The following is a 112,897-nucleotide window of genomic DNA, read 5'->3' as shown; positions in this document are numbered from 1 at the left end:
CGATCATGTTGTCCTGCGCGCACATCTGCAGGTAACGCTCGATGCGGGCGGACGAGTGGTCCGGGCCCTGGCCCTCGTAGCCGTGGGGCAGGAGCAGCACGACGCTCGATTGCTGCGCCCACTTCTGGTCGGCCGACGAGATGAACTCGTCGACGACCGACTGTGCGCCGTTGGCGAAGTCGCCGAACTGGGCCTCCCAGAGCACGAGGGCGTCGGCGCGTTCGACCGAGTAGCCGTACTCGAAGGCCATCGCGGCGTACTCGCTCAGCAGCGAGTCGTAGACCCAGAAGCGGCCCTGGTTCTCGCTGAGGTTGGCCAGCGGCAGCCATTCCTGACCGTTGTTGCGGTCATGGAGCACGGCGTGGCGCTGCACGAAGGTGCCGCGGCGCGAGTCCTGGCCGGCCAGGCGCACGGGCGTCCCCTCCATGAGCACCGAGCCGAACGCGAGGAGCTCACCGAAAGCCCAGTCGATGTTGCCGTTGCGGCTCATGTCGAAGCGCTTCTCGAGCAGCTGCTGCAGCTTGTTGTGCACCGTGAAGCCGTCGGGCTTGTTCACGAACGCGTCGCCGATGTGGTTGACGACCTCGCGGGAGACGCCGGTGGTCTCGGGAGCTCCGACCACGGCGTCATCGGCCGCATCGGTCGAGACGATCGGGGTCGAGCCCGTCTCTGCGGCGTGCGTGTCGGCGAAGGCGACCTCGAGACGGTTCTGGAAGTCCTGCTTCGCCTGCTCGTACTCGTCCTCGGTGATGTCGCCGCGACCGACCAGCGACTCCGTGTACAGACGCCGCACCGAGCGCTTGGCCTCGATGAGGTTCGTCATCAGCGGCTGGGTCATCGACGGGTCGTCGCCTTCGTTGTGCCCGCGTCGGCGGTAGCACACGAGGTCGATCACGATGTCGCGGTGGAACTCCTCGCGGTAGAGGAACGCCAGATCGGCGGCGCGGACGACGGCCTCGGGATCGTCACCGTTGACGTGCAGGATCGGGGCCTGGATCGTCTTGGCCACATCGGTGGCGTACACCGAGGTGCGGGCGTCGGTGGGGGTGGTCGTGAATCCGACCTGGTTGTTGACCACCACGTGGATCGTTCCGCCGGTGCGGTAGCCGCGCAGCTGCGACATCTGCAGCGTCTCGACGACCACACCCTGGCCGGCGAACGCGGCGTCGCCGTGCACGAGGATCGGCAGCCACGAGAAGGTGCCGATGGGCTTGCGGTCCTGCTTGGCGCGGACGATGCCCTCCAGCACGCCGTCGACGGTCTCGAGGTGCGACGGGTTCGCGGCCAGGTACACCGGCAGTTCGTCGCCGGAGTCGCCGACGAAGGTGCCCTCGGTGCCCAGGTGGTACTTCACGTCGCCGGACCCGCGCTTGCTGCCTACGGCGACGGCGCCCTCGAACTCGCGGAACACCTGACCGTACGTCTTGCCGGCGATGTTGGTCAGCACGTTGAGCCGGCCGCGGTGGGCCATGCCGATGGCAGCGCCGTCCAGGCCCGCGGACGCCGCGCCCTGGAGGATCTGGTCCAGCAGCGGGATGAGCGACTCGCCGCCCTCGAGGCTGAAGCGCTTCTGCCCGACGTACTTCGTCTGCAGGAAGGTCTCGAACGCCTCGGCCTGGTTGAGCTTCGACAGGATGCGCAGCTGCTCGTCGTGGCCGGGCTTGGTGTACTTGACCTCGATGTTGCGCTGGAACCACTGGCGCTGCGCGGGGTCCTGGATGTGCATGTACTCCACACCCATGGTGCGGCAGTAGGAGTCGCGCAGCACGCCGAGGATGTCGCGGAGCTTGGCCACGCGCTTGGCCCCGAGGCCGCCGGTGACGAACTCGCGGTCCAGATCCCAGAAGGTCAGTCCGTGCGACTCGATCTCGAGGTCGGGGTGCGTGCGCTGCACGTACTCGAGCGGGTCGATGTCGGCCATCAGGTGGCCACGCACGCGGTAGGAGTTGATGAGCTCCTGGACCCGGGCGCTCTTGTCGATCCGCTCGGAGACGTCGACGCTGATGTCGGCGGCCCAGTGGATGGGGGCGTACGGGATGCGCAGCGCCGCGAAGATGTCGTCGTAGAAGCCGCGCTGCCCGATCAGCAGCTCGTGCACCTTCTTGAGGAACTCGCCCGACCCGGCGCCCTGGATGACGCGGTGGTCATAGGTGCTGGTGAGCGTGATGGTCTTGCCGATGGCCAGTTCGTTGAGCGTCTTCTCGCTGGCGCCCTGGAACTCGGCGGGGTACTCCAACGCGCCGGCACCGATGATCGCGCCCTGGCCGCGCATGAGGCGGGGGACGGAGTGCACCGTGCCGATGCCCCCGGGGTTGGTCAGTGAGATCGTGGTGCCCTGGAAGTCGGCGGGCGTGAGCTTGTTGGAGCGCGCGCGGCGGACGAGGTCTTCGTAGGAGGCGAGGAACTCGCCGAACGACAGCGTGTCGGCGCGCTTGATGCTGGGGACGAGCAGTGCGCGGGTGCCGTCGGGCTTGGGCATGTCGATGGCGATGCCGAGGTTGACGTGCGCGGGGGCGACGACCGAGGGCTTGCCGTCGATCTCGGCGTAGTAGACGTTCTGGCTCGGGAACTCCTTGAGCGCCTGGATCAGCGCCCAGCCGATGAGGTGCGTGAAGCTCACCTTGCCGCCGCGGGTGCGGGACATGTGGTTGTTGATGACGATGCGGTTGTCGATCATCAGCTTGGCCGGGATCGTCCGCACGCTCGTCGCGGTGGGCACCGTGAGCGAGTCGTCCATGTTGCTCGCGAGCGCCTTCGGCATGCCCTTGAGGACGGTGACCCGATCCTCCTCGGTGCTCTCCGAGCCGGCCGAGGGCACGGCGTTGGGAGCCTGCGCGGGGATGGGCTGCGGGGCGGCGGGCTTCGCGGTCGTGCGGGCGACCGGTGCCTGCCCGACCACCGGGATCGGCGCGGTCACGGGCTTCGGCTCGGACGGCGGGGCCGCGGCGGCGGCGGATCCGTCGACGACCGGATGGTACGCCTCCAGAATCGGCCACCAGGCCTTGTCCACGGAGTGCTTGTCGACTTTGAACTGTTCGTAGAGCTCGTCCACGAGCCACTCGTTCGCGCCGAACTCGCCCTCGCTCGAAGTACCGACGCCCGTCACCTGGCTCGACACAGTCGATCGCCTGCTTTCCTCGATGAAGATTCGTGTGGATGCACGCAGTGGTCTTCGTTGCGCACTCTCTCCAGCCTAGCCGAGTATTCCCGCACCCTCCCGGGTCTCGGTATCGATGGATGTGATGAGGTGGATGCCATGGAGTTCTCCGGTGCACAGCCCGACGTCGACCTGACCTACTCGGACGTCTTCCTCGTCCCGCGCCATTCCGAGGTGGGCAGCCGCCTGGGTGTCGACCTCGCCCCCGGGGACGGGAGCGGGGCGACCCTGCCCCTGGTCTCGGCGAACATGAATTCGGTCACCGGACCGCGCCTCGCCGCGACCCTCGCGCGTCGGGGTGGACTGGGCGTCCTGCCGCAGGACATGTCTCTGCCGCGCCTCGTCGAGGCCGTCCAGTGGGTCAAGGCGCAGCCGGTCTCCTGGGACGCCCCGATGGTGTTCCCGCCGTCCGCGACGGTGGCCGATGCGCGGCTGGTGCTCCCGGCCGTGGCCGGGCGCGGCATCGTCGTGGCCGAGCAGCGCGAGGACGGCACCGTCGCCCTCGACGACTACCGCGGGATCGTCCCGGCTCCGCGTCTGGCCACGGCGCTTCCGGATGCCACACTGGGCGACATCGCCCGTACCGACGCCCCGCTGGTGGAGGTGGCGCGGGTCGGCGACCCGCACGAGGTGTTCGAGCTCGTCGGGTCCGCCGACATCGTCGCGGTCGTCGACGGCGACCGCATCGTCGGCACCCTGTCCGCACGCAGTGCGCTGCGCGACTCCGTCTACCGTCCCGGCGTCGACGCCGACGGTCGCCTGATCGTCGCCGCGGCCGTGGGGATCAACGGCGATGTCACGGGCAAGGCGCGCGCGCTCGCCGCGGCGGGCGTCGACGTCCTCGTCGTCGACACGGCGCACGGCCATCAGGAGCAGATGCTGCGCGCGCTGCGCGAGGTCGCGGCGCTGGAGCTCGGCATCCCGATCGCGGCGGGCAACATCGTCACCGCCGACGGCGTGCGCGACCTGACGGCCGCCGGGGCCTCGATCCTCAAGGTGGGTGTGGGGCCGGGCGCGATGTGCACGACGCGCATGATGACCGCGGTGGGCCGCCCGCAGTTCTCCGCCGTGCTGGAGACCGCCGAGGCCGCGCGGGCCGCGGGCGCGCACGTGTGGGCCGACGGTGGCGTGAGGTACCCGCGCGATGTCGCGCTGGCGCTCGCCGCGGGCGCGGCATCCGTCATGATCGGCTCGTGGTTCGCCGGCACGATCGAGTCGCCGGGTCAGCTGCGCACCGACGAGGACGGGCGCATCTTCAAGGAGTCGTGGGGCATGGCCTCCACCAAGGCCGTCCAGGGACGCTTCCAGGGCCTCGATGCGTTCGAGCGCGCGCGCAAGGAACTGTTCGCCGAGGGGATCTCGTCGTCGCGCATCTACCTCGACCCGCAGCGCCCGGGCGTGGAGGACCTGCTGGACATGATCACCTCCGGTGTCCGCTCGTCGTTCACCTACGCCGGGGCTGCCACCGTCCCGCAGTTCCACGAGCGGGCCCGCGTGGGGCTGCAGTCGGCCGCCGGGTACGAGGAGGGGAAGGCGCTTCCCGTCAGCTGGTGAGCGCGGAGGCGGCCGTCACGTCGGCTTCGAGCGTGATCCACGCGCCGAGCTGCACGGACAGGTCGAGGTCCTCGCCCTCCTCCCGCACCGATCGGCGGGGGTCGGCCGGGAATCGTCCGCCGCGGGACCCCGCCCACAGCGCCTCGGCGTTGCGGTGCACCAGCCGCCCCGCGCGGGCGGCATCCGGGCCGGTGAGGATCCGCGCGGCCGCGGCGAGGTAGCGGGCCAGGATGCCGGCGAACAGGCCCCCGTCCCCACCGCCGGCCGCGGGGAACAGGCCGTCGTCGGCCGCGCACCAGCGCTCGACGGCGCGGACGACCGTGGCGGCGCGGTCGGTGTCGCCCAGGGCGAGTGCGGCTCCGACCGCCACCCCCTGGTTGTAGGTCCACAGCTCCGAACGCACCACGCCGTGCTCGATCCCGTCGCGCACGAGCCCGGTGGCCGGGTCGTCGAGGGTCGCGGCGATCCAGGCGCTCAGCTGCGCGGCGCGACCGCGGTGACGGCTGGGTGCCAGCACCATCGCGGCCGGACCGTTGGCCGGTGCGTTGAACAGCACGCTGCCCGTGCGCCACGGAAGGGCCCCGACGTCCGGATCGACCGCCCGCTCGAGAATGCGTGCGATGCGGGCGCGAGCGCGGCCGGAGGGCCGCGCCTCCGCCAGCGCGAGCCCCATCCACGCGATGTCGTCGTAGAACGGGGTCGTCCACGACCCGGCGGTGCGGAGGGTGACGCCCCGCAGCAGGTCGTCGACGAGGCGGCGCCGCGCCGGGGAGGGGCGGTGGTGCTGGGCCTCGCACAGGACGTGGACGAGGTGGGCGTGCCACCAGTAGTGCCACGTGTGCGCGCCATCGCCGGCGGTCGCGGCGTGGGCCCACGCGACGGGGCCGTAGCGGTGCACGTAGGCCGCGATCACCGCGCGCTCCGCGACGGCGGCGCGCTCCTGCGCCGAGGCGATGGCATCCATCGCTTCATCCTGGCCTGTCGAACCGGATGCCTCTGCCCGGTGCCCTCGAGCGCGTGAGGCCCTAGAATCGTGGGCACGATGGACGACCCTCCCAGTTGTAGACCCGAGCCCCGACGACCCTCTCCCGCCCCGAGCGGGGGTGACGCGTGATGGATTACGTCATGCTGGGCGTGGGGCTGCTTCTCACGGTGGGCACGGGACTCTTCGTCGCGAGCGAGTTCGCGCTGGTCAACCTCGATCGCGCCGATCTGGAATCGCGGCGCGCGGCCGGCGAATCGCGCTTGTCGCTGACCATCGACGCTCTGCGCATCACCTCGACCCACCTCTCCAGCGCGCAGCTGGGGATCACGCTGACCACGCTGCTCACCGGTTACACGATGGAGCCGGCGATCTCGAACCTCCTCCGACCGGTGTTCGAGACCTGGGGCGTTCCGGAGGCGGTCGTCGTCCCGGTCTCGGCCGTGCTCGGCATCGGCATCGCGACGGTCCTGTCGATGATCCTCGGCGAGCTCGTGCCGAAGAACTTCGCGCTCGCGATCCCGCGGCAGACGGCCAAGCTCGTCATGCCGTTCCAGGTCGCTTTCACCATGGTGTTCCGTCCCGCGGTGGCCGTGCTCAACGGCAGCGCCAACGGTGTGCTCCGCGCCGTGGGCGTGGAACCCAAGGAGGAGCTGTCCGGTGCGCGGACGGCCGAGGAGCTCTCGAGCCTGGTCAAGCGATCCGCGAGCGCGGGCATGCTGGAGCAGGACACCGCCTCGCTCCTGGACCGCAGTCTCACCTTCGCCCGGTTGAGCGCCGCCGACGTCATGACCCCCCGCCCGAGCGTGCACGCGCTCGCGGCGGGAGAGCCGACGGACGCCGTCATCCACCTCGCCCGCCGCACCGGTCACAGCCGATTCCCCGTCTACGGCGAGTCGATGGACGACATCATCGGCGTCGTGCACCTCAAGGCGGCAGTCGGCGTGCCCCGCGACCGGCGCGGCGATGTCCCCGTCGCGGCGCTGGCCACCGAGCCGCTCCGCGTTCCCGAGACCGTGCACCTCGACATCCTCGTGTCGGAGCTGCGTTCGCGCGGCTACCAGATGGCCGTCGTCGTCGACGAATACGGCGGTACCGCCGGTGTCGTGACGCTGGAAGACCTCGTCGAGGAGATCGTCGGCGAGGTGCTGGACGAGCACGACCGATCGCGCGCGGGCGTCGTCCGCACCGCGGCATCCGTCACCTTCCCCGGCGACCTGCGTCCGGACGAGCTCCTCGATCGTGCCGGGGTGCGCGTGCCGGAGGGCGAGGTCTACGACACGGTGGGCGGTTTCCTCATGGCTGAACTGGAGCGCATCCCCACCGTGGGTGACACGGTCGCGATCGAGGACGGCATCCTCACGGTGCACCGCATGGACGGGCGCCGTGTGGACCGCGTGCAGTTCACGCCGAGCCCGACCCAGGAAGGCGTCGACGACCTCGTCCGCGCCGCCAAGGGGGGTGACCAGCGATGAGCGACTGGGCGGGAATCGCGTGGCTGGTGGTCCTGCTGATCGCCAACGCCTTCTTCGTGGGGTCGGAGTTCGCCGTCATCTCGGCCCGCCGCTCCCAGGTCGAGCCGCTGGCCGAGCGCGGTTCGCGCTCTGCCAAGACCGCGCTGTACGCCATGGAGCACGCCACGCTCATGCTCGCGACGTGCCAGCTGGGCATCACGATCTGCTCGCTGCTGATCCTCAACGTCTCCGAACCGGCGATCCACCACCTCATCGCCGAGCCGCTGGGCCTGACCGGTCTGCCCGAGGCGGCGGTCGACGTGGCCGGATTCGTCGTCGCCCTGCTGCTGGTGTCGTACCTGCATGTGGTGTTCGGCGAGATGGTGCCGAAGAACCTCGCGTTCTCGCTGCCCGACCGGGCCGTTCTGATGCTCGCTCCGCCGCTCGTGGCGGTGTCGAAGGCGTTCTACCCGATCATCGTCGCGCTGAACTGGACCGCCAACCACGTCGTGCGTCTGTTCCGGGTCGAGCCGAAGGACGAGGCGACGTCGACCTACACGCTCGACGAGGTGGCGACGATCGTGAACCAGTCCCGTCGCGAGGGCGTCCTCGACGACAGCGCCGGAACCGTCACCGCGGTCGTGGAGTTCACCGAGAAGAAGGCCGCCGACATCGCGGTGCCGGTGGCCGACCTCGTCACGCTCCCCGAGACGACGACCCCCGCCGAGATCGAGCGCGCGGTGGCCGTGCACGGGTACTCCCGCTACGTGATCGTCGACGAGCACGGTCACCCGACCGGATACGTCCACCTCAAGGATGTGCTCCGTGTCGCCGAGGGCCCGAACGACGAGGCCGACATGGCCCGGCCCATCCCGGCCAAGCGCATCCACCACATGGTGTCGGTGCTTGAGTCGACCGACCTCGAGGACGCCCTCGCGCTCATGCGCCGTTCCGGCCGGCACCTCGCGCAGGTGCGCGACGACGCCGGCGAGGTCCGCGCGGTGCTGTTCCTCGAGGACGTCATCGAGGAGCTCGTCGGCGAAGTGCAGGATGCCACGGCCCGTCGTCGCTTCGCCTGACGACGGGGCGTGGCATCCGGGGTGCGCTGCGCAGACTCTGCGATCCGCGCATCCTCAGCGCCCCGTGGCGCGCCGCGGCTGAGAGGGTGCGGATCGCTGAGCGAGCGCGCTCAGTAGGCGCGCAGGTACTGCGGTGGGGCGGGCACCTCGGCCCCGAGCTCGACCGCGGCGCGCAGCGCGTAGTGCGGGTCGCGCAGCCACTCCCGGGCGGAGAACACCGCGTCGGCGCGGCTCTCGGCGACGACCGACTCGGCGAGGTGCGCGTCGTCGATCATGCCGACGGCGGCGACGAGGATGCCGGTCTCGCGGCGCACCTTCTCGGCGAGCGGCACCTGGTATCCCGGGCCGGTGCGGATGCTCTGGTGCGGCACCAGCCCCCCGCTGGAGACGTCGATCAGATCCGCGCCCGCGGCGGCGACGCGCCGGGCGGCGCGGACGGTGTCGTCGATGTCCCACCCGCCCTCGGCGGCATCCGTCCCCGAGAAGCGAATGAAGACCGCCGCCTCGGGAGCTGCCTCCCGGACGGCGGCGGTCACCCGCTCGAGCAGCCGGACGCGGCCGTCGAAGGACCCGCCATAGGCGTTGTCGCGATGGTTGCTCAGCGGTGACAGGAACTGGTGCAGCAGATAACCGTGGGCGGCGTGCACCTCGAGCACGTCGAAGCCGGCCGCGACGGCGCGGCGGGCGGCATCCGCGAAATCGGCCACCACGTCCTCGATGCCGGCGGCATCGAGCGCGCGCGGCTCGGCGAAGCCGGGGTAGGCGAGGGCCGACGGGGCCACGGTGGTCCAGCCGCCGGCATCGGGTGCGACCGAACCACGGCCGCCGGTGAGGGGGGACGTCGTCGAGGCCTTGCGTCCGGCGTGGCCGAGTTGCACGCCCGGAACCGCCCCGCGCGCCCGGATCGCCGCGACGATCGGCGCCCACGCCTCCACCTGGGTGTCGTTCCACAGGCCCACATCGTCGGGGGAGATGCGTCCCTCGGGCGAGACGGCCGTCGCCTCGGCGACCACGAGGCCCGCACCACCGGCGGCGAACTGCGCGAGGTGCACGTGGTGCCAGTCGTTCGGGATGCCGTCGACGGCGCTGTATTGGCACATCGGAGAGACCCACAGGCGGTTGCGGATCTCGATATCGCGGATGGTCAGCGGTGTGAAGAGGGTGCTCACGTCGGACCTCTCTCGTTCTAGGGTGACGCCATGACGGCGAAGGACTGGACCGGGCGCGACGCGGCCCGCGCACTTCGGAGGCCAACCGGCGACGACGACAAGTATTCCCGCGGGGTCGTGGGCATGCGGACCGGTTCCGCGCGCTACCCGGGCGCGGCCGTGCTGGGGGTGGAAGCGGCCTGGCGGAGCGGGACCGGGATGGTGCGGTACGTGGGTCCGGCGCGCGCGCAGGACCTGGTGCTGGCGCGGCGACCCGAGACCGTGACCGCCGATGGCCGCGTGCAGGCGTGGGTCATCGGATCGGGCACGGATGCCGCCGAGCGCGAGGCCGCGGAGACGGCGGCGCTGCGCGGCATCCTGTCCGGCGACGTTCCCGTCGTCGCCGACGCGGGTGCGCTGGATCTCGTGCCGGCCGCGTCGGCGCCGGTCATCGTCACCCCGCACGCGCGCGAACTGGCCCGGCTGCGCGAAGCGCTCGGTCTGACGGGCACGGCGGCATCGGACGAGGGCGAACGGCTGCGAGCGGCGGCGGCGACCGCGGACGCGCTGGGTGGGGTGGTGCTCTCGAAGGGGGCCGTCACGATCGTCGCGGCACCGGGCGGGTGGGTGCGCCGCGTCGACACGGGCACCCCGTGGCTTGCGACGGCCGGTACCGGTGACGTGCTCGGCGGCGTCCTGGGCGCTGTCGTGGCAGGCGCGGGCGCGGTGGGACGGACCGCCCTCGAGGACCTCGCGGCGTGCGCGGCGACGGCCGCATGGCTGCACGGCACCGCCGGGACGGCCGCCGCGGCCCGTCTCGGCGTGTCGGGGGGACCGATCACCGCTCTCGACGTCGCCGAGGCGCTCCCGCGGGTGATCGCGGGGCTCCTCGGCTCGCAGTGAGGGACTCGATCGCATAACGGTTGAGCCGTGCGCGCACGGCGAGCCGGGGGCGGCGGCATCCGGGGGCGGGGGCGGGGGAGGCCCCCCGCTTAGGATGATGCGGTGGTGAGGCGTGTCGTCGTTCTGTTGCTGGCGTTCGTCGCCGTCCACGTCACGGTGGGGATCCTGGGCTATCAGCAGCCCAACGAGCCCATGGGCGACGTGTACCTGGTGTACGAACCGTGGTCGCGCTGCGCCCTCTTCGGCGGCATCGACGTCACCTCCTGCACGCGGTCGGTCGGGTGGGAGTGGCCCGGCATCACCGAGAAGTGGATCTATCCGCAGCTGGCCTTCCTGCCGATGACGTTCGCGTGGCTCTTCGCCTGGGCGATCACCTACACGCCGGCGTGGGCTCTCACGGTGTCGCTCGCCAACCTCGTCGCCTTCGTCGTCCTCGTGGGATCGGGCCGGTCGCGCGGCCGCGTCATCGCCGCGTGGTTCTGGCTCGCCGCGATCCTGCTCATCGGGCCCGTCGGGATCTACCGCATCGACGGGATCACCGTGCCGTTCGCGATCCTCGGCAGCATCTGGCTCGTCCGCCGGCCGTTCGTGGCATCCGTCCTGCTGTCGGTCGCGGTGTGGATGAAGGTGTGGCCCGCGGCGATCCTCGCGGCCGGTTTCGTCGCCGTCCGCCGACGCCTGGCGCTCGTGTGGGGGGCGGTGGCGGTGTCTCTCGCGACGATCATCCCCGTCGTGGCGTTGGGCGGTGCCCCGTACGTCTTCGGCTTCGTGGGCGACCAGACCTCGCGCGGCATCCAGATGGAGGCCCCCGTGGGCGGGCTCTACATGTTCCTGGCCGCGTTCTACGTCCCCGGTTCCGAGGTGTACTACGACGGCGGGGTGCTCACCTTCCAGGTGACGGGCCCCGGTGCCGATGTCGTCATCGCCGCGATGACGCCGATCATGCTGCTGGTGATGCTCGCCGTGCTCCTCGTCGGTGCCCGCAAGATGTGGCTCGGGTCGACCTTCCTGAGCCTGTTCCCGCCGCTCGCGCTCGCGCTGGTCACGGCCTTCATCGCGCTGAACAAGGTCGGATCGCCGCAGTACTACGTGTGGCTGTTCCCGCCGGTGGTGCTCGGCCTGCTGCTGGACCGGCGCCGGTGGTACGGCTTCGCCGCGCTGACGCTGGCGATCGCCGGGGTGACGCAGTGGGTGTACCCGCTGGTCTACGACGGGCTCATGGCCACGCACCCGGCGCCGTTCCCGGTGTTCCTGCTGGAACTGCGCAACCTCCTCGGCGTCGTGCTCATGGTGTGGGCGATCGCCCGCGTCGTCCGTGTCCCCACGCATCGCGTCGCCCGCCCGAAGGACCTGCGCGACTGGGTGCTCGGTCGGCACTCCGTTCCCTCGCGCGTCGTCGCGAAGTAGCCTCGGACCATGCTCATCGCGTTCTCTGTCGCCCCGTCCGGAGTCGGAACCGCCTCGTCGGAGAACGCCGACGGTTCCGTGCACGACGCCGTCGCGGCGGCGGTGTCCGTCGTGCGTGCGTCGGGGCTGCCCCACCGCACGACCTCGATGTTCACCGAGATCGAGGGGGAGTGGGACGAGGTGTTCGACGTCGTGAAGCGGGCGACGGATGCCGTGATGCCCTACGGCTCGCGCGTCTCGCTGGTGCTCAAGGCCGACATCCGCCCGGGGCGCACGGGCGAGATCGACGGCAAGATCGACCGCCTGGAGCGGGCGATCGACGACGCGTCCTGAGGGAGCCGGCCGCGTCGGGCATCCGCGCCCGGCGGGTCGGCGTCCACGCCCGAGCGCGCCCCGGCATCCGCGCCCCGGCATCCGTGCCCGAGCGCGCCCCGGCATCCGCGCCCGGCGGGTCGGCATCCCGCATAAACGCGATCCACGCGCATAAACGCGCTCTCCCGCCGTTTCTGCGCGCGGATCGCGTTTATGCAGCCGTGGGGAGCCTCGACACGTGGGTCGCCGAAACGATTCGACAGGCGTGCTCGCGCGCGACTAGCATCAGCGGGTGACCTCTTCGACGACCTCGAAGGGGGCGGCGACGCGGGCGCTCCTTTCTCTCGCCATCGGTAGCTTTGGCATCGGGATGACGGAGTTCGTGGTGATGGGCCTCCTGCCCAACATCGCGCGCGACCTCGTCCCCGCCGCCTGGGCCGCCGCGCCCGACGACGCCATCGCCCAGGCGGGGTGGCTGGTGTCGCTCTACGCCCTCGGCGTGGTCGTCGGCGCGCCCACGATCGCGGGATCCGTGGCGCGCTTCCCTCGGCACCGCGTCATGATCGTCCTCGCCGCCGCACTCACCTTCTTCACGCTGCTGACCGTCGTCGCTCCGACGTTCGAGCTGGTCGCCGCCTCCCGCTTCCTCGCCGGACTTCCGCACGGTGCCTACTTCGGCATCGGCGCGCTCGTGGCCGCCGACGCGCTCGGGCCGGGCAACCGTGCGAAGGGCGTGGCGTTCGTCCTCACGGGCCTGACGATCGCGAACGTCGTGGGTGTCCCGCTCGGAACGCTGCTCGGGCAGCAGGTCGGGTGGCGCGCCGCGTTCGCGGTGGTCGCCGGCATCTTCCTGCTCGCGACGCTGTGCATCGCCTTCTTCGTCCCCGCCCACCCCGGCATGCCCGGACGACGGCTCCGCGACGAGCTGCGGGTGTTCCGCCTCGGCCAGGTGTGGTTCGCCCTGGGCATCGGCGCCATCGGGTTCGGCGGCTTCTTCGCGATGTACAGCTACATCGCCCCGATGATCACCGACGTCGCCGGTCAGCCCGAGTGGGTGGTGTCCCTCGTGCTCGTGCTCGTGGGCGTCGGGATGACGGTGGGCAACGTCGTCGGAGGCACCCTGGCCGACAAGGACCTGCGGTTCTGGTTGCGGGTCGGACTCGTCGCCCTCGCCCTGGCATCCGTCGGTCTCGCGCTCACGGCCGGCTGGATCGTCAGCCTCGCGCTGTTCGCGTTCCTCGTCGCGTTCTGCGGCGCAGCGCTGAGCCCGGCGATCCAGACGCGGCTCATGGACGTCGCCGAGGACAACCAGTCGATCGCCGCGGCGCTGAACCACTCGGCGCTGAACATCGGCAACAGCCTCGGCGCCTTCCTCGGCGGTCTCGTGATCGCCGCGGGACTCGGGCTCGTCGCCCCCGCGTGGGTGGGCGCCGTTCTGGCGCTGGCCGGTCTCGTCGTGGCCGTGATCTCCTACCGGGTCGAGGACCGCAGCGGACACCACCCCGCGCACCGGATGCCGGCCTCCGACGCCGCGCGCACGGCGATCACCGGCTCGATCCCCACGCAGGGCTGAGCCCGCAGCGCGGGGCCGCCGCGCCACCCCGTCGGTGTCGGGACGCGCGGCTGTCGCGCGGTCGCGTCCGTGCGTGGTGGGCACTCGCGACTCGGCGGGCTCGCGTGCCCCGGCGCCCCGCGTCAGGCGGCGAACAACCGCCGCAGGTGGTGGTCGACCGCAGCGGTCTCGATGAGGAACCCGTCGTGACCGAAGTCGCTGGTGAGGACCACCGCCTGGTCCCCATCGAGGGCGTTCGGGATGCCACGGGCGATGCGGTGCTGCCCGTCCACCGGAAACAGCCGGTCGGTGTCGACCCCGAGGACGAGGGTCGTGGCCGTCACGCGGCGCAGCGCGTCCTCGACGCCGTCGCGGTCGCGGCCGACGTCGTGCGAGTTCATGGCTTCGACGAGCGTGAGGTAGCTGTTGGCGTCGAAGCGCCGCGTGAACTTGTTGCCGTGGAAGTCGAGGTACGACTCCACCGCGAAACGTCCGCCGTGCCCCAGCGGGCTGACGCCGGACTGCCATGATCTCTGGAACCGCTGGTTCAGCTCCGTGGGGCTCCGGTAGTTCAGCAGCGCCATGCGGCGGGCGAGGGCGAGGCCGCGATGCGGGCCGTCGCCGTCGGCGGCGTCGTAGAACGCACCGCCCGCGAACCGCGGGTCCATGCGGATCGTGTCGGCCTGCACGGTGTTGAGCGCGATCTGGTCGGCGGTCGTGATCGGCGGAGCCGACAGGATCGCCGCTCGCTCCACCCGATCGGGGTGCCCGACCGCCCACTCCAGGGCGTGCATCCCGCCCATCGAGCCGCCCACGACCGCGGCCCAGCGCTCGATCCCCAGAGCGTCGGCCAGGAGCGCCTGCGCTCCGACCTGGTCGCGGATCGTCAGGTACGGGAAGCGCGCGGCCCACTCGTACCCGTCGGGCGCGATGCTGGCCGGTCCCGTCGAGCCCTGGCATCCACCGAGCATGTTCGGGGCGACGACGAACCACCGGTCCGTGTCGATCGCGGCGCCCGGCCCGACGAGGTCGCCCCACCAGCCGGCGGTGGGGTGACCGGGTCCGGCGGCGCCGCGGACGTGGCTGTCGCCCGTGAGGGCGTGCAGGATCAGGACCGCGTTGTCCCGGGCGGGGGACAGTTCGCCCCAGGTCTCGTACGCCAGGCGGAAACCGGGGAGACGCTCGCCGTTCTCGGTGCGGAACTCCCCGAACGCGGCGAAGCGCCGATCTCCCACCGGGTCGCCGTCACGCCACGCGCCCGTGGCCGGGGGCCGACCGAGGAGGGACCGGGCGTCGGCCTCCGTGATCGGCGCCGAGGGCACCGTGTCTTCGGAGATCTGCCAGTCCATGGCATCCATTCTCCCGGGTCGCACGGCCCGCGAAGCGACTGTTACGCGCTTGTCCAGCCCCGGTTCGTCGCCGGACGCGCGGGCATGATCGGGGCATGGCGAACTTCCTCCTCATCGCGGCCTCGAGCGACATCGGCGGGGCGACCGTCCGACGCCTGCGCGACGCGGGCCATCACGTCGTCACCACGGCGCGCGACCGCTCGGTCATCGATCCGGACGTGATTCTGGATGCCACCGACTTCGACGCCGTCGACCGTGCCGTGGCCGAGGCGGGGGATCTCGACGGCATCGCGGTGTTCGCGGGGTCCATGCTGCTCAAACCGGCGCATCTGACCTCTCGGGAGCAGTACGAGGGCATCGTCGCGGCGTCGCTCACGACCGCTTTCGCGGCGGTGCGGGCGGCGGGCAAGCACCTGCGCGGCGGTGGCTCGGTGGTGCTGACGTCGTCGGCGGCTGCCCTCGCGGGGCTGGCCAACCACGATGCGATCGCCGCGGCCAAGGCCGGGGTGATCGGTCTGACGCTGTCGGCCGCGGCGAGCTACGCGTCGCAGCGACTGCGCATCAACGCCGTCGCCCCGGGACTCGTGCAGACCCGACTGACCGCGGGGCTCACGGCGAGCGACACGTCGCGCAAGGTGTCCGAGGCGATGCACCCTCTGGGGCGCCTGGGCGAGCCCGACGACATCGCGCGGGCGGTCGAGTTCTTCCTCGACCCGGCCAACGCGTGGGTCACGGGCCAGGTGCTCGGCGTGGACGGTGGCCTCGGTAGCCTCCGGCCGCGTCAGCGACTCTGACGCCCCGCCCGCCCCGCGGGATCGGTTCACGCCCGCGGCACGGGCCCGGCGGGCGGAGGATGTTCGGGCAGGGGAGGGGGTTGCGCCGTCGCGGGGTTCTCCCGTCGCCCGAAGCACCTCCCGTCGCGACCCACGCGACGGACGCGAACGCGACGACGCCCCGACCCGGCGGACCGGGGCGGGGCGTCGGAGCAGGTCAGGCGCGAGCGGCCTCGGACAGGCGACGCGCGGCGGCGAGGGCCTGGTCGAGGTCGGCCTTGAGGTCGTCGATGTTCTCCAGACCCACCGACAGACGCACCAGACCGGGCGTCACACCCGAGGTCAGCTGCTGTTCGGGCGTGAGCTGAGAGTGCGTCGTGGAGGCGGGATGGATGACGAGCGAGCGCACGTCGCCGATGTTGGCGAGGTGGCTGAACAGCGTCAGCGAGTTGACGAACTCGCGGCCCGCTTCGACCCCGCCCTTGAGCTCGAACGACAGCACGGCACCGACGCCCTTGGGAGCGTAGTTGTTCGCGGCGGCGTACCACGGGGAGGTGGGCAGGCCGGAGTAGTTCACGCTCGCGACGTCGTCGTGCGCCTCGAGCCACTCGGCGATCTCCTGGGCGTTCTGCACGTGGCGCTCGATGCGCAGCGACAGTGTCTCCAGACCCTGGATGAGCAGCCACGCGCTCTGGGGCGAGATGGCGGCGCCCAGGTCGCGCAGCAGCTGCACGCGGGCCTTGATGATGTACGCCAGGCCGTCGCCGACCGCCGTGGTGTAGCTGGCGCCGTGGTAGGAGGGGTCAGGCTCGGTGAGGCCGGGGAACTTCTCGACGTTCTCCGACCAGGCGAACGAGCCGCCGTCGACGATGACACCACCGATGGTCGTACCGTGGCCGCCGATGAACTTCGTCGCCGAGTGGATGACGATGTCGGCGCCGTGCTCGAAGGGGCGGATGAGGTAGGGCGTCGCGATCGTGTTGTCCACGATGAGCGGCACGCCGTTCTCGTGCGCCACGTCGGCGACGGTGCGGATGTCCAGCACGTTGATCTTCGGGTTGCCGATGGTCTCGGCGAAGAAGAGCTTCGTGTTGGGGCGGACCGCCGCGCGCCACGCCTCGGGGTCGTCCTGGTTCTCGACGAACGTCGTCTCGATGCCCAGCTTGGCGAGGGTGTACTTGAACAGGTTGTACGTTCCGCCGTAGATCGAGCTCGACGAGACGATGTGGTCGCCCGCCTGCGCGATGTTCAGCACCGCGAAGGTCTCCGCCGCCTGGCCGCTGGCGACCAGGAGGGCTCCGGTGCCCCCCTCCAGCGCGGCGATGCGCTGCTCGACGACGTCCTGCGTGGGGTTCTGGATGCGGGTGTAGATGTTGCCGAACTCCGCCAGCGCGAAGAGGTTCGCGGCGTGATCGGCGTTGTCGAACACGTACGACGTGGTCTGGTAGATCGGGGTCGCACGAGCCTTGGTCACCGGGTCCGGCTGGGCGCCGGTGTGGATCTGCTTGGTCTCGAAACGCCAGTTCTCGGGTGCGGACACGGCTGCTCCTCAAGGTCTTCGGGGACCGCGACGGATGCCACGGCCTCCAGCGAGCGTAGAGACGTCCCGCTGCGCCGACAACAGGGCGGACACGCGCCGTAACGTGCGGCGCGGCCCGTACCGCCGCCCGCCGGTAGCGTGGATGCCATGACGAGACGTGCTGTGGTGACCGGGGCGAGTTCGGGGATCGGCGAAGCGACCGCGCGGGAGCTGCGTGCGCGCGGCTGGGAGGTCGTGGGGGTGGCCCGCCGCGCGGAGCGGCTCGCCGCGCTCGAGGCCGAGACGGGCGTCGTGGCGCACGCCGCCGACCTCACCGACGCAGACGCGGTCGCGGGCCTCGCCGCCTGGCTCGAGGAGACCGGCGGCGTCGACGCCCTCGTGCACGTCGCGGGCGGCGCGCGCGGGACCGACCGCGTAGAAGACGGCGACCCCGAGCAGTGGCGGTGGATGTTCGAGGCCAACATCCTGTCGTCGCAACGGCTCGTGGCATCCCTCCTCCCGCTCCTTCGCCGTGCGGCCGAGCGGGCAGGCCACGCCGACCTGCTGTTCGTCACCTCGACCGCCGCTCAGGTGGCCTACCCGGGCGGCGCCGGCTACAACGCCGCGAAAGCGGGGGAGTCGATGCTCGTCGCGGCGCTCCGCCAGGAACTCAACGGCGAGCCGTTGCGGGTCATCGAGATCGCTCCCGGCATGGTGCGCACCGAGGAGTTCACGCTCAACCGTCTCGGTGGCGACCGCGCGGGCACCGAGAAGCTGTACGAGGGCGTGGAGGCGCCGTTGCTGGCCGAAGACGTCGCCGACGTGATCGCCTACGCGGTCGACGCTCCCGGGCACGTCAACCTCGACCTCGTGACGGTCCGCCCCGTGGCGCAGTCCGCCCAGCATCTGCTCGCGCGCGGGCCGTTGCGCGTGCGCGGCGCGGCGGACTGAGGGCGGGACGCTTCCGCCCGCGGCACCCCGCAGAGCGCTGTCCCGGGGCGGGCTCCGGAGCCCCGCGAGGGGTCCGGTAGCGCGCGGTCACGGTTCACGCGATGTCGCCACGCGCGGCACCCGCCGCCGCCTCCTCCTCGGCGGTGTCCGCGAAAGCGACCTTCGGCACGAACAGCAGCAGGACCGCCGCGAGGAATCCGCCGGCGGCGCAGATCGACCAGACGGCGATGTAACCGGCCAGCGGTGCGGCCGTGGCCGCGACGGCGGCACCCGCACCCCCGGCGAGCACGACCCCGAACACCGCCGACGACATCGTGCCGCCGACCGTCTTGGTGGTGTTCGTCAGGGCGGATGCCACACCCGTCTGGCCGCGCGGCGCGGCGGCTGCGGCGGCGGCCGGCATCGCCGCCACGAGAGCGCCCGACCCGAGGCCGGCGATCGCGAGGCACAGGAGCACCTCCCACAGCTCGGTGTGCAAGGGGACCAGCAGAAGATACCCGGCGCCCACGAGCGCCGCGGCGCCGATCAACACGGCGCGCGGGCTCGCCCGGCGCGAGGTCACGGCGAACAGAACCGCACCCACGATGAGCGACACGAGGTACACCCCGATGACGTTGGAGCGGTCGGTGGCATCCAGCCCCAGCCCGTAGCCGAGGGACCGGTCGGTCCCGGCGTAGGTCGCGAGCGGTCCCTGCGCGCCGAGCAGGCTGATGCCCACGAGGAACGAGGTCATCTGGACCGGCCACATCTCGGGACGACGCAGCACCCGGATGTCGACCGCGGGGTCGGGGCGTCCGAGCTCGAAGCGGACGAACACGACGAGCAGGATCGCCCCGAGCACGAGGAGGGGCACGATCACCGCGGGGCCGGGCCCAGCCGGCAGCCTCACGAACGACAGTGCGCCGGTCACGCACAGCAAGGCCCCGGCGAGCAGCACGAACCCGCCGACGTCGAGGCGCCGAGCGCCCGGCATCCGCTCCGACTCGGGCACCCCCAGCCAGATCACCGCGCACACCAGGGTGATGGCGATCGCGGGGACCGTGAGCGCGAGTCGCAGGTCCCCGCCGGTGGCGGCGAACAGGCGTCCCGCGGCGAGTGCCCCGACGATCGCTCCGGCCTGCAGGCCCACCACCAGGAGCCCGGCGGCGCGGCGGGTCTGCGAGACGCCGCGACTCTGCCGGCGTCCGCGGTCGAAGATGAGCGCGATCTCCAGCGGCAGCCAGACGACGTAGAAGCCCTGCAGGGCCCACGCGATCAGGAACGTCGGAAACGTGTCCGCGAACACCAGCCACCAGCTGGCCGCCGCGGTCGCGACGGCCGAGATCAGCAGGATGCGTTTGTGCCCGAACATGTCGCCGAGCTTGGCGAGCACGGGCAGCACGAGGGCGGAGAGCAGCAGCTGAGCGGCCTCGAACCAGTTGACGTCGGCGTCGCGGATGCCGAGGTGGACGACGATGTCGGGGAGCAGCGGCACGTAGTACCCCTGCAGGATGCCGCTGGCGAGCTCCACCAGCACGAACCATCCGATGAGTCCCGCGGTCACCCCGAGCGCGGACCCGCGCACCCGGTCGACCGCGCCCGAGGCACGCGACATGGCGCGAGGCTAGCACCGCGCCGGGCGGCATGCCGGAGACACCCTAGGGTGAAAGACACACGAAGAGAGGGGATCCGCGTGGCGGAGACGACCGACGAGCGCGAACGACTGACCTGGGACGCCTTCGGCGTCGCCACCCGCGACATCTCGCGCGCGATCGTCGCGGACGGGTTCCACCCCGAGGTGGTCGTCGCGATCGCCCGCGGCGGGCTGCTTCCGGGTGGCGCGATCGCGTACGGGCTCGGGGTGAAGAACTGCGGCGCGCTGAACGTCGAGTTCTACACCGGCGTCGGCACGGTGCTGGACGCGCCGGAGGTGCTGCCGCCCGCGCTGGACCTGTCGTACCTGAAGGGCAGGCGCGTGCTGCTGGTGGATGACGTGGCCGACAGTGGCCGCACCCTCGATCTCGCCGTCACGCTGCTGGACCGCCACGGTGCCGAGGCCCGCTCGGCCGTCATCTACACGAAGCCGACCACCGTGATCGTCCCCGACTACTCGTGGAAGAACACGTCGCTGTGGATCGACTTCCCCTGGTCCTCCCAGGGGTCTGTCCAGGAGGAAGACGCCGCGTGACGGGGAGGTCCCTCGCCGAGCTCGCCGACGCGGGACTCATCGACGCCTCCTGGGTCGAGCCGCTGACGCCTGTCGCCGGTGACATCGCCGCCATCGGCGACCGGCTCCGGAGCGAGGGGAAGCCGTACCTGCCCGCGGGTGATCAGGTGCTCCGGGCCTTCCGCACGCCGATCGATGCGGTGCGCGTGCTGATCGTGGGCCAGGACCCCTACCCGACCCCCGGACACCCGATCGGACTGTCCTTCGCGGTGGATCCGCATGTTCGACCGCTGCCGCGGAGCCTGGCGAACATCTACCGCGAACTGTCGGACGACCTCGGCATCCCTCCCGCGCCGCACGGCGACCTGTCCGCCTGGTCGGAGCAGGGCGTCATGCTGCTCAACAGGGTGCTGACCGTCGCTCCGGGCGCTCCCGCCTCCCACCGGGGCTGGGGGTGGGAACGCGTCACCGAGCACGCGATCCGCAGCCTCGTGGCGCGGACGGCGCCCCTCGTCGCCGTGCTCTGGGGAAGGGATGCCGCGCACCTCACGCCCCTTCTCGCCCAGACCGCCATCGTGGCCTCCGCGCACCCCTCGCCGCTGTCGGCGAGTCGGGGATTCTTCGGCTCCCGCCCCTTCTCGCGCGTCAATGCGCTGCTCGAGGGGCAGGGCGCGGCGCCGGTGGACTGGCGGCTTCCGGCCTGAGCGGCCGAGTGCGCCGCGATCCCGCGGCTCCCGCCCGCCGTGGGGCGCGGTCACATGGCCGAAACGGTCGCCCCGTAGAGTGGCGTTCGTGCTGGAAGAGGAGTACGAGAAGAGTCGGCGGCGGCTACCGCTGCATCTGCGGCGCACCTCCGCGCCGGAGCGGCCGTTCTCGTACGAGATCCGACCGGCCATCGAAGCCGACATCCCCGACATCCGCGAGATCTACAACTACTACGTGCGCAACTCGGTCGTGACCTTCGACGAGAAGGCCTGGTCGATCGCGAAGTGGCGCGAGAAGTTCGCCACACTGCAGAAGCTGGAGCTTCCCTTCCTCGTCGCGGAGGCTCCCAGCGGGCAGATCCTCGGATACGCGCTCGTGCAGCCCTGGCAGTCGAAGTCGGCGTACCGCTACACGGTCGAGAACTCGATCTACCTCGGACAAGCGGCTTCGGGCAAGGGGCTGGGGCGTGCGCTGCTGGAGGCCCTCATCGACGCGTGCGCCCAGAAGGGCATCCGCGAGATGGTCGCGGCCATCAGCGACAAGGGGGCGGATGCCTCGATCGCGCTGCACGAGAAGCTCGGGTTCACCGAGGTGGGCAGAATGGGGCGGGTCGGCTTCAAGTTCGGTCGCTGGCTCGGCGTGGTCTATCTGCAGAAGAGCATCCCCTCGAAGAAGAAGCGTCGAAAGCTGTTCGGCTGACGCGGGGCTCCCTTCCGCGTCCCGGCGCCTGTGGCCTCGCGTTCGGCGGCGTTCAGTCGACGCGCGGGTCAGCCGCTCGGCGGACTTCGTCCACGAGCGTGCGCCACGGGCCCTCGATCTGCGCGTCTGCCAGCCGCGCCCGATGCACCGCGGTGCCTCGTTCGTGCACCTCGATGCGCCACTGGTAGCGGTCGGCCCCCGTCGATGGCGGGGGAGGGGCATCCCACGTGCACTGATCGATGAGCGACCGCCACTGCGGCGCCCGCTCGGGCGGAGGCTGGGCCCGCCACTGCCGCGACAGACCGGCGATGCCGCCGGAGCGCACGACGAGGACCGCGAGCTCCGCGTCGTCCGGGCCTTCAGCTCGTGGCATCCTCCGCGACGCCCACCTCTGCCCACGCGGCGCGGACGGCGTCGACCTCCTCCGACTTCTCACCGTACTCCGCCGCCGCGACGGCACGTGTGGCGGCGGCGAACGCGGCGAAGTCGGCGGTGGTCGACAGCGTCCCCGAGGTCAGTGTGCGATACCAGATCAGCCCGGCCCGCTCCCAGGCGAACCCGCCCAGCCGTGTCGCCAAGAGGTGGAACGCCCGGTTGGGGATGCCGGAGTTGATGTGCACACCGCCGTTGTCGTCCGCGGTCTCGACGTAGTCGCGCATGTGCCCGGGCTGCGGGTCCGTGCCGAGCACGTCGTCGTCGTACGCGGTCCCGGGTGCCGACATGGACCGCAGCGCGACGCCCTGCACCGCGTCGGCGAAGATGCCGGCCCCGATGAGCCAGCTCGCCTCATCGGCCCGCTGGCCCCGCGCATGCTGTTCGGCCAGTGCGCCGAAGACGTCGGAGAGCGACTCGTTGAGCGCACCGGACTGCCCCTGGTACTCGAGGCCGCCGGACGCCTCGGTGACACCGTGCCCGAGCTCGTGCGCGATGACGCTCAGCGAGCGCGTGAAGCCGGTGAACACCTCGCCGTCGCCGTCGCCGAACACCATGCGTTCGCCGTTCCAGAAGGCGTTGTCGTAGTCGTCGCCGAAGTGCACCGTCGCCAGCAGCGAGCCGCCCGCGCCGTCGATGCCGTCGCGGACGAACGCATCCCAGAACAGGTCGTACGTCGCACCCAGGCCGTCGTACGCCTCGTCGACGGCACGGTCTCCCGTGGGGCCGTCGTCTTCGGTGCGCACGCGACGGCCGGGCAAGCGCTCGGTGTTGCCGGCGTCAGAGATGACGCGGTCCGGTGCGGGTGCCGTCTCGGCGACGAGAGCACCGGCGTCGATGGAGAGCCGGAGGCGCGTGCGGGCCCGGCGCTCGGGACGGGGAACGGCGAGGGTCTTGCGCGCCGCGGCGGCCGCGCGCGCGAGGCGGGGGTCATCGGTGGCGGCGAGGCGGTCGAGCAGGAACGGGGGGACGATTCCGGGGGTCATGGGGCGAGGCTAGCGGCGGCCACCGACACGCGGCATCCCTTGTGGATGAGGACGGGAGATGTCAGAGAGGCAGGGCGCCTGCGTGGCGTCGCGGTGTCCCGCCGCGCCGGGTGCCTGGCACGGTTCCGGTCAGCCCGGCAGCGTCGGCACAGACGCGAGCAGCCGGCGCGTGTACGCCGCCTGCGGCTCGAGGAGCACCTTCTCGGTCGGCCCCTGCTCCACGACGCGGCCGTCCTTCATGACGATGACGGCATCGCAGACGTTCTGCACCACGCCGATGTCGTGGGAGACGAGGACGAGCGTGAGCTGCTCCTCAGCCCGCAGCCGAGCGAGCAGGCGCAGGATCTGCGCGCGCACCGTGACGTCCAGCGCCGACAGCGGCTCGTCCCCGACGAGGATGCGCGGTCGGTGCACGATCGCGCGGGCCAGGGCGAGGCGCTGGCGCTGACCGCCGGAGAACTCGTGCGGAAAGCGCTCGGCCGCATCCGGCTCCAGCCCCACCTGCTCGAGGACCTCGCGCACCCGCGCACGTCTGTCGCCCTCGATCCCCAGCGCCCACAGGGGTTCCCCGACGATGCGCCCGGCGCTCATCCTCGGGTCCAGCGACGCGTAAGGATCCTGGAACACGATCCCGGTGGCCCGCCGCAGCCAGTGCAGCGACCGGGCCGAGCCGCGGGCGTCCACGGTGCGGCCGTCGACCTCCACGGTGCCCGCGGTGGGCGTGTCCAGACCCAGCAGCAGCCGCACGAGGGTCGACTTGCCCGACCCCGACTCGCCGATGACGCCCACCGCGGAGCCTGCCCTCACCGACAGGTCGACGTCGTGCAGTCCGGCGGTCCGTTCGGCGCGGCCGAAGCCGCGCGTGCGCGGGGTCAGGTACGTCCGCGACAGGCCTCGGGCGTGCAGGATCGTGTCGTTCATACCGTGCCCCGCTCCGGGTCCGACGTGCGCTCGATCTCCGGATGCCACAGTGTCGCGGTGGCATCCCGCAGCAGCGCCTGGGTCACCGAGGAGGCGGGGGATCGCAGGAGATCGGCCACCGCGCCCTGCTCGACGATGCGTCCGTCCTCGAGGACGACGGCGTGGGTGGCGACCTGCGCGAGCACCGCGAGGTCGTGCGTGATGAAGATCAGCGACATCCCGGCATCCTGGACCAGGGACCGCAGGAGCGACAGGATGCCGGCCTGGATCGTCACGTCGAGGGCGGTGGTGGGCTCATCGGCGATCAGCAGCTGCGGGCGGCACGCGAGGGCCATCGCGATCGCCACCCGCTGTCGCTGGCCGCCCGAGAGCTGGTGCGGGTAGCGCGAGACGATGCGGGCGGGATCGGGCAGGGCCACGCGTTCGGCTTCGGCGACGGCGCGGCGCAGGGCCTCGCGTCGCGAGACGCCCTCGTGGATGCGGATCGACTCCCCGATCTGGCGTCCGACGGTGCGGATCGGGTTCAGCGCCGTCCGCGGTTCCTGGAAGACGATGCCGATCTCGTCGCCGCGGATTCCTGCGAGCTCGCGGTCGGTGAGCCCCAGGATCTCGCGGCCGTTCCAGCGGACGCTCCCGGTGGCGGTCGCGGCATCCGGAAGCAGGCCCAGCACCGCGAGTGCCGTCAGAGACTTGCCCGAGCCGGACTCGCCGATGAGACCGAGGCGGGCTCCGTCGGGCACGGTGAAGCTCACACCGTCGACCACGGTGCGGCCGCCGATCGCGATGCGGAGGTCCTCGACCTCGAGAGTCATGCGACCACCCCCGGAACGTGCGTGCGCGCCTGCGGAGCGCGCTCGGAGAGCGTGGGGTCGGCGGCGTCGCGCAGGGCGTCGCCGAGGAGGTTGAGTCCGAGGACCGTCAGCGTGATGGCCAGGCCCGGCCACACGACGGCGAGCGGATGCACCGAGATGTAGGCCTGGAGGTCGCTGAGGAGCACGCCCCACGACGGCTGCGTGATCGGGGCGCCGAAGCCGAGATAGGACAGCCCCGCCTCCGCCAGAACGGCGACGGCCATGCCCCAGGACAGCTGCACGATGAACACCGGCGCGACGTTGGGGAGGAGATGTCGGACGAGATTCTGTGCGGGCGTGAGCCCGCTCGCGCGACCGGCGAGCACGAAATCGCTGTGCAGCACGCGCCGCAGTTCCGGCCGTGTCACGCGCGCGATGTTCACCCCGAAGCCGATCCCCACCGACCAGATGACGACGCCGAGCGAGCCGCCCCACACGGCGGTGATCATCATCGCGATGATGAGGACCGGGAAGGCCACGAGGATGTCGACGAGCACCGCGACGCTCTCCCGCACCCACCGCGCCGTCAGTGCGCCCAAGGCGGCGAGGGCGATGCCCAGGAGCGAGGCGACGATCCCCGCGCCCACGGCCACGACCACGGTCGTCCGCGCCCCCGCCATGAGCAGGCTCAGGATGTCGCGGCCGTTGCCGTCGGTTCCGAGCACGTGCGGCCACGTCGGGTCGCTCCATCGCGCGCGCGCGTCCACGCTCGCGGGATCGAACGGCGTCCACACGAGCGATACGAGGGCGGTGAGCGCGATGACCGCCACGACCAGGATGCCGAAGCGCCCGGTGCCGTGACGCCACAACCGGCGAAACGTCCTCACGATGCCTCCCGCTGCCGAGGGTCGATGAGACGGTGCGCGAGATCGACGAGGAAGCCCACGATCAGCACGAACCCGGTGAGAGCCAGGAGCTCCCCCTGCACCTTGGGCAGGTCGCGCGCGGACACATCGGCGACGAGCATCCGTCCGATCCCCGGGAGCGTGAAGAGCTGCTCGATGACGACCGCGCCCACGATCACACCGGCGATCTGCAGACCCAGCACGGTGACGACGGAGAGACCGACGTTGGGCAGGCCGTGACTCAACAGCGCGCGCGTGCGCGTCAGTCCCTTCGCCGCCGCGGTGCGGACGTAGTCCTGGCCCATCGCCTGAAGGGTGGCGCTGCGGACGAACCGCAGCAGCATCGCGCCCTCCACGACGCCGATGGTGACCGCGGGGAGGATCAGGGCTCGGACGGCGGCCGCCGGGTCGCCCCAGCCGGAACGCGGGAAGCCCTGCGGGGGAAGCCACCCCAGCCACACGGCGAACACCACGACCAGCATCATGCCCGCCCACACCACCGGGACGGCCGCCAGCGCCTGAGCGCCGACGCTCAGCGCGGTGCCGTCGGGGCGGCCGCGCCGCAATGCCGACAGCACCCCGAAGGGGAGTCCGACGGCGAGGGCGACGGTCAACGACATCGCCGCCAGCGGAAGCGTGACCCGCGCCTTCTCGGTGAGTTCGGACCCCACCGAGACGCCCGTGATGAGGGACGTGCCGAGGTCGCCGCGCAGCACCCCGCCGATCCAGTCGACGTATTGCTGCCAGAGCGGCTGCGTCAGACCGAGGCTCTCGCGCAGCGCCGCCACCTGCTCCGGCGTCGCCTGCGTACCGGCGATGAGGAGCGCGACGTCGCCGGGCAGCACGCGCAGGGACGCGAAGATCAGCACGCTCGACACGGCCAGGCCCAGAACGAGCAGGCCCAGCCGTGTCAGCGTGTAGCGGATCACTCCGACGAGACCGTCACACTCGCCAGCGGCAGACGCACGTTGAGAGAGTTCTTCGGGAAGTTCGCGACATTGGCGGCCACGGCGGTGAGCGGCGTCGAGAGGAACAGCCAGTCGGCGGCATCCTCGTCGGACACGATGCGTGCGGCCTCGGCCAGGTAGTCGGACGACTGCTGCTCATCCGTGGTGGCGAGTGCTTGCGCGTACAGGCTCTGCACCCGGGGGTTGTCGTAGCCGAAGTAGTACGACGGATTGGCGAAGTTGCTGAAGTCGCGCGCTTCGACGTGGCGGACGAAGCTCAGGTCGTAGTCGTGGTTGGTGTAGACGTCCGTCAGCCAGGTCGGGAAGTCGACCGACTCGACCCTCAACGTCACACCCACGTCGGCGAACGAGGACACCAGGAACGTCGGGATCGAGGAGGGGTAGACGCTCGGGATCGTCAAGGTCAGCGTCAGGTTCTCGGCTCCGGCCTCGGCCAGCAGCTCGCGAGCGCGGTCGGGGTCGTACGAGATGCTGCCGGACAGGTCTTCGTATCCCGGATCCAGCGGCGGGATCGGACCGTAGAGCGGCTGGCCGGCGCCGAGGGTGTCGATGAGGGCCTGGTGGTCGATCGCGAGGCGCAGGGCTTCGCGCACGCGCTGGTCGTCGAGGGGCGCGCGGGCGTTGTTGAACGCGAGCGTGCCCTTGTCGGTGGTGAGGCCCGACTCGACCCGGAAGTCGCCGGTGCCGTCGAGCTGCCCCTGGAGCTCGGGGTCGATCTCGAGGGCCACGTCGACATCGCCGCTGACGGCCGCGTTGATCGCCGCGCTCTGGTCGGGGATGTACTCGAGCACGACCTCGGCCACGCCCGCCTTCTCGCCCCAGTAGGCGTCGTTGCGGGTGAGGGTGAGGCTCTGGCCGGTGTTCCAGGACGACACGGTGAAGGGCCCGGTGCCGTTGGTGGCGGTCTCGAAGTTCGTGGTGTCGTTGCTCTTGACGACCAGTCCCGCGCGGCCGGTGAGGGCGAACAGGAAATCGATGTTCGGCTGCGCGAGCGTCACGACGACCGTCGTCGGGTCGGGCGACGCGATGGATGCCACCCCGGCCAGGTCGGCGCTGTTCTGGATGGTCGCGTCGTCCTTCGCGGTCTGCAGGGACGTCACGACATCCTCGGCCGTGAGCGCGCTCCCGTCGTGGAACGTCACGCCCTGGCGCAGGGTGAAGGTGTAGGTGAGCCCATCGGGCGACACCGTCCAGTCGGTGGCGAGCGCCGGGACGATGGCGTTGTCGTCGTCGCCGTCGCGAGTGACCAGGCCCTGGTAGACGTTGTCGATGAGTGCTTGCTCGAGGGCGGCGCCGCTCGTGCGGCGGATGTCGAGATTCGACGGCTCCAGCGAGAGACGGACGGTGAGGGTGGCGTCCGGGTCGGGCGCGCCGGTCGGGTCGGGCGCGGTCGAGGTGCCGGTGCACGAGGTGAACAGGAGCGCTCCGATCAGGAGCGCGCTCGTGGCGAGGGCGGTACGGCGCAGCATTGCGGGGGTGTCCTTTCGCAGGCCGACGGCATCCGGGGGCTGTGGTGCCGTGGAGTGGGGTGAAGACAGCCTACTTTCACCCGTTGCGCGGGCAGCCGCGTGTGACACTACGCGACACCGCCGAGCCGCCGTGTGTCAGGCCGCGTCGAGCCGTTCGCGCACGAGGGCGGCGAGGCCCGCGGGGTCCTCTTCCTGCACGTTGTGACCGGTGGACACGACGCGGACGTCGGTATCGGGAGCGCGGCGGAGCAGCTCGTCGGCGTCGTCGGCCGTGACGAAGCCGTGCTCTCCGCGAATCAGCTCCAGCCGAGCGCGAACACCGGCCACGTCGTCCCACCCCGTCTCGGCCAGCACCGCGCGTACGGCATCCGGGGTCCCGGTGTCGGTGCCCGCTGCGGCGGCGGCCGCCGCCAGGTGGGCGAAGTGGTGCTTCCACTCCACGCGCCCGTCCGCACGCACGCGGGTGTTGAGGAAGACGCCGCGCTCGGCGGCCCGACGCGATCCGCCGAGGCCGAACGACAGCGCCTTCTCGACCAGCTCGTCGCGCGTCGCCCAGTCGGTCGGACCGGCGAAGAACGCCCGCAGCTGCGCCGGTCCTCCGCTCGGGTCGATGCCGGGGGTGATGTCGACGAGCACGACCTCGGCCACGAGGTCCGGACGCGTCGCCGCGAGGGCCGCGGCCGTGAGCCCGCCCAGCGAGTGGCCGACGAGCACCTGCGGTCGATCGGTCCAGGTCTCGAGGGCCGCGGCGACGTCCGGGGCCAGGACGCGGGCGACGTACGCGGCGTCGTCCCGCCACGACGAGTCGCCGTGGCCGGCGAGGTCGAGGGCGAGGGCCGGTTCGCCGAGGTGCAGCAGTGTCGTGTCCCACGTGTGCGCGTTCAGCCCCGCGCCGTGCAGGAAGGTCGCACGTGCCGGCTCCTCGCCCCATCGCAGACCGCTCAGGGTGCGCCCGTCCGGGAGCGTGAGCGACACCCGGGCGACGGGCGGGACGTCGACCTCGGCGTCGGCGGCCTGGGAGGGGAGGAAGGAGAACTCGTCGGTCTCGGGCATGCCGCCAGCCTGTCATCGGGGGCGCGGCGTCGCCACCGTCGTGACTCGCGTTGACACGTATCGGGCCACGGCTCTGCGACAGGACGTCGACCCGCACGGCGTCGACGGTCCGCCGTAGGCTGTCGCCATGGGCGAGGAACGGCGCGTGCACCTGTCGAAGAAGGCTCCCGAGGCGTACGCCGCGCTGAGGTCGTTCTCGAAGACCGTCGGAGGCATCGCCGCCGCGGCCGGGATCGACCCGCGGCTGCGCGAGATCGTCCAGATCCACGCCTCGCAGCTCAACGGCTGTGCGTACTGCGTGCGCGTCCATGTGGATGCCGCCGTGGCGGCGGGTCTGGATGCCGACGTCATCGCGCAGATCGCGACGTGGCGCGAGTCGGGGGTGTTCGACGAGCGCGAGCGCGCCGCCCTCGAGCTGACGGAGTCGTTCACGTTCATCCACGAAGAGGGCATCCCCGACGAGGTGTACGACCGCGCGGGCGGCATCCTGAGCGAAGAGGAATACGTCGCGCTCAGCTGGGTGCTCGTGGCGATCAACGCCTTCAACCGCGTGGCGATCGCGGGCCGGTACCCGGTGCCCCCGCGCGCGTCGGCTGCGGCGACACTGAGCGAGGGTGCGCTGCCGCCGGCGACCACCGCGCCGCGCGCCCCTCACGATCACGGGGACGCCGCGTGAGCTCCCTCGTCTCCGGTGCGACGAACTTCCGCGACGTCGGCGGGCTTCCCGCCGGTGGCCGGCGCACGCGCGCCGGCGTCCTCTACCGCTCGGGGAACCTCGTCCACGTCGACGACGCGGGCCTGCGGACGATGAGCGGCCTCGGACTGCGCCGCATCGTCGACCTCCGCGACGACGACGAGGTGCGTCACGCTCCGAGCCGCATCGACGGACTCGATGTCGAGGTGCAGCGGGTCCCGCTCTTCCTCGGATCGGTCGAGTCGTTCTTCCAGCGCGACGTAAGTCTGGGCGAGCTGTACGGCGAGCTCGTCGAAGGCTCCGCCGATCGCATCGTCGACGCGGTGCGCGCGATCGCCGGTGCCCAGCCGGTGCTGGTCCACTGCACCATAGGGAAGGACCGCACCGGCGTCACGGTCGCGATCGCGCTCGCCGCGGCCGGTGTCGACCGCGATGCCGTGGTGGACGACTACGCCCGTACCGAGGCGCTCCTGCCCGTCGAGCGCAATCGCCGGGTCGTCGCCGGCATCCGGGCCCTCCATCCCGAGAACCGCCACGCGGAGGAGCTGGCGACGCGGTCGCCGGCGGCGGTCATGCGCGCGCTCCTGCACCGCCTGGATGCCGGGTACGGTTCCCCCGCCGACTTCCTGCGCGTCCACGGACTGGACGCGGCCGAGCTCGACGCCCTGCGAGCAGCGCTCCTCGAGTGAGCCCCGACGCTCGACCGGCGGAACGGGCGGAACGCAGGTTAGGCAACCCTTCATCGCGGGTATAGTGGATGCCATCATGTCCACCTCCGCCGAGCACAACGACGCCGCCTGCCGATCGTCGCGTCACACGCGCGTGCAGCACCTCATCACGGCCGACGAGACCTCCCTCGCCGAGATGGAGGCGCTCCTGTCGACGCTGCCAATCTGCTCGACCGGCCGGATCTTCGTCGAGGTCCCCGACGCGTCGTGGATCACCGCGATCGCCGCCCCCGCGCGTATGACGGTCACCTGGCTCGACCGTTCCCGCCGCGGCGGTGCTCCGGGGACCGGCCGCGGATGCGCGCCCGGTCAGGCGCTCACCCGCGCGGTCGCCGGGTGGGCCGGCGAGATGCTGTGCTGCGACGACGACGCCACGCGGATCTTCCTTCTGGGCGGTTACCTGGGCACGGCCGAGATCGTCGACGAACTCACCGCCCGCCACGGCGTCGACGCGGCCGCCATCCACACGCCCGCGCGGTTCGGTCTCGCCACCGCGCGCTGAGCCCGAGCCGGCTCACGCCCCGCGGGGGACGTAGTTGCCCTCGACGAGGCCGGCCTCGATCTCGAAGCGGTTGCGCAACGGGTCGCGCCCGGCGAACAGGTAGAGCAGCGGCATGAGCGCGCCGTAGCGCCGCCACTGACGCGCGTGGACGGCTTCGTGCCGGAGGACGGCGTCGCTGGGGGAGACGTCGCCGGTGAGGAAGCAGTCGCCCACGCACACACCGCCGCGGGGGAAGGCCCACGAGGGCAGTCCCCGGAACACCCAGAGCCCGTTGCGGCGTTCGATGCGTCCGGTGCTCCACAGCGAGCCCCACACCCAGCCCACGGTGCGGCCGTAGAGGAATCCGAGCCGGCTCACGGGGGAGTCGAGGAGGACCCCCGGGATGGCGCGGTCGAACCGGCGCCCACGCGCGACCGCGCGGTCTGCGCGTTCCCGCCATCCCTTCGGCGGCGGGGGGATCGGGCTCATGCGAGCGCCCCGACCAGGCGCAGGATCGTGCCGAGATCGTCGACGGCCGCCACGGGGGAGGCCGGCGAGAACTCGGTGATGGTCGCCCCCGCAAGCGGCAGTCGCTCCCGCAGCCGGCGGATGGAGGCGGCCACGTCGGCCGCTCGGGCCCCGAACGGTTCGGGCAGGGCGACGCCCGTGATCTCGGCCGGGTCGAGCACGTCGAGGTCGACGTGCACGTAGACGCGCGACGCACCGGTCGCGACCGCCGCAGCGGCGAGGGCGTCCGGATCGGACAGTGCGGATGCCGGCACGGTGCGGATGCCGTGCTCGTCGATGTAGCGCTGTTCCTCGGCCTCCACGGCCCGCGTGCCCGCGAGCACGACGCGGGACGGGTCGATGCCGGGAGTCAGGCGAAGCGGGTCGATGCCTTCGCCGAGGACCGCTCGCAGCACCATCCCGTGGAAGGCGCCGCTGGGCGAAGACTCGGGGGTGTGGAGGTCGGCGTGCGCGTCGATCCAGACGATCGCGAGGTCGTCGTCCGCGACGGCGGAGACAGCCCCGAGCGCGACTCCGCAATCGCCGCCGATCGTGATCGCATGCTCACCCGTCACGTCGGCGACGGCCTCCCGGATCCGCTCTCGCATGCGGACGAGGGCGCTGGCCCGGAGCACGCGCGTGCCCTGGGCGTCGCCGGCCTCCGGGAGAGCGTCCACGGCGGTCGTCGCGGCACGGGGCAGGTCGCCGGCGATCGCCTCCGCGCCGTCGATGAGCTGCATCGCGCGCGAAGACGAGGATCCCTGCCATTGCGGGGCGATGACGAAACGCGTCATGGCATGCCTGTCGGAAAAGGGGAGCGCACCACCCGACGGGCGGTGCGCTCCCGGGTCGATCAGAGGTCGGGGCTGGGGGCGTCGATGGCGGCCCGCTGCGGAGCGCCCGTCTTCAGCGCGGCCAGGCGCGCCTCGACCTCGGTGAGTTCGCCGACGTCCTCGAGCGCGTTGAACTGCGCGTCGATGCTCGATGCGGCCAGCTCCTGCTTCCCGGCTGCGAGCGCCTCCTCGCGGCGGATCTTGTCCTCGAAGCGTCCGAGCTCGCTCGTGGGGTCGAGCACGTCGATCGACTTGACGGCGTCGTGCACCTTGTTCTGCGCCTCGGCGACCTTGGCGCGGGCGAGCAGTTCGCTGCGCTTGGACTTCAGCTGCTCGAGCTTGGTCTTCATCCCGTTCAGACCGTCCTTGAGCTTGTCGACGACCTCGGTCTGCGACGCGATCGTGGGCTCGGCGGCCTTCGCCTCGCTCTCGGCCGTGATCTGACGCTGCAGCGCGATCTTGGCGAGGTTGTCGAACTTGTCGGCCTCGCCGACGTTGCCGGCGGCGCGCAGCTCGTCGCCCTTGCGGCTGGCGGCCAGAGCCTTGTTGCCCCACTCCGCGGCGGCCTGAACGTCTTCCTGGTGATCGCGCTCGAGCAGACGCAGATTGCCGATGGTCTCGGCGATGGCCGACTCGGCGTCGGCGATCGAGTTGGAGTAGTCGCGAACGAGCTGATCGAGCATCTTCTGCGGGTCCTCGGCCTGGTCGAGGAGCGCATTGATGTTCGCGCGGACGAGGGTCGAGATCCGACCGAAGATGGACTGCTTGGCCATGCGGGATTTCCTTCCTGAGGCGACGGTGTCGAGTCTGGTGCCGATTGCTACGAGTTTTCTGTGACGGCCCGTTCCGGACGGGCGAGGAGCGTCAGAAGCGACCCCCTCCGCGTCGGCCACGCGATCCGCCGGAGGAGAGACCGCCGGTACGTCCGCGCGCCCCGCCGGAGCGCACTCCGGCGGACCGGGAGCCGCCCACGCCGCCCATACCCCCGAGCATGCCGCCGAGACCGCCCATCCCGCCACCGCCGAATCCGCCACGCGAGCGGCCGCCGCCGCCGAGGATCGCATTGACGGCGATGCCGCCGAGGATCGCTCCCATCACGTCGCCGCCGCTGCCGCCGCCACCGACTCGGCCGCCCCCGAAGGCGCTGACGTCGTTCTGTGCCAGCGACGCGGCCCGACCCGCGAGGTCGGCGGCGCGCTGAGCGGAGGCGAGGGCGGCGGCAGGGTCGGCGGCACGCAGCTGCTCGGCCTGGACGAGAGCCGCACCGGCCTCGGCGAGTCGCGTGCGCGCCGTGGCGCCGATGGCCCCCCGCCGCGCCGAGATGAAGTCCTCGGTCGCCGATACCTGTGCGCGTGCCTGGACGAGGACGGTGTCCAGTTGCGACTGGGCTCGGCGACGGCGCTCGGCTTCATCGTGCGCCGCGCGGAGCACCGCGTCGATCGCGGTGTTGCCCTGCTCGAGCGCGGCGAGGGCACGAAGCGGCGCCGTACGCGGAGGCGTCAGCGCGGCGCGCCCGGCCTCGAGCTGCGTCCGGGTCGTGGCGATGGCTCCGGCGACGCGGGCGTCGGCATCGGGGAGGGCCGCGGCCGCGGCGAGGTCGCCTTCGATCTCGGCGACGAGATCGAAGGCGCGGCGCTCGGCGGTGGCCACGTCGGCCCCGAGCGAGGGGATGGCCTTCTCCAGACCCTCGGCCTGGGCGACCGCGGCCTCGGCGGCGCGGATGGCGACGGCGGCCTCCCCGGACGATCCGGCCGCGATCGCGCGCTCGGCGATGGAGAGCTGCTCGGCGGCGAGATCGAGGCGTGCGCGGGCCTGGGCAGGGTTGTCGGCGACGGAGGCGAGGGCGTCGTCGGCGTACCGCTCGCGTAGCGAGGCCAGCTCGCGCGCGGCGCCGTCCAGCGCGGCACCGGCGGCGCCGTGGCGCTCTCGCACGCGTTCCACCGCTGCCGGGGCGTCGGATTCGAGAGCCCGAAGCTGGTCGAAGGCGGCGGCCTTGGCATCCAGTGCCTCGTCGGCCGTGGCGCACAGACGGAGGATCTCGACGTAACCCGCGCGCCTGTGCTCTTCGGTCTCGGGCACGTCGTCGTCGAGCTGCTGCGCGATCGTGAAGGCCCGGTCGAGGTCGGCCTTCGCCTGGACGAGGACCTCGGCGTAGGGTGCGGCGGCCGCGTCGCCGAATTGGGCGCGGGCGAATCCGAGCTCCTGCTCGCTGGTCTTCACCGCGTCGTCGGTGGCGACGAGTGCGGTGCCCGCCCGACGCTCCAGATCCTCGAGGCTCTCGCCGCCGGCCGGCGCGGAGGAGGGAGCCGCCCGGCGACGGCGCACCCACAGCCACAGCAGCCCGCCGCCGAGGGCGAGCACGAGGAAGACCACGAGGGCGATGAGCGCGATGTCGGGCCCGCTGCCGGCCGGGGTGGGCGGCGGCGCGGGCTGCGCGCCCCGAGCGGCCGTCGTGATGCCCGTCGCCGCGGCGTCCGCCGCGCCCGCGTAGTCGCCGGCGGACAGTGCGGGCTGGATCAGATCCTGCTCGATCTCGGTGAGCTGTTGCGCCGTGAGGGCGCCGTCGTCGACGTCGCCCGACAGATAGAAGGCGCGGCCGTCCACCGAGACGGCCAGGAGGTACTGGTGCGGGCCGAGATTGTTGCGGTTGGCCGTCTCGTTCGCCCAGTCCTCGGCGGCGGTGGGCTCGCTGAACTCGTCGACGTAGACGACCCACATGTCCAGCCCCGTCTGGTCGGCCAGGCGCACGAGCCGCGACTGGACCTCGGCCTCTTGCGCGGTGGTCAGGACGTCGGCCCGGTCCAGGACATAGCTCGATCCGAGCGAGGGAGGCGGCACCGCCCACGCGGGGACGGTGAGACCGAGGACGGACACCGCCGCGACCACGAGACCCGCCATGATCGCTGCCGCCTTCGGCTTTCGCATGCATCCCCCTTCGGCGCTGAGGCCTTCACTCTATAAAGCCCCTCGGACACCCGGGAAGGATCGGCGCGTCCGCCCTGAGCGCACGCCGACGGCACATAGGCTCGGGCGTTCGGAGGTACCCCCATGGACGATCGCTACGGCACGGACGTGCTCGCGCGCGGCTGGCGCGAGGCGGGCCGCAAGAAGGCCGCCGAGGTCGCGGCATCCGTCGACCTGGTCGTGGAGGTGGCGGGCGACGGATTCTGCGGGGCGGTCACCCGCGTCGACGGCATGAACGTCGAGCTCGAGGACCGCCGTGGCGCGCGCCGGCTGTTCCCCCTCGGCGGAGGGTTCCTCGTCGACGGCGAGCCGATCGTGCTCGTCGCCCCCGCGGTCGCGCCGAAGGGGAGGACGCGGACCGCCTCCGGGTCGTTCGCCGCCCCCGAGCAGCGCGCGCGCACGGCCCGGGCCAGCCGCATCCTCGTCGAGGGCAAGCACGACGCCGAGCTCGTGGAGAAGGTCTGGGGCGCCGACCTCCGCGCGGAGGGCGTGGTCGTGGAGTTCCTCGAGGGAGTCGACCTCCTCGAGCAGACCCTGGATGCCGAGCCCCCCAGCGCCGAGCGCCGCTACGGCGTGCTCGTGGACCACCTCGTGCCGAACTCCAAGGAGTCGCGGATCGCCGAGAAGATCGCGCGAGGACGCCACGGTGCGCACGTGCGCATCGTCGGTCATCCCTTCGTCGACGTGTGGCAGTGCGTCACGCCGCGAGCCGTCGGCATCGCCGCGTGGCCCGAGGTGCCGCGCGGCATCGAGTGGAAGGTCGGCGTGTGCCGGGCCCTGGGCTGGCCCGCGCACGAGCAGGCCGACCTCGCCCGGGCCTGGCAGCACATCCTGTCGCGCGTGACGACCTTCCGCGACCTGGAGCCCGCTCTGCTCGGCCGTGTCGAAGAGCTCATCGACTTCGTGACCGTGCCGTGAGCGGCCGGAAGCCGCGCGAGCAGTCGCGCGACCCGCACGGAGAGGTCCGAGAGACCTCGCCTACCCTGGATGCCATGGAAGCCCCCGCCTACCGCGACCGTCCGGTGTCGTTCGTCCGGCGCTCCGGCCGCATGTCGGAGGCCCAGGACCGTGCGTGGGCAGAGCTGTCGCCGTCCTACCTCCTGCCGGTCGAGCGGGGCGCCGCCGCGACGAGCGTCCGTCCGGGGGCGGCGATCGATCCGGCCGAAGTGTACGGGCGCCGCGCGCCGTTGATCGTCGAGGTCGGTTCGGGCCAGGGGCACCAGATCGTCGCCGCCGCCTCCGCGCATCCCGACACGGACTTCCTCGCCGTCGAGGTCTTCTCCGCGGGCTTGGCCCGCACCATGCTGGACGCCGACCGCGCCGGGGCGCGGAACCTGCGCCTGGTCGAGGCCAATGCCCCCGAGGTGCTCGAGCACCTGCTGCCGGCGGCATCCGTCGACGAGCTCTGGGTGTTCTTCCCCGACCCCTGGCACAAGAAGAAGCACACCAAGCGGCGGCTCGTCGCCCCGGAGTTCGCCAGGATCGCGGCCCAGGCCCTGCGACCCGGTGGAACGCTGCGGCTCGCGACCGACTGGCAGGACTACGCCGATCAGATGCGCGCCGTGCTCGATGCCGCCCCCGGCTTCGAGCGGGGCTTCACGGGGGAGTGGGCCGAACGTTTCGAGGGCCGCGTGCTCACCGCGTTCGAGCGCAAGGGCCTCCGCGTCGGTCGCGACATCCGCGATCTCGCCTACACCCGTCTCGCGCCATGAGCGCCCACGTCGCCGCACCCGGAAGCGTCCGCCGCACCTGGACGCCGAGGCTCGTGCCGGCGGTGCTGGTGTGTCTCGCGGCGCCCGTGCTGTTCGTCGTTCAGATCGTCTGGCTCGGGTGGATCGTGCTGGCGATCGCCGTGGCATCCGCCGTGCTCGTCGACCGGCTCGCCGGCACCCCGATCGTCCCGGTGCGCGACGCCCCGCCGGTGCCGAGCATCGCGCGCGACGTGTTCCTCATCGCGCTCGGCCAGTTCGTCGTCAGCCTCATCCCGCTCCAGGCCGAGCTCGACGACGCGGCTTTCGTGCGGTTCACGCTCGCGCTCGGCGGTGCCGTGATCCTGCCCTACGTGCTCTCGCGCTTCGTGTTCGGCGACCGGGCCATCCGCTTCCCCTGGCGCGGTGGCGGTCGGTGGGCGTGGTGGCAGTGGGCCTGGTTGGTCGGGGTGATCGTGCTCGGGTGGCTGATCCTGCCGTTCTACTTCATCACGTCGGGCGTGTACACGAACTGGCCCGTCGTGGACACTCCGGAGCTGATCGCCCGTCTGTTCGTCGGCGTCGGAGCCGTCGGCATCTGGGACGAGCTGTTCTTCGTGTGCACCGTGTTCGCGCTCCTGCGTCGGCACTTCCCCGACGTGAGCGCGAACGTCCTGCAGGCCGTCGTCTTCGTGTCGTTCCTGTGGGAGCTGGGATATCAGGCCTGGGGGCCGGTCCTGACCATCCCGTTCGCCCTGGTCCAGGGCTTCCTGTTCCTGCGCACCCGCTCGCTCTGGTACGTCGTGACGGTGCATCTGCTCTTCGACGCCGTCGTCTTCGGGGTGCTGGTGCACGCGCACAATCCCGGCCTCGTGTCGATCTTCCTGCTGTAGCCCGCGATCCTCGGTCGCCTCCGTCGGAAGCGGGGGGATGCCGTGCACGGGGACTGCACAGGCTCGCCTACTACCGTGGGAGGAGCGTGCGCACCGCACCACCGGACGAGGGATCAGTACCCGGACAGCGACAAGACTGGCCAAGGAGCACCGTCATGTCGTGGATCGTTCTGGCCGTCTCGGGTGTCCTGGAAGCGGTGTGGGCCACCGCGCTCGGACGGTCGGAGGGCCTCACCAGGCTGTGGCCGAGCGTCGTGTTCGGTGTCGCGCTGGTGGCCAGCATGGCGGGCCTGGCGTGGGCGATGCGGGATATCCCGACCGGGACGGCGTACGCCGTGTGGGTGGGGATCGGCGCGGCCTTGACCGTCGTCATCGCGATGGTGGGGGGAGCGGAGCCGATCTCCCTGGTGAAGATCCTCCTGATCCTCGGTCTGGTGGGCTGCGTGGTGGGCCTCAAACTCGTCGGCGACGCCCACTGACCAGGGCATTTCCTGAATGTCAACCGGGAAGGACGTTGGTGTGCATCCGGTACGATCTGGCCGAATGCACTTGTCCGGGCCGGACACCGTCGTCAGCAGCCCACTTCCTCCCTGTGTGAAAGGTTCCGAGTGAGCGCACCGCCGAGCGAGCTGGTCCCCACGGTACGGCCGGCCCCCACCGACGATCGCCTGGCCCCGCTGCGCGACCGCGGCCGCCGCCTGGTCGACTCCCGCGCGGGTCGGGCGCTGCGCCGGTACGGCCAGGACGTGCTGCGGGCGCCACAGGGTGTGGAGCCGATCGAGCGCGGCGCGTTCACCCGGGTGCTGCTGCTGTGGGCGATCGCACGCGCGGTGAACTTCGGCCTGCTGTGGGGCTTCTATTCCATCGCCAAGGCGGCGCGCTGGGGCTTCGGTCCCGACAGTGAGCGTCTGGGGACGTTCTTCGACTACCTCACCGGGTGGGATGCCGACCGGTACGGCCAGATCGCGGCGCAGGGCTACCCCATGTCGCTGCCGATGAACGTCTCGGGCGACATCCTCCCGAACAACTGGGCGTTCCTGCCCGTCTTCCCCTTCCTCGTCCGTACACTCTCCGGTGCGACGGGCCTGGGGTGGCAACCGGTCGCCGTCCTCCTCAGCCTCGCCGCCAGCCTCGGGGCGACGTGGGTGCTCTTCGTCCTCATGCGCACGGTGACCAAGCCGCGCGCCGCGTGGTGGTCCGTCGTCTTCTTCTCGTTCGCGCCGATGTCGTTCCTCTTCGTGATCGGCTACAGCGAGGGCCTGTTCATGCTGCTGGTCTTCAGCGGCATGCTGCTCGCGATCAAGCGGAAGTACCTGTGGATCCTGCCGATCGGACTCGTCGCGGCCTACACGCGTCCCGGTGTCCTCGCGCTCGGGCTGGCGCTCGGGATCGTCTTCCTCGTGCGCTTCTTCCGCCGTCGCGTCGATCCCTTCCCGGTGAGGGAATGGGCCTCGCTCATGGCCACCGGTCTCACGATCGCGGTCGCGGGTCTGTCGTGGAACCACATCGCGCAATACGTCACGGGCACTCACAACGCATACATCCGCACGGAGCTCGGTTGGTGGCTCGACTACGTCGGCAACGACGAGTTCACGCCGTTCACTCCGTGGTTCCGCCAGGCAGGCACCCATCTGGGTGTCGTCGGGATCATCCTCGTCATCGCGCTGCTGGTCGCTTTCGCGGCGCTGCTGTGGTCGCGGCCCGTGCGGCGGTTGGGCCTCATGGTGGTGGCGTACGTCTTCAGCTACGGCGTGTACATCTTCGCGGTCTTCCTTCCGCAGCAGAGCACGTTCCGACTGCTCATGCCGATGGCCCCGTTGCTGGGCGACGATCGGTGGTCGTCGACCCCGCGCCGTCGAACCGCGATCCTGGCCGGATGCCTCGTGCTGCAGGCCGTGGCGATCCTTCTGCTCTGGACACGCGGCAACCCCTGATCCGTCGGGCGCCTCTCCGCGTCGCGTCGCCGACGGATCAGTCGGGATCGCCACCCGGGTCGATGGACTCGACCATGTCCTCTTCGACGGCGTTGTCGGCCTCAGGCTCGGCTGTTCCCACGGCGCCGTCGAGGGCGTCCGCCCCCGAGGGGTCCGGTGCGGGCTCGGCGGGGGTGGGGACGGTCGGCTCGTCCGGCGTCGGGGCCAGGGGCTCCGCGGGGCTGGGCGGCGACGGCTCCCCGGGGGTGGCGGGGATCCCCGGCGCACTCGGGGCATCGGGCGTGGTAGGCGGGTCGATGGGTCCGGGAGTGGGGAAGGTCATGCTGTCAGCCTCGTTCGGACCCTCGCGCTGCGCGAGGGTCTACCGATCCATCGCGCCAGGGTGTAACGGTGCGGCTAGGCTCGGGCGGGGGGAGACATTCGCGAGGGGATGCCGTGTCCACAGCTCACGAGGTGACGCGCCGCCGGGCGATCGATCAGTACCGCATCGTCGGGGCGGTTCCGGAACCGGATCTGCAGGGCCTGGTGGAGCTGGCGGCCGCCGTCTGCGGCGTTTCGACCGCCGTGATCAACATCATCGACGACCGGGCTCAGCACCAGGTCGCCGCGGTGGGCGTGCAGGCGGCATCCTGTTCCATCGAGGACTCGATGTGCGCAGCGGTGCTGGTCGACCCGCGCCGCGTGGTGGTGCCGGATGCTCGGGAGGATTCGCGTTTCCGCGAGAACGCCTTCGTGACGGGGGTCATCGCCTCCGTCCGCTTCTACGCCTCCAGCCCCCTCATCACACCGGCCGGTGTCGCGATCGGGACCCTCTGCGTGTTCGACGACGAGGTCGGAGAGCTCACGGATGCCGGCGCGCACGCGCTCGACCTGCTCGCGCACCAGGTGATCGACGTCCTCGAACTGCGGCGCGTGACCCGCGATCTCGCCGAGTCCAACGCCCAGCTGGAGCAGTTCGCTGCGCAGGTGAGTCACGATCTGCGCAACCCGCTCACGGCCCTCTCGGGGTTTCTCGAGCTCGCCGCCGACAGCCCCGAGATGATCGACGCGCCGCGTGCGGCTCGCTCCCTCGCGCGGGCGGAGGCGGCGGCGGCGCGGATGACGGCGATGGTCACGGACCTCCTCGATTTCGCGCGGTTGGGCGGCGCCCGTCCGCACTTCAGTCGTGTCGACGTGGCCGAGATCGTCGACGCAGTGCTGGAGGATCTCGACGGTGCGGTGGTCGAGTCCGGGGCCGAGATCGTCGTGGATGCCTCGACGTTCGTCCGCGCCGACGACACGCTGCTGCGCGTGCTCCTGCAGAACCTCATCGCGAACGCGGTCAAGTTCACCGTGGCGGCCGGTCGCGTGCCGCGCGTGGTGGTGACCGTCCAGGAGCTGCCCGACGGGTGGCGTCTGCTGGTGGATGACAACGGCGACGTCGTCGAGCCGGAGTTGCGCGACAGGGTGTTCGAGCCCATGCAGCGCGGACACGACGCCGAGGTGCAGGGACTCGGCATCGGGCTGGCGACCTGCCGCCGCATCGCACAGGCCCACGGCGGGAACATCGGACTGGACGAGTCGCCGGCCGGAGGAACCCGCGCGTGGGTGGTTCTGCCCGCGGACGTCGCCGCATGAGGGCCTAACGGTCGCGGCGTGCCCGCGCAACCACCGTGACCGCTCCGCACGTGGACCCGTACCGTGGTGGCATCCGGTCGGGGGTTCCGGGCCTTGCCGCGCATCCTCGTCCGCCGATCAGGAGGTGTGCCCCCGATGGCTCGCAACGTGCGACTGCTCCACTGCTCACCCGACGACGTGTTCCGCGTGCTCGCCAACGGCTGGCTCTATCCGTTGTGGGTGGTCGGAGCCTCGCGCATGCGCGATGTCTCGGACGAATGGCCGGGCGAGGGCGCCGAACTGCACCACTCCTTCGGCTCCTGGCCCGCCCTGGTCAACGACACGACGGTGATGCGCGTGTGGGACCCACCCCACCGGGCGGTGCTCGAGCCGCACGGCGGGCCCATCGGCATCGCTCGGGTCTCGATCGACGTCAAAGCGCGCGGTGACGCGTGCGTCGTGCGCCTGCAGGAGGAGCCCGTGACCGGCCCGACGACGCTGCTCCCCGACGTCGTCTTCGACGCGATCACGCGCTGGCGCAACGCTGAGACGCTGCACCGGCTGGCCTACCTCGCGGAGGGCGGCGCTCCCGGGACCACGGGTGGTGCCTCGGCGATCGGGCAGGCGTCGACGGCCGAGAAGGAGCCGATCCGACGATGAGTGAGCGGTACGACGCCATCGTCGTGGGGTCGGGGCCGAACGGGCTCGCGGCGGCGGTCACGCTCGCCCGTTCCGGGCTGTCCGTCGCCGTCTACGAGCGGCAGACGTCGCTGGGAGGTGCGGCATCGACCGGCGAACTGACGCTGCCCGGGTTCCGTCACGACCTCGGGTCAGCGGTGCACCCCCTCGCCCTGGAGTCCTGGTTCTTCCGCGAGTTCGGCCTCGAACGGCGCGTGTCCTTCGTCGTGCCGGAGGTCTCGTTCGCTCATCCGCTGGACGGTGCGCGGGCGGGTCTGGCGTATCGCGACCTCGACCGCGCCGCCGACGCGATCGGTCGAGACGGAGCGGCGTACGCGCGTCTCCTGGCGCCCCTCGTGACCCACCTGCGAGGTGTCGCCGACTTCACCGGCAATGCGCTGCTGCGCATCCCCGGCGACCCTCTCGCGGCGTTCTTCTTCGGCATCCGGTCACTCGAACAGGGCGGACCGCTGTGGAACGCGCGGTTCCGGGAGGAACTCGCGCCGGCGATGATCACGGGGGTGTCGGCGCACTCGATCCTCGCCCAGCCGAGTCTGGCGGCCGGGGGAGCGGGCCTTGTGCTGGCCACCTACGCCCACGGACGAGGCTGGCCGATCCCGGTCGGAGGCAGCCAGTCCATCGCCGACGCGATGATCGCCGATCTGCGCGCACACGGGGGCGTCGTGCACACGGGCGTCGACGTCACCGATCTCCGCCAGCTCCCGCCCGCCCGCGCCGTGCTGCTGGATGTCACTCCGCGCGCGCTCGTGGGACTCGCCGGTGCCGCGCTGCCGGCGGCCTATCGCCGTGCGTTGGAGCGTTTTCGCTACGGCGGCGGGGTGGCGAAGGTCGATTTCGCGCTGTCGGAGCCGGTGCCGTGGTCCGACCCCGAGGTGGCCCGGTCGGGCACCGTCCACGTCGGCGGAACACGCGGTGAGATCGCGGCCGCCGAGAATGCGGTGGTCCGCGGGGAACTGCCGGAGGCGCCCTACGTGCTGGTCGCGCAGCCGTCGCTGTTCGACTCCACGCGCGCGCCGGCCGGGAAGCACGTGCTGTGGGCCTATACGCACGTGCCCGCGGGAAGCACGGCCGATCGGGAAGAGGCCATCGTGGCCCAGATCGAACGCTTCGCCCCCGGCTTCCGCGACACGATCCTCGCGACGTCATCGAGCACGGCTGTCGACATCGCTGCGTGGAATCCGAACTTCCCCGGCGGCGACATCTCGGCCGGAGCGCCGTCGCTTGCGCAACTCATCGGTCGACCGGTGTGGAGCCCCGACCCGTGGCGCACGCCGCTTCCCGGCGTCTACCTGTGCTCGTCGTCGACGAGCCCCGGTCCGGGCGTGCACGGCCTCGCCGGGTGGCAAGCGGCCCTCAGCGCACTCCGGCACGAGTTCGGGACGCGCTTGCGCCCCGATCTCGCACCGCGCGACGACCAGCTCGCGACGGTGTGACCCGCCGGTCGGAGCCGGTCAGTTGATCTCGCCGGTGGGGGAGGCGCCGGTGTCAGCGGCCTCGTCCGCGTCGCGCTGCGCGGCGGCGCCCTCTTCCGGAGACTCGGAGCCGGCGCCGTTGGACTGGGAATCGGGGGCGGCGTCGTCGTCGGGACGATCGGATGCGGTGGGATCGGTCATAGAGGCTCCCGTTCGTTTCGCGTCGCGGTTCGGCGACGTCGGCGACGCTGTCACACTGCGCAGTCGCTGTCCAGGGGGTGGTGGGCGCCGGGGTCGTCAGATCGGGGAGACGCCGTAGCGTTCGGCGAATTCGGCGCGAGCGGCGTCCTCGAGGTCGTCGGCCTCGTCACGCAGGTCGCTCACCGGCCCGGCCATCACAGGTACGGCGCCAGCGCGCCGGCGGTGAGGGCGAAAGCGAGGGCGGCACTTCCGGCGGCGGTGGCCAGGACCACCGAGGTCCGTTCGGCGCGTCGTCGCCGTGCGTCGTTCACCGGGTCGGTGGTGGATCGGAGCGAGGCCTTGGCGGTCTCGAGGGTGTCATAGCGGCCGATGGGCACGCCGTGCGCGTCGCGGGCGACGAATCCGCCGTCGACGCGATCGACGCAACCGTAGTACTCGCCGCCGCGGTGGGCGACCCAGAATCCGGCGTCCACTTTCGCCCACATGGCCCGGGTCGTGCCCAGGGGAGCGATGGATGCCAGTGTGCCGGCGCTCACGTCAAGCCGCCGTTCGCAGGGTCGTGCCTCGAGTGGGCGCTGAGGTGCGTGCGGCTGCCGTCGCGGCGGGGATCTCGGCGTCGAGGGCGACCGAGAGCCCGGCAGAGGAGTTGGCCATGTCGGCCATGTCTTTCAGCGTCTGGGGATTCAGCTGCTCGGGCTCAGCGCTGTCGAAGACGAAGCGCAGCGGGATCGCGGGCTGCAGCCAGAGGGTGGAACGGCCGGGGGCGCCGTCGACGTGGGTCCAGCTGATGGTGAAGCTCTCGCCGCGGCGGAGCTTCGTCGCCGCCACGACCTTGAGGTGCGAGAGGAGACGGTCCGGAACTCGAATGGGCTCCGGCGCCGTGCCGTAGTAAAGGTTGCCCATGAGCAACTCCTTTCGTTGGTTTACCTGCGTGATGAACATACTCGATTAGTAACTAGTTTGTCGAACTATTCTTTCGGGGGTATGCTCAGGGGATCGACAGCAAGGGGCGTACACCATGACAGACATGCGCGCGGTGTCGCAGAGCCTCTCTCCTGGCGGGGAAAATGACTCGCGCACCTACTGGTACGGCGATGAGCCGGCCGATCGACGGAGCCGCAGCAAAGCAGTGCTCGAGGCCCTCCGCGTATACAGAGCCGCGGAGCTGGCCATGCGTCGGCGCACCCGAGAGTCGATGTCCATGGGCGAGAACGAACTCCTCGTCCTGCGTTACCTGTTGCGCGAGCCGGGCCGCAGAGTGCGGCCGGGAGAGCTGACGCGGTATCTCGGTCTCTCCACCGCCTCCACCACGGCCATCCTCGACCGGCTCGAGCGGTCAGGGCACGTCACCCGCGCCGCCAACCCCGATGACCGGCGCAGCATCTTCGTGCAGGCGACCGAGAAGGCGCACGCGGAGGTCCGGCAGACGCTGGGCAACATGCACGACCGGATGCTGGCCGCGGTGATCGAGATGTCCGCGGAGGAGTCCGAGGTGGTCGTGAACTTCCTCCACCGGATGAGCGACGCGGTCGACGGAGTCGCCGTGGACGCCGGCTCCCCCTCATCGCCGTGATCTACGTGCTCGTCGGTGGCCCGCGCGACGGGCAGCACGTGGACGATCTGCCGCGGGGCTATCGCCTCAGTCTCGACGACCCGGCTCCCGAGCGGTTCGCCGAGTTCGACACCGTGCGCGCGGTGTGGTTCGAGTTGGATGCCGCGATGTTCCGGTCCGCGCAGCGGCGCGACTGACGCCGTATCCCACCGAACGCAGCCGCGCAACCCGCCTCTCGCGCCGGACGTCGACCGCGACGCTGGGACGCATGAGATGTGTGACGTACGCCGGAGAGACCGTGATGACGACCGACGACGTCGCCGCATCGCTCGTCGAGTTGACCGCCGCCGTGGCCAAGGAGGGACAGGCTGAGGCCGTCAGCATCCCCATCGTCACGGACGACAGGAAAGTGGCGCAGGCCGAACTCGTCATCGGTGTCGGCAACGACGTCCTCTCGTCCCCCATGGAGTGGACCGGCGAGGAGCCCGATTTCGCCGCCTGGTCGGAGGAGTTGCGCAACCATCGGCTCTTCCCGCGGGCCCCGTTGTACGCCGTCGAGCCGCCGTCGGACGAGGACGACCAGCCCGTCGACTGGGACTTCGATCAGCCCACCCAGGCCTGACCGGCGGCCCGTGCGGGGGATCCGAGTGCGGCCGGTGTCGATCAGATCCGCTCAGGGCGATAGCGGTCTCCGCTGAAACCGACGATCAGGTAGCCGATGATCCAGAAGACCACGAGCAACGCGAGCGAGAAGAACCACCCGTGGCCGAAGGCTCGCCCGACTCGGATCGAGACAATGATGTGGAACACGATGTTGACGATCGGGATGAGGTAGAGCAACGTCATCCACCCTGAAAATCCCGCGACTTTGACGAGGAAGATCGCGTTGACCAGGGGGATGATCGCGAGCCAGCCCGGATAGCCGGCCTTGGTGAAGACGCGCCAGAGGGCGATGGCCAGGAGCACGTAGATCGCGACCCCGACGAGTGAGGTCGAACCGCCGAGCGCGAAGATCGACGTCTGATCGAAGATGTTGTTCGGCGATGAGGCCAGCATGCCGCTCATCGTAGGGCCACACCCGCGTTACGCTCGCCGCATGTCTGTGACTGTCGTCCTGCCGGGGGCGCCGTGACCCCGGAGAAGAAGTTCGAGTGGGGCGGGTTGAGTGCGGGGCGCGCCGACTTCGTCACCGCCGGAGAGGCGAAGAGCACGCTCGAGGAACTCGTCGACGAGTACGCAGACCTGTCGCCGGAGACCGGTCTGTCGGACGGGGACGCCTTCGTACGGCTGTCGTCGGGGGATCGGTGGGCGGTCGTGTCCACTGCCGGGACCCGATGGTTCTCGGTGCGGGTGGACTCGGGGCACCGCGTGCGCCTGGACGATGCGACCTCGACCCGCGCCGAGGCGGCGATGCTGCTTCGCACGTATGTCGCGGTCGGTGCCGCCTATGTGCGCGGGGAGGTCGCCGTGCGCGGTGACCGCCTCTTCGTCGTGGCCGAGGGCCGCGCGGTCGCCTTGACCCGACCGTTGGCCGCCCGGGTGCGTCGCTGGGTCGGGGGTCGCTGAAGGGCCGAAGGGCGGGAGGTCAAGCCTCTGCGCCGGTCGGTGCCGCCCTGCGAGGCTGGAGACTCGCCTAGGAAGGGATGACCCATGAGCGATCCGCAGAACCACGCCCCCGGCGACGACGCCGACGATCTCGGCGACGACCAGACGGTCGCGCCGAGCCAGACGAACGACGTCGACGAGCAGTCGAAGGCTCCCTCGGCCGACGACCCGAACGCCGACCACCGAGCCACGGGCATCGGAGTCATCGGCGAGGAGTGACCCGCCCGGGGCGCGGGGGCCCCGTGCCACGGTGCTAACCTTGACCGGTCCGCCTCCGTAGCTCAGGGGATAGAGCGTTGGTTTCCGGTACCAAAGGTCGCAGGTTCGATTCCTGTCGGGGGCACCAGTAGACGGCCCCGGCCACCCGTGATCGGGGGCCGGGGCCGTCGCCATCCGTCTGCTCGCGCTCGGAGTCAACACGACAAGCGCGCCTCGGGCGTCGTTGTCAAGACCTCTGCGTGTCCGGTGGGGGAGTGTCATCCTGGCTCCACCCTCCCGAAAGGACCTGTCATGAGCATCGGAGCCGGAATCGCGCTGATCGTCATCGGCGCCATCCTCGCTTTCGCGGTCGATCTGCCCAACAACTACGTGGACCTGACGACGATCGGGTACATCATGATGGGAGCGGGCGCCATCGTCTTCATCATCGGCCTCGTGCTCCTGGTCCGGCGTCGTCAGACCGACACCGTCACCCGGACCGAAGGGGTCGGGGACGCGCGGGTCACCCGATCCACCACGCGATCGCCCAACGACGACCTCGTCTGACACCTCGCCGGGGGCGCCCGACCCCAGGACACGCATGACTGACACCGACACGACCCAGCCGTTCGACAGCTCGACCGCCGACCTCTTCGACGGGCGGTACCGCCTCGGACGGCTCCTCGGCGAGGGCGGATACGCCCGCGTCTACGAGGCTGTGGACACCTCCCTCGGCCGCACGGTCGCGCTGAAGGTCGTCACCGGCGACGGCGCCGATCCGGCGGACGCGGCGCGCGTACGGTCAGAGATCCGGCTGCTCGCCTCGCTCTCGCATCCCTCGCTCGTCACGCTGTACGACGCGAGACTGTCGACGCCTCCGACCTACCTCGCGATGGAACTCATCGCCGGTCCCACGCTCACCGATCTCATCGCGCGCGGACCCATCCCCGCGGCCGATGTCGCCCGCTACGGGCGGGAGATCGCCGAAGCGCTCTCGGTGGTGCACTCCCGCGGGATCGTCCACCGCGACGTGAAGCCGTCGAACATCCTCCTGCGGCCCCCCGCGCACACGGGAGAACGCGCGCGGGCGACGCTCGCCGACTTCGGCATCGCGGCACTCGTCGGCGCGACGCGCGTCACACGCGCCGACACCGTCATCGGCACGGCGGCTTATCTCAGCCCCGAACAGGCGCGCGGGATGCCGGCCGCTCCGGCCAGCGACGTCTACTCGCTCGGCCTCGTGCTGCTCGAGGCGCTCACCGGCCGCCGCGCGTTCGGCGGTCGCACGCCGCACGAGGCTCTCGCCGCCCGACTGGTGTCGCCGCCCGAGATCCCCGATCACCTGCCTCTGCCGTGGCGCGACCTGCTGGTGCGCATGACCGCGATCGACCCGGCGGAGCGACCGGATGCCGCCGCCCTCGGCGCCGAGTTCCGCTCGATCCCGAGCGAACAGGTGCCCCCCACCCCGATCGGCGGGGCGGCGTTGCTGGACGGCCCCGCGTCCGACGCCCTCACCCGGACTCGGGTGCTGGACCCGGTCGCCGACGGGTCGCGGCGCGGCGGTCGCCGGCGGGGGATCATTCTGGCATCCGTGATCGCGGTGCTCCTCGCCCTCGGCGGAGTGACGGCCGCGATCGCGCTCGGCGCCCCGGCCCCCGCCGCCGAGCCGGCGCTGCCCTCGCTCCCCGCACCCCTCGACCAGCACGTCGACGACCTGTGGAAGGAGGTGGGACCGTGACCCGCCGCCGGATGGCCGCCACGGCCGTGGCCTTCGCCGCCGCACTCGCGCTCGCCGGGTGCACGCCGCCGGCCGCCGAACCCACCGCGTGGCAGGGCGTCGTCCAGACCCTCGCGGGTCAAGCCTCCAGCGGCGACGTCGCGTCGGCCTCGACGACGCTGGACCAGCTCGAAGCCGACGTCATCGCGCAGCGGGATGCCGGCACGGTCTCGCCCGAGGAAGCCGAGGCCATCCTCGGGCGCATCGCCGCGGTGCGCGCCGATCTGGCCGCACTGGCCCCGGCCCCCGAGCCCACGGTCGAGCAGACGGAGCAGCCCGTCACCGAGGACACCGCGCCCGAGCCGACGCAGAGCACCGTCGACGACGACGACACGACGGTGCAGGAGCCGGAGACGCCGGAGGAGTCCGAGGAGCAGGGCCCCGGCAACTCCGGGAAGGACAAGGAGAACAAGGGCAAGGGCAACAACTCCAAAGGGGCCGTCAGCCCGGGCAAGAAAGACGGATGACCCCCGCGCGTCCCACCCCTCCGCCGCCGTGCGAGGATGGCCCGGTGCCGCGCCGAGTGACCGCCGAACTCGACCTCGATCTGGGGGCGTCCGTCGACCTCATCTTCCAGATCACCGCCGCTCAGGGAGTCCCGCTCACCAGTGAGCGACTGACCTTCTCGCGCGGCGACCGCGTGTACACCCCGACCGAGATCGTCGATCAGTCGGGCAGTCGTCTGCACCGCCTCGCGGGCGAGCCGGGGCCGCTCTCGGTGCGATACGAGGCGGTCGTCACCGGTGCCTCGCCGACCCTGCACACGAGCGACCTCGAGACCATCACGTATCTCCGCCCGAGCCGCTATTGCCAGTCGGACGAGGTGTTCGCGCAGGCGCGACGACAGTTCAGCGGTCTGTCGCGACCCGACCTCATCGCGGCGGTGTCGTCGTTCGTGGCATCCAGTGTCACCTACACCCCGGGGCTGAGCATGGGGACCGACAGCGCCGTGACGACCCTCATGACCGGCCAGGGCGTCTGCCGGGACTACGCGCACCTCGTCATCGCGCTGCTGCGGGCGATGGACGTCCCGGCCCGCTACGCCGCGTGCTACGCGCCGGGGCTCGAACCCATGGACTTCCACGCCGTCGCCGAGGCCTACCTCGACGGCGCCTGGTACGTCATCGACGCCACACGATTGTCCGACCGGCGCTCCCTCGTACGGATCGCCACCGGGCGGGACGCGGCCGATTGCGCGTTCCTCAGCTATCACGGCGGCTACGTCGGTCTCGAGCGCATGTACGTCGACGCGGTCCTGGACGGGGGATCCCCGGATGCCACGGTCCCCGACGACCACGAAGCGCTGGTGCAGATCGGCTGAGCCGGGCGCTGCACCGTGCTCGCCTAGAATCGGAGGGTTATGGATCCCGCAGCCCTCTCCTCCGCCCTGCTCGCCGTCATCGCCCCGCTCGCCGAGGCGCGACGTGAGGGCTCGTCCGCGGGGCTGACCGCCGCCGACCTGCCGCTGGAACGACCGAAGAACCGCGACCACGGCGATTGGTCGTCCAACGCGGCACTGAAGCTGTCGAAGGTCGTCGGGGCCACCCCCCGCGATTTCGCGGCGGAGATCGCGGCCGGGCTCGCCGGCGTCGACGGCATCGCCAGCGTGGAGGTCGCCGGGCCCGGCTTCATCAACATCCGCCTGGATGCCGCCGCCGCCGGCGCCCTGGCGAAGACCATCGTCGAGCAGGGCGCGGCCTTCGGGACGAACGACTCGCAGCGCGGCAACACGATCAACCTCGAGTTCGTCAGTGCCAACCCCACCGGGCCGCTGCACATCGGCCACACCCGCTGGGCGGCCCTGGGCGACGCCATCGCGCGCGTGCTCCTGGCCAGCGGGGCCACGCTCGTGCGCGAGTTCTACATCAACGACGCCGGTGCGCAGATGGAGCGCTTCGGACGCTCCGTCGTCGCCGCCCTCCATGGCGAACCCACCCCTGATGACGGTTACGGCGGCGCCTACATCGCCGCGCTCGCCGAGCGTGTCGCGTCCGCCCGCCCCGACATCCGCGAACTCGATCGGGCCGAGCAGATCTCGGTCGCCACCGAACTGGCCTACGGGTTCCAGCTCGGCGAGATCCAGGCATCGCTCGAGCGCTTCAACGTCCACTTCGACGTGTGGTTCTCGGAGCGGACCCTGCACGCGCGCATCGACGGGCAGCCGAGCCTCGTCGACGAGGCCGTCGACCGTCTGCGCGAGCAGGGCCACGTGTTCGACGAAGAAGGCGCCGTGTGGGTGCGCACGACCGACTTCGGCGACGACAAGGACCGCGTGATCCGTCGTTCCAACGGCGAGTACACCTACTTCGCCGCGGACGCCGCGTACTACCTCAACAAGGGCGATCGCGGCTTCGCGCACAAGATCTACCTGCTCGGCGCCGACCACCACGGGTACGTCCACCGCCTGAAGGCGCTCGCGGGCGCGGCGGGCGACGACCCCGATAAGGACATCGAGGTCCTGATCGGGCAGCTCGTGTCGGTCAACGGTGCGCGCCTGTCCAAGCGCGCCGGGAACATCATCGAGCTCGACGACCTGCAGGAGTGGCTCGGCACCGACGCGCTGCGCTACTCCCTCGCGCGCTACCCCGCGGACTCGCCGCTGACACTCGACCCCGAGATCCTGCAGAAGCGCACGAACGACAACCCCGTGTTCTACGTGCAGTACGCGCACGCACGCACGCACAACGTCGCGCGCAACGCGGCCGACTCGGGTGTGGCCCGGTCGGAGTTCGCCCCCGAGCTGCTGGACCACGAGACCGAGTCGGCGCTCCTGGGCGCGCTCCAGGAGTACCCGCGCGTCGTGGCCTATGCCGCCGAGGTGCGCGAGCCGCACCGCGTCGCGCGCTACCTCGAGGAACTGGCGGGTCTGTACCACCGCTGGTACGACAACTGCCGCGTCATCCCGCTCGGCGACGCGCCGGTCGAGCCGGTGCACCGCACGCGCCTGTGGCTGAACGACGCCACCGGTCAGGTGTTGCGCAACGGCCTCACGCTGCTCGGTGTGGGCGCTCCGGAGCGTATGTAGTCATGACGGATGCCGCGCACCCCCGCCGCCGCACCGGGCGCACGATCGCGATCGTCGCGATCGTCGTCGTCGTGATCGCGGGGGTCCTCGTGGCCGCCGAGGTGATCGCCCGGACGGCGGTCGCGAGCACCGTGCGGTCGCTCGTCGTCACACAGGTCGGCCTTCCCGCCGATCAGCAGGTCGACGTGGAGGTTCCGGGCATCGTCCTGCCGCAGCTGGCGGCCGGACGTCTGGGCGAGGTCGCGGTGTCGGCTCCCGACGTCGCTCTGGGCCCGCTGACCGGTGACGTGCGGGTCGACCTGCAGGACGTGCCGGTCCGAGGTGGCGGCCCGGCAGCCGGCGGCTGGGCGTCGGTGCGCCTCGATCCCGATCAGGTGCGCGCCCTTCTGTCGCAGATCCCGAACTTCCCGGCCGACACGGTCGACACGGCCGCGCCCGATCTGACCCTGTCGACGGAGTTCTCGGTGTTCGGCATCCCCGTCCCCGTCGGGATCTCCGTCACCCCGGGTGCCACGGACGGCGACCTCACCCTGACGCCCACCTCGTTCGACCTCGGCGGGAACAGGGTCGATGCGGAGACGCTGCGGGGTCAGCTCGGCGGCGTCGCCGACAGCGCGCTGCAGACGTGGAGCCTGTGCATCGCGGACCGCCTCCCCGCCGGGCTCGCCCTGGATTCCGTGACCGTCCAGGGCCAAGACGTCGTCGCGACATTCGCCGTCGACGGCCGTCTGCTCAACGATCCGGCGCTGCAGCAGAACGGCACCTGCGACTGATCGACGGCTCCGCGAGAGACGCGGGTCGGGCCCGACTCGACGAGTGCGGCCGGCGCCTTGGCCGTCACCCGGGCCCCGCGCCGGCGGTGCCCGCACGGGCGTCCGGCGAGGACGTGGGACGGGGGCGGCATATGCCGTGCCCTAGACTGCAAGGACTGCCTGTCGCGTGACGCCCCGCGAGGGCAGGAGCCGTGATCCGCGGCCGTCGCGTCGCCGCAAAACCCGATTGGTTCCTCCGTGTCCGCCTCGCACTCCGCGCTCGTGCCCGAGTGGCTCATCGCCCCGGCCGAAGCGAACGAGCTCGTCGCCCCTGTCTGGCCCGCCTCGGCGCAGCGCGTCGGCGACGGTTCCGTCGAGGTCGGCGGGGTATCGGTGTTCGACCTTCGCGACCGATTCGGGACACCGCTGTACGTCCTGGACGAGGACGAGGTGCGCGCGCACGCCCGTCGGGCCCGTGACGCCTTCGCCGCCGCCGCCGCGCGCCATGGCATCCGGTCCCGCGTCTACTACGCCGGCAAGGCGTTCCTCTCGACCGAGGTGGTGCGCTGGGTCACGGAGGAGGGGCTGGCCGTCGACGTCTGCACGCGCGGAGAGCTCGAAGTCGCCCTCGCCGGCGGCGCCGACCCGTCGCGCCTCGGCTTCCACGGCAACAACAAGAGCGTCGCGGAGCTGGAGCGGGCGGTCGAGGTCGGCATCGGCTCGGTCGTCGTCGACAGTCCCATCGAGATCGAGCGCCTCGCCGCGATCGCCGACCGTCGCGGCGCGGTGCAGCCGGTCCTCGTGCGCGTCCGCACGGGCGTCCATGCCGAGACGCACGCGTTCCTGGCCACCGCGCACGAAGACCAGAAGTTCGGGTTCTCCCTCGAGGGTGCCGCCGAGGCGGTCGCCCGTATCCGCGAGCTGTCGAGCCTGCGCTTCGTCGGACTGCACGCCCACATCGGATCGCAGATCTTCGACTCCGCCGGGTTCCGCGAGTCCGCTGCCCGCCTGGTCGACCTGCACGCCGATCTGCGGGCGGGGGGAGAGATCCCCGTGCTCAACGTCGGGGGCGGTTTCGGCATCTCGTACACGTCGGTCGACGACCCCCGTCCGATCGAGGACATCGCCGAGGGCATCCTCGACGCGATCGCCGATGAGTGCGCGGTCCGCGGCATCCCGATGCCCGATGTCGCCTGCGAGCCCGGGCGTGTGATCGTCGGCCAGGCCGGGGTGACGCTGTACGAGGTCGGAACCGTGAAGAAGGTCACGATCGGCGAGGACCTCGAGCGCACCTACGTCAGTGTCGACGGCGGGATGAGCGACAACGCCCGCCCGGCCCTGTACGGCGCCGACTTCTCGGCGAGGATCGTCTCGCGCACGAGCGCCGCGGCGCCGGCGCTGTCGCGGGTGGTCGGGCATCACTGCGAGTCCGGCGACATCGTCGTGGATGCCGAGTACCTCCCCGGCGACGTCACTCCGGGCGATCTGCTGGCCGTTCCGGCCACCGGCGCGTACTGCTTCTCCCTCGCGAGCAACTACAACTACACACCGCGTCCCCCCGTCGTCGCGGTCCGCGACGGGCAGGCGCGCGTGATCGTGCGCGGCGAGACCGTCGATGACCTGCTGTCCCGCGACGTGGGTGTCGCGGCATCCCCCTCCTCCTCGTCCCGCGGCTCGGCCGCACCATCCCACGGAGACACCGAATGACCGACTACCGCACACTGCGCGTCGCGCTGCTGGGCGCCGGTGCCGTCGGCTCGCAGGTCGCCGACCTGCTGCTCAAGCACCGCGCCGAACTGGCCGACCGGGCAGGCGCGAACCTCGAACTGGCCGGCATCGCCGTCCGCAACGTCGACGGCAAGCGCGACGCCGATCTCCCGCGCGAGCTGTTCACCACGGACGCCGAGACCCTCATCGTCGGGTCCGACATCGTCATCGAGCTCATGGGCGGGATCGAGCCGGCACGCACGCAGGTGCTCCAGGCCATCAACTCCGGCGCGGACGTCGTCACGGCGAACAAGGCGCTGCTGGCCACGCACGGCTCCGAGATCTTCGAGGCGGCCGATCAGGTCGGGGCCGAGGTCTACTACGAGGCGGCCGCCGCGGGCGCCATCCCGATCATCCGGCCGCTGCGCGACTCGCTCGCCGGCGACCGGGTCGTGCGCATCATGGGAATCGTCAACGGCACGACGAACTACATCCTCGACCGCATGGACACCGAGGGCGCCGACTTCGCCGACGTGCTGGCGCAGGCTCAGGCGCTCGGGTACGCCGAGGCCGATCCCACCGCCGACGTCGAGGGCTACGACGCCGCGCAGAAGGCCGCGATCCTGGCGAGCCTGGCGTTCCATACGGCCGTTCCCCTGGATGCCGTGCATCGCGAGGGCATCACCCAGATCGACGCCGCGATGATCGAGTCCGCGCGCCACGCCGGCTACGTCATCAAGCTGCTCGCGGTGTGCGAGCGACTGGCGGCCGCCGAAGGCGAGGCGAGCGAGTCGATCTCGGTGCGCGTCTACCCCGCACTGGTCGAGCGGTCGCACCCCCTCGCGAGCGTCCACGGCGCGAACAACGCCGTGTTCGTGCAGGCCGAGGCCGCCGGCGACCTGATGTTCTACGGTGCCGGCGCCGGCGGCGTGCAGACGGCCTCCGCCGTGCTGGGCGACGTCGTCTCGGCCGCGCGCCGGCACATCGCCGGGGGCGTGGGTGTGGGCGAATCCACGCGCGCCAACCTCCCCACCGTGCCGATCGGTCGCGTCATCACGCGCTATCAGATCACGCTCGAGGTCGACGATCAGCCGGGCGTGCTCGCCACGGTGGCCGGCATCCTCAGCGAGGGGCGCGTGTCGATCGCGACCGTCGAGCAGACCGTCATCGAGCCGGATGCCGACTCCGCCGCCGGCGGATCGGCGCGTCTGGTCATCGGAACACATCAGGCCCGCGAGCAAGACCTGAGCGAGACCGTCCAGCGTCTCGCCGCGAGCGGCGTCGTCGAGCGCGTGGTCTCCGTACTGCGCGTGGAAGGGAACTGACATGGCACACGTCTGGCGCGGAGTCCTCCGCGAGTACGCCGACCGGCTGGGCGTCACCGACACCTCCACCGTCGTGACGCTCGGCGAGGGCGGGACGCCCCTCATCCCGGCACCCGCTCTTTCGCGCCGCACCGGCGCCGACGTGTGGGTGAAGTTCGAGGGGATGAACCCCACCGGGTCGTTCAAGGACCGCGGCATGACCGTCGCGCTCTCGCGCGCCGTCGAGCACGGCGCCAAGGCCGTCATCTGCGCCTCGACCGGCAACACCTCGGCCTCGGCGGCGGCCTATGCGGCCCACGCGGGCATCACCGCCGCGGTGCTCGTTCCCGAGGGCAAGATCGCGATGGGCAAGCTCAGCCAGGCCGTCGCGCACAACGGCCGTCTGATCCAGATCCGCGGGAACTTCGACGACTGCCTCGAGATCGCGCGCGAGCTCGCCGACCACTACCCGGTGCACCTGGTCAACTCCGTCAACCCCGACCGCATCGAGGGGCAGAAGACCGCGGCGTACGAGGTCGTCGAGCAGCTGGGCGACGCCCCCGACTTCCACTTCATCCCCGTCGGCAACGCCGGGAACTACACCGCCTACTCGCGCGGCTACCGCGAAGAGGCCGACCGTGGCGTCGCGACGCGCGTGCCGCGCATGTTCGGTTTCCAGGCCGCCGGTTCTGCGCCGCTCGTGCGCGGCGAGGTCGTGAAGAACCCCGAGACGATCGCCAGCGCGATCCGCATCGGCAACCCCGCGTCGTGGAACCTCGCCCTCGAGGCCCGGGATGCCACCGACGGCTGGTTCGGCGCGATCGACGACGACCGCATCCTCGCGGCGCAGAAGATCCTCGCGGGTGAGGTCGGCGTGTTCGTCGAGCCCGCCTCGGCCATCAGCGTCGCCGGTCTGCTCGACCGGGCCGAGGCCGGTGTCGTCCCCGCCGGAGCAAAGGTCGTGCTGACCGTCACCGGCCACGGCCTGAAAGACCCCCAGTGGGCGTTGCGCCAGGCCGACGGCAGCGAGGTCCAGCCGACCGTCGTCGACGCGACCACCTCGGAGGTCGCCTCGGTCCTCGACCTGAAGCCGGTGGCCGAGTGACCGCAGCCCTCGGGCGCCGTGTCGCGGTCCGTGTGCCGGCGACCAGCGCCAACCTCGGTCCGGGTTTCGACACCCTCGGACTCGCGTTGAGCGTGTACGACGAGCTGACCGTCGAGGCGCTCGAGCCCGGTCGCCTCGAGATCGAGGTCACCGGGGAGGGCACGGCCGACGTGCCGCGCGACGCATCGCACCTCGTGGTGCGCGCGATCGCGCACACCTACGCGTCGGTCGGGCGCGAGCTCCCGGGTCTGCGTCTGGTGGCGCACAACGTCATCCCGCACGGGCGCGGAATGGGTTCGTCGGGAGCGGCGGTCGTGTCCGGCATCCTCGCCGCGAAGGGGCTGCTGGACGGCGAGGTCGAATTCAGCGACGTCGACCTGCTGCGCCTGGCGACCGAGATGGAGGGGCATCCCGACAACGTCGCTCCGGGCCTCTTCGGCGGTCTGACGATCGCGTGGATGGATGCCACGGGACCGCAGCACAAGCAGCTCATCGTGCACCGCGGCGTCGCACCGCTGGTGCTCGTGCCGAGCTTCACGATGTCGACGGCGGTGGCGCGGAGCCTGCAGCCGCTGCAGGTGCCGCGGGAGGACGCGGTGTTCAACGTCTCGCGTTCGGCCCTCTTGATCGCGGCGATGACCCAGAGTCCGGAACTGCTGATGGCGGCGACCGAGGACAAGCTGCACCAGAACTATCGAGCGCAGGCCATGCCCGAAACCGATCGCTTGGTGCGCGCGTTGCGGGCCGAGGGGTACGCCGCCGTCGTCTCCGGTGCCGGGCCGAGCGTCCTCGTGCTCGCCGACGGGCCGGGTCAGCGCGTGGCCGCGGCGGAGCTTACCGCATCCGTCGTCGACACCCCGTGGCAGGCGCTCATGCTCGCCGTGGACGTCAAGGGTGGTACAGTGAAGCGCGCAGAGGGTTCCGCCTAGCACGCGAATCTGAGCCTCTGCACCACCTGCGAAATCCGCAACAAATCGCGTACCCGGTCTCGGCTGCAGTCTCCCGAACCGCTGGTGTGAGTCGTCGCCTGCGCTCTGCAGCGATACCCCGCGATCTGACCATGTTTCATTTCTGAGGAGCACTCGTGGAGTCCATCTCCGAGACCCAGCCCGTTGACGCGCTCGAGGGCGCCGAGAACCCGACCGAGGAGCAGTCCGCCGCTCCCGCCGACGACACACTGTTCGACACCCCCGTCGAGGCCGAGGGCGACGCCGTCCCGGCTGCGGAGGAGTCGGCAGCCGCCGAGACGCCGGAAGCCGAGACCGACGCCCCCGCGGATGACGCCGTGGCAGCCGACGCGCCGTCGACCACCGATGAGCCGGCCGCCGAGGAGGCCCCCGCCGACGGTGCATCCGCCGCCGACGCCGCCCCTGCGGACGAGGAGCCCACCCCGGCCGTGGAGCCCGCCGCCGAGGAAGCCGCGGCCGCCCCGGCCACCGAAGAGTCCACGGCCGCCCCGGCCGAGCAGCCCGCAGCCGAAGAGGCCCCCGCCAAGCCGGCGCGCGCGCCCCGCAAGCGCGCTCCGCGCCGCGCCAAGAGCGCTCCCGCCGAGGAGAGCCCCGCCGAGTCGCCCGCCGATGCGGCACCCGCCGATGCGGCCACCTCTGACGCTCCAGCCGAGACGCCCGCACCCGCCGCCGAAGACGCCCCCGCCCTCGACGCTGCGGCCGAGGCACCCGCGGACGACGCGACCGCCGCCGAAGCCACCGATGCCTCCGCCGAGGCCACCGATGCCTCCGCCGAGGCCGACGCCGAGACGAACGGCGAGTCGACGGCATCCGGTGCCGACAACGACGGCGCCGAGGAGTCGTCCGAGACCCCGTCGCGCAGCCGCAGCCGGAGCCGCTCACGCAATCGCAACCGCAACAAGTCCGACAACGCCGACGCCGCGGCTCCTGCTCCGGCCGCCACGGCCGAGGAGCCCGAGGCCCCCGCGCAGAACGGTCAGCAGGCCCAGCAGCAGAACCAGGCGGGCGGTCGCAACCGGCAGCGCAACAAGCGTCGCGGCCAGGCGACGACCGGCGACGAGTTCGAGAGCGAGATCGGCGAGGACGACGTCCTGATCCCGATCGCAGGCATCCTCGACGTCCTGGACAACTACGCCTTCGTCCGCACGACCGGCTACCTCCCCGGTCCGAGCGACGTGTACGTGTCGCTGGGTCAGGTCAAGAAGTACAACCTGCGCAAGGGCGACGCGGTCGTCGGCAGCATCAAGCAGCCGCGCGAGGGCGAGCAGTCCAGCCGCCAGAAGTACAACGCGCTGGTGAAGGTCGACTCGATCAACGGTCTGTCCGTCGAGGACGCCGCCGCCCGCGTCGAGTTCGGCAAGCTGACGCCGCTGTACCCGCAGGAGCGCCTCCGCATGGAGACCGCTCCCGAGAAGCTCACGCAGCGTCTGATCGACCTGGTCGCCCCGGTCGGCAAGGGCCAGCGCGGACTCATCGTCGCGCCGCCGAAGGCGGGCAAGACGATCGTGCTGCAGCAGATCGCCAACGCGATCGCGCACAACAACCCCGAGGTCCACCTCATGGTCGTGCTCGTCGACGAGCGCCCCGAAGAGGTCACCGACATGCAGCGAACGGTCAAGGGCGAGGTCATCGCCTCGACGTTCGACCGTCCCGCGGAAGACCACACCACCGTCGCCGAGCTCGCCATCGAGCGGGCGAAGCGCCTGGTCGAACTCGGCCGCGACGTCGTCGTGCTGCTCGACTCGATCACGCGCCTGGGCCGGGCCTACAACCTCTCGGCGCCGACGTCGGGCCGCGTGCTCACCGGCGGTGTCGACGCCTCGGCGCTGTACCCGCCCAAGCGCTTCTTCGGCGCCGCGCGCAACATCGAGAACGGCGGATCGCTCACGATCCTCGCGACGGCCCTCGTCGAGACCGGCTCGAAGATGGACGACGTGATCTTCGAGGAGTTCAAGGGCACGGGCAACAGCGAACTGCGCCTGAACCGTCAGCTGGCGGACAAGCGCATCTTCCCCGCCGTCGACGTCAACGCGTCCTCCACGCGACGCGAAGAGATGCTGCTCTCGCCCGACGAGGTCAAGATCACCTGGAAGCTGCGGCGCGCCCTCGCGGGGCTCGATCCCCAGCAGGCACTCGAGGTCGTGCTCGGCAAGCTCAAGGAGACGCAGTCCAACGTCGAGTTCCTCGTCCAGATGCAGAAGTCGATCCCGGCTCCCGCGCGCGGAGACAACGGGCACGACAACGGCATCCGCTGAGCCGTGTCGGATTCCGGCATCCTCGAGTCCGTTCGCGGGCTGATCGACGAGCACCGGCAGGTCGAGCTCGAGCTGAACGACCCGGCCGTGCACGCCGATGCGGCACGCGCGAAGCGCGTCAACCGTCGCTACGCGGAACTCAACCGGATCGTGCACGCCTACGAGGCGTGGCAGTCCGCGTCGGACGACCTGGATGCCGCGCGCGAGCTCGCGCGTGAGGACGCCGCGTTCGCCGAGGAGGTCCCGGCGCTCGAGGAACGCCTCGACGAGAGCCAGGAGCGCCTGCGGCGGCTGCTGATCCCGCGCGACCCGGACGACGCCCGCGACGTGATCATGGAGATCAAGGCCGGCGAGGGCGGCGCCGAGAGCGCGCTGTTCGCCGCCGACCTGCTGCGGATGTATCTGCAGTACGCGGCGTCCATGGGGTGGAAGACCGAGCTCCTCGAGCGCAACGAGTCGGACCTCGGCGGATACAAGGACGTCCAGGTCGCGATCAAGGGATCCTCCAGCGACCCGGCGCAGGGCGTGTGGGCGCACCTGAAGTACGAGGGCGGCGTGCACCGCGTGCAGCGCGTGCCCGCGACCGAGTCGCAGGGGCGCATCCACACCTCGACGACGGGCGTGCTGGTGTTCCCCGAGGTCGACGAGCCGGAGGAGATCGCGATCGACCCCAACGATCTCAAGATCGACGTGTTCCGTTCCTCCGGCCCCGGGGGGCAGTCGGTGAACACGACCGACTCGGCGGTGCGCATCACGCACGTGCCCACGGGCATCGTCGTGTCGATGCAGAACGAGAAGTCGCAGCTGCAGAACCGCGAGGCGGGCATGCGCGTGCTCCGCGCCCGACTGCTCGCCCGGCAGCAGGAGGAGCGCGACGCGCAGGCCGCCGATGCGCGCCGTTCGCAGATCCGCGGGATGGACCGTTCGGAGCGCATCCGCACGTACAACTTCCCCGAGAACCGCATCGCCGACCACCGCACGGGGTACAAGGCCTACAACCTCGATCAGGTGATGGACGGCGCCCTCGGCCCGATCATCGAGTCGGCGATCACCGCCGACGAGGAGGCGCGGCTCGCGGCTCTGTCCGAGGGCTGAGCCCCCGGCATCCGCCCCTGTGCGGCCCGCACAACTCCGGCAGATTCGTCTGCGCTGGTGAGCAGGGCGGCGCGCGGGCCGGGTTTGCCGGAGTTGTGCGCGGGGCGGCAGGCCTGTGTGACCGCCGGGCTCAGGCGTCCCAGGACGGAGGGTGGGGGAGCGGCCCGCGGCGGGCCTCGAGCTCCGCGCCCAGCGACAGCAGGGTCGCTTCGCCACCGGGCCGCCCGACCAGCTGCACCGAGACCGGGTGGCCGGTGGCATCCGTGGTCACCGGCAGCGTGAGCGCGGGCAGCCCCGCGACATTGACGAAGCTGGAGTACGGCGCGTACTCGACCTGCATCGCGAACGTGCGTTCGGGGTCGTGCCCGGCGTACCAGCCGACGGGGCGCGGCGACTGCGCGAGCGCCGGGGTCAGGACGACGTCGAACGCGGAGAAGTCCGCGATCGTGCGTCGCTCGAACGCGCGCGCCGCGGTGAGGCCGCCGAGGAGTTCGAGCGCGGGCAGCTCCCGTCCCTCCCGCACCAGCCACGCCGTCAGCGGCTCGACGAGGGCCATGTCCGTGTCGCTCAGCGGGATCCTCGCCGCGCTGGCGCGCCACAGCACGCGGAACAACGCGGGATAGCCGAACGGATGCCAGTCGGCGTCGGTCACGGCGTGTCCCGCGTCGCTCAGCCATGCGGCGGCGGTGTCGAAGGACGCGCGGGCCGCAGGGTCGAGGGCGATGTCCTCGTCGTCGTCCCAGGGGGAGACGGTCGTGACGCCGACACGCAGGCCCGAAGCCCGTCGACGGGCGGCCTCGACGAACGGCCCGCGCCCCGGCGCTGCGGTGGCGTAGGTGAAAGGCGCCAGGCCCACGAGCGCGTCCAGGAGCAGCCCGGCATCCTCGACCGTCCGCGTGATCGGACCGGTCACGGACAGCCCGTCGGGGGAGTCGAACCCCGACCCGATGGGAAGGCGTCCGCGCGAGGGCTTCAGCCCCACGACCCCGACGGTCGCGGACGGGATACGGATGGATCCGCCGCCGTCCGACCCGACCGCGGCTGGAAGCAGGCCCGCGGCGACGGCGACCGCAGCCCCGCCACTCGATCCTCCGGCACCCGCCTCCGGCCGCCACGGATCGCGCGCGGGCGCGTGGATGAGCGGTTCGGTGAAGCCCGTCAGCCCGAACTCCGAGGTGCTCGTCTTCCCGACGTTGATCGCTCCCGCGGCGTCGAGGGCCGCGGCGAGGGGGTCGGATGCCGCGGGCACGACGTCCACGCGGGAGCGCGAGCCGTAGCGGGTCGCGACCCCCGCCCGCGCGACGAGATCCTTGTCGGCGAGCGGAACGCCCCACAGCGGACCGCGATCCGACGCGTCGGCGAGGTCCTGCGCGCGCAGGCGCGCGGCATCCGGTGTCACCTCCGCGAAGGCGCCGAGGCCGGCGAGACGGTCGATGCGCGCGAGGTAGTGCTCGACCAGGTCACGGGGGACCAGCGCCCCGTCGCGCAGAGCCGCGACCTGTGCGACGAGCGACAGGTCGTGCAGGCGCGTCATACCTCGAGCCTACGGCGTCGGGGCGATCGTCAGCCGGCGCGCCGACGCTCCGACGGGCCCACGGCATCGAGCGCGAGCATCTCCCGGGGTGACTGCCCGAGGTGCTGGCGGAAGGCGCGGTGGAGATGCGAGAGGTCGCTGAACCCCCACTTCGCCGCCAGGTGCGTCATCGTCACGCGGCCGTGCTCCGCGCGGAGCTCGTCCGCGCACGCCTGAACGCGCAGCCGCATGACGGTCTGGCCGTAGGTGAGGGGCTCGCTCTCGTACAGCTGATGGAGCTTGCGGACCGAGATGGCGAAGTGCCGTGCGATGGCGGCGGGAGACGTGTCGACGAAGCGGACATGGCGCTCGAGGTGGTGCTGGATGCTGCGACGCAGGGCCGCGTCACCCCCGGCGATGTCGGTGAGGGTCTCCACGGGGGAGGCGTTCGACAGCGCCGCCGTGAGCGCTGTGACGGCGTCGCCCACGGCATCCGCTTCGCTCGAGCTCATTCGGGCGGCCTGCGCCCACGAAGACCGCACGGTGTCGCCGATGACGGCGCCGAGGCCGCTCCCGGCGGAGAACGTGCGCGCGGTGGCGTCCGCCCGCAGGCGGTCCGAGATCGCGCCGGCGGGGATGCGGAACGAAACCGTGCGCCACGAATCGAGGTAGTCGAGCGAGAACGGGCGGGTCGCGTCGACGATCGAGAACGTGCCGGGGCCGGACATCGTGCGGCGCCCGTCCTGTGACACGACGCAGCGTCCGTCGAGCATGAGATTGAGGAAGACGACCTCGTCGTCGACGCGGCGCACCTCGTCGGAGCCGTGATGGATGATCTGCGGGCACGTGGAGATCTCGGCCCCGTTCGCCTGACCGAAGGGGCGGCTCTCGACGCGTCCCTTCAATCCGACCTGTCGCCAGTCGTCGCGGCTGTCGCGCTCCGCCGGTCGGAGCGGGGTGAAAGCCGCGCAGACGACTTCTCGCCAATACGCGTGCTGCTCCGCTGCAGGCTTCTCGCGTGTGTCCCACAGTTGCATGACGTACTCCTCGATGACGCCCCGGCGGGGCGGCGGGTGTCGACGAACACAGCAGAGCAGCGCCCTGTTTCCCTCGGCGGCGTCGCGTATGTCCTCGGGGTAACGAAGTCCTCACGGCACCCTCGCGTGCGCTCTCGTCCTCGCCGCGGTGCACGGGCATCCAATCTCCGGACGTTCCGGGGTTGCGACGCTACCCAGACCTTCACCCGATCGAACAGGAGCACACCCGTGGCCATCGACTTCACCCTCTCCGACGAGCAGCTCGGTCTCCGTCTGCAGGCGCGCGAGTTCGCCGAGACCGTCTTGAGCCAGGTCCCCGATGTGATCGCACCGATCCCCGACGCCCTCGAGCGGTTCCGCGCGCTGAAGCCCTTCTATCAGCAGATGGTGGATGCGGGCTTCGTCAAGGGACTCATCCCCGCCGAGAACGGCGGGCACCGCTTCAGCAACCTGCAGTTCGCGCTCGCCTGCGAGGAGCTTGCGCGCATCGAGATCAACACCCCGACCATCGTCCTCGGTACCGGTCTCGGCACGTTCCCGATCATCACGGCGGGAACGCCCGAGCAGAAGGAGCGCTTCCTCGCGCCCTTCGTCGACGGCAGCCCCGCTCTCGCGGCGATCGCCTTCACCGAGGCGGCGGGAGGTGCCAACTTCGACCACCCGGACCCCAAGTACGGTGTGCAGACCTTCGCCGTCCGGGACGGTGACGAGTGGGTCATCAACGGGCGGAAGGCGTACACCACCAACGCATCGGGCTGGGACGACGAGGGCGCCGACATCATCAGCGTCGTCTGCCGCATCGACGAGACGAAGCCGCCGGCCGAGTCGCTCGCGATCATCGTCGTCGAGAAGGGCACGCCGGGCGTCACGTTCTCCGGGATCATCGACACGATGGGTCACCTCGCGACCAACTCGCCCTACGTCGACTTCGTCGACGTCCGTGTGCCGATCGAGAACCTCATCGGCGCGCCCGGAGACGGTCTCGGATTGACCAAGGGCTCGTTCTCGTGGACGTGCTCGAGCATCGCCGCCGCCGCGGTGGGCAAGATGCGCCGCGCGTTCGAGATCGCGTACGACTTCGTCTCGACGGAGAAGCGCTCCGGCAGTGTGCCGGTGATCGACCATCAGAACGCCGGGTACATGCTTGCCGACATCAAGACGCGGATCGAGGTGGGCCGGTATTTCGCCTGGAAGGCCGCCGATCACTTCGACAAGACCGGGGGACTCGATCGCGAGCTGTCGAACATGTCGAAGATCTACAACTCGGAGCTCGCCGTGCAGACGGTCTACGACGCGATGCGCCTCGTGGGGGTGGACTCCTACGGCGACCGCGTCCCGCTCGGCGACATCATGCAGGACGTGCTGTGCTTGCCGGTGTACGACGGCGGCAACATGGGCGTGCGGCGTCGCCACCTGCACGAGATGCTCCGCACCCCCGGGTACGACCACTTGGCCGCGGCGGAGAACCGTCTGTCGGTCTGAGCGAGCCGCCCTCGCGCGGGTCCGTGGCGATGGCGGGCCCGCGCGGGGGTGTTCAGATCCAGTACTCGGGCGCCGTGAGAAGCGCCCGGGTGTCCTCGTCGGTCCGCCGTGCCCGCGGTTGTGCGGGGACTCCGACCAGGACGCTCTCGGGTGGGGCGTCGCGCGTGACGACCGCGTTCGCGCCGACGAGGCTGTGCGCGCCGATCGTGATCGGGCCCAGGATCTTCGCACCGGCCCCTACGGCCACGCCGTCATGGAGCGTCGGGTGGCGTTTGCCGCCCTCCCGCTGTCGGCCGCCGAGGGTGACTCCGTGGTACAGCATCACGTCGTCGCCGACCTCCGCCGTCTCGCCGATGACGACCCCCATGCCGTGGTCGATGAAGAAGCGTCGTCCGATCGTCGCGCCGGGGTGGATCTCGATGCCCGTGAGCCATCGCGCGACCTGCGAGATCGCGCGTGCCGGGAACCGGAACCCTCGCACCCACAGGCCATGAGCCACGCGATAGGCCCAGACCGCGTGCAGGCCCGGGTACAGCAGAGCGATCTCCAGACCGCCGCGCGCCGCCGGGTCACGGAACTTCGCCGCCGCGACATCCTCGCGGATACGGGAGAGGACCCCCACGTCAGTTGTCGCGGAGGTCTTCGTACAGAGCGGTGGACAGGTAGCGCTCGCCGTACGAGGGGATGATCACGACGATGTTCTTGCCCTCGGCCTCGGGGCGACGCGCGATCTCGAGGGCGGCCCAGATCGCGGCGCCGGAGGACATGCCGACGAGGATGCCGTCCTTGGCCGCCGTCTCGCGGGCGAGGCGGATGGCGTCGTCGAACTCGACGTCGATGACCTCGTCGATGATGTCGCGGTCCAGGATCGCCGGGACGAAGTTCGGGCCGATGCCCTGGATCTTGTGGGGACCGGGGTGGCCCTTGGTGAGGATGGGGGAGTCGGCCGGTTCGACGGCCACGACCTTGACGCCGGGGACGCGCTCCTTGAGCACCTGCCCGACGCCGGTGATGGTGCCGCCCGTGCCGATGCCCGCGACGAAATAGTCGACCTTGCCGTCGGTGTCGCGCAGGATCTCCTCGGCGGTCGTCTTGCGGTGGATGGCCGGGTTCGCCTCGTTCTCGAACTGGCGCGCCCACACGGCACCGGGCGTCTCGGCGACGATGCGCTTGGCCTCGTCGACCGCGAACGACATGCCCTTGGTGGGGTCGGTGAGCACGAGCTCGGCACCGAACGCCCGCAGCAGGACGCGGCGCTCCTTCGACATGGAAGCGGGCATGGTGAGGATGACCTTGTATCCGCGGGCCGCGCCGACCATCGCGAGGGCGATGCCGGTGTTGCCGCTCGTGGACTCCACGATCGTCCCGCCCGGCTTGAGCTCGCCCGACGCCTCGGCGGCGTCCACGATCGCGATGCCGAGACGGTCCTTGACGCTCGAGGCGGGGTTGTAGAACTCGAGCTTGGCCAGGATCTGGCCCCCGGCGCCCTCCGCGACACGGTTGAGCCGCACCAGAGGCGTGTCGCCGAACGCGGAGGTGATGTCGGAGTGGATGCCGGGCATGGCTCGCCTTTCGCCGGAGGTCGGATCGCGACAATCCTAGGCGAGCGGCGGAGGACGGGATCGGTGTGTGACGTCGCGCGACTAGGCTCGACTCCCGTCATGCCCGAGACCTTCTCCTCCGCGCGTTCCTCCGTCGCCGACGCCGTCCGCGACACCGCCGCGCGCTTCGCGTCCGCCGGGATCCCCGACCCGTTGGTGGATGCCGAGCTGCTCCTCGCCCACGTCCTCTCGACGTCGCGGGGAGGCGTGCAGGCGGCTGCGATCCGTGGCGACCGACTCGCGGACACCGCCGCTGCGGCGCTGGCGCCGCTGGTGGATCGTCGCTGCGCGCGCGAGCCGCTGCAGCACCTCACCGGACTCGCGCCGTTCCGCTCGATGGAGCTGGCCGTCGGCCCCGGCGTCTTCGTCCCGCGGCCCGAGACGGAGATGGTGGCGCAGCTCGCCATCGACGCCCTCGGGGCATCGGCATCCGCCTCCCCGGTCGCCGTCGACCTCGGCACCGGCAGTGCCGCGATCGCCCTCGCCCTGGCGACGGAGGTTCCGCATGCCCGGGTCTTCGCCGCCGAGAACTCCGTCGAGGCATTCATCTGGGCGAAGGAGAACGTCGCCCGCATCGGTGCCGAGAACGTGACGCTCGCGTTCGTCGACCTCGCCGACGCGTTCCCCGAACTCGACGGCACCGTCTCGGTCGTGGCTTCCAACCCTCCCTACGTCCCGGACGACGCGATCCCGCGCGACCCCGAGGTGCGACGCTACGACCCGCCGGCGGCGCTGTACGGCGGACCCGACGGGCTGGATGCCGTGCGTGTGCTGAGCCGGGTGGGTCTGCGCCTGGCCCATCCCGGTGGCACGATCGTGATCGAGCACGGCGAGTGGCAGGGCGCGGCGATCCGCGACATCCTCACCGCCGACGGGTGGCGTGCGGCGGCGACCCATCCCGACCTGACAACACGCGACCGCGCCACCACCGCGATCCGGCCCTGACGGCGCGACGCGCGCGGCGTCGGTAGACTGTCGCGCGACATGTCACCCGTCTACGACTGCCGTGACGAGTCGCAGCTGCTCTCCGGGATGCGCCACGCGCGCCAGGCGATCGGTCGAGGCGAACTCGTCGTGCTCCCCACCGACACCGTCTACGGAATCGCCGCGGACGCGTTCAACGCGCGCGCCGTCGCGGGCCTGCTCGAAGCGAAGGGGCGCGGACGTCAGCAGCCGCCGCCCGTCCTGGTGCCCGGTGTCGGCACGCTCCGTGCGCTCGTCGCGGAGGTGCCCCCGGCCGTCGACGATCTCGTGCATGCCTTCTGGCCGGGCGGCCTGACCATCGTGCTGCCGGCCCAGCCCTCGCTGTCCTGGGACCTCGGGGACACGCACGGCACGGTCGCCGTCCGCATGCCCGCGCAGAACCTCACGCTCGAGCTGCTCGAGGAGACCGGTCCGCTGGCTGTCTCCAGCGCCAACCGCACGGGCATGCCCGCGGCGGTGGGCATCGACGAAGCCCGCGACATGCTCGGCGACAGCGTCGCGGTCTACCTCGACGCCGGTCCCAGCGAGTGGGGCTTCGCCTCGACCATCGTCGACGCGACCACGCTCGTCGGCGGCGCCGAGCCCCGCGTACGGGTCCTTCGCGAGGGCACGATCTCCCGCGCGCAGCTACGCGAGGTCCTCGGCGACCTGCTGGAGCCCGATCCCGAGACGCCGTCGGCCTCCGTCACGGCGGCCCCGGATGCCGAGGCCCCCGGGCCGTGACCCAGTACCTCCTCACCATCCTGTTCACGGCGGCGGTGACTCTTGCGCTGTCGTGGGTGGTGTGGAAGCTCGCGCTGCGGTTCCGGCTCTATCCCGGCATCCGGGATCGCGACGTGCATACGACGCCCACGCCGCGTCTGGGCGGGGTCGCCATGTTCCTCGGTGTGGTCGCAGCCTTCGCCCTGTCGAGCCGCAATCCCTACTTCGCCATCTTCTGGACCGACCCCGGCCCGGTCCTCGCGCTCCTGGGTGCGGTGCTGTTGATCGTGATCGTCGGCGTGGTCGACGATCTCTGGGATCTCGACTGGATGATCAAGCTGGGCGCACAGTTCGTCGCGGCCGGCGTCATCGCCTGGTTCGGACAGCTGCAGATCCTGTCGCTGCCGATCGGTGCTCTGACGGTCGGATCGAGCTGGGTGAGTTTCCTGCTCACGGTGTTCGCCCTGGTGGTCGTCATGAACGCCGTCAACTTCATCGATGGGCTCAACGGGCTCGTCGCGGGGGTGTGCCTGATAGCCAACGGGGTCTTCTTCGCGTACTCCTACCTGCTGGTGCGCGACACCGGCGCCAGTACGTACTTCAACCTCGCCTCGTTCATCGCCGCGGTCCTCGTGGGGGCATGTCTCGGGTTCCTCCCGATGAACTGGACGCCCGCGAAGCTCTTCATGGGCGATGCGGGGGCTCTCATGCTCGGCCTCCTCATGGCCAGCTCCGCCATCGCGATCACCGGTCAGCTCGATCCCGCGGTGCTCGACCCCGAGAAGATCGGCCGCTCGCAGCTTCTGGGTGCCTTCATCCCCATCCTGTTGCCCGTGGTCATCGTGCTGCTGCCATTGCTCGACTTCGGTCTCGCGGTGATCCGGCGCCAGTGGGCGGGGAAGTCGCCGTTCTCGCCCGATCGCAAGCACCTGCACCACCGGATGCTCGACATGGGGCATTCCGACCGGGATGCCGTCCTCATCTTCTACAGCTGGACCGCGGTCGTGAGCCTGGCGGTTCTGCTGATGTACATCGGTACTCAGCAGAGCTGGCCCGGCGACTACGCGATCGGCATCGCTTTCGGCATCGTGGGCGTCGTCGCCTGCATCGTGCTCACCCTGCTTCCGTCGCGGCGCCTCGTGCGCCGCCCTGCCCCCGAGGAGTCCCCATGACCACCCCCGTCTCCAGTACCCCGGTGCTCCGCGCCGCTCTGGTCTGGTCGGCCGTCGTCACCGTCGTCGTCCTCGTCGGCGCCGTGATCGTCGGCGCCCTCGTCGCGGGTGTCAACGGCGCGTGGAGCGGGGGAGTGGGCGCCGCGGTCGGGGCGATCTTCCCGGCGCTGACGGCGATCAGCATCCTGGTCGCCAACCGCTTCTACGGACACCCCGCCTGGTTGCAGATCTTCTTCGGCGTCGTGCTCGGCGGATGGTTGCTGAAGTTCGTCCTGGTGATCGTCGCCTTCCTGTTCCTTCTGCGGATGGACTGGGTCGTCGCGCCGGTGTTCTTCTTCGCGCTCCTCGCCACCGCCGTCGCCTCGCTCGTCGTCGACGTCGTCGTGATCTCACGCATGCGTCTTCCCGCGGTATCCGACACCGTTCTCCCGGAACGGAGCTCGCCCGATGAGGTCTGACCACGTCCCGATGCCGCGATTCCCGGGATCTTTGCTAAGGTGGTCCTACGCACCTCGGCCGGTGTGCGGCGGTAACGCCGAGGCCCCGGGGAGAGCCGTTTCCCACCCTCCCCGAACCGCTTCATCCCGGTTCGAGAAGCTGGAGCCACCCCGTTGACTCAGGCGAATACGATCGCGCACGCTGCTGACGCGCCCTACTTCTCCCCGCCCTCCATCTCGGACTTCTTCCCGCCCGAGCTGCTGTTCGCAGGCACGCCCTTCGCGATCACGCGCATCACTCTGGTGCAGCTGCTCGCGACGGCGGTCATGGTCTTGATCATCGTGCTCGGCACGCGTCGTCTGACCGTCGTGCCCGGACGCTTCCAGAGCGTCATCGAGCTCGGGTTCGGGTTCATCCGCGAGCAGATCGCCTTCCAGGTGCTCGGCGAGAAAGACGGCAAGCGCTTCCTGCCGCTGCTCACGGCGATGTTCCTCACGATCCTCGCGCTCAACCTCACCGGTGTGATCCCGTTCCTGAACATTCCGGGAACCTCGGTCGCGGGCGCCCCGCTGGTGTTCGCCCTCACGGCGTACGTCGCGTTCGTCTACGCCGGTATCCGGCGCCACGGGTTCGGCCACTTCCTGAAGAACTCGCTCGTTCCCAGCGGCGTTCCCGTCTACCTCGTGCCGATCATCGCGATCGTCGAGTTGATCTCGGTCTTCATCGCCCGGCCGGTGTCGCTGTTCCTGCGACTCCTGCTGAACATGATCGTCGGCCACCTCATGCTGGTGCTGTTCTTCTCGGCGACCAACTTCTTCTTCTTCAGCTTCAACTGGCTGACCCCGCTGGCGGCAGGAACCCTCACGCTCGGGCTCGCGTTCACTCTCTTCGAGGTGTTCGTCGCGCTCCTGCAGGCCTACGTCTTCACCATCCTCACCGCGGTCTACATCCAGCTCGCGGTGGCGGAAGAGCACTGACGGGCAGCCGACCGGCTGTTCGCCCAACGAAAGGAAACCCTCAGTGGACGCAACGACGATTCTCGCTCAGGTCACGGGCAACATCGCGACCGTGGGCTACGGTCTCGCTGCCATCGGCCCGGCCATCGGTCTCGGCATCATGATCGGCAAGACCATCGAGTCGACCGCCCGTCAGCCCGAGCTCGCCGGTCGCCTGCAGACCACCATGTTCATCGGTGTCGCCTTCATCGAGATCCTCGCGCTGATCGGCATCGCCACGCCCTTCATCTTCGGCGCGCTCTGATCCGCCCGATCCACGAGTAAGGAGACAGGATGCTTAACGCTCTTGTCACGGTCGCTGCCGAAGAGGGCCACAGCAGCGGGAACCCGCTTCTGCCGGCCGTCTACGACATCACCTGGTCGCTGGTCTGCTTCGTCATCATCGCGGCGGTCGTGTGGTTCTACGCGCTCCCGCGCATCGGCGCGGTGCTCGACAAGCGCAGCACGGCCATCGAGGGCAACATCGCCAAGGCCGATGAGGCTCAGCGCAAGGCCGAGGCCGCGCTCGAGGAGTACACCGCTCAGCTCGCCGCGGCCCGCAAGGAAGCCGGCGAGATCCGCGAAGCCGCGCGCGAAGACGGTCGCAAGATCGTTCTCGAGGCCAAGGAGACCGCGGCCGCCGAGGCGGCACGAGTCACCGCTGCCGCGCACACGCAGATCGAAGCCGAGCGTCAGACCGCTCTGGTCTCGCTGCGTGCCGAGGTCGGAACCCTCGCGGTCGACCTGGCCGGCAACGTGATCGGTGAGACGCTCTCCGACGACGCGAAGGCTCAGGCTGTTGTCGACCGCTTCCTCGCCGAGCTCGAGGCATCCGAGAAGGCGGCGCAGTAATGGGCAGCGCGACCACTCAGGCGCGGACCGCGACGGCGGAGGCGCTCACCGCGGCGTCCGGTGTCGATTTCGACGTCGCCCGCGAGCTGTTCGCGGCCGTCGGCGCCGTGCGCGGATCGGCGCAGCTGAGAGGCGCGCTGTCCGACCCGTCGGCGCCGGCGTCGGCGCGCGCCGCGCTGGTGTCGGCCGTCTTCGGCTCCACGTACCGCGAAGCGACCGTCGCCCTCTTGCGGGGTGCGGCCCAGCAGCGCTGGTCGTCTGCATCGGAGTTCGTGGACGGACTCGAAGAACTCGCCGTCCGCGCCGCGGCCGTCGCGGACTCGTCCGTCGACATCGAGGGTGAGCTGTTCCAGTTCTCCCGGACGGTCGCGTCGAACGGCGAACTCGAGCTGGCTCTGGGTGCACGTCTGGGTGACTCGTCCGCGAAGGCGTCGCTCGTGTCGACGCTTCTCGACGGGCGCACGAGCGCCGCGACCGCGCTCATCGTCTCTTCGCTCGTGCTGAACGCGCACGGACGCCGCGTCCGCGCGCTGCTGCGCCGGGCCTCGGCGATCGTCGCCGATCAGCGCTCCAGCATCGTGGCGACCGTGTACGCGGCGGCGCCGCTGCAGCCCGAGCAGCAGACCCGTCTCCAGAACGCGCTCAGCGCGCGTTACGGATCCGCGGTCGTCCTGAACACCGTCATCGACCCGACGGTGGTCGGCGGACTGCGCGTGCAGGTCGCCGACGACGTCATCGACGCGAGCGTGTCCTCACGTCTCGCCGACCTGCGCCAGCGCATCGCAGGCTAAGACTTTGCCGCCCGAGCGGGTGGAGATCTGGGGGCTCGCGCCCCACGAACGAAGGAAGACAATGGCAGAACTCTCTATCAGCCCCGACGTCATCCGTGACGCGCTGAAGGACTTCGTCAACGCCTACGAGCCGACGGGCGCGGGTGCGACCGAGGTCGGCCATGTCGTCGACGCGGCCGACGGCATCGCCCACGTCGAGGGACTGCCCGGCGTCATGGCGAACGAACTCATCCGCTTCGCGAACGGCACCCTGGGTCTGGCTCAGAACCTCGACGAGCACGAGATCGGCGTCGTCGTCCTCGGCGAATTCTCCGGCATCGAAGAGGGCCAGAGCGTCACGCGCACGGGCGAGGTCCTCTCGGTGGGCGTCGGCGACGGCTACCTCGGCCGTGTCGTCGACCCGCTCGGCAACCCGATCGACGGTCTCGGCGAGATCGCGACCGAGGGGCGTCGTGCCCTCGAGCTGCAGGCGCCCGGCGTCATGCAGCGCAAGAGCGTGCACGAGCCGCTGCAGACCGGCATCAAGGCCATCGACGCGATGATCCCCGTCGGCCGTGGTCAGCGTCAGCTGATCATCGGTGACCGCCAGACGGGCAAGACGGCGATCGCGATCGACACGATCATCAACCAGAAGGCCAACTGGGAGTCCGGCGACGTCAACAAGCAGGTTCGCTGCATCTACGTCGCCATCGGCCAGAAGGGTTCGACGATCGCCTCGGTCAAGGGCGCTCTCGAGGACGCCGGCGCGATGGAGTACACGACGATCGTCGCCGCTCCCGCGTCCGACCCGGCCGGTTTCAAGTACCTCGCCCCCTACACGGGTTCGGCGATCGGTCAGCACTGGATGTACGGCGGCAAGCACGTCCTGATCATCTTCGACGACCTGTCGAAGCAGGCCGAGGCCTACCGCGCCGTGTCCCTCCTCCTGCGTCGTCCGCCGGGCCGCGAGGCGTACCCCGGTGACGTCTTCTACCTCCACTCGCGTCTGCTCGAGCGTTGCGCGAAGCTGTCCGACGAGCTCGGCGCCGGCTCGATGACGGGTCTTCCGATCATCGAGACCAAGGCGAACGACGTCTCGGCGTACATCCCGACCAACGTGATCTCCATCACCGACGGCCAGATCTTCCTCCAGTCCGACCTGTTCAACGCCAACCAGCGCCCCGCTGTCGACGTGGGTATCTCGGTGTCTCGCGTGGGTGGCGACGCTCAGGTGAAGTCGATCAAGAAGGTCTCGGGCACGCTGAAGCTCGAGCTCGCGCAGTACCGCTCGCTCGAGGCGTTCGCGATGTTCGCGAGCGATCTCGACGCCGCCTCGCGTCGTCAGCTCGCCCGTGGTGCGCGCCTGACCGAGCTCCTCAAGCAGCCGCAGTACTCGCCGTACCCGGTGGAGGAGCAGGTCGTCTCGATCTGGGCCGGTACCAACGGCAAGCTGGACACCATCGAGGTTTCCGACGTGCTGCGCTTCGAGCGCGAGCTGCTGGACTACCTCCGTCGCAACTCCACGGTTCTCGACACGCTGCGCGAGACCAACGTGCTGGGTGACGACACGGTGGCGGAGCTCGACAAGAAGATCGACGAGTTCATCCTCGAATTCCAGCCGGGTGCTGACGAGGGTGTCGTCGGGGCCGAGCACGTCGACGCGGCCGAGGCCGACGACGTCAACCAGGAGCGAATCGTCAAGGGCCGTCGCTAACAGCGACGACACGAGAACGGAATCATGGGCGCACAACTGCGGGTCTACAAGCAGAAGATCAGTTCTGCTCAGACGACCAAGAAGATCACGAAGGCGATGGAGCTCATCGCGGCCTCGCGCATCCAGAAGGCGATGGCGCGTGTGCGCGCGGCATCGCCCTTCGCGCGGGCTGTGACGAGCGCCGTCTCCGCGGTGGCCACGCACTCCTCGATCGACCACCCGCTCACGACCGAGCGCGAGAACATCCGCCGTTCGGCCGTGGTGATCTTCACCTCCGACCGCGGCCTCGCCGGCGCGTTCAACTCTCAGATCCTCCGCGAGGGTCTGGAGCTGGCGGAGCTCCTGCGGACGCAGGGCAAGGAGGTCGTGTTCTACCTCGTCGGACGCAAGTCCGTCGGTTACTTCCAGTTCCGCCGGATGGCGAGCGCCGCGCAGTGGACGGGTGACACCGACACTCCGCAGTTCTCCACCGCCGAGGAGATCTCGGATGCGGTTCTCGAGGCCTACCGTGCCGGGGGAGAGAACGAGGGCGTCGACGAGATCTACCTCGTGTACAACCGCTTCGTCAGCATGATGACGCAGTCGCCCGAGTCGGTTCGTCTGCTGCCGCTCGAGGTGCTCGAGGCCGACGAGGCGCCCGCGCACGCGGAGCTCTACCCGCTCTACGAGTTCGAGCCCGACGCGGAGACCGTCCTGGACGCGCTCCTGCCGGTGTACGTGCAGAGCCGCATCTTCAACGCTCTTCTCCAGTCGTCGGCGGCCAAGCACGCCGCGACGCAGAAGGCCATGAAGTCGGCCAGCGACAACGCCGACAAGCTCATCACCGACTACACCCGCCTGCGCAACAACGCGCGTCAGGCGGAGATCACGCAGCAGATCGCCGAGATCGTCGGCGGCGCCGATGCCCTGGCATCCGGCAAGTAAGTTCCCAAGGAGAGAAGAAGCCATGAGCCTCACCGCCGAGAAGACCGACGCGGCTGTCGTCGGCCGCGTCGCGCGTGTCACCGGGCCCGTCGTCGACATCGAGTTCCCGCACGACGCGATCCCCGAGATCTACAACGCGCTGAAGACCACGATCACCATCGGTGACGAGTCGACCGAGATCACGCTCGAGGTCGCTCAGCACCTCGGTGACGACCTCGTTCGCGCGATCGCCCTGAAGCCCACGGACGGCATCGTCCGCGGCCAGGAGGTGCGTGACACCGGCGGCCCGATCTCGGTCCCCGTCGGCGATGTCACCAAGGGGAAGGTGTTCGACGTCACGGGCGAGGTGCTCAACGGCGCCCCGGGCGAGACGATCGAGGTCACCGAGCGCTGGGGTATCCACCGCAAGGCGCCGAGCTTCGACCAGCTCGAGTCCAAGACCCAGATGTTCGAAACGGGCATCAAGGTCATCGACCTCCTGACCCCCTACGTCCAGGGTGGAAAGATCGGTCTGTTCGGTGGCGCCGGTGTCGGCAAGACCGTCCTCATCCAGGAGATGATCCAGCGCGTCGCGCAGGACCACGGTGGTGTCTCGGTGTTCGCCGGTGTCGGCGAGCGCACCCGTGAGGGTAACGACCTCATCCACGAGATGGAGGAGGCGGGCGTCTTCGACAAGACGGCGCTCGTGTTCGGCCAGATGGACGAGCCGCCGGGGACGCGTCTTCGCGTGGCCCTTTCGGCGCTGACGATGGCGGAGTACTTCCGCGACGTGCAGAAGCAGGACGTGCTGCTGTTCATCGACAACATCTTCCGCTTCACGCAGGCCGGTTCCGAGGTGTCGACGCTGCTCGGCCGCATGCCCTCCGCCGTGGGCTACCAGCCCAACCTCGCCGACGAGATGGGTGTGCTCCAGGAGCGCATCACCTCCACGCGTGGTCACTCGATCACGTCGCTGCAGGCGATCTACGTCCCCGCCGACGACTACACCGACCCGGCTCCGGCGACGACGTTCGCCCACCTGGATGCCACGACCGAGCTCTCGCGTGAGATCGCGTCGAAGGGTCTGTACCCCGCCGTCGACCCGCTCAGCTCCACGAGCCGCATCCTCGACCCGCGGTACATCGGTGCCGACCACTACCGCGTCGCCACCGCCGTGAAGCAGATCCTGCAGAAGAACAAGGAACTGCAGGAGATCATCGCGATCCTCGGTGTCGACGAGCTCTCCGAGGAAGACAAGATCGTCGTGTCGCGTGCGCGTCGTATCCAGCAGTTCCTCTCGCAGAACACCTACATGGCGAAGAAGTTCACCGGTGTCGAGGGCTCCACGGTCCCGATCAAGGAGACGATCGAGTCCTTCGACGCGATCGTCAAGGGCGACTTCGACCACGTGGCCGAGCAGGCGTTCTTCAACGTCGGTGGTATCGCCGACGTGGAAGCCAAGTGGGCGCAGATCCAGAAGGAGAACGGCTGACATGCCGCTGCGCGTGAACCTCGTCTCGGCCGACGCCGAGGTCTGGACCGGAGAGGCGTCGCTCGTCGTCGCCAAGACGGTCGAGGGCGAGATCGGCATCATGCAGGGCCACGAGCCGGTGCTCGCCATCCTCGCCCAGGGTGAGGTGCGCATCACCGGCGTCGATGGGAACAAGATCCTCGCGAACGCGCAGGACGGCTTCCTCTCGATGGCGGACGATGAGCTGACGATCGTCGCCGGTCACGCGGCCCTCGTCTCCTGACGCCTTCTTCTCCACGACGCGCGTCGTCCGGTTCGCCGGGCGGCGCGCGTCGTTCGTCCCCCCCCGAGGTCGCATGCTCGTTCTCCTGCCCCCTTCCGAGACCAAACGTCCCGGCGGTCACGGCGCGCCGCTGGATCTGGGTGCGCTCGCCCTGCCGCCCTTGCGCGGACCGCGCGACCGGGTGGTGGACGCGCTCGTGGCGCTCAGCGCGGACGAGGAGGCATCCGTTCGTGTGCTCAAACTCGGCGCACGTCGCCGTCACGAGGTCGCCGACAACGCCGCGCTGCGATCGGCGCCGACGCTTCCCGCGATCGATCGGTACACGGGAGTGCTCTTCGACGCTCTCGACGCCGGGACGCTCCGCCCGGAGTCACGGGAGTGGCTCGGCGCACACGTCCTGATCCACTCGGCGCCGTTGGGCCCGGTCGGAGCGCTCGATGCCATCCCGATGTACCGGCTCGCGGCGACGACCTCGCTCCCCGGGCTCCCGTCCCTACGGAAGGTGTGGGCGGATGCCGTGACGGGGGCGATCCGCGATGCGCGGCCGGAGTTCGTCGTGGATCTCCGTTCGGAGGCGTACGCGGCGCTGGGCCCCGTGCCCGTCGACGTCGCCGGCGTCTATGTGCGCGTGATCACTGAAGGAGCGGACGGCGCCGCACGTGCGCTGAACCACTTCAACAAGAAAGCGAAGGGCGAGTTCACGCGGGCCCTCGCGGAGACGGCGGCAGTCGTGCGGTCCTTGGACGATCTGCTCGCTTGGGCGGCAGGTTCGGGCTTCCAGGTGCGAGACACCGGCGATGGCGAGCTCGCGCTCGTCGTCTGATTTCCCTGCCGGTCTTTCAGCGAACACTCAGCTTCGCTAGCATGTGAGTCGCGCGGGGCGCTCGAGGTCCTTCGCTCACTCGCATGGAAAGGAATCACCATGGGTGGCTCGTATTACTACGACGACGGCAGCGGCTTCGCGGCTTTCGCGTTCTTCCTCTTCCTCCTCCCCATCCTGCTGATCTTCGTCCTCGCCGGATACGTCATCGGGGCCTTCCTGCTGATGAAGGTGTTCGAGAAGGCGGGCGTGCAGGGGAAGTGGCGCGCGTGGGTTCCCGTGTACAACATGCTCATCGCGGCGAAGCTGGGTGACCTCTCTCCGTGGGTCTACCTCGGTGCCGTGGTGATCTCCGGACTGCTGGTTAACATCCCGATCATCGGGTGGCTCATCGGGTTGCTCGGTGTCGCCGCCGCCGTCATGTTCGGTTACCGCCTCGGGCTGAAGTTCGGCAAAGACTGGCCGTACCTTCTGCTCTGGCTCATTCCGGGCGTCGGCTACTTCATCTGGCTCGGCATCCTCGCCTTCGGCTCGTCACCGTGGAATCCCCACATCCAGCCCGCTCCCTGGGCGAATTCGTTCCTCGCCGACAAGACGGTGTGGAACGGCGTGCCCGTGCAGCCCGGTCAGCAGGTGCAGGCCCCGCCCGCCGGAGGGTACGGAGCGCCCACCGGTGGGTACGCTCCGCCCGCACAGCCCTACGACCCGCCGCAGACGCCGCCGGCCGCCGGGACGACGCCGCCCCCGGCAGGTCCGACGCCCCCGCCTCCCGCGGGGCCGCAGGTCTGAGCGTTCACGACGAGCTCCTCGCACGGCGGGGAGCTCGTCGCCGTCCCGGGCGACGCCGCGCCTTCGGCATCCCGGGCGCGGTCCGCGCGTCGACTAGGATGACAGGGCCGCGCGCTTCCGCCGGCGAAGATGTCGGCCAACCGGAGGATCTGTTCGTGCCCGAGGTGACCACGCACACGCGCACCGTTCCCGTGGCGGGCGGAAAGCTCGACCTCTCGTGGGCGGCGACGACCGACACCGGCAAGCGCCGCGAGGTCAATCAGGATGCGCTCCTGGCCGAGTACCCGCTGTTCGTCGTCGCCGACGGCATGGGGGGACACCTCGGTGGCGAGATCGCCAGCGCGAGCACCGTCGATCGCCTCCGCGCCGTCGTGGAAAGCGGCGCGGTGTCGCCCAAGAACATCGAGAAGGCGCTGGCCCGCGCGGTGAAGGACATCGTCTCTCACCCCGAGACCACCGACGAGGGGACGGGGACGACCCTCACGGGCCTCTACCTCGAAGCCGCCGGGGACGAGCCGCACTGGGTGACCCTCAACATCGGCGACTCCCGCGTGTACCTGCTGCGCGACGACGAGATCGTCCAGATCACCACCGACCACTCCGTGGTGCAGGAACTCATCGCGGCCGGGCGGTTGAGCCCCGAAGAGGCCGAGAACCACCCCTACGGCAACGTCATCACCCGGGCGGTCGGCCCGAGCGACAGCGTCAAGCCGGATTACCTGCGCCTCGAGGTGCTCGACGGCGACCGCTTCGTCATCTGCTCGGACGGGCTGACGAAGGAGCTCACCGATTTCGGCATCCGGCACTTTCTCGAGGCAAACCCCGACCCGTCGGACGCGGTGGAGGCGATGATGGCTGCGGCCCTCGAGAACGGCGGCCGCGACAACATCACGATCGTCGTGCTCGACGTCGCCCGCCACGCCGCCTGACCCGCAGTGCTTGACCCGGAGGCATCCGGACTTCTACGTTCAGCAGATGACCTCCGCACCCGAACGGACGGCCGGCAAGGGCCTGGCCGCCGGAACCCTCGGCCTCTGGGGCTCGACCGTCATCGGTCTGGCCTCCACCGCCCCGGTGTACTCCCTCGTGGCCACCCTCGGTTTCGTCGTCCTCGCCGTCGGCGCCTCGGCACCCATCGCGTTCATCATCGCCTTCATCCCGATGCTGTTCATCGCCTTCGCGTACCGCGAGCTGAACAACGACGTGCCCGACTGCGGTACGACGTTCACCTGGGGGACCAAAGCGTTCGGGCCCTGGGTGGGCTGGCTGGGCGGATGGGGCGTCGCTGTGGCCGGAATGGTCGTGCTGGCCAACCTCGCCCAGATCGCCGGCATCTACCTGTGGACCCTCGTGGGCGACGGGTCGCTGGCGGAGAACGTGCCGCTGGTCACCGCGACCGGTGTCGCCTTCATCGCCGCCATGACCTACGTCAGCTATCGGGGCGTCGAGATCGGCGAGCGCATCCAGAACATCCTCCTCGGCGTTCAGTACCTGGTCCTGGCGCTGTTCGTGCTCGTGGCGCTGTGGAAGTTCTTCGACGGGACGGCCCCCAACCCGACGCCGTTCGACCTGGTATGGTTCAACCCCTTCGGGTTCACCGACTGGAGCGGTTTCACCGAGGCGGTCCTGCTCGCCCTGTTCATCTACTGGGGGTGGGACACGTGCCTGGCACTGAACGAGGAGACGAAGGACCCCAAGCGCATCCCCGGTCGAGCGGCGCTGCTGACCACGGTCATCCTCCTGGGCACGTACGTGTCTGTGACGGTGGCGGCGATGATGTACGCCGGCGTCGGCGAAGACGGGACGGGCCTGGCCAACATCGACAACGCCGATGACGTGTTCCTGGCCCTGAAGGATGGGCTGTTCGGCCCGTTCGGCTGGATCCTCGTCGTGGCGGTGCTGATCTCCGCGGTCTCGTCGACGCAGACGACGATCCTCCCCACCGCCCGTGGGACGCTGGCGATGGCCGCGTACAAGGCTCTCCCGAAGCGGTTCAGCACCGTTCACCCGCGCTTCCAGACGCCGTCGTTCTCGACGCTCGTCATGGGCATCGTCGCCAGCGTGTACTACATCGGGATGACGCTCATCAGCGACAACATCCTGCAGGACTCCATCCTGTCGCTCGGTCTGGCGATCGCGTTCTACTACGCCATCACCGGGTACGCGTGCGTCTGGTACTTCCGACGCGAGCTGTTCACGTCGGGGAAGAACCTGCTGTACCGCGGGATCCTGCCCCTTCTCGGTGCCCTCATGCTCACGTACGCGTTCGTGCAGTCCGCCATCGACATGTACGACCCCGAATACGGCTACACGGTCCTGTTCGGCATCGGCGGGACCTTCGTGCTGGGAATCGGCTCTCTCGCGATCGGCGTCGTGCTGATGGTGCTGTGGTACCTGTTCCCCCGCTCGAAGCCCTTCTTCCGCGGCGAGAGCCTCAACCGCGACACCGAGGTGCTCGTGCCGGAGGAGCCGATCGCGTACCCGCGGTCGGTCGACGGCGGCATCTGAACGGCACCACGCAGGTCGATCGGCCCGGGGATCCTCGGACGGCTCAGAGTGCGGCGCGGATGACGCCGACCTGCTGGCCTCCGCCGAGGACGGTCAGCGGGAGCGCGGACAGAGCGTCGGCGACCTGGCCCGCCTCCAGTGCACCCGCGCGCTCCAGGAGCCGGAGGGCGACGGCGTGCGCGGCACGGTTGGATCCGTCGAGCATCTTCAGGGCGACCGTCGTGCCGTCGGGGGCGGTCATGACCTGCACGCCCTCGGCGCCCATCTTGGCGAAGACGCCGAGACGCTCGATGACGACGGTGTCGGGACGGCCCGGTCCGTCGATCGTCCACGGGTTCTCGCGGACCGCGCGGACGAGCGCGCCGGCGCTGCGGTGGAGTGCGAACGGCGACCGCTCCGACGATGTCGCGATCCGCTGGATCGCTCGGGCGAGCCCGGTGAGGCTCATGGCGTAGACCGGAGCGCCGCACCCATCGATCGCCGTCGTGGTGATGCGCTCACCGACGAGCCGCTCGATGACCTCGCGGATGTGCACCTGCAGCGGGTGCTGCAGGTCGAGGTAGTCCGCCGTGGACCAGCCGTTCGTCACGCAGGTGAGGAGCATCGCGGCGTGCTTGCCGGAGCAGTTCATGCGCAGGGGGGAAGGCGCCCCGTGATCGCGCACGAGCTCGTCGCGCGTCTGCGTGTCGCTCGGCCACGCCGCAGGGCATCCCAGGTCGTCCTCGGTGAGACCGGCGGACTGCAGGATGCCACGGGCCACCTCGACATGCCGATCGGTGCCGCAGTGGCTCGCCATCGACAGCGCGAGGCGTTCACCGGCGAGGTCGGCACCCGCCGACAGGCACGCCAGGGCCTGAAGCGGCTTCATGCTCGAGCGCGGGAGGAACGGCGCTCCGGGATCGCCCAGAGCGAGGTGTTCCGAACCGTCGGGGGAGAGGACGACGGCGACACCGTGATGGCGCGACTCGATGAATCCGCTGCGTTCGACGACGGCGAGTTCGACGGCATCCGGGGACGTTGCAGGCATCCGTCCATCGTATCCGGCGGGCCCCGGGTGCCGCCGAGGGGGCAGGATGGAGACATGATCGGAGAGCACCAGTACCGCCTGCGGGCGACGTGGACCGGCGATCGCGGGACCGGGACGAGCGGGTACCGCGACTACGACCGATCGGTCTCGCTCGAGGTCGAGGGCAAACCGCTCGTCGAGGCCTCGGCCGACAAGCCGTTCCGCGGCGACCCGGCGAAATGGAACCCCGAGGAGCTGCTGCTGGGTGCCTTGAGCGAATGTCACCTCCTGTCGTACCTGCACGCGTGCGTGACGACCGGCGTGACCGTCGTCTCCTACAGAGACGAGGCGACCGGCACGATGGTCGAGGACGGCAAGGGCGGGGGAGCGTTCACCGACGTCCTGCTGCGCCCGCGCGTCGTCGTCGCGGAGGAGTCCATGGTCGAGGCGGCCGTCGCGGCGCACCGCCAGGCGCGCGAGTGGTGCTTCATCGCGAACTCGGTGAACTTCCCCGTGCGCCACGAGCCGGTGGTCACCGCCGCCTGACGCTGCCGCGCGCGCCGCCGCGTCGTACAGTGAGCGCATGCACATCGAGCCCGCGCTGCGACGCCTGGACCGTCTCGCCGGAGGACGTCAGGCCGGCCACCGCGTCCCGGCCTCCGAGGACCCCCGCGTGCGTCGCGCGTTCCGCGCCGTGACGATCCTGCTCGCGGCGGGGTTCCTGCTCGGAGTGGCCACGATCGTGATCGCGGCGGTCATGGCGGCGGCGGGGGACGACGTCGGTTTCGCGGTGTGGATGCGGTGTCTCGTCGTGCTCGGGATCACGACCACCCTGTTCTACTTCCTGTGGCGCGCGCGGGCGGGCTGGTACTGGGCGTTCCGGCGCCTGCAGCTGTTCAGCCGCATCTTCCCGGTCGTGGCGCTGGTGCTCGCGGCCATCCCGGGCCTCTACCCGTTCTGGGTCGTCACCGAGCAGATCCTCTTCGCGATCCTGCTCATCGGCGTCTCGGACTACCTGCAGTCCGACGCCGTGCGGGCGGCGTACCCCAGACCCGCACGCTGAGTCCCGGCATCCGGATGCCGCAGACCCCGGGGACGACGGAACCCCGCCGGCCACGCCGACGGGGTTCCGCTGAGGGGGCAGCGTTCAGCGCACGTCCTCGTCGACCCAGTCCATCGACTTGGTGACGGCCTTCTTCCACAGGCGCAGCTCGCGCTCGCGCTCGGCGGGGTCCATGTCGGGCTCCCAGCGCTTGTCCTCCTGCCAATTGGCGCGCAGGTCGTCGAGGTTGTCCCAGAAGCCCACCGCGAGGCCGGCGGCGTAGGCGGCGCCCAGCGCGGTGGTCTCCGCGACGACCGGACGGACCACGGGCACACCGAGGATGTCGGCCTGGAACTGCATGAGCTCGTCGTTGGCGGTCATACCACCGTCGACCTTGAGCTCGGTGAGGTCGACGCCCGAGTCGGCGTTGACGGCCTCGAGCACCTCGCGCGTCTGGAAGGCCGTGGCCTCGAGAGCGGCGCGGGCGATGTGGCCCTTGTTGACGAAGCGCGTCATGCCGACGATCGCGCCGCGGGCGTCGGGACGCCAGTAGGGCGCGAACAGGCCCGAGAACGCCGGCACGAAGTACACGCCGCCGTTGTCGTCGACGGTGCGGGCGAGGGCTTCCACCTCGGGCGCCGAGGAGATGATGCCGAGCTGGTCGCGCAGCCACTGGATGAGCGAACCCGTGACGGCGATCGACCCTTCGAGAGCGTAGCGAGCCGGCTCGTCTCCGAGCTTGTAGCCGAGCGTGGTCAGCAGACCGTTCTTGGAGTGGACGATCTCCTCACCGGTCTGGAAGATGAGGAAGTTGCCCGTTCCGTAGGTGTTCTTGCTCTCGCCGGGATCGAACGCGGCCTGACCGAAGGTCGCGGCCTGCTGGTCGCCGAGGATGCCCGCGACGGGGGTTTCGCGCAGGAGGGACGAGGACTCCACCGTGCCGTACACCTCGGAGGAGGAGCGGATCTCGGGCATCATCGACCGCGGCACACCGAAGTCGGCGAGGATGTCGTCGCGCCACTCCAGCGTCTCGAGGTCCATGAAGAGTGTGCGGCTGGCGTTGGTGACGTCGGTCGCGTGCACGCCGCCGTCGATGCCGCCGGTGAGGTTCCACAGCACCCACGTGTCGGTGGTGCCGAAGATCAGATCGCCCGACTCGGCCTTCTTGCGCGCGCCGTCGACGTTCTCGAGGATCCACACGATCTTGGTGCCCGAGAAGTAGGTCGCGAGCGGCAGACCCACGATGCTCTTGTAGCGCTCGACGTCGCCGTCGGCCAAGCGGTCGACGATCGACTGCGTACGGGTGTCTTGCCAGACGATGGCGTTGTAGACGGGCTTGCCGGTGTTCTTGTCCCAGACCACCGCGGTCTCGCGCTGGTTGGTGATGCCGACCGCGGCGATGTCGTGGCGGGTGATGTCGGCGCGGCTCAGGGCCAGACCGATGACTTCCTGGGTGTTGCGCCAGATCTCGAGCGGGTCGTGCTCGACCCACCCGGCCTTCGGGAAGATCTGCTCGTGTTCCTTCTGCCCGACGGACACGACGCCGCCGGACTTGTTGAAGATCATCGCGCGCGTCGAGGTCGTGCCCTGGTCGATGGCGAGGACGTAGTCGGCCATGAATGGACTCCTTTGTCAGTAGAGGAAAGGGATTCGGAGGAGAGGATGAGCGGGGGTGCCGTCGGCGACACCCCCGCGAGCGGTCACGCCGCGACGAAACCGAGGAGGACGGGAGCCAGAAGCCCCGCCAGGGCACCGCCGACGAGCGGGCCGGCGACCGGCACCCACGAATAGCCCCAGTCGCTCGAACCCTTGCCCTTGATGGGCAGGATCGCGTGGGCGATGCGGGGCCCCAGGTCACGGGCGGGGTTGATGGCGTAGCCGGTGGGACCACCGAGCGAGGCGCCGATACCGACCACCAGGAGCGCCACGGGGACGGCCGACAGGCCGCCGAGGCCACCGGGGACGCCGATGTCGGCGACGCCGTAGTCACGGAAACCGAAGATGACCAGCACCAGGACGAAGGTCGCGATGACCTCGGTGAGGAAGTTGAACCCGTACGAGCGGATCGCGGGGCCGGTCGAGAAGACGCCCAGTTTGGCGGCCGGGTCGGGCTCGTCGTCGAAGTGCTGCTTGTAGGAGGCCCAGGCGAGGATCGCACCCACGATGGCACCCACGAGCTGCGCCGCGATGGCCACGAAGAACTGAGCGATCGTGATGTCGCCGTGGACGAGGAGCCCGATGGAGACGGCGGGGTTCAGCTGGGCGCCGGAGTACGCGGAGACGATGACACCGGCGAAGACGGCGAGACCCCACCCCCAGTTCACCATCAGGAATCCACCGGCATTGCCCTTGGTCTTGGCCAGCGCCACGTTGGCGACCACGCCGCAACCCAACAGGATCAGCATGGCGGTGCCGACCACCTCCGAGAGGAAGTACAGCCCCAGATTCACTTCTTGCATGTCGTCATCGACCTTTCTGTCTTACCCGGCCTCCATCGGCTCGGGCGTTTCGCGGCTCGGTGTTCCGAATGTATGACCGCGGTGCGGGCGCGCAACAGACGGCGCGCCCGCACGTTCTCTCAGATTCGGGCGACCCCGGCCTCGGCCAGATCCACCCGGTGCGCCGTGCGCAGCGCCTCGGTCGTGCGCGCGATCTCGTCGTCGATCCGCGCCGCATCCCAGCCGAGCGGACCCGCGACCGTCTCGGCCACCTCGCGCAACGTGCGCTCGGTCATCCTGCCGACGAAAGCCAGGTGGGTGCGTCGCAGAAGCACGTCGATCAGGTGGACGACCTGCTCGTTCTCGGCGATCCAGACCAGCTCCTCGCGGTAGTAGCCGGGAGCGTGCTCGAGGGCGGTCGGTTCGGCCGGCAGGACGTCCAGGATCGCGTCCGCGCGCGTGCCGTAACGCTCGAGCATGGCATCCACGAGGGCCGGCGAGTGAGCATTCGTGCGGGCGGACACCCACCGGCGACGCTCCTCCGGCGTGGACGGGAAGCCCTTGCCGCCGCCGATCGGCAGACCCTGGGTGCTCACGCGGTGGGGCCGGCGCAGCTTCTGCAGCGTCTTCATGCTGAGGTGCTCGGCGAGGGCGCGGAACGTCGTCCACTTGCCGCCGACCAGGCTCATCGCCGGGGTGCCGCCGATCTCGTCCTCGACGATGCGGTAGTCGCGCGAGACGAACCCGGGAGCGGTGTCGTCGTGGCGAGGAAGGGGACGGATGCCGGAGAACGTGTACACGATCTGCGAGCGGTCCACGGCCACCGTCGGGAACACGTGTCCGATGAGGTCGAAGAAGTACTCGATCTCGTCGTCCGTGCACACGACGGGCGTCGACGGGTCCGCGTCGATGTCGGTGGTGCCGACCAGGACGCGGTCCTTGAGCGGGTAGATGAGGACGATGCGACCGTCGGAGTGCTCGAAGAAGATCTCGCGCCCGCCCGTCGCCGCCAGGAGCTCGGGGTTGTCGAGCACGATGTGGGAGCCCTTGGTGCCGCCCATGAACTGCGTCGGCAGGCCCATGGCGCCGTTGGTGAGGTCGGTCCAGGGGCCGGAGGTGTTCAGGATGACCTTGGCCTTGACCGAGAACTCCTCGCCGGACACTTCGTCCCGCACGCGCACGCCGTTCTCGTCGGCCCCGACGGCGGAGACGTAGTTGACCGCCTGCGTGCGGCCGCCCCCGGCGAGGATGCCGTCGTGCAGGACGTCGAGGGCGATGCGCTCGGGGTCGTGCATCGACGCATCGAAGTACGTCGCGGTGTAGGCCAGGTCGGGGTTCAACTGCGGGAGCTCGGCGAGGGACTTCTTCTTGCCGAGGAAGGTGTGCCGCGGCACCGTGCCGCCGTCGCGCGAGAAGGTGTCGTACATGATGAGGCCGACCTTGATCAGCAGGGCGCCGCGCTCGTTGGGCTTGCCGCGCCCGTGCGTGACGAGCAGACGGAACGGTGCCGACAGGATGCCGGAGAACGTCTTGTAGATCGGGATGGTGGTCTTGAGGGGCTTGACGTAGTGCGGGGCGGTCTTGAGCAGATCGTTGCGCTCGGTGACCGCCTCCTTCACGAGCCGGAACTCGCCGTTCTCGAGGTAGCGGATGCCTCCGTGCACCATGTGGCTCGAGGCCGACGAGGCTCCCGAGACGAAGTCGCCGCGCTCGACCAGCGCGACCTTCACGCCCTGCAGGGCCAGGTCGCGGAGGGTGGCGATGCCGTTGATGCCCCCTCCGATGATGAGGACGTCGAGGTCTTCGGCGTCACGGAGCGCCTGGACGTCGGCGCGGAGCGAAGAAGAGGGGGACGACATGTCGACTGCGACCTTTCGTTGGTGTACGCCCAAAAGGATGCGCGCGTCTGCACGTTGTTGCAAGCCCCTTGAACAAACGTGCAGAATGGGCAACCGAGGGAAGGGCGGGCATGACGACCCAGGCGGAAGAGCGCTCACGAGACGCGTTGCGCGCGGCGCAGCTCTACTACATGCAGGACCTCACGATGGATGCCATCGCCCACGAGATGCGCGTCTCCCGGTCCTCCGTCTCGCGATTGCTGCAGCACGCGCGCGACGTCGGGCTGGTCTCGATCTCGATCAACCCCCCGGACGACGCGCGCGGCCAGATGGCGCAGCGGATCGCCGATCGGTTCGGCATCACCGCGCACGTGGTGCCGACTCCCGCGCGAACCTCCGAGGCCGAACGACTCGAGCGCACGGCGCTCACGGCGGCGCGCATCCTCGCCGAGCGCATCGAGTCGTCGATGACCATCGGGATCGCCTGGGGATCGACCCTGTCCGCCATCGCCCGTCACGTTCCCTCCAAGGACGTCCACGACACCCACATCGTGCAGATGAACGGTGCCGCGAACCTGCGGACCTCCGGCATCCCCTACGCGGGCGAGATCCTCTCGCGCCTGGGTGCGGCCTGGTCCTCCTCGGTGCACCAATTCCCGGTGCCGGCCCTCTTCGACGATCCGCGCACCAAGCAAGCGATGTGGCGCGAGCGGTCGGTGCGGTCCGTCTTGGAGATCCAGCAGCGCGTGGGCCTGTTCGTCTTCGGTCTCGGGTCCCCGCACGCCGACGTCCCCTCGCACGTCTACAGCGGCGACTACTTCGACGAACGCGACCGCGCGATCATCGAGCGGGAGGGTGTCGTGGGCGACTGCGCGACGGTGTTCTATCGCGTGGACGGGTCGTGCGACATCACAGAGCTGAACGCCCGCTCCAGCGGACCCGACCTCGACACTGTGCGGCGCATCCCGCGCCGATTCTGCGTCGTGTCCAGTCTGTCGAAGCTCGATGCGCTGCGCGGCGCTCTGGCCGCGGGGCTCGTCACCGAGCTCGTCGTGGAGGAGGCGCTGGCCCGGCGCCTGCTCGGCGTCACGCGCTGAGGCGGCCTCACACCTCGCCGAAGCCGTCGTCGATGAGCGTGCGCAGCTCTTCGAGGGCTTCCCGCGCCTGAGGACCCGAAGCGCTCACGCGCACGCGCGCGCCCTGGCGGATGCCGAGCGCCATGAGGGCGAGCAGACTCCGCGCCGAGACGGGAGCCGACGTGCTGCCCAGATCGGCGATCCGGACATCGGCGTCGTATCGCGAGGCGGCCTTGACGAACGTGGCGGCCGGACGCGCGTGCAACCCCGACGGGTTGACGACTGTCGTCTCGAACGCGCCGTCCTGCCCGGTCTCCGCGGCGTCCACGGGGTCCGCCGCCGGGGGCTCGGCGCTGTGCGGCGCACCCAGCTGGACGCGCTTGGCATCCGCCGCTCCGGCGACCTCGACGGCGACGGCGGCGAGGGGCGCACCGCCGGCCGCCGTCACGACGGCGCTGACGAGTCCCTCCACGAACGGCGCCGGGCTGAGCACGACGCGGTCGGGCGCGACCGCGAACTCCAGCGCCATCTCCGCGCTCAGGAGGGCCGACCCCAGATCCATCAGCACCAGCACACCGTCACCGGAGTCCGCCGCGTCCAGGGCTTCGGCGATGGCCGTGGCATCCGTCCCCAGGTCGCCGTCCGGACCGCCGGCGGCCACGCACACGGTGGGCGGATTCTCGCCGCCCATCCGCAAAGCAAGATCGACGGCGGCCTCGGCGAGCGGACGACTGTGCGAGACCGCGACGATGCCGATCACCCGCGCGCCGCCAGCGTGTCGCTCAGAGCCTGGAAGAGCAGCGCCGACGAGGCCGCCCCCGGGTCGATGTGCCCCGCGCTGCGCTCACCCAGGTAGCTCGCCCGGCCCTTGCGGGCGACGAGGGGCTCGGTGGCGTCGCGTCCCTGCGCGGCGGCCCGGGCGGCGGCCGCAGCCGCTCCGGCGGCGTCCTCTCCCGCGGCGACCGCGTCGTCCCACGCGGCCAGGGCGGGCAGCTGCGCGTCGATCATCGTCTTGTCACCGGGCTCGGCCTTGCCGCGGGCGACGACCCCCTCGGCGCCGGCCCGCAGTGCCGCGCCGAGCGAGGCGGCATCCGCCTCATCCGACAGGGCCGGACCCATCCGCAGGAAGAACGTCCCGTACAGCGGGCCGCTGGCTCCGCCGACCGACGACACCAGGGTCATGCCCACGGTCTTGAACAGTTCGGCGGGCGAGGCCGGGGGCGTCTCGAGCTTGGCGACGACGGCGTCGAGCCCGCGGGCCATGTTGGAGCCGTGGTCGGCGTCGCCGATCGCCGAGTCCAGGGCCGTCAACTCGTCGCGGTGCTGCTGCACGGCATCCCGGAACGCCCGGATCCAGGCGACGAGGTCGTCGGTAGACACGGCGCCGCTCATGCGCCCCACCGCAGACCCGGGGTGACCACCGGCGCGTCCCACAGGCGCAGGAACTCCTCGTCGGCCTTCACGACGGTGAGGGACGCGCCCGCCATGTCGAGGCTGGTGATGTAGTCGCCGATGAGCACGCGCTGCACCTGGACTCCGGCCTCCGCGAGCAGCGGCGCGATCTCGCCGTAGAGGAGGTACTGCTCGATGAGCGGCGTGCCGCCCAGGCCCGAGAGCAGCACGATGGCGTCGCCGACGGGCTCGCCGAAGTCGTGCACGATCGGGTCGACCATCATCTTCGCGATCTCGTGAGCCGTGGCGAGCGTGACGCGCGTGCGGCCGGGCTCGCCATGGATGCCGACCCCCACCTCCATCTCATCGTCGGGCAGCTCGAAGGTGGGGTGGCCGACGGCGGGCACCGTGCAGCTGGTCAGGGCGACGCCCATCGAACGCCCCGCCTCGGCCACCCGGCGGGCCAGCGCCGCGACGGCATCCAGATCGGCACCCTCTTCGGCGAGAGCCCCCACGATCTTCTCGAGGATGACGGTGGTCCCCGTGCCGCGACGCCCGGCCGTCCACGTGGAGTCCTGCACGGCGACGTCGTCGGCGACGACCACCGACTCGACCCGCACGCCGTCGTCGACGGCGAGTTCTGCGGCCATCTCGAAGTTCAGCACATCACCGGTGTAGTTCTTCACGATGTGCAGCACGCCCGCGCCGGAGTCCACCGCCTGCGTGGCCGCGAGCACCTGGTCGGGGGTGGGGGAGGTGAACACCTCGCCCGCGGCCGCGGCATCGAGCATGCCGCGCCCGACGAATCCGCCGTGCATCGGCTCGTGGCCGGAGCCCCCTCCGGAGACGAGGGCGACCTTGCCGGACGGTGTGGGCTCGCCCCGCAGGATGACGCGGTTCTCGGTGTCGATGCGGAGGTCGGGGTGGGCGGCGTGGATGCCGCGCAGAGCCTCCGCCAGCACATCGGCCGGGTCGTTCACGAATTTCTTCACGGTGCCTCCTCGTCGTGGCTGCGGCGGGTTCGGGCCCGCCCCTTCAGACCCTGCTCGCCGCGAGCCTCCGCGTCAAGGCCGCCCGATCAGATGCGTTCGTGCGGCAGGACCTGCTTGATGCGCTCGATCGGGTTCTGCGCCGGGACCTCGTTGTACGCGTTCGCGAGCTCCTGCTCGCTGAGGGCGTGGATGGCGGCCATGATCTCGTCGGTGGCCCCGCGGCGCGCACGGCCCGAAGAGGCCGCGCCGTGCGGCGAGAGGTCGAGGGGCTCGCCGAACCGAACGGTGATGCGCTCCTTCGTCGTGGGCACCTTGGCCCCGACCGGCATGACCTTGTCGGTGCCGATGAGACCGACCGGCACGACCGGGGCTCCGGTCTGCAGGGCGAGGAAGGCGACGCCCGTGCGGCCCTTGTAGAGGCGTCCGTCGAGGGAGCGCGTGCCCTCCGGGTACAGCGCCACGGCGCGACCGTCCTCGAGGAGGGCACGCTGCTGGTCGAGCGCGTCCAGCGCCGCCTGACCCGCGCCGCGTTCGACGGGGATGGCCCCGATCGCGGTGAAGAACTGCCGCGAGGCCCACTTCTCGAAGTACTCCGACTTGGCGAGGAAGTGCACCGGCCGGGGGGAGGCGACGGGGATGGCGACCGAGTCGATGAACGACAGATGGTTGCTGGCGAAGATCACCGGGCCCGTTCGCGGGACGTTGTCGCGCCCCTCGACGCGGGGACGGTAGACGGCGCGCGCGAGCGGGGCGATGAAGAAGCGCCCGAGGCCGTATGCCGCGCCCATCTGCTTCGGTGGGACGGTGGGGGTGCCGTCCGGTTCGTCGGAACTCACTCGACGAGGCTACTGTGCGCCGCATGCGCCCTCGCGCATGGGGCTCCCAGCGGCACCAAAGCAGGATGGGGGATGATAGGGCGAATCCCCGTCGTCTCCGAGAGGTCTCCCGTGCGCATCCGCCCGATCGCTTCCCTGTCCGTCGCCGCCGCCGCAGTGCTGCTCCTGGCCGGGTGCACCGGTTCCTCGGACGAGAGCCCGACCCCGGATGCCAGTGGCTCGGCCGACGCGGGACAGTGCCAGAGCGCGCTGTCGCAGGGTGAGGTGTCCGGCGACGTGAAGGTCTCGGGCGACTTCCAGGGCAAGGTCGATGTGACGCTGCCCGACGGCTACGCGCCGGAGGGGCTCGAGCGCACCACCCTCGTCGAGGGATCCGGGGATCAGGTCCGCGCCGGCGACGTCCTGCGCGCCAACTTCACGCTCGTGGACGCCAGCACGGGCGAGGTCCAGCTCGAGACGCAGACCACCGCGCCCGCCGGCATGGACACCCTGATCTCGTCGCAGCAGATCTTCGGCGCGGCCCTCGAGTGCGCGACCATCGGCTCCCGCACCGTCTCGGCGTTCCCCGCCGGTGCGCTCGGCGAGGGGTCGCCGGCGTTCGTCCTCGTCGCCGACGCGATCGAGGAGCTCCCCACCCGCGCCGAGGGCACCGAGGTCGCCCCGGCCGAGGGCATGCCCACTGTGACCTTCGACGACGCGGGCGCCCCCACGATCACGATGCCCGATGCTCCGGCCCCGACCGAGACGCGGGTCGAGAACCTCCGTCAGGGCGACGGCGACGTCGTCAACCCCGGTGACCAGGTCATCGTGCAGTACACCGGTGCGCTGTACGACGACGGCACGGTGTTCGACTCCAGCTGGGAGCGCGGCGAGCCCGCGCAGTTCGCCACCACCGGCGTGGTCCCGGGCTTCCGCAAGGCACTGGAGGGGCAGACCGTGGGCTCCCAGGTCGTCGTGGTGATGCCGGCCTCCGACGGATACGGCGAGGCGGGCCAGGGAGACATCCCGGCCAACGCCCCGCTGGTGTTCGTCGTGGACATCCTCGGCGTCCAGCACGCGGAGGCATCCGCTCAGTAGTCTGATCGGATGCGTCGCGTCGTCATCCTCGGCTCCACCGGCTCCATCGGCACCCAGGCGCTCGACGTCATCCGGGCCCATCCCGACCGGTTCGAGGTCGTGGGTCTGGCGGCCGGAAGCGACCGATCCGGCGTCGAGGCGCAGGCGGAGGAGTTCGGCGTCGACGACATCGCCCTCGGCGCCGTCGAGGCCGAGCAGCTCGTGCGCGATGTCCCCGCCGACGTGGTGCTCAACGGCATCACCGGCTCGGTGGGGCTCGGCCCGACGCTCGCGGCCCTCGAGGAGGGGCGCACGCTCGCCCTGGCCAACAAGGAGTCGCTGATCGTCGGCGGCGACCTGGTCACCGACCTGGCCGCGCCCGGGCAGATCGTCCCCGTCGACTCCGAGCACTCGGCCATCGCACAGGCCCTGCGCTCGGGCGAGCCGGGCGAGGTCCGACGGCTCGTGCTCACGGCATCCGGAGGCCCGTTCCGCGGACGCTCGCGCGCCGAGCTGGCCGATGTGAGCCCCGCTCAGGCGCTCGCCCACCCGACCTGGGACATGGGACGCGTCGTCACGACGAACTCGGCGACCCTGGTGAACAAGGGGCTCGAGGTGATCGAGGCGCACCTGCTGTTCGACGTGCCGTACGAGCACATCGACGTCGTCGTCCACCCGCAGTCCATCGTGCACTCCATGGTCGAATTCCTCGACGGTTCGACGATCGCGCAGGCCTCGCCGCCGGACATGCGCCTGCCGATCTCTCTCGGACTGGACTGGCCGCACCGGATCGCCGGCGTCGGCGCGCCGCTGGACTGGACGCGCGCGACGCAGTGGACGTTCGAGCCCCTCGATGAGGAGGCGTTCGGTTCGGTCGCCCTGGCCAAGCGAGTCGGTCGCGCGGGCGGCACCTATCCGGCGGTGTTCAACGCCGCGAACGAACAGGCCGTTGAGGCCTTCCACGACGGGCGGCTGGGCTTCCTGGGCATCGTCGACGTGATCGAGCGCGTGGTGGAGCGCCACGAGGCCCCCGACGCTCTCACGCGGGAGTCGCTCGCCGAGGCCGAGTCCTGGGCCCGGCGCACCTCCGACGCCGTCATCGCCGCGCTCTGACGGCTCGCACCCGGCGGTCGCGCGCCGCATGCCGCCGCGCACGACCCCTGCGGAGGGAGCGTCGCGCGCCCAGGCATCGGCATGGTGTCGATGTCGCCGGAGTCGTGAGCGCCCCGACGAGCGGGCGCAGGGCGCCGCACGGGCCGCAGAAGGTCAGCGGCCCGCCCGCGGCCGGCCCTCAGGCGGGGAAGTCGACCGGACGCTCGGGGTCGGAGGACGGGGTGGAATCCGTCGGGTAGGGCACCGGCCACTGCGGCTCGGGAACGGCCCAGCCGGCGGCGCGCAACGCCCGGCGCGACAGCTCGCGCGCCGAGTACGGGGTGCGGACGCCACGGATGTCGCGGTAGTCCTGGTGACCGGGGCCGGCCCACAGGATCGCGTCGCCCTCGCCGACGAGCGTGACGGCCTCGAGGATCGCGCGCTCCGGCGGCGTGAACTCGTGGATCTCGGCGTCGGGACGCGCGCGGCGGGCACCCTCGACGAGCACTGCGCGGATGGCATCCGGATCCTCGTGACGCGGGTGGTGGTCCGTGACGATGAGGATGTCGCTGCCTTCGACGGCGGTGCGTCCCATGTCGTGGCGCTTCGTGGCGTCGCGGTCTCCGTCGGCGCCGAAGAGCATGACGACCTTGCCCGGAGTGACCCTGCGCACGGCGGCGAGGGTCTTCTCGAACGCGTCGGGGGAGTGGCCGAAGTCGACGTAGACCGCCGGACCGTCGGGGCCCGAGACCAGCTGCGTACGGCCCGGGAGGGATGCCGCGATCCGGCCGCCGTCGAGGGTGGCGACCATCTCGTCCCACGGGTGCCCGGCCTCGAGCAGCATGACGATCGCCAGACCCGCGTTCGCCGCCATGTGGCGACCGATCACGGGGACCACCGTGGTCAAGGAGCGGCCGGTGCGGTCGCGGAGTGTGAACTGCGTGCCGTCCTGGCGCTCGTCGACGATCTCGACCGTCCAGTCGGCATCCGCCGTCGGATGGGCGGCGATCGCGGGGGTCACGATCGTCACGACGGGGATGTCCGCCCGCGCGGCGATCTCGGCACCCGCGGGGGAGTCCAGGCACACGACGCCGCGACGAGACCGATCCGAACGGAACAGCGGCAGCTTGGCCTCGAAGTACTCGCGCATGTCCGCGTAGTCGTCGAGATGGTCGTGGGTGAGGTTGGTGAAGCCCGCGACGTCGAACAGCAGGCCATCGACACGGTGTCGCGTCAGCGCCTGCGCGCTCACCTCGACCGCCACGGCCTCGACGCCGCGCTCGCGCATGAGGGCGAGCAGAGCATGGAACTCGGATGCCTCGGGCGTGGTCAGCCGTGACACGATCACCTCGCCGGCGATGTGGCGCTCGGCCGTGGAGGACAGGCCCGTGACGACCCCCAGCTGGCCGAGGATGCCCTCGAGCAGGTGCGACACGCTGGTCTTGCCGTTCGTGCCGGTCGTCGCCAGAAGCTGGGGGAGGTCGTCGTCGGCACCGGTGCCGTACACCCACGCGGAGAGGTCGCCGAGGAGGGCCCGCGGGTCGGCGACGACGACGATGGGAAGCCCGGCGGCGGCGGCGATGTCGGCGCCGGCCTCGTCGGTGACCACCGCCACGGCTCCGCGTTCGGCGGCGGTCGCGGCGAACTCCGCGCCGTGGCGGTTCACACCACGGATGGCGACGAACGCCTCGCCGGGACGCAGATCCGCGGTGGCCAGCGTGATACCCGTGAGGACGGTGCCCTCGACGTCGCCGATGCTGCGCTCGCCGAAACGGCGCGCCAGCTCCGACAGGTCACGGCGCGGCGGGTGCTCCGGCCGGAGGACGGGCGGGAGGTGGGAGGGCGTGTCGATCGGCATCCTCCCCATTGTCTCATCCGACCCCGCACAGCCCTCGCATCGGCGCCGCACGGGAGGTTCAAAGGGCGGCGGCGGTATCGTCGGCGGGTGACCGCGATCGCCTTCCTCATCGGCGTGCTCGTGCTCGTGATCGGCCTGGCCGTCTCGATCGCTCTGCACGAGATCGGGCACCTCGTGCCCGCGAAGCTCTTCGGCGTGCGCGTCGGGCAGTACATGATCGGCTTCGGCCCCACGCTGTGGTCGCGCCGCATCGGTGAGACCGAGTACGGATTCAAGGCGCTGCCGCTGGGCGGCTTCATCTCGATGTCGGGGATGTACCCGCCGGCGCCCGAGGACGACGCGACTCCCACGCGTCGTTCGCGCCTGTTCGCGACCATGATCCAGGACGCCCGCGATGCCAACGCCGAGACGATGATCGCCGGCGACGACCGCGTTTTCTACAAGCTCCCGGTGTGGAAGCGCATCATCATCATGCTCGGTGGGCCCGTGATGAACCTGCTGCTCGCGTTCGTGCTGTCGGCGATCGCGGTGAGTGCGATCGGCGTCACGGCCGGGACCACGACCGTCGCCTCCGTCTCGCAGTGCGTGATCCCCGCGAGCGACAACCGCACGGACTGCACCTCGACCGACCCGGTCGCCCCGGCGGCGGCCGCCGGCATCCGTCCCGGGGACGTGCTCGTCTCCGTCGACGGAACGCCCGTGTCGACCTTCGATGAAGCAGCCGCGATCATCCAGCGTTCGCCGGGTCAGGCGCTGCCCGTCGTCATCGAGCGCGACGGCGCGCAGCAGACCGTGACGATCACCCCGGCCACGTCCAACCGCGCCGTGACCGACGCCAGCGGCCGGCCGGTCCTGGATGCCACCGGCTCCCCGGAGTACGAGACCGTCGGCTTCGCCGGCCTCAGCCCGCAGTCCGCCCTCGTGCCGCAGCCGATCTGGTACGGCCCCGAGGCGACGATCCAGCAGGTCGGGCAGGTCGCGCAGATCATGACGCAGCTTCCGGTCCGCGTCTACGACACCGCGGTGGACCTGTTCACCGGCCAGCCGCGCGACCCGAACGGGCCGCTCAGCGTCGTGGGCGCGGGACGCCTCGCCGGGGAGTTCGCCGCGGTCGACGCGCCGATCCTCGCCCGTGTCCAGTCGATCATCGCCCTCCTCGCCTCGCTGAACATCGCCCTGTTCGTCTTCAACCTCATCCCGCTGCTGCCGCTCGACGGCGGGCACGTCGTCGTCGCACTCTGGGACGGCCTGAAGCGCTGGTTCGCCCGCGTCCGCGGCAAGGTGGCGCGCCCGGTGGATGCCACCAAGCTCGTACCCGTGACCTTCGTCGTGGTCGTCTTGCTCATCGGCATGGGCGGCATCCTGTTCCTCGCCGACATCTTCAACCCCGTCCAACTGCTGTAGCAGGGACACGACTCCTGCGCAGGCCTCGTTCGGCAGGGCCTGGGCCCGGAAGCGACCCGATCAGCAGGAGTTGTGCAGCAGCCGATCAGAGCGCGGCGCTGATGAGGCGCTCGAGGGTGCGCATGCCGTCGCGCGACAGGATCGACTCCAGGTGTCCCTGCACGCTCGAGAATCCCTCGCCGCGCAGGGCGTAGACGTCGCCGGTGTCGGCGTCCGCCGCGATCTCGACGCCCTCGGGCAGCGTCTGGGGGAGCCGCGCCGTGAACGTGTTGTAGAACCCGATCGACGCGGGTTCGCCGAACACGTCGACGCTCTTCTGCAGGCCCTGGTGCGGCTGCGAGAGGGGAGCGAGGTCGAGGCCGAGTCGATCGGCGAGGATCTGGTGGCTGAGGCACACCGCCAGCAGGGGCGTCCCGGCGGAGAGGCGCCGTGCCACCACGTGCCGCATCGCCGCGATGCGCGGGCTGCGGTCGTCCCGCGGGTCGCCGGGACCGGGACCGGCCACGACGAGATCTGCGGCGTCCACCTCGGCGTCCGTCGCCTCGGACCAGTGCACGATGCGGGCGTCCAGACCCAGGTGGCGCAGCTGATGCGCGAGCATCGTGGTGAAGCGGTCCTCGGCATCCACCACCAACGCGGTGCGGCCGGCGAACGGGCCCGTCCCGTCGGGATCCTGCGGGTTCATCCAGAACGGCGCGAGGCGCTCGTTGCGGGATGCCAGGAGCTCGGAGATCGCGGGATCCTCGGCGAGCGGCCGGCGCGGGGCGACCGGCGCGTCCGGATCGGCATCGGGGGCGGCGGAGGGGGCGGAATCGCGCGGAATCGCACCGATGGCGCCCAGGACGCCGGCGGCCTTGCCGTGGGTCTCGCCGACCTCGCCGTACGGGTCGGAGTGGCGCACGAGGGTGGCACCGACCGGTACGCGCAGACGTCCGTCGACGAGGTAGGCCGTGCGGATGAGGATCGGGGCGTCGAGGTCGTGCGTCGGCCCCTCGGTCGCCCCGTTCGGCGTGAACAGCGCGGCCACGCCGGAGTAGTAGCCGCGCGGCGTGGTCTCGTGACGGGCGATCACGGTGCACGCGTTCTGCATCGGCGACCCGGTGACGGTCGGAGCGAACATCGTCTCGCGCAGGATGTCCCGCGGGTCGAGCGTGCTGCGTCCCCGCAGCATGTACTCGGTGTGCGTGAGGCGCGACATCTCTTTGAGGTGGGGCCCGGTGATGCGGCCGCCGTCGCTGCAGACGGCGCTCATCATCTTGAGCTCCTCGTCGACGACCATGAAGAGCTCCTCGGTCTCCTTCGTCGAGCGCAGGAACTCCGCGAGGGTCTCGGCCGTGGCGCCCCCCTGTGGGTGGCGGAAGGTTCCCGAGATGGGGTTCATCGTGACGATGCCGTCGCGTGCGCTGACATGCGCCTCGGGGCTCGCGCCCACGGCGACGTGACCGGGCGTCACGACCGCGAACGTCCAGTACGCGCCCTTCTCGTGCTCGAGGAGCGCGCGGAACCAGGTCAGGGCCGCATGCCGCGGGTCGGCGTCGACCCCGGCCACGAAATCGCGACGGATGACGAAGTTCGCCCCCTCTCCGCGGCCGATCTCGTCGGCGATGACCCGGCGCACGATGTCGGCGTAGGCCTCGTCGTCGATGTCGAACCCGGCGTCCTGCAGGGCTACGGGGGCGGAGGGGAGGGATGCCATGACCTCGGCGCGGGGGAGCGGCATCCGCTCCTCGATGACGAGGCAGCGCAGCGGCGCTCCGTCGTCGTGGCAGACGAAGCCGCGCTCCCGCACCTGCCGGAACGGGACGAGCGCGAGGACTTCGCGAGGCGCGCCGTCGGCGTCGACGAGCGGGATGTCGGCCAGCAGCTCGACGTCGACGACGGTGCCGGTGAGCACCTCGACCGTCGCGTCGTCACGAGCGATCAACGCGAACGGCGCGTCGCCCTCGAGGAGGTCGTGGATCAAGGAGGAGGGGTCGGGCCCGGTCATCGAAGTACTTCCGTCAGTGATCGAGGGTCCGGAGCGGCCGCCGGAAACACGAAGACCGCCCCGATCCCGAGGGAGGGCGGTCTGTCGCACGCGTGCTCACCGCCTAGACGGTGAGCCACCAGCCGGTATACGCGCGCATGGCGCCGAATTTATCACAGAGCGGCCCTCAGCCCCCGCTCGGGCGGGGCGGCGTAGGCTGTGGGCGTGCCTGCAGTGAACATCGGGATGCCCCGCGTGCCGGAGGTCCTCGCTCCTCGTCGCAAGACCCGCCAGATCAAGGTCGGCAAGGTCCTCGTCGGTGGTGACGCCCCCGTCAGCGTCCAGTCGATGACCACGACGCCGACGACCAACATCAATGCGACCCTGCAGCAGATCGCCGAGCTCACGGCATCCGGGTGCGAGATCGTGCGCGTGGCCGTGCCGTCGCAGGACGACGCCGACGTGCTGCACATCATCGCCAAGAAGAGCCAGATCCCGGTCATCGCCGACATCCACTTCCAGCCCAAGTACGTCTTCCAGGCCATCGACGCCGGGTGCGGCGCGGTACGCGTGAACCCCGGCAACATCCGCAAGTTCGACGATCAGGTCGGTGCCATCGCCAAGGCCGCCAAGGACGCGGGCGTGTCCCTGCGCATCGGCGTGAATGCCGGATCGCTCGACCGCCGCCTGCTGGAGAAGTACGGCAAGGCCACACCCGAGGCGCTCGTGGAGAGCGCCGTGTGGGAGGCGTCGCTGTTCGAGGAGCACGACTTCCACGACTTCAAGATCTCGGTCAAGCACAACGACCCGATCGTGATGGTGAAGGCCTACCGCCTGCTGGCCGAACGGGGGGACTGGCCCCTGCACCTCGGCGTGACCGAGGCCGGGCCGGCGTTCCAGGGCACCATCAAGAGCGCGACGGCCTTCGGCATCCTGCTGTCCGAGGGCATCGGCGACACCATCCGCGTCTCGCTGTCGGCGCCGCCGGCCGAAGAAGTGAAGGTCGGCCACCAGATCCTCCAGTCGCTGAACCTTCGTGAGCGCAAGCTCGAGATCGTGTCGTGCCCCTCGTGCGGGCGCGCGCAGGTCGATGTCTACACCCTCGCCGACAACGTCACCGAGGGTCTGAAGGACATGACCGTGCCGCTGCGCGTCGCCGTGATGGGCTGCGTCGTCAACGGCCCGGGCGAGGCGCGCGAAGCCGACCTCGGCGTCGCGTCCGGCAACGGCAAGGGGCAGATCTTCGTCAAGGGTCAGGTCATCAAGACCGTGCCCGAGGCCGAGATCGTGCAGACGCTCATCGAAGAGGCCAACCGCATCGCCGATGAGATGGGCCCCGACGCCCCTCTCGGAACGGCGCAGGTCGTCACCGCCTGACCGGGCGGCGTCCCGCCGGCGTCACGAGGAGATCAGGCCACGCGGACGGCGGTGGCCCGCTGAGGACGCACGCGGCATCCGATAGCCTCGGGAACCGCATGTCCGATTCCGCCGCCGCCACCGACTCCGCCCGTCTCGACGCCCCGGCCTCCCGCCCGATCATCGCCGGCATCGTGACCGCGCTCGTCGGGTTCACGAGCACGTTCGCCGTCGTCCTCACGGGCCTCCGCGCCGTCGGTGCGACAGCCGACCAGGCCGCCAGCGGGCTCCTGGCCTTGTGCGTGGTCGTGGGACTGGGGTGCCTCTTCGTCGGCGCGCGATACCGGATGCCGATCACGATCGCGTGGTCCACGCCCGGAGTCGCGCTCCTGGCGGCCACCGGCGCCGTCGACGGCGGCTGGCCGGCGGTCGTCGGCGGATTCCTCGTCTCGGCGGCGCTCATCCTGCTGGCGGGCTTCTTCCCGCCGCTCGGTGCGCTCATCGCCCGCATCCCGCCGTCCATCGCGCAGGCGATGCTGGCGGGTGTCCTCCTGCCCCTGTGCGTGGCGCCGTTCACGGGCCTGCTGTCGGACCCGTGGGGCGTCGCGCCCGTGCTCGTCGTGTGGCTCATCGCCGCGCGACTGCTGCCGCGGTGGGCGGTGCCGCTGGCGTTCGCGGCCGCCACGGTCGTGATCGTCGTGGGGATCGTCCGGTCGGGCGCCGAGGTGGAGGCGGCGAGCCTGCTGCCGCGCGTCGAGTTCGTGATGCCCACTCTCACGCTCGGGTCGGTCATCGGTATCGGGCTGCCCCTGTTCGTGGTGACCATGGCATCGCAGAACGTGCCCGGCGTCGCGGTGATGCGGAGCCTCGGGTACACGGTGCCCTGGCGTCCCGCGATGGTGGTGACGGGTGTGGGCTCGGCCCTCGCGGCCCCCGCCGGCGGGCACGCCGTCAACCTCGGAGCGATCAGCGCCGCCATCGCGGCGGGCCCCGACTCGCACCCCGACCCGGACCGCCGATGGCTCGCGAGCATCTCGGTCGGTATCTCGTACTTCGTGCTGGCGGCGTTGTCGTCGGCGTTCGTGGCGCTCGTCCTGCTCGCCCCGGCGGGCGTGATCCCGGCCGTCGCGGGGGTGGCGCTGTTCGCCGCGTTCGGTTCGGCGGTGCAGCAGGCGATCGACGATCCGGGGGAGCGGATGCCGGCGGTCGTGACGTTCCTGGTCGCGGCCTCGGGCGTGGCGGTGGCCGGCGTCAGCGCGGCCTTCTGGGCGTTGCTCGCCGGTCTGCTCGTCCGGGCCGTCCTGCACGTCGGGCGGCGCCGCGCGACCTGAGCTCAGTCGAGGTCGAACTCCGCGCGGATGCGCTCGCGCGCGTCGGCGTACTCGGGCAGCGCGTCGAAGAAGGCGAGCTTCTCACCGATCAGCGAATCGCCGGCACCGTCGGGTTCGAGGACGTACGTCGCGAACGTCTCGGCGAAGTCCTCGGACGCGTTGGTCGCCGCATAGTCGCTGACGAAGTCCTCCTCGTGCGCCTGGTAGAAATCCCACGCCACGTCGGCGTCGACGTTGTCGCGCGCGGGAGCGTCGTCGTACCCGGCCCAGAACCGTCGCGCGAAGTTCTCGAGGTCGGCATCGGGGAGAAGACAGCCGGCCCCGCTCCACTCGGTGCCGCACTCGGTGGCGTCGGGGTCGACGTCGTCGACGCCGAGGCTCAGCAGGTGCGCGTACTCGTGGACGAGCGTGGACAGGAGGAGGTCGGCGTCGTCGGCGTACGCCAGGTTGGCCCCGAAAACCCACTTCGTGGGGTCGCTCTCGTCGGAGGTCACGTACGCCAGCGTGTCGCTGTCGGGGTCGTCACCTGTCCGGTACCCGGTGACGTCCGATGCCACGAACTCCGGTGTGGCGACACGGACGAAGTCCTCCCACACCTCGCGCGCGCGGCCCTCGGGTTCCGGATCGAGGGTCCCGTCGGCGCGGAGGACGTGGTCGCCGGTGGCGACGAACTCGGCCGGGCTCTCCGCGTCGGGCCCCCGCTGGCCGGTCCCGAACACGCCGTTCGCGCCCAGACCAGCCCCGATGACCACCCACGACAGCACGCCGACGAGGACGGCGACCGAAGCGCTGAGGAGCGCGATCCAGCGGGGACGCATGCCCTCACCATAGGTCGTCGGCCGGGAGGCGGAACGGCGTTGCCGTGTCCTGGTCGCACTGGATCGGCGGGTGGGAGCCGGTCGCGGTGTCGTGGACGCCACCGGGCCACGGCATCCACCGCTCTAGACTCGATGATCGTGGTCACCCGTCTCTCGAACTACTTCCTCCGCACGCTCCGCGAAGACCCCTCGGATGCCGAGGTCACGAGCCACCGCCTGCTCGTGCGCGCCGGCTACATCCGTCGCAACGCCCCGGGCATCTTCGCGTGGCTCCCGCTGGGGCTGCGGGTCAAGGCCAAGATCGAGACGGTCGTCCGCGAGGAGATGGCGAACGCCGGAGCCTTCGAGGTGCACTTCCCGGCGCTGCTGCCCCGCGAGCCGTACGAGCAGACCGGCCGGTGGGAGGAGTACGGCGACGCGCTGTTCCGCCTGCAGGACCGCAAGGGCGCCGACTACCTCCTCGCCCCCACGCACGAGGAGATGTTCACGCTCCTGGTGAAAGACCTGTACTCCTCGTACAAGGACCTGCCGCTGACGATCTACCAGATCCAGGACAAGTACCGCGACGAGGCACGCCCCCGCGCGGGCCTTCTGCGCGGCCGCGAGTTCACGATGAAGGACGCCTACTCGTTCGACGCGACGGATGCCGGATTGGATGCCTCGTACCAGGCGCAGCGCGACGCGTACGAGCGCATCTTCCAGCGCCTGGGTCTGGAGTACGTCATCGTCGCCGCGGACGCGGGCGCGATGGGCGGCTCGAAGTCCGAGGAGTTCCTGCACCCGACGCCCATCGGCGAGGACACCTTCGTCCGCTCGGCGGGCGGGTACGCGGCCAACGTCGAGGCGTTCACCACCGTCGCGCCGGAGGCGCTGCCCATCGAGGGTCTTCCGGCCCCCGTGATCTTCGATTCGCCGAACACCCCGACGATCGCGACGCTCGTGGACCACAGCAACGCGCACCTCGACGCCCCGGCGCCGGGGATCGCGGGCCCCGCGACCGCGGACGCGACGGAGTGGACCGCCGCGCACACGCTGAAGAACGTCGTGCTGGCGCTCACGCACCTCGACGGCACGCGCGAGATCGTCGTCGTCGGCATCCCCGGCGACCGCGACATCGACGACAAGCGCGTCGAGGTGGCGTTCGCGCCCGCCGACGTCGAGGCGGCCACGGAGGCGGACTTCGAGGCGAACCCGCTGCTGGTGAAGGGCTACATCGGTCCCTGGTCTCCCACGGGCCCCGTGCTCGGCGAGGAGTCGGCGACCGGCATCCGGTACCTGCTCGACCCGCGTGTCGTGGACGGAACGGCGTGGATCACCGGTGCCAACGTCGACCAGAAGCACGTGCACACGCTCGTGGCCGGCCGCGACTTCTTCGGCGACGGCTTCGTCGAGGCCGCCACCGTGCGGGCGGGCGACCCCGCGCCCGACGGTTCGGGGCCCGTGGAACTGGCGCGCGGCATGGAGATCGGCCACGTGTTCCAGCTCGGTCGCAAATACGCCGAAGCCTTGGGACTCAAGGTGCTCGACGAGAACGGCAAGCTCGCGACCGTCACGATGGGCTCGTACGGCATCGGCGTCACCCGCATCCTCGCGATCATCGCCGAGTTGAACAACGACGACAGGGGCCTCATCTGGCCTCCGTCGGTCGCTCCGTTCGACGTCCACGTCGTCGCGACGGGACGGGATGCCACCGCGTTCGACCTCGCCACGTCCGTGTCCGAACAGCTCGAGGCCGCCGGGCTCGACGTGCTGTACGACGACCGCCCCAAGGTCTCGCCCGGTGTGAAGTTCGGCGACGCCGAGCTCGTCGGCATTCCGCGCATCCTCATCGTCGGGCGCGGTGCCGCCGACGGCGAGGTCGAGCTGTGGGACCGTCGCTCCGGCGAACGCGAGACGCTGCCGGTCGCCGAGGCGGTCGCGCGCCTGACCGCCTGACCTCTCACCGCGGTCCCGCAGCGTCCGTCGCGCTGCGCATCCGCGGGGGAGGGGGCCGGGGTGTCCCCGGCGTCGGTAGCGTGGATGCCATGATCTCCGCGCCCCGCGTGCCCCTGTCCGACGGTTCGTCGATCCCGCAGCTCGGGGTCGGCACGTACAAAGTGCCCGCCGAGGTCACCGGCGACCTGGTCGCCGGAGCGCTCGCCGCCGGGTACCGGCACGTGGACACCGCGGCCCTGTACGGCAACGAACGCCAGGTCGGCGAGGGCATTCGCGCGTCCGGTGTCCCGCGGGACGACGTCTTCGTCACGACCAAGGTGTGGAACGACGACCAGGGATACGACCAGACCCTTCGCGCGTTCGATGTGAGTGCGGCCGCGCTCGGCCTCGACCGCGTCGACCTCTACCTCATCCACTGGCCGATCCCGAGCGCCGATCGCTATGTCGAGACGTGGCGGGCACTGGTGCGCCTGCGGGAAGAGGGTCGGGTCACCTCGATCGGCGTGAGCAACTTCTCGCCCGTGCACATCGAACGGCTCCGTGACGAGACCGGCGTGCTCCCCGTCATCGACCAGGTCGAGCTGCACCCGCGGTTCCCCCAGCGCGACCTGGTCGACTGGAACACCGCACACGGCATCGTCACCGAGTCGTGGGCGCCGCTGGCGCGCGGAGGTCTTCTCGAGGAGCCCGTCCTGGCCGACATCGCCGCGCGCTACGGCAAGACGCCGGCGCAGGTCGTCGTGCGCTGGCACCTCGATCGCGGGTTGGTCGTGTTCCCGAAGTCGGTGTCGCTGAACCGTCTGCGCGAGAACGGCGACGTGTTCGACTTCGCGTTGGATGCGGACGATCACGCCGCGATCGCGACGCTGGATACCGGAGAGCGCACCGGGCGCAACCCCGACCTGGACTGACCGCCCGGGGGAGGGGCTACGCGTCGAGGCGGGCGTACTTCGCGCGGAAGATCGTGAACGCCCCGTAGGCGAGAAACCCCGTCCCGACCACGCACGCGAGCACCGGGCCCGCCGGCAGCGCGACGAGGGCGGAGACCGCGCCGTCGAGCCCGCCGGCGGTGTCGGGCTCCACCCGCACGGCCGCGACGACCAGCAGCACGCCCACGATCACCAGCGCCACCCCTTTCGCGAGGAACCCGACGACCCCGAGGGCGGTCAGCGCGAGGCCGCCGGGTCCTTCGGGGATGCGCACCTTGGTGCGGAAGGACCGCCGCACCCCCATCCAGACGAAGCCGACCCCCACCGCCGCGACGGCGACCCCCACGGTCCCGAGGACGAAGCCGCCGACCGCGAGGGTCAGCACGCCCTGGCTGACGTCCTCGGCGGCCTGCTCCGCGTGCGGGCGCGCCCCCAGGGCGACGGATGCCGAGACCAGCCCGATCGCGAGGAACACGATGCCCTGTGGCGCCTCCACGGCGATCCGGGCCACCCGGCGGGGGACCGGGAGTCCCCGCGGCGCGAACGCCTGCAGCAGATGCCACGCGCCCAGGGCGACGAGGCCCGCGGCCAGGGCCCACAGGGCGAGAGCGCCCAACGGGACCGCGGCCACCGCTCGGAAGGCCCCTGTCTGGTCGCTGTCCTCCGCCGCGCCCAGCCCCACCGCGATCACCAGACCGCCGATGAGCAGGTGCAGGATGCCGTTGGCGGCATACCCGGCCCGTGCGGCGATCCGGAACGCGGGGTTCGCCTCGGCCTCGCGGGCTGCGGCGCGGGCGTGCGAGGGCATTCCGGAACCGTACGCTCTCCCTCGGCCCGGCGACAAACCTGTGCGCCCACCGGCCATCTCGCGCCCGGGGCTGCCGACGGTGCTGCTTATCATGGCCTGATGCCCGCGACCCGCCGACCGCTGCCGCGCCGGTGGAACGCACTCCCCGCGCTCGTGCGCAACGCTCCGCCGCGGGTGCTGCTCATCGTCGGGGCCGTCGTGGTCGTCCTCGGCATCCTGATCGTCACGCGTCCGCTGACCTCGCTCGTGCTGCTCGGCGTGTACGTGGGGGCGAGCGCCATCGTGATGGGGGTCCTCGAGCTCGTCGGTCGTCCGGCCGGCTGGTGGGCGCGCGCGGTGTCCGCCGCCTGGATCCTGGCCGGTGTCGCGGTGCTGGTGTGGCTCGGACGGAGCCTCGAACTGCTGCCGCCGGTTCTCGCGGTCCTCCTCGTGATCGGTGGAGTGGCCTCGATCGGCCGGGCGGTGTCGCGAGGGATCGCGAGTTCGCGGGTGCTCTCGCTGGCATGGGGTGTCGCTCAGATCGCCCTGGGTCTGCTGTCGTTCACCTGGCCGGATGTCACCGTCCTGGTCCTGGCGGTCGTGTTCGGTGTGCGCACGATCGTGTTCGGCGCGGGGGTCTTCGCGCGGGGGGTCGTCGGCATCCGTCGTCCCCGTCCGCGGGCGACCCCGTTCGACGCCCAGCGGGCGGTCCGCCGCCGCCGGATCCGCGCCCGGTGGGCCGCCGCCGGACGGTACGCCCTGTCGCTCGTGCTGGTCGCCACGGCCGCGGGCGGCTGGTGGCTCAACGACTGGCTCAACGACGGCGCCCCGGTCGTCGACGCCTTCTACGATCCACCGGCCGAGGTCCCCGGTGGTCACGGCCGCCTCATCCGTTCGGACGCCTATCTCGGCCGCCTGCCCGAGAACGGCGACGTCACGCGCATCCTCTACACGACCCGGGATGCCGTCAGCCGACCGGCCGTGGCCAGCGCCCTCGTCATCGTGCCGAAGGACCTGCCGCCCGGTCCGCGCCCCGTGATCGTGTGGAACCACGGGACCACGGGGGTCGCTCAGGGCTGCGCGCCGAGCCTGCGCGACGCGTCGGCGACCCGGTGGTCGATCCCCGCGCTCGAACAGGCCCTCAAGGCCGGGTGGGTCGTGGTGGCATCCGACTTCTCGGGGCAGGGCGCGCCGGGGGACTACCCCTACCTGATCGGCAAGGGTGAAGCCCGTTCGTCGCTCGACGCGGTCCTGGCCACGAGCGAACTGCGCACCGACCTCACGCTGTCGCCGGACACGGTGGTGTGGGGACATTCGCAGGGCGGGCACGCGGCGCTGTGGACGACCGCCATCGCCGACGACTACGCCCCCGGCATCGACGTGCTCGGTACCGCCGTCGTCGCACCCGTCGCCGACCCGCCCGCGCTCGCGCGCGAACTGCTCTCCGGCCCGCCCAACGCCATGCTGTCCGTCATCACCTCGTGGGTGCTCGTGCCCTATTCGCGCACCTACGCCGATGTGCACCTCGACGACTACATCGCCGAGGGGTCGCGCTCGATCGTCCTGGAGATGACGCAGCGCTGCCCGAGCGAGCCCGGCGTGGTGGTGTCGGTGCTCACCGCTCTCGGCGTGTCGGAGGACCGTCCGCTGTACAACGCCGACCTCACCGACGGTGCGCTCGGCCGTCGTCTTGCCGAGAACGCCATGACGGACCCCCTCGGCACTCCAATGCTCGTCGCGTGGGGGTCGGACGACGAGGTCATCCCGCCGAAGCTGCAGCGCGAGTACATCGATCGGCTGTGCGCGCAGGGGCAGCCGGTGCGGTGGGCGACCTACGCCGGGTACGACCACCTGCGGCCGATCCTGCCGAAGTCGCGGTTCCTGCCGGTCCTGTACGACTGGACCAAGGGGCTCATCGAGCGACGCACCCAGGTCGTGGACGGGTGCGGTCTGCGCTGAGCGTCCGTGCGGCGGCGCGGTGACGATCTCGTGTCGATCCCGTTGCCTCTTGGCGCTCGCGCGCGGTTCTGATTACGGTCGAACCGTGCCCGAGAACACTCCTTCCGCGTCCGAGCTCCGCGCCACTCACCCGCTCGCTCTCGCCCCCGTGGCAGCTCCTCCGGCCTCGGTCGACGGCTTCGTCCGCCGCTTCCTGCAGAACCTGAATTTCGACCAGGGCGTGGCGCTGTCGACATCGGACGACAATGACCGCTACCTGGCCTTGGCGGGGACCGTCCGCGACTACCTGATGGCCCGATGGCTCGACGATCAGGCACAGCAGAGCCGTCAGCAGGCGAAGACCGTGTGCTATCTCTCGGCCGAGTACCTGCTCGGCCGCCAGCTCGACAACAACCTCCTTGCCGCGCGCCTGACCGACATCGCGACCGAGGCGCTCGCGCAGTGCGGGATCGACATCGACGACCTGCGCGCCCTCGAGATCGAGCCGGGGCTGGGCAACGGGGGCCTGGGGCGGCTGGCCGCGTGCTTCATCGACTCCCTGGCGACGATGAGCATCCCCACCATCGGGTACGGCATCCGTTACGAGTACGGCATCTTCCGTCAGGCCTTCGCCGACGGGCAGCAGGTGGAGCAGCCCGACGCGTGGCTGCGCCTGGGGTCGCCGTGGGACTTCCCGCACCCGGAGGCTGCGCAGACGATCTCTTTCGGCGGTCGCACCGAGACCTACGACGACGAGGGCGTCGAGAGGACGCGCTGGATCCCCGACTGGAACGTCCTCGCGGTGCCGTACAACATGATGGTCCCCGGCTACCACAACGGCCGGGTCAACACCCTCCGCCTGTGGCGCGCGGTCGCCACGAACGCCTTCGACCTACACACGTTCAACTCCGGCGACTACGTCGCGTCGGTGCGGGCGCAGACCTTCGCCGAGAACATCTCGAAGGTGCTCTACCCCGAAGACTCCACGCCACAGGGCAAGGAGCTGCGCCTCCAGCAGCAGTACTTCTTCGTCGCGGCATCCATCGCCGATTTCGTCGACAACGTCCTGCCCGAGGGATTCGATCTCGCCGCGCTGCCCGAGCGCGTCATCTTCCAGCTCAACGACACCCACCCCGTGATCGGCGTGCCCGAACTCATGCGTGTGCTCGTCGACGAGAAGGGCATGGAGTGGGATGCCGCGTGGGCGATCACCCAGAAGTGCTTCGCGTACACGTGCCACACGCTGCTGCCCGAGGCGCTGGAGGTCTGGTCGGTCGATCTGCTGGGACGGCTCCTTCCGCGGCACCTCGAGATCATCTACCGCATCAACGACGCCTTCCTGCTCGAGGTGCGCGAGCGCTTCGGCGACGATGAGATGCTCATCCGCGACATGTCGATCATCGGAGAGCACCCGTTCCGCTCGGTCCGCATGGCCTACCTCGCCACCGTCGCGGGCTCCAAGGTCAACGGCGTCGCCGAACTGCACTCGCAGCTGCTGCGCGACAACGTGCTGAAGGACTTCGCGCGGATGTGGCCGGAGAAGTTCACCAACGTCACCAACGGTGTCACTCCGCGCCGCTTCCTGCGCCTGGCGAACCCCGAGCTGTCGGCGCTCATCACCGAGACGCTCGGCGCCGGGTGGACGGTGGACCTCGAGCGCCTGCGAGGTCTCGAGGCGTCTGCCGACGATCCCGAGTTCCGCGAGCGCTTCGCCGCGGTGAAGGCGGCGAACAAGCGCCGACTCAGCCGCGTGCTGGCGGCGCGCGACGGCACGACGCTCGACGACGGCCACCTGCTCGACGTCATGATCAAGCGCCTGCACGAGTACAAGCGGCAGACGCTGAAGGTGCTGCACATCGTCAGCGCGTACGACGGGATCGTGTCCGGTCGGGTGGCGGTCGAGGACGTCCAGCCGCGGACGTTCCTGTTCGGTGCGAAGGCCGCCCCCGGGTACGCGATGGCGAAGCACATCATCCACCTCATCAACGCCGTCGGCGAGGTCGTCAACGCCGACCCGCGGGTGGAGGGGCGCCTGAAGGTGCTGTACCCCTCGAACTACAACGTCACCCTTGCCGAGAGCATCATCCCGGCCGCCGACCTGTCCGAGCAGATCTCGCTCGCGGGCAAAGAGGCTTCGGGCACCGGCAACATGAAGCTGGCTCTCAACGGCGCGCTCACGATCGGCACCGATGACGGCGCGAACGTCGAGATCCGCCAGCTCGTGGGCGACGACAACTTCTTCCTGTTCGGCATGAGCGAGCCCGAGGTCGAGGCGCTGTGGGCCGAGGGCTACCGGCCGGCCGACTTCTACCACGATGACGAACGTCTCCGCCGGGCGATCGACATGATCGCCGCCGGGACGTTCTCGAGCGGCGACCGCACCGTGTTCGAGCCGCTCGTGTCGAACCTGCTGTACGAGGACCGGTTCATGGCCCTCGCCGACTTCGGCTCCTATGTCGACGCCCAGGAGCGGGTCGATCTCGCCTACGCCGACCAGGACGCCTGGGTGCGCTCGGCGATCCTCAACGTCGCGCGCAGCGGCTTCTTCTCGTCCGACCGGGCGATGCGCGACTACCTCGACCGCATCTGGCACGCCACGCCGGTCAACTGAGCCGCAGGCGCCCGATGGCGGGATGATGACGAAGACTGGCCGTTCGGGGCGGGTGCGCCGCGGCTGCGCGCGGCAGAGTGGGAACCCCACCCCAGGAGTTCCCGTGCGAATCGCCGACATCCCCGTCCCCGACACCCTCGCCGCTCGCGGCGCCCTCGCGCTCGCCCAGGAGTACCAGTCGCCGGCCCTCACCGCGCACGCGGTGCGCTCGTGGCTCTGGGCCGAGGCGTTCGCCCTCGTCGACGGCCTCTCCGGCATCGACCATGAGCTCCTGTACGTCTCGGCGGTGCTGCACGACATCGGCACCGTCCCCGCGTTCGACAACCACGCGCTGTCGTACGAGCACGCGGGCGGTCACGTCGGCATCGCGCTCACGGCCGGTGCCGGGTGGGCGCCGGAGCGACGCGCGCGCGTGCTCGACGTGATCGTGCGGCACAACTGGCCGAGCGTCGACCCGGAGATGGATGCCGAGGGCTACCTGCTCGAGACCGCCACCGGCCTCGACATCTCGGGGGCGCGGCCCGACGCGCTCCCGCGGGACTTCGTGCGGGAGGTCCTCACCGCCCACCCGCGCGGCGCGATCGCCGCGGAGTTCGGGGCCTGCGTCGTCGATCAGGCGCAGCGCAAGCCCGACACCGCGGCACGGCGTCTGGTCGACGGGGGAGTGCTCGACAAGCTGTCGGCGAACCCGCTCGAGCGCGTCGCCGAGGAAGGTCGCGAGGGAGCCGGCATCCGGGTATCGTAGGAGGGTTGTCGGCGCCCTCGCGTCGACGAGAGCTGAATACGGAGGGTCTTGTGGACATCGATCTGGCACTTCTGAAGACGATCGAACGCGAGAAGGAGATCCCCTTCGACGAACTCGCGCGCATCATCGAGCAGGCGATCCTCACCGCCTACGCCAAGCACATCTCGCCCAGCGGCGAGATCCCCGCGGGCGCGCGGGCCGAACTGGACCGCAAGACCGGCCACGTCGGCATCTACACGCCCGTCCTCGACGAGGAGGGCGCTGTCATCGGCGAGGAGGAGCAGGCGCCCGACGACTTCGGCCGCATCGCGGCCTTCGCCGCCAAACAGGTCATCAGCCAGCGTCTGCGCGACATCGCCGACGACGCGGTGCTGGGCGAGTTCCGCGGCAAGGAGGGCGACATCGTCGCCGGCGTCGTGCAGCAGGGACCCAACCCGCGCATGGTGCACGTCGACCTCGGCACCGTCGAGGCGATCCTCCCTCCCGAGGAGCAGGTGCCCGGCGAGACCTACCCCCACGGCTCGCGACTGCGCGTCTACGTCACATCCGTCGCCAAGGGCAACAAGGGCCCCCAGATCACGGTGTCGCGCACGCACCCGGGCCTGGTGCGCAAGCTCTTCGCGCTCGAGGTCCCCGAGATCGCCGCCGGCCTGGTCGAGATCGTCTCGCTCGCCCGCGAGGCCGGGCACCGGACGAAGATCGCCGTGAAGGCCAACGACCCGACCGTCAACGCCAAGGGCGCCTGCATCGGCGAGCTCGGCCGCCGCGTGCGCGCCGTGACCGAGGAGCTGGCCGGCGAGAAGATCGACATCATCGACTACGACGCCGAGCTGCCGAAGTTCGTCGCCAATGCGCTGTCGCCGGCGAAGGTGACCTCGAGCTTCGTCCTCGACGCCTCCACCAAGGCCGTCCGGGCCCTGGTGCCCGATTACCAGCTGTCCCTGGCCATCGGCAAGGAGGGGCAGAACGCCCGTCTGGCGGCGAAATTGACCGGCGCGAAGATCGACATCCAGCCGGACAGCATCCTCGAAGACAACTGAGCGTCCGATCGCCCGGACGACGGCGAGGTGTACGATGGAACCTGTACGAACGTGCGTCGGATGCCGCACACGTGCCCCCCGATCCTCGCTTCTGCGTGTGGTCGCGGAGGGATCGGTCCTCGTCAGAGACGAGCGGGCGGTCCTGCCGGGACGGGGTGCGTGGGTGCACGAGACGGACGCGTGCGTCGC

Annotated in this window: 111 protein-coding genes, 1 tRNA gene and 1 riboswitch (2 of these 113 running past the window's edge); of the genes, 73 read left to right on the top strand and 39 right to left on the bottom strand. The window is 70.8% G+C overall.

Annotated features, from left to right (window positions below; genetic code table 11):
* A protein-coding gene (locus LL239_RS09610; RefSeq protein ID WP_228163212.1) for a multifunctional oxoglutarate decarboxylase/oxoglutarate dehydrogenase thiamine pyrophosphate-binding subunit/dihydrolipoyllysine-residue succinyltransferase subunit crosses the window boundary here: on the bottom strand, positions 1-3,118 show its 5' portion. Its footprint begins 551 nt before the window's first position; only the first 3,118 of its 3,669 coding nucleotides appear in the window; the start codon lies at positions 3,116-3,118; its stop codon lies off the left edge, out of view.
* A gap of 138 nt (positions 3,119-3,256) precedes the next feature.
* Between LL239_RS09610 and LL239_RS09605 the strand changes: the two genes are divergently transcribed.
* Positions 3,257-4,711, top strand: a complete 1,455-nt coding sequence (locus LL239_RS09605) for a GuaB1 family IMP dehydrogenase-related protein (protein ID WP_228163211.1) — start codon at positions 3,257-3,259, stop codon at positions 4,709-4,711.
* Here LL239_RS09605 and LL239_RS09600 read toward each other — a convergent pair.
* A complete protein-coding gene (locus tag LL239_RS09600; protein ID WP_228163210.1) occupies positions 4,701-5,675 on the bottom strand; it encodes a glycoside hydrolase family 76 protein in 975 nt (324 codons plus the stop codon). The genes LL239_RS09605 and LL239_RS09600 overlap by 11 nt on opposite strands.
* A gap of 149 nt (positions 5,676-5,824) precedes the next feature.
* On the opposite strand from LL239_RS09600, the gene LL239_RS09595 reads away from it, so the two are divergent.
* Entirely contained in the window at positions 5,825-7,168 is a 1,344-nt protein-coding gene (locus tag LL239_RS09595) for a hemolysin family protein (protein ID WP_228163276.1), read from the top strand.
* Positions 7,165-8,226 carry a hemolysin family protein gene (locus LL239_RS09590; RefSeq protein WP_228163209.1) on the top strand — a complete coding sequence of 354 codons (1,062 nt, stop codon included), beginning with the start codon at positions 7,165-7,167 and terminating at the stop codon, positions 8,224-8,226. The genes LL239_RS09595 and LL239_RS09590 overlap by 4 nt, the downstream gene beginning before the upstream one ends.
* 110 nt (positions 8,227-8,336) lie before the next feature.
* Here LL239_RS09590 and LL239_RS09585 read toward each other — a convergent pair whose 3' ends face one another.
* Positions 8,337-9,395 (bottom strand): NADH:flavin oxidoreductase/NADH oxidase, encoded by a 1,059-nt coding sequence (locus LL239_RS09585; RefSeq protein WP_228163208.1) that lies wholly within the window; start codon positions 9,393-9,395, stop codon positions 8,337-8,339.
* A gap of 30 nt (positions 9,396-9,425) precedes the next feature.
* Between LL239_RS09585 and LL239_RS09580 the strand changes: the two genes are divergently transcribed.
* The 4 genes from LL239_RS09580 (at position 9,426) to LL239_RS09565 (ending at position 13,569) form a co-directional block, all read left to right on the top strand.
* Positions 9,426-10,277, top strand: a complete 852-nt coding sequence (locus LL239_RS09580; protein WP_228163207.1) for an ADP-dependent NAD(P)H-hydrate dehydratase — start codon at positions 9,426-9,428, stop codon at positions 10,275-10,277.
* 102 nt (positions 10,278-10,379) lie between these two features.
* A complete protein-coding gene (locus tag LL239_RS09575) occupies positions 10,380-11,684 on the top strand; it encodes a glycosyltransferase family 87 protein (protein WP_228163206.1) in 1,305 nt (434 codons plus the stop codon).
* A 9-nt stretch (positions 11,685-11,693) separates the two neighbouring features.
* Positions 11,694-12,017 carry a thiamine-binding protein gene (locus LL239_RS09570; protein ID WP_228163205.1) on the top strand — a complete coding sequence of 108 codons (324 nt, stop codon included), beginning with the start codon at positions 11,694-11,696 and terminating at the stop codon, positions 12,015-12,017.
* Between the two features lie 271 nt (positions 12,018-12,288).
* Positions 12,289-13,569, top strand: coding sequence for an MFS transporter (locus tag LL239_RS09565; RefSeq protein WP_228163204.1), 1,281 nt, complete (start codon positions 12,289-12,291; stop codon positions 13,567-13,569).
* A gap of 122 nt (positions 13,570-13,691) precedes the next feature.
* Here the strand turns inward: LL239_RS09565 and metX are convergent, their stop codons facing one another.
* A complete protein-coding gene (gene metX / locus LL239_RS09560; protein ID WP_228163203.1) occupies positions 13,692-14,897 on the bottom strand; it encodes a homoserine O-acetyltransferase MetX in 1,206 nt (401 codons plus the stop codon).
* 95 nt (positions 14,898-14,992) lie between these two features.
* On the opposite strand from metX, the gene LL239_RS09555 reads away from it, so the two are divergent.
* A complete protein-coding gene (locus LL239_RS09555; protein WP_228163202.1) occupies positions 14,993-15,691 on the top strand; it encodes an SDR family NAD(P)-dependent oxidoreductase in 699 nt (232 codons plus the stop codon).
* Between the two features lie 196 nt (positions 15,692-15,887).
* Here LL239_RS09555 and LL239_RS09550 read toward each other — a convergent pair whose 3' ends face one another.
* Complete coding sequence (locus LL239_RS09550; protein ID WP_228163201.1) at positions 15,888-17,210, bottom strand: bifunctional o-acetylhomoserine/o-acetylserine sulfhydrylase; 1,323 nt, start codon at positions 17,208-17,210, stop codon at positions 15,888-15,890.
* A gap of 147 nt (positions 17,211-17,357) precedes the next feature.
* Here LL239_RS09550 and LL239_RS09545 point away from each other — a divergent pair, with 147 nt between their 5' ends.
* Positions 17,358-18,140 (top strand): SDR family oxidoreductase, encoded by a 783-nt coding sequence (locus tag LL239_RS09545; RefSeq protein WP_228163200.1) that lies wholly within the window; start codon positions 17,358-17,360, stop codon positions 18,138-18,140.
* A 94-nt stretch (positions 18,141-18,234) separates the two neighbouring features.
* On the opposite strand, the gene LL239_RS09540 is transcribed toward LL239_RS09545, so the two are convergent.
* Entirely contained in the window at positions 18,235-19,734 is a 1,500-nt protein-coding gene (locus LL239_RS09540) for an MFS transporter (protein WP_228163199.1), read from the bottom strand.
* Between the two features lie 78 nt (positions 19,735-19,812).
* Between LL239_RS09540 and LL239_RS09535 the strand changes: the two genes are divergently transcribed.
* The 3 genes from LL239_RS09535 (at position 19,813) to LL239_RS09525 (ending at position 21,690) form a co-directional block, all read left to right on the top strand.
* A complete protein-coding gene (locus LL239_RS09535) occupies positions 19,813-20,307 on the top strand; it encodes a phosphoribosyltransferase (protein WP_228163198.1) in 495 nt (164 codons plus the stop codon).
* Positions 20,304-20,990 (top strand): uracil-DNA glycosylase, encoded by a 687-nt coding sequence (locus LL239_RS09530; RefSeq protein WP_228163197.1) that lies wholly within the window; start codon positions 20,304-20,306, stop codon positions 20,988-20,990. Before LL239_RS09535 ends, LL239_RS09530 begins: the two co-directional genes overlap by 4 nt.
* Positions 20,991-21,078: 88 nt before the next feature.
* Complete coding sequence (locus LL239_RS09525) at positions 21,079-21,690, top strand: GNAT family N-acetyltransferase (RefSeq protein ID WP_228163196.1); 612 nt, start codon at positions 21,079-21,081, stop codon at positions 21,688-21,690.
* A 52-nt stretch (positions 21,691-21,742) separates the two neighbouring features.
* Here the strand turns inward: LL239_RS09525 and LL239_RS09520 are convergent, their stop codons facing one another.
* The 8 genes from LL239_RS09520 to LL239_RS09485 all read right to left on the bottom strand — a co-directional run bounded on the left by LL239_RS09520 (position 21,743) and on the right by LL239_RS09485 (position 29,215).
* A complete protein-coding gene (locus LL239_RS09520; protein WP_228163195.1) occupies positions 21,743-22,063 on the bottom strand; it encodes a protealysin inhibitor emfourin in 321 nt (106 codons plus the stop codon).
* Positions 22,050-23,108, bottom strand: coding sequence for a M4 family metallopeptidase (locus tag LL239_RS09515; RefSeq protein ID WP_228163194.1), 1,059 nt, complete (start codon positions 23,106-23,108; stop codon positions 22,050-22,052). The genes LL239_RS09520 and LL239_RS09515 overlap by 14 nt, the downstream gene beginning before the upstream one ends.
* Before the next feature lie 129 nt (positions 23,109-23,237).
* On the bottom strand, positions 23,238-24,029 hold the full coding sequence (locus tag LL239_RS09510) for an ABC transporter ATP-binding protein (RefSeq protein ID WP_228163193.1): 792 nt from the start codon (positions 24,027-24,029) through the stop codon (positions 23,238-23,240).
* On the bottom strand, positions 24,026-24,841 hold the full coding sequence (locus tag LL239_RS09505) for an ATP-binding cassette domain-containing protein (RefSeq protein ID WP_228163192.1): 816 nt from the start codon (positions 24,839-24,841) through the stop codon (positions 24,026-24,028). The genes LL239_RS09510 and LL239_RS09505 overlap by 4 nt, the downstream gene beginning before the upstream one ends.
* A complete protein-coding gene (locus LL239_RS09500; protein ID WP_228163191.1) occupies positions 24,838-25,707 on the bottom strand; it encodes an ABC transporter permease in 870 nt (289 codons plus the stop codon). Before LL239_RS09500 ends, LL239_RS09505 begins: the two co-directional genes overlap by 4 nt.
* The gene (locus LL239_RS09495; protein ID WP_228163190.1) at positions 25,704-26,654 is read right to left on the bottom strand and encodes an ABC transporter permease; all 951 of its coding nucleotides are present in this window, start codon (positions 26,652-26,654) and stop codon (positions 25,704-25,706) included. The genes LL239_RS09500 and LL239_RS09495 overlap by 4 nt, the downstream gene beginning before the upstream one ends.
* Positions 26,651-28,162, bottom strand: coding sequence for an ABC transporter substrate-binding protein (locus LL239_RS09490; protein WP_228163189.1), 1,512 nt, complete (start codon positions 28,160-28,162; stop codon positions 26,651-26,653). Before LL239_RS09490 ends, LL239_RS09495 begins: the two co-directional genes overlap by 4 nt.
* A 135-nt stretch (positions 28,163-28,297) precedes the next feature.
* Positions 28,298-29,215 (bottom strand): alpha/beta fold hydrolase, encoded by a 918-nt coding sequence (locus LL239_RS09485; protein ID WP_228163188.1) that lies wholly within the window; start codon positions 29,213-29,215, stop codon positions 28,298-28,300.
* A gap of 127 nt (positions 29,216-29,342) precedes the next feature.
* Between LL239_RS09485 and LL239_RS09480 the strand changes: the two genes are divergently transcribed.
* The 3 genes from LL239_RS09480 to LL239_RS09470 all read left to right on the top strand — a co-directional run bounded on the left by LL239_RS09480 (position 29,343) and on the right by LL239_RS09470 (position 31,139).
* A complete protein-coding gene (locus tag LL239_RS09480; RefSeq protein ID WP_228163187.1) occupies positions 29,343-29,891 on the top strand; it encodes a carboxymuconolactone decarboxylase family protein in 549 nt (182 codons plus the stop codon).
* Entirely contained in the window at positions 29,888-30,598 is a 711-nt protein-coding gene (locus tag LL239_RS09475; RefSeq protein WP_228163186.1) for a tyrosine-protein phosphatase, read from the top strand. Before LL239_RS09480 ends, LL239_RS09475 begins: the two co-directional genes overlap by 4 nt.
* Before the next feature lie 76 nt (positions 30,599-30,674).
* A complete protein-coding gene (locus LL239_RS09470) occupies positions 30,675-31,139 on the top strand; it encodes an SIP domain-containing protein (RefSeq protein WP_228163185.1) in 465 nt (154 codons plus the stop codon).
* Between the two features lie 12 nt (positions 31,140-31,151).
* Here the strand turns inward: LL239_RS09470 and LL239_RS09465 are convergent, their stop codons facing one another.
* The 4 genes from LL239_RS09465 to LL239_RS17815 all read right to left on the bottom strand — a co-directional run bounded on the left by LL239_RS09465 (position 31,152) and on the right by LL239_RS17815 (position 35,383).
* Positions 31,152-31,607 (bottom strand): Fe-S oxidoreductase, encoded by a 456-nt coding sequence (locus tag LL239_RS09465; protein ID WP_228163184.1) that lies wholly within the window; start codon positions 31,605-31,607, stop codon positions 31,152-31,154.
* A complete protein-coding gene (locus LL239_RS09460) occupies positions 31,604-32,419 on the bottom strand; it encodes an arginase family protein (RefSeq protein ID WP_228163183.1) in 816 nt (271 codons plus the stop codon). Before LL239_RS09460 ends, LL239_RS09465 begins: the two co-directional genes overlap by 4 nt.
* Before the next feature lie 59 nt (positions 32,420-32,478).
* The gene (locus LL239_RS09455; RefSeq protein ID WP_228163182.1) at positions 32,479-33,231 is read right to left on the bottom strand and encodes a PspA/IM30 family protein; all 753 of its coding nucleotides are present in this window, start codon (positions 33,229-33,231) and stop codon (positions 32,479-32,481) included.
* A gap of 91 nt (positions 33,232-33,322) precedes the next feature.
* Entirely contained in the window at positions 33,323-35,383 is a 2,061-nt protein-coding gene (locus tag LL239_RS17815; RefSeq protein WP_267189089.1) for a TPM domain-containing protein, read from the bottom strand.
* Between the two features lie 123 nt (positions 35,384-35,506).
* Between LL239_RS17815 and LL239_RS09445 the strand changes: the two genes are divergently transcribed.
* From LL239_RS09445 to LL239_RS09425, 5 genes are all read left to right on the top strand, one after another.
* A complete protein-coding gene (locus LL239_RS09445; RefSeq protein ID WP_228163181.1) occupies positions 35,507-36,340 on the top strand; it encodes a DUF3097 domain-containing protein in 834 nt (277 codons plus the stop codon).
* A 74-nt stretch (positions 36,341-36,414) separates the two neighbouring features.
* The gene (gene trmB, locus LL239_RS09440; RefSeq protein ID WP_228163180.1) at positions 36,415-37,134 is read left to right on the top strand and encodes a tRNA (guanosine(46)-N7)-methyltransferase TrmB; all 720 of its coding nucleotides are present in this window, start codon (positions 36,415-36,417) and stop codon (positions 37,132-37,134) included.
* Complete coding sequence (locus LL239_RS09435) at positions 37,131-38,003, top strand: CPBP family intramembrane glutamic endopeptidase (protein ID WP_228163179.1); 873 nt, start codon at positions 37,131-37,133, stop codon at positions 38,001-38,003. The genes trmB and LL239_RS09435 overlap by 4 nt, the downstream gene beginning before the upstream one ends.
* Positions 38,004-38,084: 81 nt before the next feature.
* Positions 38,085-38,148: riboswitch (guanidine-III (ykkC-III) riboswitch) on the top strand.
* Between the two features lie 10 nt (positions 38,149-38,158).
* Complete coding sequence (locus tag LL239_RS09430; protein ID WP_228163178.1) at positions 38,159-38,482, top strand: DMT family transporter; 324 nt, start codon at positions 38,159-38,161, stop codon at positions 38,480-38,482.
* 129 nt (positions 38,483-38,611) lie between these two features.
* The gene (locus LL239_RS09425; RefSeq protein ID WP_228163177.1) at positions 38,612-39,937 is read left to right on the top strand and encodes a hypothetical protein; all 1,326 of its coding nucleotides are present in this window, start codon (positions 38,612-38,614) and stop codon (positions 39,935-39,937) included.
* Between the two features lie 37 nt (positions 39,938-39,974).
* On the opposite strand, the gene LL239_RS09420 is transcribed toward LL239_RS09425, so the two are convergent.
* A complete protein-coding gene (locus tag LL239_RS09420; protein ID WP_228163176.1) occupies positions 39,975-40,259 on the bottom strand; it encodes a hypothetical protein in 285 nt (94 codons plus the stop codon).
* Between the two features lie 113 nt (positions 40,260-40,372).
* Between LL239_RS09420 and LL239_RS09415 the strand changes: the two genes are divergently transcribed.
* The 3 genes from LL239_RS09415 to LL239_RS09405 all read left to right on the top strand — a co-directional run bounded on the left by LL239_RS09415 (position 40,373) and on the right by LL239_RS09405 (position 43,665).
* Positions 40,373-41,554, top strand: a complete 1,182-nt coding sequence (locus LL239_RS09415) for a sensor histidine kinase (RefSeq protein ID WP_228163175.1) — start codon at positions 40,373-40,375, stop codon at positions 41,552-41,554.
* A gap of 135 nt (positions 41,555-41,689) precedes the next feature.
* On the top strand, positions 41,690-42,193 hold the full coding sequence (locus LL239_RS09410) for an SRPBCC family protein (RefSeq protein ID WP_228163174.1): 504 nt from the start codon (positions 41,690-41,692) through the stop codon (positions 42,191-42,193).
* Complete coding sequence (locus LL239_RS09405) at positions 42,190-43,665, top strand: phytoene desaturase family protein (protein WP_228163173.1); 1,476 nt, start codon at positions 42,190-42,192, stop codon at positions 43,663-43,665. Before LL239_RS09410 ends, LL239_RS09405 begins: the two co-directional genes overlap by 4 nt.
* A gap of 18 nt (positions 43,666-43,683) precedes the next feature.
* Here LL239_RS09405 and LL239_RS09400 read toward each other — a convergent pair whose 3' ends face one another.
* The 3 genes from LL239_RS09400 to LL239_RS09390 form a co-directional block, all read right to left on the bottom strand.
* Positions 43,684-43,845: a hypothetical protein gene (locus tag LL239_RS09400; RefSeq protein ID WP_228163172.1), complete on the bottom strand. Its 162-nt coding sequence runs from the start codon at positions 43,843-43,845 to the stop codon at positions 43,684-43,686.
* A 194-nt stretch (positions 43,846-44,039) separates the two neighbouring features.
* Positions 44,040-44,381 carry a hypothetical protein gene (locus tag LL239_RS09395; RefSeq protein WP_228163171.1) on the bottom strand — a complete coding sequence of 114 codons (342 nt, stop codon included), beginning with the start codon at positions 44,379-44,381 and terminating at the stop codon, positions 44,040-44,042.
* Between the two features lies 1 nt (position 44,382).
* Positions 44,383-44,748 (bottom strand): DUF7882 family protein, encoded by a 366-nt coding sequence (locus tag LL239_RS09390; protein WP_228163170.1) that lies wholly within the window; start codon positions 44,746-44,748, stop codon positions 44,383-44,385.
* Between the two features lie 115 nt (positions 44,749-44,863).
* On the opposite strand from LL239_RS09390, the gene LL239_RS09385 reads away from it, so the two are divergent.
* The 3 genes from LL239_RS09385 (at position 44,864) to LL239_RS09375 (ending at position 46,019) form a co-directional block, all read left to right on the top strand.
* Positions 44,864-45,418 carry a MarR family winged helix-turn-helix transcriptional regulator gene (locus LL239_RS09385; protein ID WP_308218573.1) on the top strand — a complete coding sequence of 185 codons (555 nt, stop codon included), beginning with the start codon at positions 44,864-44,866 and terminating at the stop codon, positions 45,416-45,418.
* Positions 45,415-45,594, top strand: coding sequence for a hypothetical protein (locus LL239_RS09380; protein WP_228163169.1), 180 nt, complete (start codon positions 45,415-45,417; stop codon positions 45,592-45,594). The genes LL239_RS09385 and LL239_RS09380 overlap by 4 nt, the downstream gene beginning before the upstream one ends.
* Before the next feature lie 71 nt (positions 45,595-45,665).
* A complete protein-coding gene (locus LL239_RS09375; RefSeq protein WP_228163168.1) occupies positions 45,666-46,019 on the top strand; it encodes a hypothetical protein in 354 nt (117 codons plus the stop codon).
* Between the two features lie 41 nt (positions 46,020-46,060).
* Here LL239_RS09375 and LL239_RS09370 read toward each other — a convergent pair whose 3' ends face one another.
* Complete coding sequence (locus tag LL239_RS09370) at positions 46,061-46,453, bottom strand: DUF5684 domain-containing protein (RefSeq protein WP_228163167.1); 393 nt, start codon at positions 46,451-46,453, stop codon at positions 46,061-46,063.
* Positions 46,454-46,525: 72 nt separating this feature from the next.
* Here LL239_RS09370 and LL239_RS09365 point away from each other — a divergent pair, with 72 nt between their 5' ends.
* From LL239_RS09365 to prfA, 15 genes are all read left to right on the top strand, one after another.
* Positions 46,526-46,963 (top strand): hypothetical protein, encoded by a 438-nt coding sequence (locus LL239_RS09365; RefSeq protein ID WP_228163166.1) that lies wholly within the window; start codon positions 46,526-46,528, stop codon positions 46,961-46,963.
* An 84-nt stretch (positions 46,964-47,047) separates the two neighbouring features.
* Entirely contained in the window at positions 47,048-47,221 is a 174-nt protein-coding gene (locus LL239_RS09360) for a hypothetical protein (RefSeq protein ID WP_228163165.1), read from the top strand.
* 51 nt (positions 47,222-47,272) lie between these two features.
* Positions 47,273-47,348, top strand: a tRNA-Arg gene (locus LL239_RS09355).
* 164 nt (positions 47,349-47,512) lie between these two features.
* Complete coding sequence (locus LL239_RS09350; RefSeq protein ID WP_228163164.1) at positions 47,513-47,767, top strand: DUF6458 family protein; 255 nt, start codon at positions 47,513-47,515, stop codon at positions 47,765-47,767.
* A 34-nt stretch (positions 47,768-47,801) separates the two neighbouring features.
* Positions 47,802-48,938, top strand: a complete 1,137-nt coding sequence (locus LL239_RS09345; protein WP_228163163.1) for a serine/threonine-protein kinase — start codon at positions 47,802-47,804, stop codon at positions 48,936-48,938.
* On the top strand, positions 48,935-49,444 hold the full coding sequence (locus tag LL239_RS09340; RefSeq protein ID WP_228163162.1) for a hypothetical protein: 510 nt from the start codon (positions 48,935-48,937) through the stop codon (positions 49,442-49,444). Before LL239_RS09345 ends, LL239_RS09340 begins: the two co-directional genes overlap by 4 nt.
* Before the next feature lie 44 nt (positions 49,445-49,488).
* Positions 49,489-50,298, top strand: a complete 810-nt coding sequence (locus LL239_RS09335) for a transglutaminase-like domain-containing protein (protein WP_228163161.1) — start codon at positions 49,489-49,491, stop codon at positions 50,296-50,298.
* A gap of 39 nt (positions 50,299-50,337) precedes the next feature.
* Entirely contained in the window at positions 50,338-52,002 is a 1,665-nt protein-coding gene (locus LL239_RS09330; protein ID WP_228163160.1) for an arginine--tRNA ligase, read from the top strand.
* A gap of 2 nt (positions 52,003-52,004) precedes the next feature.
* Positions 52,005-52,775: an LmeA family phospholipid-binding protein gene (locus LL239_RS09325; protein WP_228163159.1), complete on the top strand. Its 771-nt coding sequence runs from the start codon at positions 52,005-52,007 to the stop codon at positions 52,773-52,775.
* A gap of 237 nt (positions 52,776-53,012) precedes the next feature.
* Positions 53,013-54,461 (top strand): diaminopimelate decarboxylase, encoded by a 1,449-nt coding sequence (lysA, locus tag LL239_RS09320; RefSeq protein ID WP_228163158.1) that lies wholly within the window; start codon positions 53,013-53,015, stop codon positions 54,459-54,461.
* On the top strand, positions 54,458-55,786 hold the full coding sequence (locus LL239_RS09315) for a homoserine dehydrogenase (RefSeq protein WP_228163157.1): 1,329 nt from the start codon (positions 54,458-54,460) through the stop codon (positions 55,784-55,786). Before lysA ends, LL239_RS09315 begins: the two co-directional genes overlap by 4 nt.
* A 1-nt stretch (position 55,787) precedes the next feature.
* Positions 55,788-56,870, top strand: a complete 1,083-nt coding sequence (gene thrC, locus LL239_RS09310) for a threonine synthase (protein ID WP_228163156.1) — start codon at positions 55,788-55,790, stop codon at positions 56,868-56,870.
* Positions 56,867-57,799: a homoserine kinase gene (gene thrB, locus LL239_RS09305; protein ID WP_228163155.1), complete on the top strand. Its 933-nt coding sequence runs from the start codon at positions 56,867-56,869 to the stop codon at positions 57,797-57,799. Before thrC ends, thrB begins: the two co-directional genes overlap by 4 nt.
* Positions 57,800-57,954: 155 nt before the next feature.
* The gene (gene rho / locus LL239_RS09300) at positions 57,955-60,093 is read left to right on the top strand and encodes a transcription termination factor Rho (protein WP_228163154.1); all 2,139 of its coding nucleotides are present in this window, start codon (positions 57,955-57,957) and stop codon (positions 60,091-60,093) included.
* Between the two features lie 18 nt (positions 60,094-60,111).
* The gene (gene prfA, locus LL239_RS09295; protein WP_228163274.1) at positions 60,112-61,188 is read left to right on the top strand and encodes a peptide chain release factor 1; all 1,077 of its coding nucleotides are present in this window, start codon (positions 60,112-60,114) and stop codon (positions 61,186-61,188) included.
* Between the two features lie 130 nt (positions 61,189-61,318).
* Here prfA and LL239_RS09290 read toward each other — a convergent pair whose 3' ends face one another.
* Both LL239_RS09290 and LL239_RS09285 read right to left on the bottom strand, forming a co-directional pair.
* The gene (locus tag LL239_RS09290; protein ID WP_228163153.1) at positions 61,319-62,722 is read right to left on the bottom strand and encodes an amidase; all 1,404 of its coding nucleotides are present in this window, start codon (positions 62,720-62,722) and stop codon (positions 61,319-61,321) included.
* Between the two features lie 29 nt (positions 62,723-62,751).
* The gene (locus tag LL239_RS09285; protein WP_228163152.1) at positions 62,752-63,738 is read right to left on the bottom strand and encodes an AraC-like ligand-binding domain-containing protein; all 987 of its coding nucleotides are present in this window, start codon (positions 63,736-63,738) and stop codon (positions 62,752-62,754) included.
* A 228-nt stretch (positions 63,739-63,966) separates the two neighbouring features.
* Between LL239_RS09285 and LL239_RS09280 the strand changes: the two genes are divergently transcribed.
* A complete protein-coding gene (locus tag LL239_RS09280; RefSeq protein ID WP_228163151.1) occupies positions 63,967-65,220 on the top strand; it encodes an acyl-CoA dehydrogenase family protein in 1,254 nt (417 codons plus the stop codon).
* Between the two features lie 52 nt (positions 65,221-65,272).
* Here the strand turns inward: LL239_RS09280 and epsC are convergent, their stop codons facing one another.
* Together epsC and cysK are read right to left on the bottom strand one after the other, a co-directional pair.
* Positions 65,273-65,842 carry a serine O-acetyltransferase EpsC gene (epsC, locus tag LL239_RS09275; RefSeq protein ID WP_228163150.1) on the bottom strand — a complete coding sequence of 190 codons (570 nt, stop codon included), beginning with the start codon at positions 65,840-65,842 and terminating at the stop codon, positions 65,273-65,275.
* Between the two features lies 1 nt (position 65,843).
* Entirely contained in the window at positions 65,844-66,782 is a 939-nt protein-coding gene (cysK, locus tag LL239_RS09270) for a cysteine synthase A (protein ID WP_228163149.1), read from the bottom strand.
* A 99-nt stretch (positions 66,783-66,881) separates the two neighbouring features.
* On the opposite strand from cysK, the gene prmC reads away from it, so the two are divergent.
* From prmC to LL239_RS09190, 16 genes are all read left to right on the top strand, one after another.
* Positions 66,882-67,766 (top strand): peptide chain release factor N(5)-glutamine methyltransferase, encoded by an 885-nt coding sequence (prmC, locus tag LL239_RS09265; RefSeq protein ID WP_228163148.1) that lies wholly within the window; start codon positions 66,882-66,884, stop codon positions 67,764-67,766.
* 39 nt (positions 67,767-67,805) lie between these two features.
* A complete protein-coding gene (locus tag LL239_RS09260; protein WP_228163147.1) occupies positions 67,806-68,528 on the top strand; it encodes an L-threonylcarbamoyladenylate synthase in 723 nt (240 codons plus the stop codon).
* Entirely contained in the window at positions 68,525-69,679 is a 1,155-nt protein-coding gene (locus LL239_RS09255; protein ID WP_228163146.1) for an MraY family glycosyltransferase, read from the top strand. Before LL239_RS09260 ends, LL239_RS09255 begins: the two co-directional genes overlap by 4 nt.
* On the top strand, positions 69,676-70,137 hold the full coding sequence (locus LL239_RS09250; RefSeq protein WP_228163145.1) for a hypothetical protein: 462 nt from the start codon (positions 69,676-69,678) through the stop codon (positions 70,135-70,137). The genes LL239_RS09255 and LL239_RS09250 overlap by 4 nt, the downstream gene beginning before the upstream one ends.
* A gap of 153 nt (positions 70,138-70,290) precedes the next feature.
* Complete coding sequence (gene atpB / locus LL239_RS09245; protein ID WP_228163144.1) at positions 70,291-71,094, top strand: F0F1 ATP synthase subunit A; 804 nt, start codon at positions 70,291-70,293, stop codon at positions 71,092-71,094.
* Positions 71,095-71,137: 43 nt separating this feature from the next.
* Positions 71,138-71,377 carry a F0F1 ATP synthase subunit C gene (gene atpE / locus LL239_RS09240; protein ID WP_055834851.1) on the top strand — a complete coding sequence of 80 codons (240 nt, stop codon included), beginning with the start codon at positions 71,138-71,140 and terminating at the stop codon, positions 71,375-71,377.
* A 29-nt stretch (positions 71,378-71,406) separates the two neighbouring features.
* Positions 71,407-71,964: a F0F1 ATP synthase subunit B gene (locus LL239_RS09235; protein ID WP_228163143.1), complete on the top strand. Its 558-nt coding sequence runs from the start codon at positions 71,407-71,409 to the stop codon at positions 71,962-71,964.
* A complete protein-coding gene (locus LL239_RS09230; RefSeq protein WP_228163142.1) occupies positions 71,964-72,755 on the top strand; it encodes a F0F1 ATP synthase subunit delta in 792 nt (263 codons plus the stop codon). The genes LL239_RS09235 and LL239_RS09230 overlap by 1 nt, the downstream gene beginning before the upstream one ends.
* A 61-nt stretch (positions 72,756-72,816) precedes the next feature.
* Positions 72,817-74,448: a F0F1 ATP synthase subunit alpha gene (atpA, locus tag LL239_RS09225; RefSeq protein WP_228163141.1), complete on the top strand. Its 1,632-nt coding sequence runs from the start codon at positions 72,817-72,819 to the stop codon at positions 74,446-74,448.
* Between the two features lie 24 nt (positions 74,449-74,472).
* Positions 74,473-75,372: a F0F1 ATP synthase subunit gamma gene (locus LL239_RS09220; protein ID WP_228163140.1), complete on the top strand. Its 900-nt coding sequence runs from the start codon at positions 74,473-74,475 to the stop codon at positions 75,370-75,372.
* 22 nt (positions 75,373-75,394) lie between these two features.
* Positions 75,395-76,843 (top strand): F0F1 ATP synthase subunit beta, encoded by a 1,449-nt coding sequence (gene atpD / locus LL239_RS09215; RefSeq protein WP_228163139.1) that lies wholly within the window; start codon positions 75,395-75,397, stop codon positions 76,841-76,843.
* Between the two features lies 1 nt (position 76,844).
* Positions 76,845-77,105, top strand: coding sequence for a F0F1 ATP synthase subunit epsilon (locus LL239_RS09210; protein ID WP_228163138.1), 261 nt, complete (start codon positions 76,845-76,847; stop codon positions 77,103-77,105).
* Between the two features lie 73 nt (positions 77,106-77,178).
* On the top strand, positions 77,179-77,928 hold the full coding sequence (locus tag LL239_RS09205) for a YaaA family protein (RefSeq protein WP_228163137.1): 750 nt from the start codon (positions 77,179-77,181) through the stop codon (positions 77,926-77,928).
* 99 nt (positions 77,929-78,027) lie between these two features.
* Positions 78,028-78,714, top strand: coding sequence for a large exoprotein (locus LL239_RS09200; protein WP_228163136.1), 687 nt, complete (start codon positions 78,028-78,030; stop codon positions 78,712-78,714).
* A 155-nt stretch (positions 78,715-78,869) separates the two neighbouring features.
* On the top strand, positions 78,870-79,643 hold the full coding sequence (locus tag LL239_RS09195; RefSeq protein ID WP_228163135.1) for a PP2C family protein-serine/threonine phosphatase: 774 nt from the start codon (positions 78,870-78,872) through the stop codon (positions 79,641-79,643).
* A gap of 46 nt (positions 79,644-79,689) precedes the next feature.
* Positions 79,690-81,222, top strand: a complete 1,533-nt coding sequence (locus LL239_RS09190; protein WP_228163134.1) for an APC family permease — start codon at positions 79,690-79,692, stop codon at positions 81,220-81,222.
* 43 nt (positions 81,223-81,265) lie between these two features.
* Here the strand turns inward: LL239_RS09190 and LL239_RS09185 are convergent, their stop codons facing one another.
* Complete coding sequence (locus LL239_RS09185; protein WP_228163133.1) at positions 81,266-82,249, bottom strand: asparaginase; 984 nt, start codon at positions 82,247-82,249, stop codon at positions 81,266-81,268.
* 54 nt (positions 82,250-82,303) lie between these two features.
* Between LL239_RS09185 and LL239_RS09180 the strand changes: the two genes are divergently transcribed.
* Positions 82,304-82,774, top strand: a complete 471-nt coding sequence (locus tag LL239_RS09180) for an OsmC family protein (protein WP_228163132.1) — start codon at positions 82,304-82,306, stop codon at positions 82,772-82,774.
* Between the two features lie 37 nt (positions 82,775-82,811).
* Positions 82,812-83,291, top strand: a complete 480-nt coding sequence (locus tag LL239_RS09175) for a hypothetical protein (RefSeq protein ID WP_228163131.1) — start codon at positions 82,812-82,814, stop codon at positions 83,289-83,291.
* A gap of 84 nt (positions 83,292-83,375) precedes the next feature.
* On the opposite strand, the gene glpK is transcribed toward LL239_RS09175, so the two are convergent.
* The 3 genes from glpK to LL239_RS09160 form a co-directional block, all read right to left on the bottom strand.
* Complete coding sequence (glpK, locus tag LL239_RS09170; protein ID WP_228163130.1) at positions 83,376-84,887, bottom strand: glycerol kinase GlpK; 1,512 nt, start codon at positions 84,885-84,887, stop codon at positions 83,376-83,378.
* An 83-nt stretch (positions 84,888-84,970) separates the two neighbouring features.
* Positions 84,971-85,729, bottom strand: a complete 759-nt coding sequence (locus LL239_RS09165; protein WP_228163129.1) for an MIP/aquaporin family protein — start codon at positions 85,727-85,729, stop codon at positions 84,971-84,973.
* Between the two features lie 119 nt (positions 85,730-85,848).
* Positions 85,849-87,567: a glycerol-3-phosphate dehydrogenase/oxidase gene (locus LL239_RS09160; RefSeq protein ID WP_228163128.1), complete on the bottom strand. Its 1,719-nt coding sequence runs from the start codon at positions 87,565-87,567 to the stop codon at positions 85,849-85,851.
* Positions 87,568-87,677: 110 nt separating this feature from the next.
* On the opposite strand from LL239_RS09160, the gene LL239_RS09155 reads away from it, so the two are divergent.
* The gene (locus tag LL239_RS09155; RefSeq protein WP_228163127.1) at positions 87,678-88,643 is read left to right on the top strand and encodes a sugar-binding transcriptional regulator; all 966 of its coding nucleotides are present in this window, start codon (positions 87,678-87,680) and stop codon (positions 88,641-88,643) included.
* A gap of 7 nt (positions 88,644-88,650) precedes the next feature.
* On the opposite strand, the gene LL239_RS09150 is transcribed toward LL239_RS09155, so the two are convergent.
* The 4 genes from LL239_RS09150 to LL239_RS09135 all read right to left on the bottom strand — a co-directional run bounded on the left by LL239_RS09150 (position 88,651) and on the right by LL239_RS09135 (position 91,794).
* A complete protein-coding gene (locus tag LL239_RS09150) occupies positions 88,651-89,382 on the bottom strand; it encodes an HPr family phosphocarrier protein (protein WP_228163126.1) in 732 nt (243 codons plus the stop codon).
* Complete coding sequence (dhaL, locus tag LL239_RS09145; protein WP_228163125.1) at positions 89,379-90,014, bottom strand: dihydroxyacetone kinase subunit DhaL; 636 nt, start codon at positions 90,012-90,014, stop codon at positions 89,379-89,381. The genes LL239_RS09150 and dhaL overlap by 4 nt, the downstream gene beginning before the upstream one ends.
* Positions 90,011-91,006, bottom strand: coding sequence for a dihydroxyacetone kinase subunit DhaK (gene dhaK, locus LL239_RS09140; protein WP_228163124.1), 996 nt, complete (start codon positions 91,004-91,006; stop codon positions 90,011-90,013). Before dhaK ends, dhaL begins: the two co-directional genes overlap by 4 nt.
* Before the next feature lie 86 nt (positions 91,007-91,092).
* On the bottom strand, positions 91,093-91,794 hold the full coding sequence (locus LL239_RS09135) for a lysophospholipid acyltransferase family protein (RefSeq protein ID WP_228163273.1): 702 nt from the start codon (positions 91,792-91,794) through the stop codon (positions 91,093-91,095).
* A 120-nt stretch (positions 91,795-91,914) separates the two neighbouring features.
* On the opposite strand from LL239_RS09135, the gene LL239_RS09130 reads away from it, so the two are divergent.
* Both LL239_RS09130 and dxr read left to right on the top strand, forming a co-directional pair.
* Positions 91,915-92,919 (top strand): FKBP-type peptidyl-prolyl cis-trans isomerase, encoded by a 1,005-nt coding sequence (locus tag LL239_RS09130; protein WP_228163123.1) that lies wholly within the window; start codon positions 91,915-91,917, stop codon positions 92,917-92,919.
* Positions 92,920-92,928: 9 nt separating this feature from the next.
* Positions 92,929-94,011, top strand: coding sequence for a 1-deoxy-D-xylulose-5-phosphate reductoisomerase (dxr, locus tag LL239_RS09125; protein ID WP_228163122.1), 1,083 nt, complete (start codon positions 92,929-92,931; stop codon positions 94,009-94,011).
* A gap of 178 nt (positions 94,012-94,189) precedes the next feature.
* On the opposite strand, the gene LL239_RS09120 is transcribed toward dxr, so the two are convergent.
* Complete coding sequence (locus LL239_RS09120; RefSeq protein ID WP_228163121.1) at positions 94,190-95,848, bottom strand: Mur ligase family protein; 1,659 nt, start codon at positions 95,846-95,848, stop codon at positions 94,190-94,192.
* Between the two features lie 87 nt (positions 95,849-95,935).
* On the opposite strand from LL239_RS09120, the gene LL239_RS09115 reads away from it, so the two are divergent.
* Positions 95,936-97,252, top strand: a complete 1,317-nt coding sequence (locus LL239_RS09115; protein ID WP_228163120.1) for a M50 family metallopeptidase — start codon at positions 95,936-95,938, stop codon at positions 97,250-97,252.
* Positions 97,253-97,337: 85 nt separating this feature from the next.
* Here the strand turns inward: LL239_RS09115 and LL239_RS09110 are convergent, their stop codons facing one another.
* Entirely contained in the window at positions 97,338-99,239 is a 1,902-nt protein-coding gene (locus LL239_RS09110) for an anthranilate synthase family protein (protein WP_228163119.1), read from the bottom strand.
* Positions 99,240-99,443: 204 nt separating this feature from the next.
* On the opposite strand from LL239_RS09110, the gene ispG reads away from it, so the two are divergent.
* Positions 99,444-100,595, top strand: coding sequence for a flavodoxin-dependent (E)-4-hydroxy-3-methylbut-2-enyl-diphosphate synthase (gene ispG, locus LL239_RS09105; protein ID WP_228163118.1), 1,152 nt, complete (start codon positions 99,444-99,446; stop codon positions 100,593-100,595).
* 98 nt (positions 100,596-100,693) lie between these two features.
* Positions 100,694-101,905 (top strand): benzoate/H(+) symporter BenE family transporter, encoded by a 1,212-nt coding sequence (locus tag LL239_RS09100; RefSeq protein WP_228163117.1) that lies wholly within the window; start codon positions 100,694-100,696, stop codon positions 101,903-101,905.
* Between the two features lie 2 nt (positions 101,906-101,907).
* Here LL239_RS09100 and LL239_RS09095 read toward each other — a convergent pair whose 3' ends face one another.
* On the bottom strand, positions 101,908-102,723 hold the full coding sequence (locus LL239_RS09095) for an NADH:ubiquinone oxidoreductase subunit 4 (chain M) (protein ID WP_228163116.1): 816 nt from the start codon (positions 102,721-102,723) through the stop codon (positions 101,908-101,910).
* 138 nt (positions 102,724-102,861) lie between these two features.
* Here LL239_RS09095 and LL239_RS09090 point away from each other — a divergent pair, with 138 nt between their 5' ends.
* Together LL239_RS09090 and LL239_RS09085 are read left to right on the top strand one after the other, a co-directional pair.
* Positions 102,862-104,658, top strand: coding sequence for a proline--tRNA ligase (locus LL239_RS09090; protein ID WP_228163115.1), 1,797 nt, complete (start codon positions 102,862-102,864; stop codon positions 104,656-104,658).
* 89 nt (positions 104,659-104,747) lie between these two features.
* A complete protein-coding gene (locus tag LL239_RS09085; RefSeq protein WP_228163114.1) occupies positions 104,748-105,569 on the top strand; it encodes an aldo/keto reductase in 822 nt (273 codons plus the stop codon).
* A 16-nt stretch (positions 105,570-105,585) separates the two neighbouring features.
* Here the strand turns inward: LL239_RS09085 and LL239_RS09080 are convergent, their stop codons facing one another.
* The gene (locus LL239_RS09080) at positions 105,586-106,395 is read right to left on the bottom strand and encodes a DUF1206 domain-containing protein (RefSeq protein ID WP_228163113.1); all 810 of its coding nucleotides are present in this window, start codon (positions 106,393-106,395) and stop codon (positions 105,586-105,588) included.
* Between the two features lie 99 nt (positions 106,396-106,494).
* On the opposite strand from LL239_RS09080, the gene LL239_RS09075 reads away from it, so the two are divergent.
* The 5 genes from LL239_RS09075 to LL239_RS09055 all read left to right on the top strand — a co-directional run.
* A complete protein-coding gene (locus LL239_RS09075) occupies positions 106,495-108,333 on the top strand; it encodes an alpha/beta fold hydrolase (RefSeq protein WP_228163112.1) in 1,839 nt (612 codons plus the stop codon).
* Between the two features lie 85 nt (positions 108,334-108,418).
* The gene (locus tag LL239_RS09070) at positions 108,419-110,923 is read left to right on the top strand and encodes a glycogen/starch/alpha-glucan phosphorylase (RefSeq protein ID WP_374197623.1); all 2,505 of its coding nucleotides are present in this window, start codon (positions 108,419-108,421) and stop codon (positions 110,921-110,923) included.
* 103 nt (positions 110,924-111,026) lie between these two features.
* A complete protein-coding gene (locus LL239_RS09065; RefSeq protein WP_228163111.1) occupies positions 111,027-111,668 on the top strand; it encodes a cyanamide hydratase in 642 nt (213 codons plus the stop codon).
* A gap of 50 nt (positions 111,669-111,718) precedes the next feature.
* A complete protein-coding gene (nusA, locus tag LL239_RS09060) occupies positions 111,719-112,708 on the top strand; it encodes a transcription termination factor NusA (protein ID WP_228163110.1) in 990 nt (329 codons plus the stop codon).
* A gap of 34 nt (positions 112,709-112,742) precedes the next feature.
* Positions 112,743-112,897, top strand: partial view of a YlxR family protein gene (locus LL239_RS09055; protein ID WP_228163109.1) — the 5' portion only. 97 nt of this gene lie beyond the right edge of the window; 155 of the gene's 252 nt are visible here — the first part of the coding sequence; its start codon is at positions 112,743-112,745; the stop codon falls past the right edge of the window.

Origin of the sequence: Microbacterium testaceum (assembly GCF_020781835.1) — a bacterium.
In the GTDB taxonomy this organism is placed as follows: Bacteria; Actinomycetota; Actinomycetes; order Actinomycetales; family Microbacteriaceae; genus Microbacterium; species Microbacterium testaceum_H.
This window is presented reverse-complemented; position numbering and strand designations above follow the sequence as displayed.

Excerpts from the sequence above, each read along its gene's own strand:
- LL239_RS09430 (WP_228163178.1), top strand. The coding sequence starts at position 38,159 with ATGTCGTGGATCGTTCTGGCCGTCTCGGGTGTCCTGGAAGCGGTGTGG.
- atpD (WP_228163139.1), top strand. The coding sequence starts at position 75,395 with ATGAGCCTCACCGCCGAGAAGACCGACGCGGCTGTCGTCGGCCGCGTC.
- LL239_RS09370 (WP_228163167.1), bottom strand. The coding sequence starts at position 46,453 with ATGCTGGCCTCATCGCCGAACAACATCTTCGATCAGACGTCGATCTTC.
- LL239_RS09345 (WP_228163163.1), top strand. The coding sequence starts at position 47,802 with ATGACTGACACCGACACGACCCAGCCGTTCGACAGCTCGACCGCCGAC.
- LL239_RS09120 (WP_228163121.1), bottom strand. The coding sequence starts at position 95,848 with ATGCCGATCGACACGCCCTCCCACCTCCCGCCCGTCCTCCGGCCGGAG.
- LL239_RS17815 (WP_267189089.1), bottom strand. The coding sequence starts at position 35,383 with ATGCGAAAGCCGAAGGCGGCAGCGATCATGGCGGGTCTCGTGGTCGCG.
- LL239_RS09400 (WP_228163172.1), bottom strand. The coding sequence starts at position 43,845 with ATGACCGATCCCACCGCATCCGATCGTCCCGACGACGACGCCGCCCCC.
- LL239_RS09085 (WP_228163114.1), top strand. The coding sequence starts at position 104,748 with ATGATCTCCGCGCCCCGCGTGCCCCTGTCCGACGGTTCGTCGATCCCG.
- LL239_RS09160 (WP_228163128.1), bottom strand. The coding sequence starts at position 87,567 with ATGTCGTCCCCCTCTTCTTCGCTCCGCGCCGACGTCCAGGCGCTCCGT.
- LL239_RS09250 (WP_228163145.1), top strand. The coding sequence starts at position 69,676 with ATGACCACCCCCGTCTCCAGTACCCCGGTGCTCCGCGCCGCTCTGGTC.
- LL239_RS09155 (WP_228163127.1), top strand. The coding sequence starts at position 87,678 with ATGACGACCCAGGCGGAAGAGCGCTCACGAGACGCGTTGCGCGCGGCG.
- LL239_RS09180 (WP_228163132.1), top strand. The coding sequence starts at position 82,304 with ATGATCGGAGAGCACCAGTACCGCCTGCGGGCGACGTGGACCGGCGAT.
- LL239_RS09235 (WP_228163143.1), top strand. The coding sequence starts at position 71,407 with ATGCTTAACGCTCTTGTCACGGTCGCTGCCGAAGAGGGCCACAGCAGC.
- LL239_RS09385 (WP_308218573.1), top strand. The coding sequence starts at position 44,864 with ATGACAGACATGCGCGCGGTGTCGCAGAGCCTCTCTCCTGGCGGGGAA.
- LL239_RS09165 (WP_228163129.1), bottom strand. The coding sequence starts at position 85,729 with ATGCAAGAAGTGAATCTGGGGCTGTACTTCCTCTCGGAGGTGGTCGGC.
- LL239_RS09075 (WP_228163112.1), top strand. The coding sequence starts at position 106,495 with ATGCCCGCGACCCGCCGACCGCTGCCGCGCCGGTGGAACGCACTCCCC.
- LL239_RS09230 (WP_228163142.1), top strand. The coding sequence starts at position 71,964 with ATGGGCAGCGCGACCACTCAGGCGCGGACCGCGACGGCGGAGGCGCTC.
- LL239_RS09260 (WP_228163147.1), top strand. The coding sequence starts at position 67,806 with ATGTCACCCGTCTACGACTGCCGTGACGAGTCGCAGCTGCTCTCCGGG.
- LL239_RS09515 (WP_228163194.1), bottom strand. The coding sequence starts at position 23,108 with ATGACCCCCGGAATCGTCCCCCCGTTCCTGCTCGACCGCCTCGCCGCC.
- LL239_RS09420 (WP_228163176.1), bottom strand. The coding sequence starts at position 40,259 with ATGACCTTCCCCACTCCCGGACCCATCGACCCGCCTACCACGCCCGAT.
- LL239_RS09465 (WP_228163184.1), bottom strand. The coding sequence starts at position 31,607 with ATGAGCCCGATCCCCCCGCCGCCGAAGGGATGGCGGGAACGCGCAGAC.
- metX (WP_228163203.1), bottom strand. The coding sequence starts at position 14,897 with ATGGACTGGCAGATCTCCGAAGACACGGTGCCCTCGGCGCCGATCACG.
- LL239_RS09595 (WP_228163276.1), top strand. The coding sequence starts at position 5,825 with ATGGATTACGTCATGCTGGGCGTGGGGCTGCTTCTCACGGTGGGCACG.
- LL239_RS09110 (WP_228163119.1), bottom strand. The coding sequence starts at position 99,239 with ATGACCGGGCCCGACCCCTCCTCCTTGATCCACGACCTCCTCGAGGGC.
- prmC (WP_228163148.1), top strand. The coding sequence starts at position 66,882 with ATGCCCGAGACCTTCTCCTCCGCGCGTTCCTCCGTCGCCGACGCCGTC.
- LL239_RS09210 (WP_228163138.1), top strand. The coding sequence starts at position 76,845 with ATGCCGCTGCGCGTGAACCTCGTCTCGGCCGACGCCGAGGTCTGGACC.
- LL239_RS09590 (WP_228163209.1), top strand. The coding sequence starts at position 7,165 with ATGAGCGACTGGGCGGGAATCGCGTGGCTGGTGGTCCTGCTGATCGCC.
- dxr (WP_228163122.1), top strand. The coding sequence starts at position 92,929 with ATGCGTCGCGTCGTCATCCTCGGCTCCACCGGCTCCATCGGCACCCAG.
- LL239_RS09510 (WP_228163193.1), bottom strand. The coding sequence starts at position 24,029 with ATGAACGACACGATCCTGCACGCCCGAGGCCTGTCGCGGACGTACCTG.
- LL239_RS09205 (WP_228163137.1), top strand. The coding sequence starts at position 77,179 with ATGCTCGTTCTCCTGCCCCCTTCCGAGACCAAACGTCCCGGCGGTCAC.
- LL239_RS09540 (WP_228163199.1), bottom strand. The coding sequence starts at position 19,734 with ATGTCGCGTGCCTCGGGCGCGGTCGACCGGGTGCGCGGGTCCGCGCTC.
- LL239_RS09350 (WP_228163164.1), top strand. The coding sequence starts at position 47,513 with ATGAGCATCGGAGCCGGAATCGCGCTGATCGTCATCGGCGCCATCCTC.
- LL239_RS09455 (WP_228163182.1), bottom strand. The coding sequence starts at position 33,231 with ATGGCCAAGCAGTCCATCTTCGGTCGGATCTCGACCCTCGTCCGCGCG.
- LL239_RS09490 (WP_228163189.1), bottom strand. The coding sequence starts at position 28,162 with ATGCTGCGCCGTACCGCCCTCGCCACGAGCGCGCTCCTGATCGGAGCG.
- LL239_RS09315 (WP_228163157.1), top strand. The coding sequence starts at position 54,458 with ATGACCGACTACCGCACACTGCGCGTCGCGCTGCTGGGCGCCGGTGCC.
- LL239_RS09095 (WP_228163116.1), bottom strand. The coding sequence starts at position 102,723 with ATGCGTCCCCGCTGGATCGCGCTCCTCAGCGCTTCGGTCGCCGTCCTC.
- LL239_RS09100 (WP_228163117.1), top strand. The coding sequence starts at position 100,694 with ATGTCCGATTCCGCCGCCGCCACCGACTCCGCCCGTCTCGACGCCCCG.
- LL239_RS09485 (WP_228163188.1), bottom strand. The coding sequence starts at position 29,215 with ATGCCCGAGACCGACGAGTTCTCCTTCCTCCCCTCCCAGGCCGCCGAC.
- dhaL (WP_228163125.1), bottom strand. The coding sequence starts at position 90,014 with ATGAGCGGCGCCGTGTCTACCGACGACCTCGTCGCCTGGATCCGGGCG.
- LL239_RS09200 (WP_228163136.1), top strand. The coding sequence starts at position 78,028 with ATGGGTGGCTCGTATTACTACGACGACGGCAGCGGCTTCGCGGCTTTC.
- LL239_RS09460 (WP_228163183.1), bottom strand. The coding sequence starts at position 32,419 with ATGACGCGTTTCGTCATCGCCCCGCAATGGCAGGGATCCTCGTCTTCG.
- LL239_RS09220 (WP_228163140.1), top strand. The coding sequence starts at position 74,473 with ATGGGCGCACAACTGCGGGTCTACAAGCAGAAGATCAGTTCTGCTCAG.
- LL239_RS09185 (WP_228163133.1), bottom strand. The coding sequence starts at position 82,249 with ATGCCTGCAACGTCCCCGGATGCCGTCGAACTCGCCGTCGTCGAACGC.
- LL239_RS09175 (WP_228163131.1), top strand. The coding sequence starts at position 82,812 with ATGCACATCGAGCCCGCGCTGCGACGCCTGGACCGTCTCGCCGGAGGA.
- LL239_RS09375 (WP_228163168.1), top strand. The coding sequence starts at position 45,666 with ATGAGATGTGTGACGTACGCCGGAGAGACCGTGATGACGACCGACGAC.
- LL239_RS09130 (WP_228163123.1), top strand. The coding sequence starts at position 91,915 with ATGATAGGGCGAATCCCCGTCGTCTCCGAGAGGTCTCCCGTGCGCATC.
- LL239_RS09505 (WP_228163192.1), bottom strand. The coding sequence starts at position 24,841 with ATGACTCTCGAGGTCGAGGACCTCCGCATCGCGATCGGCGGCCGCACC.
- atpA (WP_228163141.1), top strand. The coding sequence starts at position 72,817 with ATGGCAGAACTCTCTATCAGCCCCGACGTCATCCGTGACGCGCTGAAG.
- trmB (WP_228163180.1), top strand. The coding sequence starts at position 36,415 with ATGGAAGCCCCCGCCTACCGCGACCGTCCGGTGTCGTTCGTCCGGCGC.
- LL239_RS09190 (WP_228163134.1), top strand. The coding sequence starts at position 79,690 with ATGACCTCCGCACCCGAACGGACGGCCGGCAAGGGCCTGGCCGCCGGA.
- LL239_RS09480 (WP_228163187.1), top strand. The coding sequence starts at position 29,343 with ATGGGCGAGGAACGGCGCGTGCACCTGTCGAAGAAGGCTCCCGAGGCG.
- LL239_RS09325 (WP_228163159.1), top strand. The coding sequence starts at position 52,005 with ATGACGGATGCCGCGCACCCCCGCCGCCGCACCGGGCGCACGATCGCG.
- LL239_RS09410 (WP_228163174.1), top strand. The coding sequence starts at position 41,690 with ATGGCTCGCAACGTGCGACTGCTCCACTGCTCACCCGACGACGTGTTC.
- LL239_RS09580 (WP_228163207.1), top strand. The coding sequence starts at position 9,426 with ATGACGGCGAAGGACTGGACCGGGCGCGACGCGGCCCGCGCACTTCGG.
- LL239_RS09080 (WP_228163113.1), bottom strand. The coding sequence starts at position 106,395 with ATGCCCTCGCACGCCCGCGCCGCAGCCCGCGAGGCCGAGGCGAACCCC.
- LL239_RS09520 (WP_228163195.1), bottom strand. The coding sequence starts at position 22,063 with ATGCCACGAGCTGAAGGCCCGGACGACGCGGAGCTCGCGGTCCTCGTC.
- LL239_RS09360 (WP_228163165.1), top strand. The coding sequence starts at position 47,048 with ATGAGCGATCCGCAGAACCACGCCCCCGGCGACGACGCCGACGATCTC.
- LL239_RS09405 (WP_228163173.1), top strand. The coding sequence starts at position 42,190 with ATGAGTGAGCGGTACGACGCCATCGTCGTGGGGTCGGGGCCGAACGGG.
- LL239_RS09445 (WP_228163181.1), top strand. The coding sequence starts at position 35,507 with ATGGACGATCGCTACGGCACGGACGTGCTCGCGCGCGGCTGGCGCGAG.
- glpK (WP_228163130.1), bottom strand. The coding sequence starts at position 84,887 with ATGGCCGACTACGTCCTCGCCATCGACCAGGGCACGACCTCGACGCGC.
- LL239_RS09435 (WP_228163179.1), top strand. The coding sequence starts at position 37,131 with ATGAGCGCCCACGTCGCCGCACCCGGAAGCGTCCGCCGCACCTGGACG.
- LL239_RS09330 (WP_228163160.1), top strand. The coding sequence starts at position 50,338 with ATGGATCCCGCAGCCCTCTCCTCCGCCCTGCTCGCCGTCATCGCCCCG.
- LL239_RS09545 (WP_228163200.1), top strand. The coding sequence starts at position 17,358 with ATGACGAGACGTGCTGTGGTGACCGGGGCGAGTTCGGGGATCGGCGAA.
- LL239_RS09555 (WP_228163202.1), top strand. The coding sequence starts at position 14,993 with ATGGCGAACTTCCTCCTCATCGCGGCCTCGAGCGACATCGGCGGGGCG.
- cysK (WP_228163149.1), bottom strand. The coding sequence starts at position 66,782 with ATGCCCGGCATCCACTCCGACATCACCTCCGCGTTCGGCGACACGCCT.
- LL239_RS09135 (WP_228163273.1), bottom strand. The coding sequence starts at position 91,794 with ATGGGCGCGGCATACGGCCTCGGGCGCTTCTTCATCGCCCCGCTCGCG.
- LL239_RS09600 (WP_228163210.1), bottom strand. The coding sequence starts at position 5,675 with ATGGATGCCATCGCCTCGGCGCAGGAGCGCGCCGCCGTCGCGGAGCGC.
- LL239_RS09390 (WP_228163170.1), bottom strand. The coding sequence starts at position 44,748 with ATGGGCAACCTTTACTACGGCACGGCGCCGGAGCCCATTCGAGTTCCG.
- LL239_RS09290 (WP_228163153.1), bottom strand. The coding sequence starts at position 62,722 with ATGACGCGCCTGCACGACCTGTCGCTCGTCGCACAGGTCGCGGCTCTG.
- thrC (WP_228163156.1), top strand. The coding sequence starts at position 55,788 with ATGGCACACGTCTGGCGCGGAGTCCTCCGCGAGTACGCCGACCGGCTG.
- LL239_RS09285 (WP_228163152.1), bottom strand. The coding sequence starts at position 63,738 with ATGCAACTGTGGGACACACGCGAGAAGCCTGCAGCGGAGCAGCACGCG.
- LL239_RS09470 (WP_228163185.1), top strand. The coding sequence starts at position 30,675 with ATGTCCACCTCCGCCGAGCACAACGACGCCGCCTGCCGATCGTCGCGT.
- LL239_RS09570 (WP_228163205.1), top strand. The coding sequence starts at position 11,694 with ATGCTCATCGCGTTCTCTGTCGCCCCGTCCGGAGTCGGAACCGCCTCG.
- LL239_RS09605 (WP_228163211.1), top strand. The coding sequence starts at position 3,257 with ATGGAGTTCTCCGGTGCACAGCCCGACGTCGACCTGACCTACTCGGAC.